Origin of the sequence: Aeromonas sp. FDAARGOS 1418, assembly GCF_019048585.1 — a bacterium.
Lineage (GTDB): Bacteria > Pseudomonadota > Gammaproteobacteria > Enterobacterales > Aeromonadaceae > Aeromonas > Aeromonas caviae.
On the sequence record NZ_CP077387.1, the window covers coordinates 4,247,587 to 4,362,929 of the forward strand.

The 115,343-nt window shown below is 62.7% G+C and carries 98 protein-coding genes, 5 tRNA genes and 1 riboswitch (1 of these 104 running past the window's edge); of the genes, 40 read left to right on the plus strand and 63 right to left on the minus strand.

Annotation, left to right across the window (positions count from 1 at the left end; genetic code table 11):
• Positions 1–174, minus strand: the beginning of a protein-coding gene (locus tag I6L48_RS19870) for a flagellar motor protein MotB (protein ID WP_042878323.1). Its footprint begins 720 nt before the window's first position; 174 of the gene's 894 nt are visible here — the first part of the coding sequence; it begins with the start codon at positions 172–174; the stop codon falls past the left edge of the window.
• 10 nt (positions 175–184) lie between these two features.
• On the minus strand, positions 185–943 hold the full coding sequence (pomA, locus tag I6L48_RS19875) for a flagellar motor protein PomA (RefSeq protein ID WP_029314770.1): 759 nt from the start codon (positions 941–943) through the stop codon (positions 185–187).
• Between the two features lie 234 nt (positions 944–1,177).
• Between pomA and xseB the strand changes: the two genes are divergently transcribed.
• From xseB to dxs, 3 genes are read left to right on the plus strand one after another with little or no spacing between them, the layout of a single operon-like run.
• On the plus strand, positions 1,178–1,429 hold the full coding sequence (gene xseB, locus I6L48_RS19880; RefSeq protein ID WP_010675381.1) for an exodeoxyribonuclease VII small subunit: 252 nt from the start codon (positions 1,178–1,180) through the stop codon (positions 1,427–1,429).
• On the plus strand, positions 1,430–2,320 hold the full coding sequence (ispA, locus tag I6L48_RS19885) for a (2E,6E)-farnesyl diphosphate synthase (RefSeq protein WP_041215676.1): 891 nt from the start codon (positions 1,430–1,432) through the stop codon (positions 2,318–2,320). It begins immediately after the preceding gene.
• 21 nt (positions 2,321–2,341) lie between these two features.
• On the plus strand, positions 2,342–4,207 hold the full coding sequence (gene dxs / locus I6L48_RS19890; RefSeq protein ID WP_113068870.1) for a 1-deoxy-D-xylulose-5-phosphate synthase: 1,866 nt from the start codon (positions 2,342–2,344) through the stop codon (positions 4,205–4,207).
• Positions 4,208–4,428: 221 nt separating this feature from the next.
• On the opposite strand, the gene I6L48_RS19895 is transcribed toward dxs, so the two are convergent.
• The 14 genes from I6L48_RS19895 to glyA form a co-directional block, all read right to left on the minus strand.
• Entirely contained in the window at positions 4,429–5,370 is a 942-nt protein-coding gene (locus I6L48_RS19895) for an ABC transporter permease (protein ID WP_029314771.1), read from the minus strand.
• A gap of 3 nt (positions 5,371–5,373) precedes the next feature.
• Positions 5,374–6,348: an ABC transporter permease gene (locus I6L48_RS19900; RefSeq protein WP_039040297.1), complete on the minus strand. Its 975-nt coding sequence runs from the start codon at positions 6,346–6,348 to the stop codon at positions 5,374–5,376.
• Between the two features lie 96 nt (positions 6,349–6,444).
• Positions 6,445–8,001 carry an ABC transporter substrate-binding protein gene (locus tag I6L48_RS19905; RefSeq protein ID WP_010675386.1) on the minus strand — a complete coding sequence of 519 codons (1,557 nt, stop codon included), beginning with the start codon at positions 7,999–8,001 and terminating at the stop codon, positions 6,445–6,447.
• A gap of 58 nt (positions 8,002–8,059) precedes the next feature.
• Positions 8,060–9,784 carry an ABC transporter ATP-binding protein gene (locus I6L48_RS19910; protein WP_010675387.1) on the minus strand — a complete coding sequence of 575 codons (1,725 nt, stop codon included), beginning with the start codon at positions 9,782–9,784 and terminating at the stop codon, positions 8,060–8,062.
• 646 nt (positions 9,785–10,430) lie between these two features.
• The gene (locus tag I6L48_RS19915) at positions 10,431–10,919 is read right to left on the minus strand and encodes a phosphatidylglycerophosphatase A (RefSeq protein ID WP_113068871.1); all 489 of its coding nucleotides are present in this window, start codon (positions 10,917–10,919) and stop codon (positions 10,431–10,433) included.
• On the minus strand, positions 10,916–11,875 hold the full coding sequence (thiL, locus tag I6L48_RS19920; protein ID WP_113068872.1) for a thiamine-phosphate kinase: 960 nt from the start codon (positions 11,873–11,875) through the stop codon (positions 10,916–10,918). Before thiL ends, I6L48_RS19915 begins: the two co-directional genes overlap by 4 nt.
• A gap of 57 nt (positions 11,876–11,932) precedes the next feature.
• Positions 11,933–12,346 (minus strand): transcription antitermination factor NusB, encoded by a 414-nt coding sequence (gene nusB / locus I6L48_RS19925; RefSeq protein ID WP_010675390.1) that lies wholly within the window; start codon positions 12,344–12,346, stop codon positions 11,933–11,935.
• A gap of 14 nt (positions 12,347–12,360) precedes the next feature.
• Positions 12,361–12,831, minus strand: a complete 471-nt coding sequence (ribE, locus tag I6L48_RS19930; RefSeq protein ID WP_010675391.1) for a 6,7-dimethyl-8-ribityllumazine synthase — start codon at positions 12,829–12,831, stop codon at positions 12,361–12,363.
• 133 nt (positions 12,832–12,964) lie between these two features.
• On the minus strand, positions 12,965–14,074 hold the full coding sequence (gene ribBA / locus I6L48_RS19935) for a bifunctional 3,4-dihydroxy-2-butanone-4-phosphate synthase/GTP cyclohydrolase II (RefSeq protein ID WP_039040299.1): 1,110 nt from the start codon (positions 14,072–14,074) through the stop codon (positions 12,965–12,967).
• Positions 14,075–14,211: 137 nt separating this feature from the next.
• Positions 14,212–14,865, minus strand: coding sequence for a riboflavin synthase (locus I6L48_RS19940; protein WP_039040359.1), 654 nt, complete (start codon positions 14,863–14,865; stop codon positions 14,212–14,214).
• Between the two features lie 55 nt (positions 14,866–14,920).
• On the minus strand, positions 14,921–16,030 hold the full coding sequence (gene ribD / locus I6L48_RS19945) for a bifunctional diaminohydroxyphosphoribosylaminopyrimidine deaminase/5-amino-6-(5-phosphoribosylamino)uracil reductase RibD (RefSeq protein ID WP_216987636.1): 1,110 nt from the start codon (positions 16,028–16,030) through the stop codon (positions 14,921–14,923).
• A gap of 277 nt (positions 16,031–16,307) precedes the next feature.
• The gene (nrdR, locus tag I6L48_RS19950; RefSeq protein WP_010675395.1) at positions 16,308–16,757 is read right to left on the minus strand and encodes a transcriptional regulator NrdR; all 450 of its coding nucleotides are present in this window, start codon (positions 16,755–16,757) and stop codon (positions 16,308–16,310) included.
• Between the two features lie 134 nt (positions 16,758–16,891).
• Positions 16,892–17,326 (minus strand): hypothetical protein, encoded by a 435-nt coding sequence (locus I6L48_RS19955; RefSeq protein ID WP_052130475.1) that lies wholly within the window; start codon positions 17,324–17,326, stop codon positions 16,892–16,894.
• Positions 17,327–17,413: 87 nt separating this feature from the next.
• A complete protein-coding gene (gene glyA / locus I6L48_RS19960) occupies positions 17,414–18,667 on the minus strand; it encodes a serine hydroxymethyltransferase (protein ID WP_010675397.1) in 1,254 nt (417 codons plus the stop codon).
• A gap of 341 nt (positions 18,668–19,008) precedes the next feature.
• Between glyA and I6L48_RS19965 the strand changes: the two genes are divergently transcribed.
• The 11 genes from I6L48_RS19965 to I6L48_RS20015 all read left to right on the plus strand — a co-directional run bounded on the left by I6L48_RS19965 (position 19,009) and on the right by I6L48_RS20015 (position 30,572).
• Positions 19,009–19,296, plus strand: coding sequence for a hypothetical protein (locus I6L48_RS19965; protein ID WP_010675399.1), 288 nt, complete (start codon positions 19,009–19,011; stop codon positions 19,294–19,296).
• 150 nt (positions 19,297–19,446) lie between these two features.
• Complete coding sequence (torD, locus tag I6L48_RS19970; RefSeq protein WP_039040303.1) at positions 19,447–20,115, plus strand: molecular chaperone TorD; 669 nt, start codon at positions 19,447–19,449, stop codon at positions 20,113–20,115.
• A gap of 7 nt (positions 20,116–20,122) precedes the next feature.
• Positions 20,123–20,491, plus strand: a complete 369-nt coding sequence (locus I6L48_RS19975; protein ID WP_045525778.1) for a hypothetical protein — start codon at positions 20,123–20,125, stop codon at positions 20,489–20,491.
• A gap of 106 nt (positions 20,492–20,597) precedes the next feature.
• Positions 20,598–22,385 (plus strand): GGDEF and EAL domain-containing protein, encoded by a 1,788-nt coding sequence (locus I6L48_RS19980; RefSeq protein ID WP_162726105.1) that lies wholly within the window; start codon positions 20,598–20,600, stop codon positions 22,383–22,385.
• Positions 22,386–22,560: 175 nt separating this feature from the next.
• On the plus strand, positions 22,561–24,507 hold the full coding sequence (gene acs, locus I6L48_RS19985) for an acetate--CoA ligase (protein WP_039040306.1): 1,947 nt from the start codon (positions 22,561–22,563) through the stop codon (positions 24,505–24,507).
• A 284-nt stretch (positions 24,508–24,791) separates the two neighbouring features.
• Entirely contained in the window at positions 24,792–25,241 is a 450-nt protein-coding gene (gene aroQ, locus I6L48_RS19990; protein WP_039040307.1) for a type II 3-dehydroquinate dehydratase, read from the plus strand.
• 36 nt (positions 25,242–25,277) lie between these two features.
• Positions 25,278–25,739: an acetyl-CoA carboxylase biotin carboxyl carrier protein gene (accB, locus tag I6L48_RS19995; protein WP_201872017.1), complete on the plus strand. Its 462-nt coding sequence runs from the start codon at positions 25,278–25,280 to the stop codon at positions 25,737–25,739.
• A gap of 15 nt (positions 25,740–25,754) precedes the next feature.
• On the plus strand, positions 25,755–27,095 hold the full coding sequence (gene accC / locus I6L48_RS20000) for an acetyl-CoA carboxylase biotin carboxylase subunit (RefSeq protein ID WP_010675406.1): 1,341 nt from the start codon (positions 25,755–25,757) through the stop codon (positions 27,093–27,095).
• Between the two features lie 269 nt (positions 27,096–27,364).
• The gene (locus I6L48_RS20005) at positions 27,365–27,613 is read left to right on the plus strand and encodes a YhdT family protein (RefSeq protein WP_039040309.1); all 249 of its coding nucleotides are present in this window, start codon (positions 27,365–27,367) and stop codon (positions 27,611–27,613) included.
• Entirely contained in the window at positions 27,603–29,060 is a 1,458-nt protein-coding gene (panF, locus tag I6L48_RS20010; RefSeq protein ID WP_216987637.1) for a sodium/pantothenate symporter, read from the plus strand. The genes I6L48_RS20005 and panF overlap by 11 nt, the downstream gene beginning before the upstream one ends.
• Before the next feature lie 87 nt (positions 29,061–29,147).
• Positions 29,148–30,572: a PTS transporter subunit EIIC gene (locus I6L48_RS20015; RefSeq protein WP_216987638.1), complete on the plus strand. Its 1,425-nt coding sequence runs from the start codon at positions 29,148–29,150 to the stop codon at positions 30,570–30,572.
• On the opposite strand, the gene I6L48_RS20020 is transcribed toward I6L48_RS20015, so the two are convergent.
• Entirely contained in the window at positions 30,573–31,445 is an 873-nt protein-coding gene (locus tag I6L48_RS20020; RefSeq protein ID WP_042014452.1) for a LysR family transcriptional regulator, read from the minus strand.
• Positions 31,446–31,545: 100 nt separating this feature from the next.
• Here I6L48_RS20020 and I6L48_RS20025 point away from each other — a divergent pair, with 100 nt between their 5' ends.
• From I6L48_RS20025 to I6L48_RS20035, 3 genes are all read left to right on the plus strand, one after another.
• On the plus strand, positions 31,546–32,562 hold the full coding sequence (locus tag I6L48_RS20025; RefSeq protein WP_161469840.1) for a zinc-binding alcohol dehydrogenase family protein: 1,017 nt from the start codon (positions 31,546–31,548) through the stop codon (positions 32,560–32,562).
• 531 nt (positions 32,563–33,093) lie between these two features.
• Positions 33,094–33,972: a 50S ribosomal protein L11 methyltransferase gene (gene prmA / locus I6L48_RS20030; protein ID WP_128273909.1), complete on the plus strand. Its 879-nt coding sequence runs from the start codon at positions 33,094–33,096 to the stop codon at positions 33,970–33,972.
• A 479-nt stretch (positions 33,973–34,451) separates the two neighbouring features.
• Positions 34,452–35,000 carry a sugar O-acetyltransferase gene (locus tag I6L48_RS20035; RefSeq protein ID WP_161469838.1) on the plus strand — a complete coding sequence of 183 codons (549 nt, stop codon included), beginning with the start codon at positions 34,452–34,454 and terminating at the stop codon, positions 34,998–35,000.
• 20 nt (positions 35,001–35,020) lie between these two features.
• Here the strand turns inward: I6L48_RS20035 and I6L48_RS20920 are convergent, their stop codons facing one another.
• The 3 genes from I6L48_RS20920 to I6L48_RS20050 form a co-directional block, all read right to left on the minus strand.
• Entirely contained in the window at positions 35,021–36,100 is a 1,080-nt protein-coding gene (locus I6L48_RS20920) for a methyl-accepting chemotaxis protein (protein WP_210600879.1), read from the minus strand.
• A gap of 538 nt (positions 36,101–36,638) precedes the next feature.
• On the minus strand, positions 36,639–37,187 hold the full coding sequence (locus I6L48_RS20045; RefSeq protein ID WP_010675416.1) for an NAD(P)H nitroreductase: 549 nt from the start codon (positions 37,185–37,187) through the stop codon (positions 36,639–36,641).
• Positions 37,188–37,294: 107 nt separating this feature from the next.
• Positions 37,295–39,322, minus strand: a complete 2,028-nt coding sequence (locus tag I6L48_RS20050) for an NADPH-dependent 2,4-dienoyl-CoA reductase (RefSeq protein WP_161469836.1) — start codon at positions 39,320–39,322, stop codon at positions 37,295–37,297.
• Between the two features lie 320 nt (positions 39,323–39,642).
• Here I6L48_RS20050 and sppA point away from each other — a divergent pair, with 320 nt between their 5' ends.
• On the plus strand, positions 39,643–41,487 hold the full coding sequence (sppA, locus tag I6L48_RS20055; protein ID WP_161469835.1) for a signal peptide peptidase SppA: 1,845 nt from the start codon (positions 39,643–39,645) through the stop codon (positions 41,485–41,487).
• A 62-nt stretch (positions 41,488–41,549) separates the two neighbouring features.
• On the opposite strand, the gene I6L48_RS20060 is transcribed toward sppA, so the two are convergent.
• Entirely contained in the window at positions 41,550–42,107 is a 558-nt protein-coding gene (locus I6L48_RS20060) for an NUDIX domain-containing protein (RefSeq protein WP_048207040.1), read from the minus strand.
• Complete coding sequence (locus I6L48_RS20065) at positions 42,104–42,907, minus strand: DUF2989 domain-containing protein (protein ID WP_042014444.1); 804 nt, start codon at positions 42,905–42,907, stop codon at positions 42,104–42,106. The genes I6L48_RS20060 and I6L48_RS20065 overlap by 4 nt, the downstream gene beginning before the upstream one ends.
• A gap of 211 nt (positions 42,908–43,118) precedes the next feature.
• Here I6L48_RS20065 and I6L48_RS20070 point away from each other — a divergent pair, with 211 nt between their 5' ends.
• Positions 43,119–44,552: a glyceraldehyde-3-phosphate dehydrogenase gene (locus tag I6L48_RS20070; protein WP_161469833.1), complete on the plus strand. Its 1,434-nt coding sequence runs from the start codon at positions 43,119–43,121 to the stop codon at positions 44,550–44,552.
• A gap of 60 nt (positions 44,553–44,612) precedes the next feature.
• Complete coding sequence (locus tag I6L48_RS20075; protein WP_010675423.1) at positions 44,613–44,906, plus strand: YeaC family protein; 294 nt, start codon at positions 44,613–44,615, stop codon at positions 44,904–44,906.
• Between the two features lie 227 nt (positions 44,907–45,133).
• Here the strand turns inward: I6L48_RS20075 and ansA are convergent, their stop codons facing one another.
• Positions 45,134–46,141 (minus strand): asparaginase, encoded by a 1,008-nt coding sequence (gene ansA / locus I6L48_RS20080; RefSeq protein ID WP_010675424.1) that lies wholly within the window; start codon positions 46,139–46,141, stop codon positions 45,134–45,136.
• 485 nt (positions 46,142–46,626) lie between these two features.
• Between ansA and gltS the strand changes: the two genes are divergently transcribed.
• On the plus strand, positions 46,627–47,826 hold the full coding sequence (gene gltS, locus I6L48_RS20085; RefSeq protein ID WP_039040321.1) for a sodium/glutamate symporter: 1,200 nt from the start codon (positions 46,627–46,629) through the stop codon (positions 47,824–47,826).
• Between the two features lie 233 nt (positions 47,827–48,059).
• Here gltS and I6L48_RS20090 read toward each other — a convergent pair whose 3' ends face one another.
• On the minus strand, positions 48,060–49,931 hold the full coding sequence (locus tag I6L48_RS20090) for a methyl-accepting chemotaxis protein (protein WP_039040322.1): 1,872 nt from the start codon (positions 49,929–49,931) through the stop codon (positions 48,060–48,062).
• A gap of 252 nt (positions 49,932–50,183) precedes the next feature.
• Here I6L48_RS20090 and prfB point away from each other — a divergent pair.
• A protein-coding gene (gene prfB / locus I6L48_RS20095) for a peptide chain release factor 2 (protein WP_102948437.1) occupies positions 50,184–51,282 on the plus strand; the annotation gives its coding sequence in 2 pieces (ribosomal slippage) (positions 50,184–50,258 and positions 50,260–51,282; 1,098 coding nt in all).
• A gap of 77 nt (positions 51,283–51,359) precedes the next feature.
• Positions 51,360–52,838, plus strand: a complete 1,479-nt coding sequence (gene lysS / locus I6L48_RS20100) for a lysine--tRNA ligase (protein ID WP_223302609.1) — start codon at positions 51,360–51,362, stop codon at positions 52,836–52,838.
• Positions 52,839–52,969: 131 nt separating this feature from the next.
• On the opposite strand, the gene I6L48_RS20105 is transcribed toward lysS, so the two are convergent.
• Positions 52,970–53,767, minus strand: coding sequence for a PhzF family phenazine biosynthesis protein (locus I6L48_RS20105; RefSeq protein WP_216987639.1), 798 nt, complete (start codon positions 53,765–53,767; stop codon positions 52,970–52,972).
• Between the two features lie 197 nt (positions 53,768–53,964).
• Here I6L48_RS20105 and I6L48_RS20110 point away from each other — a divergent pair, with 197 nt between their 5' ends.
• Genes I6L48_RS20110 through I6L48_RS20120 form a run of 3 tightly spaced genes read left to right on the plus strand, consistent with a single transcriptional unit; the run spans position 53,965 to position 58,260 of the window.
• Positions 53,965–55,752 (plus strand): assimilatory sulfite reductase (NADPH) flavoprotein subunit, encoded by a 1,788-nt coding sequence (locus I6L48_RS20110; RefSeq protein ID WP_216988091.1) that lies wholly within the window; start codon positions 53,965–53,967, stop codon positions 55,750–55,752.
• Positions 55,752–57,464, plus strand: a complete 1,713-nt coding sequence (gene cysI, locus I6L48_RS20115; RefSeq protein WP_216987640.1) for an assimilatory sulfite reductase (NADPH) hemoprotein subunit — start codon at positions 55,752–55,754, stop codon at positions 57,462–57,464. The genes I6L48_RS20110 and cysI overlap by 1 nt, the downstream gene beginning before the upstream one ends.
• The gene (locus tag I6L48_RS20120) at positions 57,454–58,260 is read left to right on the plus strand and encodes a phosphoadenylyl-sulfate reductase (protein ID WP_045525747.1); all 807 of its coding nucleotides are present in this window, start codon (positions 57,454–57,456) and stop codon (positions 58,258–58,260) included. Before cysI ends, I6L48_RS20120 begins: the two co-directional genes overlap by 11 nt.
• Positions 58,261–58,351: 91 nt before the next feature.
• Here the strand turns inward: I6L48_RS20120 and proX are convergent, their stop codons facing one another.
• The 8 genes from proX to I6L48_RS20155 all read right to left on the minus strand — a co-directional run bounded on the left by proX (position 58,352) and on the right by I6L48_RS20155 (position 64,755).
• A complete protein-coding gene (gene proX, locus I6L48_RS20125; RefSeq protein ID WP_201894382.1) occupies positions 58,352–59,353 on the minus strand; it encodes a glycine betaine/L-proline ABC transporter substrate-binding protein ProX in 1,002 nt (333 codons plus the stop codon).
• Positions 59,350–60,498: a glycine betaine/L-proline ABC transporter permease ProW gene (proW, locus tag I6L48_RS20130; protein WP_216987641.1), complete on the minus strand. Its 1,149-nt coding sequence runs from the start codon at positions 60,496–60,498 to the stop codon at positions 59,350–59,352. Before proW ends, proX begins: the two co-directional genes overlap by 4 nt.
• Positions 60,495–61,691: a glycine betaine/L-proline ABC transporter ATP-binding protein ProV gene (gene proV / locus I6L48_RS20135; protein WP_010675435.1), complete on the minus strand. Its 1,197-nt coding sequence runs from the start codon at positions 61,689–61,691 to the stop codon at positions 60,495–60,497. The genes proW and proV overlap by 4 nt, the downstream gene beginning before the upstream one ends.
• A 472-nt stretch (positions 61,692–62,163) precedes the next feature.
• Entirely contained in the window at positions 62,164–62,655 is a 492-nt protein-coding gene (gene folA, locus I6L48_RS20140; protein ID WP_049636571.1) for a type 3 dihydrofolate reductase, read from the minus strand.
• 23 nt (positions 62,656–62,678) lie between these two features.
• Positions 62,679–63,146, minus strand: coding sequence for a threonine/serine exporter family protein (locus I6L48_RS20145; protein ID WP_052816098.1), 468 nt, complete (start codon positions 63,144–63,146; stop codon positions 62,679–62,681).
• Between the two features lie 118 nt (positions 63,147–63,264).
• Positions 63,265–63,390 (minus strand): hypothetical protein, encoded by a 126-nt coding sequence (locus I6L48_RS20925; protein ID WP_263639559.1) that lies wholly within the window; start codon positions 63,388–63,390, stop codon positions 63,265–63,267.
• A complete protein-coding gene (locus I6L48_RS20150) occupies positions 63,387–64,184 on the minus strand; it encodes a threonine/serine exporter ThrE family protein (RefSeq protein WP_113068892.1) in 798 nt (265 codons plus the stop codon). Before I6L48_RS20150 ends, I6L48_RS20925 begins: the two co-directional genes overlap by 4 nt.
• A 232-nt stretch (positions 64,185–64,416) precedes the next feature.
• Entirely contained in the window at positions 64,417–64,755 is a 339-nt protein-coding gene (locus tag I6L48_RS20155; RefSeq protein ID WP_010675440.1) for a DUF3135 domain-containing protein, read from the minus strand.
• 407 nt (positions 64,756–65,162) lie between these two features.
• On the opposite strand from I6L48_RS20155, the gene mog reads away from it, so the two are divergent.
• Positions 65,163–65,693: a molybdopterin adenylyltransferase gene (gene mog / locus I6L48_RS20160; protein ID WP_039040332.1), complete on the plus strand. Its 531-nt coding sequence runs from the start codon at positions 65,163–65,165 to the stop codon at positions 65,691–65,693.
• 66 nt (positions 65,694–65,759) lie between these two features.
• Entirely contained in the window at positions 65,760–66,722 is a 963-nt protein-coding gene (locus tag I6L48_RS20165) for an IS1595 family transposase (RefSeq protein ID WP_041215707.1), read from the plus strand.
• 42 nt (positions 66,723–66,764) lie between these two features.
• Here I6L48_RS20165 and I6L48_RS20170 read toward each other — a convergent pair whose 3' ends face one another.
• Together I6L48_RS20170 and I6L48_RS20175 are read right to left on the minus strand one after the other, a co-directional pair.
• Entirely contained in the window at positions 66,765–67,112 is a 348-nt protein-coding gene (locus I6L48_RS20170; RefSeq protein WP_113070576.1) for a DUF2541 family protein, read from the minus strand.
• A 208-nt stretch (positions 67,113–67,320) separates the two neighbouring features.
• Entirely contained in the window at positions 67,321–68,076 is a 756-nt protein-coding gene (locus tag I6L48_RS20175) for a DNA/RNA non-specific endonuclease (protein ID WP_039040334.1), read from the minus strand.
• A 643-nt stretch (positions 68,077–68,719) separates the two neighbouring features.
• Between I6L48_RS20175 and I6L48_RS20180 the strand changes: the two genes are divergently transcribed.
• Positions 68,720–69,445, plus strand: a complete 726-nt coding sequence (locus tag I6L48_RS20180; RefSeq protein ID WP_113068893.1) for a carbonic anhydrase — start codon at positions 68,720–68,722, stop codon at positions 69,443–69,445.
• A gap of 72 nt (positions 69,446–69,517) precedes the next feature.
• On the opposite strand, the gene I6L48_RS20185 is transcribed toward I6L48_RS20180, so the two are convergent.
• The 10 genes from I6L48_RS20185 to I6L48_RS20230 all read right to left on the minus strand — a co-directional run bounded on the left by I6L48_RS20185 (position 69,518) and on the right by I6L48_RS20230 (position 82,316).
• A complete protein-coding gene (locus I6L48_RS20185) occupies positions 69,518–70,426 on the minus strand; it encodes a pseudouridine-5'-phosphate glycosidase (RefSeq protein ID WP_043154288.1) in 909 nt (302 codons plus the stop codon).
• Positions 70,420–71,511 carry a PfkB family carbohydrate kinase gene (locus I6L48_RS20190; protein ID WP_216987642.1) on the minus strand — a complete coding sequence of 364 codons (1,092 nt, stop codon included), beginning with the start codon at positions 71,509–71,511 and terminating at the stop codon, positions 70,420–70,422. The genes I6L48_RS20185 and I6L48_RS20190 overlap by 7 nt, the downstream gene beginning before the upstream one ends.
• Before the next feature lie 144 nt (positions 71,512–71,655).
• Entirely contained in the window at positions 71,656–72,060 is a 405-nt protein-coding gene (gene nirD / locus I6L48_RS20195; protein ID WP_223918118.1) for a nitrite reductase small subunit NirD, read from the minus strand.
• On the minus strand, positions 72,057–74,639 hold the full coding sequence (gene nirB / locus I6L48_RS20200; RefSeq protein WP_216987643.1) for a nitrite reductase large subunit NirB: 2,583 nt from the start codon (positions 74,637–74,639) through the stop codon (positions 72,057–72,059). The genes nirD and nirB overlap by 4 nt, the downstream gene beginning before the upstream one ends.
• Before the next feature lie 26 nt (positions 74,640–74,665).
• Positions 74,666–75,487, minus strand: a complete 822-nt coding sequence (locus I6L48_RS20205; RefSeq protein WP_010675449.1) for an ABC transporter ATP-binding protein — start codon at positions 75,485–75,487, stop codon at positions 74,666–74,668.
• A gap of 31 nt (positions 75,488–75,518) precedes the next feature.
• On the minus strand, positions 75,519–76,478 hold the full coding sequence (locus I6L48_RS20210) for an ABC transporter permease (protein ID WP_049636599.1): 960 nt from the start codon (positions 76,476–76,478) through the stop codon (positions 75,519–75,521).
• Positions 76,479–76,492: 14 nt separating this feature from the next.
• Positions 76,493–77,848 carry a CmpA/NrtA family ABC transporter substrate-binding protein gene (locus tag I6L48_RS20215; RefSeq protein WP_223918120.1) on the minus strand — a complete coding sequence of 452 codons (1,356 nt, stop codon included), beginning with the start codon at positions 77,846–77,848 and terminating at the stop codon, positions 76,493–76,495.
• Positions 77,849–78,194: 346 nt separating this feature from the next.
• A complete protein-coding gene (locus I6L48_RS20220) occupies positions 78,195–78,779 on the minus strand; it encodes an ANTAR domain-containing response regulator (RefSeq protein ID WP_010675452.1) in 585 nt (194 codons plus the stop codon).
• A 125-nt stretch (positions 78,780–78,904) separates the two neighbouring features.
• Positions 78,905–79,663 (minus strand): uroporphyrinogen-III C-methyltransferase, encoded by a 759-nt coding sequence (gene cobA, locus I6L48_RS20225; protein WP_216987644.1) that lies wholly within the window; start codon positions 79,661–79,663, stop codon positions 78,905–78,907.
• 28 nt (positions 79,664–79,691) lie between these two features.
• Positions 79,692–82,316 carry a nitrate reductase gene (locus I6L48_RS20230; RefSeq protein WP_216987645.1) on the minus strand — a complete coding sequence of 875 codons (2,625 nt, stop codon included), beginning with the start codon at positions 82,314–82,316 and terminating at the stop codon, positions 79,692–79,694.
• 284 nt (positions 82,317–82,600) lie between these two features.
• Here I6L48_RS20230 and I6L48_RS20235 point away from each other — a divergent pair, with 284 nt between their 5' ends.
• A complete protein-coding gene (locus I6L48_RS20235; protein WP_216987646.1) occupies positions 82,601–83,104 on the plus strand; it encodes an RNA methyltransferase in 504 nt (167 codons plus the stop codon).
• 42 nt (positions 83,105–83,146) lie between these two features.
• On the opposite strand, the gene I6L48_RS20240 is transcribed toward I6L48_RS20235, so the two are convergent.
• Entirely contained in the window at positions 83,147–83,890 is a 744-nt protein-coding gene (locus tag I6L48_RS20240; RefSeq protein WP_042016889.1) for a hypothetical protein, read from the minus strand.
• 194 nt (positions 83,891–84,084) lie between these two features.
• Between I6L48_RS20240 and I6L48_RS20245 the strand changes: the two genes are divergently transcribed.
• Entirely contained in the window at positions 84,085–84,516 is a 432-nt protein-coding gene (locus I6L48_RS20245; RefSeq protein WP_010675457.1) for a universal stress protein, read from the plus strand.
• Between the two features lie 92 nt (positions 84,517–84,608).
• On the opposite strand, the gene I6L48_RS20250 is transcribed toward I6L48_RS20245, so the two are convergent.
• The 6 genes from I6L48_RS20250 to gpt all read right to left on the minus strand — a co-directional run bounded on the left by I6L48_RS20250 (position 84,609) and on the right by gpt (position 90,304).
• Positions 84,609–85,244, minus strand: a complete 636-nt coding sequence (locus tag I6L48_RS20250; protein ID WP_042016892.1) for a murein L,D-transpeptidase catalytic domain family protein — start codon at positions 85,242–85,244, stop codon at positions 84,609–84,611.
• A gap of 156 nt (positions 85,245–85,400) precedes the next feature.
• Complete coding sequence (locus tag I6L48_RS20255; protein ID WP_113068900.1) at positions 85,401–86,654, minus strand: glutamate-5-semialdehyde dehydrogenase; 1,254 nt, start codon at positions 86,652–86,654, stop codon at positions 85,401–85,403.
• Positions 86,655–86,689: 35 nt separating this feature from the next.
• The gene (proB, locus tag I6L48_RS20260; RefSeq protein ID WP_010675460.1) at positions 86,690–87,793 is read right to left on the minus strand and encodes a glutamate 5-kinase; all 1,104 of its coding nucleotides are present in this window, start codon (positions 87,791–87,793) and stop codon (positions 86,690–86,692) included.
• 145 nt (positions 87,794–87,938) lie between these two features.
• The gene (gene crl / locus I6L48_RS20265; protein ID WP_039040346.1) at positions 87,939–88,331 is read right to left on the minus strand and encodes a sigma factor-binding protein Crl; all 393 of its coding nucleotides are present in this window, start codon (positions 88,329–88,331) and stop codon (positions 87,939–87,941) included.
• 62 nt (positions 88,332–88,393) lie between these two features.
• Positions 88,394–89,662, minus strand: coding sequence for an esterase FrsA (gene frsA, locus I6L48_RS20270; RefSeq protein WP_216987647.1), 1,269 nt, complete (start codon positions 89,660–89,662; stop codon positions 88,394–88,396).
• Positions 89,663–89,836: 174 nt separating this feature from the next.
• On the minus strand, positions 89,837–90,304 hold the full coding sequence (gene gpt, locus I6L48_RS20275; protein WP_039040347.1) for a xanthine phosphoribosyltransferase: 468 nt from the start codon (positions 90,302–90,304) through the stop codon (positions 89,837–89,839).
• Between the two features lie 926 nt (positions 90,305–91,230).
• On the opposite strand from gpt, the gene I6L48_RS20280 reads away from it, so the two are divergent.
• Entirely contained in the window at positions 91,231–92,682 is a 1,452-nt protein-coding gene (locus tag I6L48_RS20280; RefSeq protein ID WP_216987648.1) for an aminoacyl-histidine dipeptidase, read from the plus strand.
• 629 nt (positions 92,683–93,311) lie between these two features.
• Here the strand turns inward: I6L48_RS20280 and I6L48_RS20285 are convergent.
• From I6L48_RS20285 to I6L48_RS20305, 5 genes are all read right to left on the minus strand, one after another.
• Positions 93,312–94,313 carry an ABC transporter ATP-binding protein gene (locus I6L48_RS20285; protein WP_041212969.1) on the minus strand — a complete coding sequence of 334 codons (1,002 nt, stop codon included), beginning with the start codon at positions 94,311–94,313 and terminating at the stop codon, positions 93,312–93,314.
• 94 nt (positions 94,314–94,407) lie between these two features.
• Positions 94,408–95,445 (minus strand): ABC transporter ATP-binding protein, encoded by a 1,038-nt coding sequence (locus I6L48_RS20290; RefSeq protein WP_216987649.1) that lies wholly within the window; start codon positions 95,443–95,445, stop codon positions 94,408–94,410.
• Between the two features lie 25 nt (positions 95,446–95,470).
• Positions 95,471–97,288: an extracellular solute-binding protein gene (locus tag I6L48_RS20295; protein ID WP_216987650.1), complete on the minus strand. Its 1,818-nt coding sequence runs from the start codon at positions 97,286–97,288 to the stop codon at positions 95,471–95,473.
• A gap of 82 nt (positions 97,289–97,370) precedes the next feature.
• Positions 97,371–98,414 (minus strand): ABC transporter permease, encoded by a 1,044-nt coding sequence (locus tag I6L48_RS20300; protein WP_041212459.1) that lies wholly within the window; start codon positions 98,412–98,414, stop codon positions 97,371–97,373.
• Positions 98,415–98,416: 2 nt separating this feature from the next.
• A complete protein-coding gene (locus I6L48_RS20305) occupies positions 98,417–99,442 on the minus strand; it encodes an ABC transporter permease subunit (RefSeq protein WP_010675471.1) in 1,026 nt (341 codons plus the stop codon).
• Between the two features lie 739 nt (positions 99,443–100,181).
• Here I6L48_RS20305 and I6L48_RS20310 point away from each other — a divergent pair.
• From I6L48_RS20310 to I6L48_RS20340, 7 genes are all read left to right on the plus strand, one after another.
• A complete protein-coding gene (locus tag I6L48_RS20310; RefSeq protein ID WP_113068901.1) occupies positions 100,182–102,788 on the plus strand; it encodes a TonB-dependent siderophore receptor in 2,607 nt (868 codons plus the stop codon).
• 102 nt (positions 102,789–102,890) lie between these two features.
• Positions 102,891–103,655 (plus strand): DUF3450 domain-containing protein, encoded by a 765-nt coding sequence (locus I6L48_RS20315; RefSeq protein WP_010675473.1) that lies wholly within the window; start codon positions 102,891–102,893, stop codon positions 103,653–103,655.
• Positions 103,652–105,025, plus strand: a complete 1,374-nt coding sequence (locus I6L48_RS20320) for a MotA/TolQ/ExbB proton channel family protein (protein WP_216987651.1) — start codon at positions 103,652–103,654, stop codon at positions 105,023–105,025. Before I6L48_RS20315 ends, I6L48_RS20320 begins: the two co-directional genes overlap by 4 nt.
• Before the next feature lie 10 nt (positions 105,026–105,035).
• On the plus strand, positions 105,036–105,563 hold the full coding sequence (locus I6L48_RS20325) for a MotA/TolQ/ExbB proton channel family protein (protein WP_010675475.1): 528 nt from the start codon (positions 105,036–105,038) through the stop codon (positions 105,561–105,563).
• Positions 105,564–105,629: 66 nt separating this feature from the next.
• A complete protein-coding gene (locus tag I6L48_RS20330; RefSeq protein WP_010675476.1) occupies positions 105,630–106,037 on the plus strand; it encodes a biopolymer transporter ExbD in 408 nt (135 codons plus the stop codon).
• Between the two features lie 16 nt (positions 106,038–106,053).
• Positions 106,054–106,689 carry an energy transducer TonB gene (locus I6L48_RS20335; protein WP_010675477.1) on the plus strand — a complete coding sequence of 212 codons (636 nt, stop codon included), beginning with the start codon at positions 106,054–106,056 and terminating at the stop codon, positions 106,687–106,689.
• 11 nt (positions 106,690–106,700) lie between these two features.
• Positions 106,701–107,936: a lipopolysaccharide assembly protein LapB gene (locus I6L48_RS20340; protein ID WP_113068903.1), complete on the plus strand. Its 1,236-nt coding sequence runs from the start codon at positions 106,701–106,703 to the stop codon at positions 107,934–107,936.
• Between the two features lie 286 nt (positions 107,937–108,222).
• Here the strand turns inward: I6L48_RS20340 and I6L48_RS20345 are convergent, their stop codons facing one another.
• A complete protein-coding gene (locus I6L48_RS20345; protein WP_216988092.1) occupies positions 108,223–111,228 on the minus strand; it encodes a glycosyl hydrolase family 18 protein in 3,006 nt (1,001 codons plus the stop codon).
• Positions 111,229–111,373: 145 nt separating this feature from the next.
• Positions 111,374–111,457, minus strand: a riboswitch (cyclic di-GMP riboswitch).
• Between the two features lie 293 nt (positions 111,458–111,750).
• On the opposite strand from I6L48_RS20345, the gene I6L48_RS20350 reads away from it, so the two are divergent.
• Positions 111,751–113,892 carry an ExeM/NucH family extracellular endonuclease gene (locus I6L48_RS20350; protein WP_180898650.1) on the plus strand — a complete coding sequence of 714 codons (2,142 nt, stop codon included), beginning with the start codon at positions 111,751–111,753 and terminating at the stop codon, positions 113,890–113,892.
• Positions 113,893–114,506: 614 nt separating this feature from the next.
• On the opposite strand, the gene I6L48_RS20355 is transcribed toward I6L48_RS20350, so the two are convergent.
• The 5 genes from I6L48_RS20355 to I6L48_RS20375 form a co-directional block, all read right to left on the minus strand.
• A tRNA-Ala gene (locus tag I6L48_RS20355) sits at positions 114,507–114,582 on the minus strand.
• A gap of 34 nt (positions 114,583–114,616) precedes the next feature.
• Positions 114,617–114,692: transfer RNA gene (locus I6L48_RS20360), tRNA-Ala, on the minus strand.
• 48 nt (positions 114,693–114,740) lie between these two features.
• Positions 114,741–114,816 (minus strand) — tRNA-Ala (locus I6L48_RS20365).
• Positions 114,817–114,879: 63 nt separating this feature from the next.
• Positions 114,880–114,955: transfer RNA gene (locus I6L48_RS20370), tRNA-Ala, on the minus strand.
• Positions 114,956–114,983: 28 nt separating this feature from the next.
• A tRNA-Ala gene (locus I6L48_RS20375) sits at positions 114,984–115,059 on the minus strand.
• Positions 115,060–115,343: the final 284 nt, after the last annotated feature.

Genomic DNA, 115,343 nt, shown 5'->3' on the forward strand with positions numbered 1-115,343 from the left:
GTTCTGCACCCCGAACGCCTTCTCCATGGAACCGGCGATCTGCTTGAACTTCTGCACATCCATCTCGGCAAAGGAGAGCAAGAGCACGAAGAAGCACATCAGCAGAGACATGAGATCCGCGAAGGTTCCCATGTAACCGGGCAATCCGGGAGGCGGGCACTTGCACTTTGCCATCTGTGCGCTCCTATTCGGTCCCGTTGTTGCGTTTGGACTGATTCAGGTAGTTCTGCAACATGGCCTGGATCACCCTCGGGTTCTGTCCATCCTGGATCCCCATGATGGCGTCGAGGATCAGGGTGCGACTCAACTGTTCCTCGCCACTGCGCAGTTCCAGCTTGTCCGCGATGGGGATGGCAATCATGTTGGCCTCGATTGCGCCATACAGGGTCGTCAGCAAGGCCACCGCCATGGCCGGCCCGATGGATTTGGGGTCGCTCATGTTGGCCAGCATGGCCACCAACCCCACCAGGGTACCGATCATGCCCATGGCCGGACCGAGATCCCCCAGGGAGCGGAACACCTTGATGGCCGTGGCGTGACGCTCGGACGTCAGTTCTATGTCCTTCTCCATCACCGCACGCACCACGTCGGCATCATGGCCGTCCACCAGCATGTCGATGCCCTTCTTCATGAAGGTATTGGGGATCTCCGCCGCCTCCAGAGCCAGAAAGCCCCCCTTGCGGGCCGCATCCGCCAGTTCCACCGCCTTGGTGATGAGATCGTCGAGCTTGTCCCCCTTGTACATGAAGGCCTTGCCCGCGACCTTGAAGGCCATCAGAAACTGACCGAGGTTGAACTTCATCATGCAGATGAACACGGACCCCAGTATGGTGATGTAGACCGATGGCATGTCCACATACATGCTCATGGGGCCGCCCAGCAACATGCCGTACACCACGACCCCGAACCCCAGCACTAAGCCTATCAGACTCCCTAAATCCACATCCCTACTCCTGTCGCCGAACGTGCCGTCTAATTATATTGCGTTGAATTTTCTGCTATTGCGCCCCCGGCAGCAAGCCCGGTACACCGCAATCGCCGATCGGCAATGCGTGGTTGCATGCCCGTTCTTATCGGCCATGGTCAGGATAGTTTGAGGACGCCGCGTTTTTCTGCCTCCCCCCTGTGGCCGGTCGATGTTAAGATGAGCCGTTTTTTTCAATCCCCGAGGATGGACATGGCCAGTAAAAAAATCGACCGTCTGAGTTTTGATGCCACCCTGGAAGAGCTGGAAACCATAGTGCATCAACTCGAACAGGGCTCGCTCCCCCTCGAGGAGGCACTCAAACAATTCGAACAGGGCATCCATCTGGTGCGCGCCGGCCAGCAGAAGCTGGAGCAGGCTGAGCAGAAGATCCAGATCCTCCTGACCCAGGCCGATGGCAGCGAGCAAGCGGTCCCCTTTCGAGCAGAACAAGGAGAGGAGTGAGTGACCCTGGACGATTTCTCCCGCCTGCATCGGCGCCGCATCGACGACTGCCTCTCGGCACAGCTTGACGCCCTGCCCGCCATGGCGCCACGTTTGCGGGACGCGATGAAATACGGCCTGCTGCTCGGTGGAAAACGGGTGCGCCCCTTCCTGGTCTATGCCGTCGGCGAGATGCTGGGCGTCAAGAGCGAACTGCTGGATGGCCCTGCCGCCGCCGTGGAGTGCATTCACGCATACTCCCTCCTGCACGACGACCTGCCCGCCATGGATGACGACGACCTGCGTCGTGGCCAGCCCACCGTACACAAGGCCTTCGATGAAGGCACTGCCATCTTGGCGGGCGATGCCCTGCAGACCCTGGCGTTTTCCATTCTGGCCGACCACCCCATGCCCGATACATTGATGGCCAACAGGGTGCGGATGCTGAGTGCCCTGGCCCGCGCGTCCGGCTATCTCGGCATGTGTGGCGGTCAGGCACTGGATCTGGATGCCGAAGGACGCCGGATCAGCCTCGCCGAGCTGGAGCAGGTGCACCGCCACAAGACCGGGGCCCTCATCGAGTGCGCCGTGACCCTCGGCGCCCTGTGCAAGGCTGACGTGGAACCCGCCACCCTCACCGCCCTGCAAACCTATGCCGCCGCCATCGGACTCGCCTTCCAGGTGCAGGACGACATCCTCGACATCACGGGCGATACCGCCACCCTGGGCAAGCCGCAAGGCTCGGATCTGGCGCTGGAAAAGAGTACCTATCCGGCCCTGCTCGGACTCGACAATGCCCGTGAGCTGGCTCGCGAACTGCATGACAAGGCCTTAACAGCCCTGCAATCCTTGCCCTACAATACCGACATTCTGGAAGCGTTTGCCGATTACATCATCGAGCGAACCCACTAAACGCTGGATAACAGTAACAATATGAGCGTTGATATTAGCGATTTCCCCAACCTGGCCCTCGCGGACACGCCGGTCGATTTGCGATCCCTCCCCTTCGAGCGGCTGCCCGTGGTGTGCAACGAGCTGCGCGAGTATCTGCTGCGCTCGGTGAGCCGCTCCAGCGGCCACTTCGCCTCCGGCCTTGGCACTGTCGAGCTGACGGTCGCCCTGCACTATGTCTACAACACCCCCTTCGATCGGCTGGTGTGGGACGTAGGCCACCAGGCCTATCCCCACAAGATCCTGACCGGACGACGGGAGCGCATTCACACCATTCGCCAGAAAGATGGCCTGCACCCCTTCCCCTGGCGGGAAGAGAGCGAGTACGACGTGCTCAGCGTGGGCCACTCCAGCACCTCCATCGGGGCAGCGCTCGGCATGGCGGTGGCGGCCGAGAGCGAAGGGCTTGGCCGCAAGGTGGTCGCGGTCATCGGTGATGGCGCCATCACCGCCGGCATGGCCTTCGAGGCCCTCAATCACGCCGGCGATGTCCACAAGGACATGCTGGTGGTGCTCAACGACAACGAGATGTCCATCTCCGAGAACGTGGGGGCCCTGAACAATCACCTCGCCAGGCTGATGTCCGGCAAGCTCTACACCACGATTCGCGAGGGTGGCAAGAAGGTGCTGGCGGGGCTGCCGCCGGTCAAGGAGCTCGCCAAGCGGGCCGAAGAGCACCTCAAGGGCATGGTGGTACCGGGTACCCTGTTCGAGGAGTTCGGCTTCAACTACATCGGCCCCATCGACGGTCACGACATTCACGCCCTGGTCGAAACCCTGCGCAACATGCGCAACCTCAAGGGTCCCCAGCTGCTGCACGTCAAGACCAAGAAGGGCAAGGGCTACGAGCCGGCGGAAAAAGATCCCATTGGCTATCACGCCGTCCCCAAATTCAACCCGGATGACTGTGCCCTGCCCAAGAGCGCCGGTGGCAAACCCACCTTCTCAGCCATCTTCGGTCAGTGGCTGTGCGATATCGCCGCCAAGGACGAGCGCGTGGTCGGCATCACCCCCGCCATGCGCGAAGGCTCCGGTCTGGTGAAATTCAGCCAGCAATATCCGGATCGCTACTTCGACGTGGCCATCGCCGAGCAACATGCGGTCACCTTCGCCGCCGGTCTCGCCATCGCCGACCAGAAACCCGTGGTCGCCATCTATTCGAGCTTCCTGCAGCGGGCCTATGACCAGCTGATCCACGACGTGGCGCTGCAGAACCTGCCGGTGCTCTTCGCCATCGACCGGGCCGGTCTGGTGGGGGCCGACGGCCCGACCCATCAGGGGGCGTTCGACATCAGCTTCCTGCGCACCGTGCCCAACATGGTGGTGATGACCCCGTCCGACGAGAACGAGTGCCGCCAGATGCTCTACACCGGCTATCTGTGCAACGGGCCAGCGGCGGTGCGCTACCCCCGTGGCAGCGGCACCGGTATCCAGGCCGAGAGCGAGATGCAGGCCCTGCCCCTCGGCAAGGGACGTGTCGTTCGCGAGGGCAAGGGGACCGCCATCCTGGCGTTCGGCACCTTGCTGCAACAGGCCAGAACGGCCGCCGAGGCGCTCGATGCCACCCTGGTGGACATGCGCTTCGTCAAACCCATGGACGAGGCGCTGGTGCTCTCCCTGGCCGCCTCCCACGATCAGTTCGTCACCCTCGAGGACAACGCCATCATGGGCGGTGCAGGCTCTGCGGTGAACGAGCTGCTGATGGGCAGCAAGCAGTGCAAACCGGTGCTCAACCTCGGCCTGCCGGATCGCTTCATCGAACAGGGCACCCAGGATGAGATCTACGCCCTGCTGGGGCTGGACAGCGTGGGCATTCAGACCCGCATCGAGAGCTGGCTGCAGGCCTGACAAGGGTTATCGCAAGCAATAAAAAGGGCGCCTTATGGCGCCTTTTTTTTGTTATTCACTGTGCCAGACCAACCCTGCTCACGCCCTGTCGCGAGAAGGCCGTCAACAAGGTTACAAGCCGCTCAGGAACCGAGACATACCTGAGCACTCCTTGGTTCCACATAAGCGAGCAGCACATGAACCTTGATCACGGCCTCGCAGCCAGTTCGTGGAAAGGTTTATCAGCCCTTGTAGATCTTCGGGTTGAACACATCCCGCAGCCAGTCACCCAGCAGGTTGATCACCAGCACCAGCACCACCAGGCAGAGGCCCGGGAAGGCGGTGATCCACCAGGACCCGGAGAAGATGTAGTTGAAGCCCACGCTGATGAGCGACCCCAGGGACGGTTGATCAACCGGCATCCCCAGACCCAGGAAGGAGAGGGCCGCCTCGCTCATGATGGCGTTCGCCACCTGCACGGTGGAGATGACCAGGATGGGTGACAGGCAGTTCGGCAGAATGTGGCGGAACATGATGCGCGGGGCGCGGAACCCCATCACCTGAGCTGCTTCCACATACTCCTTCTTCTTCTCCGCCAGCACGGAGGCGCGTACCGTCCGGGCATACTGGGGCCACTCGGCGATACCGATGATCACCACCAGCATCAGGATGGCGAACTTCGAGTAGAACTCGGAGCCAAAGGTCGCCTGGAAGATGGCGGAGATGATGATCGCCACCATCATGGTGGAGAACGACAGCTGCACATCGGCAAAGCGCATCAGCAGGTTGTCGATGCGACCACCAAAGTAACCGGCCATCAGACCGATGACGATACCGAGCACCAGCTGCAGCCCCACCGCGAACAGACCAATGGTCAGCGAGATGCGGGCGCCATAGAGGATGGTGCTCCAGATGTCGCGTCCCTGGTTGTCGGTCCCGAGCCAGAAGCGGGCCTCGCCCCCTTCCAGCCAGGAGGGGGGCAGCTCCGCATCCATCAGATCGAAGCTGGTCTGGTCATAGACGTTGTGCGGTGCGATCCAGGGTGCCAGCAGGGCCGCCAGCACGAAGACCACAAACACCGCAAAGCTGAACATGGCTACCTTGTCCCGCAGGAAGTAGTAGACGATGTCGGAATTTTTGAAGCGTGCCCAACGGCTTGGGCTTGCAGTTACAGCATTAGTCATCTGTTACCCCTTGGCGGTCAGGTTGACGGTCGGGTTGATCAACCCGTAGAGCAGGTCGACCAGGGTATTGGTCACCACGAAGATCAGGCCCACGAAGATGACGTAGGCGGTGATCAGCGGCGTATCGACCCGGTGGATCGCCTCAAGGAAGAGGAAGCCGGTCCCCGGCCACTGGAACACGCTCTCGGTCAAGATGGTGTAGGCCACCATGGTCCCGATCTGCACACCGCCCACCGTGATGACCGGCAACATGGTGTTCTTCAGGGCGTGCTGGTAGTAGACCTTGTTGTTGTCCAGCCCCTTGGCACGGGCAAACTTGACGTACTCGGAGGAGAGCTGCTCCAGCATCTCCGAGCGCACCAGCCGGATGAACAGCGGCAGCATGATGGAGGAGAGGGAGACCGCAGGCAGCACCAGGTGCAGGATACCGTCCCAGGTGAAGAAGCCCGACTCCCAGCCCAGCAGGTTGTAGGTCTCGCCACGGCCATAGGCCGGCAGCCAGCCCAGCTGGATGGAGAAGAGGTACATCAGCATGATGGCGGTCAGGAAGACCGGGATCGAGATGCCGATGCTGCTCACCGCCATGATGACCTTGGTGAGGATGCTGCGCGGTCTTATCGCCGAATAAACCCCCAGCGGAATGGAGACCACGACGATGATGAGCGCGGCGGCAAACACCAGCTCAAGGGTAGCCACCAGCTTGTCGAGGATAACCTCGAGGGCTGGTCGCTTGAAGAAATAGGAAGTGCCCAGATCCCCGTGTACCGCGTTCTTCAAGAAGCGGCTGTATTTCACGAGGAAGGGATCATTGAGTCCCATCTTGTCGCGCAGCTCCTGGCGCACGGACTCGGAGACGGATTGTCCCACCAGCTCGCGCAGCGGATCCCCCAGGTTGTCCTGGATGGAGAAGGCGACCAGGCTGATGACGAACATCACTATCACGGCCTGATAGAACCGTTTCAGCAGGAATGTAAACATGCTTGTCCTTCTACGTGGCCTGTGTCTTGGCACAGGCTTCTGTTAATGGCGGGGCAACCATGGGTGCCCCGCCGGGTCCTTCCTTAAACGCTTCGCTTACTTGTTGACCACCAGGTCACCCAGATAAGGGAAGTTCATCACGTTGACCACCGGCTTGATGTCGACGTTCTTCTTGGCGCCATAGGCCAGGTCTTCCCAGTGCAGCGGCACATAGGCGGCGTCGTCGATCAGCATGGCTTCCACCTTCTGCAGGATGGCGGCACGCTTGGCAGGATCGGTCTCGGTGTTGGCTTCCATCACCATCTTGTCAGCTTCCGCGTTGGCATAACCGCCGCAGTTGTACTGACCCATGCCGGTCTTGGCATCCTTGGTGAAGGTCAGGAACTCGAAGAAGTTCGCACTGTCTTCGGTGTCGGAGTGCCAGCCGATCAGCTGCATGTCAGCGGCGCACTTGTCAAACTCCGGCCAGTACTGAGCCACCGGCATGGTCTTCAGATCCACCTTGATGTTGATCTTGGACAGCATGGCGGAGACGGCCTGGGCAATCTTGACGTCGTTGACGTAGCGGGCAGCCGGGGAGATGAAGCTCATCTTGAAGCCCTTCTCGTAACCGGCTTCCTTCATCAGCTCCTTGGCCTTGGCCAGATCATACTGGGGCTTGAGCGCCTCGTTGTAGCCTGCGTAGCCTTTCGGGCTCAGCTGGCCGGCCGGGGTACCGAAGCCCTTGTTGATCTTGTCGACGATGCCCACCTGGTTGATGGCGTAGTTGATCGCCTGACGCACGCGCTTGTCTTTCAGCGCCGGGTTGGTGTTCTGGTTCAGCTCGATGATGATGGCACGGGTACCGGACAGGGTGACCAGCTGGGAATCCTTGCCGTTCTTCACGCGCTCCAGATCGTTCGGGGCAACCGGGTAGATCATGTCCACGTCGCCGCCCAGCAGGGCTGCAACACGGGTGGCGTCTTCCTTGATCGGTACCACGGTCAGGTTTTCGACGTTGCCCTTGGAGGCCTTGTCCCAGTAGTTGGCGTTGCGCACGTATTCCAGCTTCACGCCCTGCTCGCGGAACTTGACGCTGAACGGACCGGTACCGGAGACATTGGTGGAGGCGAAGGAGTCACCGTTCTTCACGATCTCGGCCTTGTCCTTGCCCGCCTCGGTCTTGCCGCTATAGAACTTGGAGTCCATCGGGAAGATGTAGGTGACGGTCTGCAGCACCAGCGGGAACGGCTTGGCGGTGACGAGATCCACGGTGAAATCATCCACCTTCTTGGCTTCGGCGATGGGGTCGAAGATCGCCTTGAAGTCCGGGGAGGCCTTCAGACGGTTGACGGTCCATACCACGTCATCGGCGGTGAAGTCGTTGCCGGAGTGGAACTTCACACCCTTGCGCAGGTGGAAACGGACGGTCTTGTCGTCGATGCGCTCATACTTCTCGGCCAGACGCGGCTCGAACTGCAGATCCTGGGTGTAACGCATCAGGGGGTCGAACACCAGGTGAGACATCTCCAGGGTCTGACCGGAGAGCTGCTCCTGCGGGTCCAGCGAGGTGGCGTCGGACGCGACGGCGACCTTGATGTCGGCAGCAGAAACGTTGAACGCGAGACCAGCGGCGAACAGCGCCATGGCGATCTTGGATAATCCTTTCTTCATGTCTTTCTCCATGCTTTTGGCTTTTTATTGACAGACAAACCGGCGAACCGGTGCTTTCCTAGCTTGCGATTTCCAGCCCCTCGCGGGACATTCCCTTGAATTCCGGCATGAGGGAGATCAGCTTGCGGCTGTACTCATGCTCGGCATTGGTGAACAGTTTCTCGGTCTCGGCCACTTCCACCAGATGACCGTGCTGCATCACACCGATGCGGTCGCACATCTGGCGGATGACCGGCAGATCGTGACTGATGAACAGCATGGTGAGCCCAAGCTCCTGTTGCAAGTCTTTGAGCAGGTTGAGGATCTGGGCCTGCACCGACACATCCAGCGCCGAGGTGGGCTCGTCGCAGATGAGGAAGCGCGGCCGGGTCGCCAGAGCGCGGGCGATGGAGATGCGCTGGCGCTGACCGCCGGAGAACTCATGGGGATACTTGACCCCGGCGCCGCGGCCCAGGCCTACGTGATCCAGCAGGTCCCCGACGATCTGCTCTATCTGCCGCTCGCTCTCGGCGAGGCGGTGGAAGCGGATCGGCTCGGCGATAATATCGCGCACCTTCATGCGCGGGTTCATCGAAGAGTACGGGTTCTGGAACACCATCTGCATCTGGCGGCGCAGGGGGCGACGCTCGTGCTCCCCTTTCAGGGCGGTGAGATCGATCCCCTCGAAGACAATCTTGCCGGTATCAGGCGGATAGAGCCCGGTGATGGCACGGGCGATGGTGGATTTGCCGGAGCCCGACTCCCCCACCAGACCGAAAGTCTCACCCTCGAAGATCTCGAAGCTGATGTTGTTGCAGGCGCGCACGTACTGGCGGCGGCTCGGGAAGATGGAATCCTTGGTGACGAACTTCAGATCCACGTTCTCCACCCGCAGCAGCGCGCCTTCATAGGTGCGCTCGTCCTGACTCTGGCCGAGCCAGTGGGTCTTGAGATCGATGCTGGTATCCGCCGCACCGGCATCCTCGATATAGGAGACCAGGGGGAAGCGCACCAGCTTCACATCCGAGCGGGGAACCGCCGAGATGAGGCTGCGGGTATAGGGGTGATTGGGGCGGCCCAGCACCTGTTCCGTGGTGCCGAACTCCACCAGATCGCCGCGGTACATCACCGCCACCTTGTCGGTGACGTTGGAGACCACACCCATGTCATGGGTCACCAGCATGCAGCCTACCTGGCGCTCTTTGCACAGGTTGCGGATGAGCTGGAGGATCTGATCCTGGATAGAGACGTCCAGCGCCGTGGTCGGCTCATCGGCGATGATGAGCTCGGGATCCCCGGAGAGGGCGATGGCGATCACCACCCGCTGGCGCATGCCACCGGAGAACTGGTGAGGATACTGCTTGATGCGCACGTCCGGGTTCGGGATCCCCACCGCCCCCATCAGCTCGAGGGCCTTGGCAAAGGCCGCCTCGCGAGACAGGTCGGTGTTGGCGAGGATGGTCTCCACCAGCTGCTGCTCCACGGTGAACAGCGGATTGAGGGAGGTCATGGGATCCTGGAAGATGAAACCGATGCGCGAGCCGCGAATGGCCCGCATCTCGTTCTGGCTCTTGCCGGAGATGAGCTCGCCGTTGAGGTAGATATCGCCACGGGCGATGCGACCGGGCGGGCTCAACAGATCGATGACGGCGTTGCCGATGGTGGATTTGCCAGCGCCGGACTCACCGACGACGCCGACGATCTCGCCCTTTTCAACAGAAAAAGAGAGATCCTTGACCGCGGCAAGCACCCCGTAGCGGGAGGGGTACTCGATCCGCAAGTTTTTGACTTCAAGCAAGGACATGGTTACCTCTGCGGGGGACATCCGTCCCAAATAATTCGTCCGTAAATCAGCCGCAGATGCTGGTTGTGCCTTGGTACTGCTCGAGAGCCGTTGTTGTGTAATTAACGCTCAATCCATGAGGCAGCCAAACCAGCGATCCGGGCGGGTTTTTTGCATTTTTTTGGAATAACCCGCGAGTAAGTTAGTCGGTTTGCCCGCGGGTGTAAATGATCCAGTTATACAATTTCGCAATACTTTGCCCAGAGAATGCCGACACCCTGGGGTTAAAATGTCGATAAAAGTCACATTACCAGAGATTACGCTGGCAATGCGAGACCATCAACCAATTATGTTTCAACAAAATAGCAACAAACCATCTTATTCACTATCAGCATTATGCTGGCGAGCTTCGAATGAGTAGTGAATATTTATGTGAAATGATTTTTTGACGGCAGCATATCCGGAGTAAGGAAAAATAGGCAGAGCTAAATAGGGACAATGCAGAAGGATCAACCTGGGCCACAGGCCCGCCGGCACGGCAAGCCGGGAGGGATTGCATACAAAAAAACGCAGGCCCCTCAGGGCCTGCGTGTGCGGTATATCCGGCCTCTTTCCAAGAGGAGAGCAGTGAAAAAACAGCGAGAGGGCGTTCAGATGCCGCCTCCCCTCACCAGTGGGCAAGCAGTTGCATGCAGGCCAGGGCGAACAGGCCGGCAATGAGATCGTCCAGCATGATGCCAAGCCCGCCGTGAATGCGGCGATCGAACCAGGAGATGGGCCAGGGCTTGAGCACGTCGAACAGGCGAAACAGCACGAAGCCCGCCAGCACCCACTCCCAGCCGGCCGGAGCCGCAATCATGGTGACCCCGAATCCGATCACCTCGTCCCAGACGATGGCCCCATGATCCGGCATCCCGATGGCGTCGGTGGCGCTCTGGCAGATGCGGATGCCCGCCACGAAACCCACCACCAGCAGGGCGATGAACCAGGAGGTCGGCAGCCCGCTCACCACCAGATAGAGCGGGATGGCTGCCAGGGTCCCCATGGTGCCCGGCGCCTTGGGGGAGAGGCCGGAGCCAAAGCCCACCGCCAGAAAGTGGAGCGGGTTTTTAAGGTTCAGCCGCGTCAGCTCGGGCTTTATCTTGAAAGATATCATGCGAAGTGATCCCAGCCCTTGAGGTGCAGTTCGACGGGTTGTTCGTTCTGCAGGTAGTCGATGCCAGGCTCCCCGGCCAGGATGCGACCGATGCGGGTGAACTTCACGCCGCAATTGGCCAGCGCCGTGTCCAGGGCGCCGTGATGCTCCTGGGGCACGGTGAAGCAGAGCTCGTAGTCGTCGCCCCCGGCCAGGGCCAGCTGCCAGGCGTCCATGGCCGGCACCGCATCCTGCAACACGGGGGAGAGGGGCAGCAGATTGAGATCGATCTGGGCCCGCACGCCGGACGCCTTGAGGATGTGGCCGAGATCGGACGCCAGGCCGTCGGAGAGATCCAGGGCGCTGCTTGCCAGCCCGCGCAGGGCCTGACCGGCCAGGATGCGGGGATGGGGATGGTCGAGGCGCGGCAGCACGGCCGCCAACTGGTTCTCGTTGAGGGTGCGCTTGCCCAGCAGGTGGGAGAGCGCCAGGGCGGCATCTCCCAGGGTACCGGTCACGTAGACCCCGTCACCGGCCTTGGCGCCGCTGCGCAGCAGGGCGCGACCTGCCGGGACCGAGCCTTTCACCGAGACGGTGATGGAGAGGGGCCCGCGGGTCATGTCTCCCCCCACCAGCGCCACGTTGTAGTACTCGGCGAGCTCGAGGAACCCTTCGGCGAAACCGGCGACCCAGCGCTCGTTGATGGCGGGCAGGGTCAGGGCCAAGGAGACCCAGCGCGGCTCGGCACCCATGGCGGCCAGATCGGAGAGATTGACCGCCAGCGCCTTGTAGCCCAGATCCACCGGATCCATGTCGGGGAAGAAGTGCACGCCGCTCACCAGGGTGTCCGTGCTCACCGCCAACTGGGCGTCGGGGGGCAGGGTCAGCAGGGCACAGTCATCTCCAGGGCCCATCACCACGTCCTTGCGGGCGTGGGGGACCTTGAAGTACTTCTCAATCAGCTCAAATTCACCCATACAGTAAAAAGCCAGCAATAAGCTGGCTCCTCTCTTAATTGCTGACGGACAGCAGGATCAGCGCTTGGGCAGCGTCTTGATCACCTTGTCCAGGACGCCGTTGACAAACTTGTGGCTGTCATCGGCGGCGAAGGCTTTGGCCAGCTCGATCGCTTCGTTGATCACCACGCGCGGCGGCACATCTTCACGACGGGTCAGCTCGTAGGTCGCCAGACGCAGGATCGCCTTGTCCACCATGTCCACTTCTTCCAGCGGACGGGAGAGGAAAGGCGCGAACACCTTGTCCAGCTCGTTGCAGTGGACCGCAACCCCGAACAGCAGATCGCGGAAATAGTTCAGGTCCACACCCTTGGTGTCCTGATCGATCTTGAACTGCTCTTCGATGTCGCCCACGTTGGCCTGGGTCATCTGCCACTGGTAGATGGCCTGGGTGGCGCAATGGCGGGCCTTACGGCGCTCGGACGGTTTCAATGCATTTCTCCTCGTTACACGTCCAGTTGTTTCAGGACGTTGATCATTTCGAGCGCGCTCAGTGCAGCCTCTGCACCCTTGTTACCCGCCTTGGTACCGGCGCGTTCGATGGCTTGTTCAATGTTTTCGGTGGTCAGCACGCCGAAGGCAACGGGAATGTCGTATTCCATCATTACCTGGGCCAGACCCTTGCCGTTCTCGCTCGCTACCAGTTCGAAGTGGTAGGTACCGCCGCGGATGACGGTGCCGAGTGCGACGATGGCGTCGTATTGACCGCTCTTGGCCAGCTTCTTGGCCGCCAGGGGAATTTCGACGGCCCCCGGTACGCGCACCAGGGTCAGATTGCTCTCCTGGACCTGACCTTGACGCTTCAGCACGTCCAGCGCGCCGTTCACCAGGCTGTCATTGATGAAGCTGTTGAAACGGGCAACGACAATAGCAACACGCGCCTCGGGAGCGGCGATATTTCCTTCGATAATCTTCATTGGAAATCCTGTCTCTGTGCAATCAATTAGGGGCCGGGCTCAAAAGTGCACGCATTCTAGCACAACAGAGCCGCGACAAAAAACCATGGCCGCAACGGGCGGCCATGGTGATGAATTCAACCGTACGCAGCGCTTACTCGCCGACGTACTCCACCACTTCCAGACCAAAGCCACCGAGGGCATGGTACTTCTTGGGGGAGCTCAACAGGCGCATCTTGCCGACCCCCAGCGCCTTGAGGATCTGGGAACCGACCCCGACCCGGCGCGAGGTGCCCTGCCACTTGGCCCCTTCCGGTGCCAGCCCCTTGTCGGCGGCTTCAAAACCCTTGACCCTGGCCAGCAGCTCGGCGCCATGGGCTTCCGCCCCCAGGATCACCAGCACCCCGCCCTCGTCGGCGATGCGGGCCATGGATTTGGGCAGCGGCCAGCTGCGGGCGCTGTGGCGGTCGGTGAGCAGCAGATCGCTCAGCACGTCGTGCAGGTGCACCCGTACCAGGGTCGGCTGGTCGGCCTTCACGTCCCCTTTCTTCAGGGCGAAGTGCACCTGGTTGTCGATGGTGTCGCGGAAGGTGACGAGGTCGAACTCGCCGTATTCGGTGGGCAACTTGCACTCGGCCACTTTCTCTACCGTGGTCTCGTGCTGGTTGCGGTATTCGATAAGGTCGGCAATGGTGCCGAGCTTGATGCCGTGCTGCTCGGCGAAGATCTCGAGATCCGGGCGCCGGGCCATGGTGCCGTCTTCGTTGAGGATCTCGACGATGACGGAGGCAGGCTCGAAGCCGGCCAGCCGGGCCAGATCGCAGCCCGCTTCGGTGTGGCCGGCGCGGGTCAGCACACCGCCATCCTGCGCCATCAGCGGGAAGATGTGGCCGGGCTGCACCAGATCGGCGGCCTTGGCATGGGGCGCCACCGCAGCCTGCACGGTGACGGCGCGGTCGGCGGCGGAGATGCCGGTGGTCACCCCCTCCGCCGCCTCGATGGAGACAGTGAAGGCAGTGGAGAACTGGGCATTGTTGCGATCAACCATCAGCGGCAGCGCCAGCTGCTTGCAGCGATCCCGGGTCAGGGTCAGGCAGATGAGGCCACGACCGTAGCGCGCCATGAAGTTGATGTCTTCCGGGCGGACACAGGAGGCGGCCATGATCAGGTCCCCTTCGTTCTCCCTGTCTTCGTCATCCATCAGGATCACCATCTTGCCAGCCTTGATATCGGCAATGATTTCCTGGGTCGTGCTCAGCGCCATGGGCTACTCCATCAACATGCTTGGGGATTGAGCCAGTCGGCTCGACTTGATACTGCGTATTGTGCTCTAGATGGGGGCACGCGGCCCCGTTTCAATCCGCGCGGGATCACAGAACCGCGTTTTCCCGTCAAAACGGCTCACAAGAATCCGGACTGGGCCAGCTTTTCCAGGGTCAGGGTAGAGGCACTGCTCTCCTCGCGCTTGCCCGTCATCAGCCGCTCCAGATAGCGGGCTATCTGGTCCACCTCGAGGTTGACCCGGTAGCCGGGTTTCCAGCGGGCGATGGTGGTCTCCTGGGCGGTGTGGGGCACGATGGTCAGCCGGAAGAGATCCCCCTGAACCGCATTGACGGTGAGGCTGATGCCATCCACTGCAATGGAGCCCTTCTCGGCGATGTAGCGGGAGAGCTCCCCCGGCGCCTTGATCCAGTATTCGATGGCGCGGCCGCTGGACGATTTGCTCTTCACCTCGCCGATGCCGTCCACGTGGCCGGAGACCAGGTGGCCGCCGAGGCGGGAAGTGGGCATCAACGCCTTCTCGAGGTTGACCGGATCCCCCACCTTGGCGGCAGAAAAACCGGTGCGGGAGAGGGTTTCCAGGGAGACGTCGGCGGTATAGCTGTGATCCCCGAGCGCCACCACGGTGAGACAGACGCCGTTGGTAGCGATGGAGTCGCCCAGCTTGACGTCACTGAAGTCCAGGGTCGGCGCGTGCACGGTGAGGGCCATGTCCTCCCCCTGGCGACGCAGCTCGGCCAGGGTTCCCACCGCTTCGATAATTCCGGTAAACATGCAGATCACCTTGCTGATGACGGGGGCGACGGATGCCCCCGTGAACATTGAAAAATCAGGCTATTTTCGCAGTGATGCGAAGATCCTGGCCAAGCATGCGCACATCCTTGAGGTTGAGTTTGGGGGCCTGGAACAGCCGGGTCAGCCCCGGCAGATGGAACAGGCCACGTCCCTCATCCCCCATCAGTTTGGGCGCCTGATAGAGCACCAGCTCGTCCACCAGCCCCTTCTCCAGCAGGGCGCCGCACAGCCGTGGCCCCGCCTCCACCAGTACCGAGTTGACGTTCTGTTTGGCCAGCAGCATGAAGAGGCTGACCAGATCCAGCTTGCCATCCAGCAGCGGCACCTCCAGCTGCTGCACCCAGGCGGGCCACTCACCGGATGCCTTGTGGCGGGCCAGCAGTACCGGGCTCTCGCTCTGGAACAGGGGCAGATCCGGGGTGAGCCGGTTTTGCGAATCCACGATGACCCGCAGCGGCTGGCGCAGGGTCTCTTTGGGATAGACCGCCTTGACCGAGGGGGGCAGCTCGTCCCAGCGCACGGTGAGGGAGGCACCATCCGCCAGCACGGTTTCGGCGCTGGAGAGGACCGCATCGTGACGTGCCCGCAGCCGCTGCACGTCCCGGCGCGCCTCCGGAGAGGTGATCCACTGGCTCTCGCCACTCGCCATGGCGGTGCGACCATCCAGGCTCGCCCCCAGCTTGACCGTCACCAGCGGAAACGCGGTGCGCATCCGCTTGAAGAAACCAGGATTGAGGGCCTCGGCTTCCGCGGCCAGCAGGCCGAAATCGGTCTTGATCCCCGCCTCGGAGAGCATCCGCAGGCCACGCCCGCCCACCTGGGGATTGGGATCCACCATGGCAGCCACCACCCGGGTCACCCCGGCCTTGATGAGCGCCTCGGCGCAGGGGGGCGTGCGACCATGATGGGAGCAGGGCTCCAGGGTCACATAGGCGGTGGCACCGCGGGCCTCTTCCCCTGCCGCGTGCAGAGCATAGACCTCGGCATGGGGCTCACCGGCCCGCTTGTGCCAGCCCTCCCCCACCACCACGCCGGCCTTCACCAGCACGGCGCCGACGCAGGGGTTGGGAGCCGTGGTGTAACGGCCGCGCCGGGCCAGTTCGAGGGCCCGGCTCATCCATTGGTAATCGTCTTGACTAAACATCCGGGCTCCTGTGTCCAGCAACCTGTCCCCCGTGGCACGGCCATCCGATGGGACAAGAAAATAGGGTGTACGCGCTTGCCGCACGCCTTCTCGGGCAGATCGGCCATGGCATCTGACGCCATGGCGACGGGCACACACATCGCAGGATGCGGCCGCACGCCCTCATACTTTTTCACCAGTGCAACGATGCGCTATCTGGATGTCTCACTGGTGTAACAACTGGCGCTGCCGCAACGGCAGGCCCTCTCTTGTTCACATAGGGAGCCGCAGGCCGGCGTTACTTCTCCAGCTTGGCGATCTCTTCCCCGAATTCGCGAATGTCTTCAAAGCTGCGGTAGACGGAGGCAAAGCGGATGTAGGCCACCTTGTCCAGGCTCTTGAGCTCATCCATCACCAGATTGCCCACCAATTGGGAGGCCACCTCCCGCTCGCCGGTGGCCCGCAGGCGGGACTTGATGTGGTTGACTGCCTTCTCGATGGCCTCCATGCTCACCGGCCGCTTCTCCAGCGCCCGCAGAATGCCGGCCCGCAGTTTGTCTTCGTTGAAGGGCTCGCGGGAGCCGTTGGACTTGATGACGCGGGGCATGACCAGTTCGGCCATTTCGAAGGTGGTAAAACGCTCGTGACAGAGCAGGCATTCGCGACGGCGGCGCACCTGATGGCCCTCGGCCACCAGACGGGAATCGATCACCTTGGTATCAACGGCACTACAGAAAGGGCAATGCATCTGACCTCCGGCGTGGATGAAAATGGGCGCGGGCCCCGGGGGCTTGCGCTAGGCCGGCCAGTGTAACACGGCCATCCAGAACCGGTAAAAGCCCATGAAAACAAGGGACAACCAGCCAGACCTTCGGGCAGGACTCAGTCGTCATAGGGCAACGCCTCGGGGTCGCAATCCTGGTAATCGGGGGCAGGATCCGCCGCGAACCGGCGAGCAGCCACATGGCTGTGACCCAGCATCAGCGCCTTGCCCACCCGGTGCATGCCATCCATCACCCGACCGGCGCTGTCGAGCAGGATGGGATAGGCGAGATCCGCCGCCATCATGAGCTGGCAATGCGCCACCACGCTGCGCACCGTGGGCGTGGCGTCGCCATGGCCGTACCAGTGGTCGCGGTCAAGCTCGGCAATCTCGCCGAGTGCCACCGCCTGCACCGGCAGGTTGCGGCTCAGCCGGATCAAGCGGCGCACATCCCAGGCCAACAGCCCCTGTTCGCTGGTGCGAAAGTGGTACTGGGCGCGAACCGTCTGCCGCAGTGACGCCTCCAGCGCGTCCTCTTCCATGTCATTGCACATGGTCACCTCTGTCTCATCTTGCCAGACGCTGCAAAAAACAATGCCACCCGAGGGTGGCATTGGTCTTCAACCTGAAGGTCAGGCTGATTATGCGTAGACCGGGAAGCGGCGGCAGATGTCCAGCACCTTCTCGCGCACGGTCGCCAGCACTTCTTCGTTGTCGTGGCTGTCCAGCACGTCGCAGATCCAGTTGGCCAACTGGATGGACTCGGCTTCCTTGAAGCCGCGGCGGGTGATGGCCGGGGTGCCGATACGCACGCCGGAGGTCACGAACGGGGAACGCGGGTCGTTCGGTACGGAGTTCTTGTTGACGGTGATGTTGGCCTTGCCGAGGGCTGCGTCGGCATCTTTGCCGGTCAGCTCGCGACCGATCAGGTCAACCAGCATCAGATGGTTGTCGGTACCGCCGGAGACGATCTTGTAGCCGCGCTCGATAAAGGTCGCCGCCATGGCCTTGGCGTTCTTCACGACCTGGGCCTGGTAGGTCTTGAACTCGGGCTCCAGCGCTTCCTTGAAGGCCACAGCCTTGCCGGCGATGACGTGCATCAGCGGGCCGCCCTGACCACCCGGGAAGACGGCGGAGTTCAGCTTCTTGTACAGATCTTCGTCGTCGGCGGCGGAGAGGATCAGACCACCGCGCGGACCGGCCAGGGTCTTGTGAGTGGTGGAGGTGACCACGTGAGCATGGGGCACCGGGTTCGGGTAGACGCCGGCGGCAATCAGACCGGCCACGTGGGCCATGTCCACGAACAGGTAAGCACCGATCTTGTCGGCGATTTCGCGCATGCGGGCCCAGTCGACGATGCCGGAGTAGGCGGAGAAGCCGCCGATCATCATCTTCGGCTTGTGCTCAACGGCCAGGCGCTCCATCTCGTCGTAGTCGATCTTGCCGGACTCGTCGATGCCGTAGGGGATGATGTTGTACAGCTTGCCGGAGAAGTTGACGGGGGAGCCGTGGGTCAGGTGACCGCCGTGGGCCAGGTTCATGCCGAGCACGGTGTCGCCCGGTTGCAGCAGGGCCATGTAGACGGCGCTGTTGGCCTGGGAGCCGGAGTGCGGCTGCACGTTGGCGTAGGTGGCACCGAACAGCTCTTTGGCGCGCTCGATGGCCAGGGTTTCAACCACATCCACATACTCGCAACCGCCGTAGTAACGCTTGGCCGGGTAGCCTTCGGCGTACTTGTTGGTCAACTGGGAGCCCTGGGCTTCCATGACGCGGGGGCTGGTGTAGTTCTCGGACGCAATCAGCTCGATGTGCTCTTCCTGACGACGGGTCTCGTCTGTGATGGCCTGCCACAGCTCTGGATCATAGCCGGCGATGGTCATGTCACGTTTCAACATCCGTTTATCTCCTGAAAATCGTTTGCGCGATAGGTGAAGTGGGCCCGCGCATTGTAACGTGAGCTGGATCAAAGAGACAGTCCAACCACCCAAAAAATTGTTTATAAAATGTAAAATACGTCGCAAATTTCGAATCCCGCCCCCTGGCTTCGCTCATCCCCCCGGCCTCCCCACACCAGCAATCCGGCTCCAGCCATCGTCCCCGCTTCCCGGGCAAGGCGATGAAAACCAGAGCCAGATCATGGATATAGCATTTACTAACAGATAACATCTTTAGGCCATGGGACATCTGCACGAGCGGGTGTCGCTCCCTGCCATCCCGGAACACAAGGGGAAACGCCATGATGGATCATCTGATGCTGTTCGTGATTGTCGCGGTCTTCGCTCTCTTCTACTGGGTCTACTACACCGCCAGCCGCAAGGGTGCCTGCACCGCCAACTGGGAGACACTTCCCACCCGGGAGCAGTACCTGGCGGCCCATCCCGGCGCCGCCGACGGGGATCTCATTTTCTGCATCCATTGCGGTCATCATCAGCAGCGGGAGGTCGGCCTGGTGCACCAGATGGATTACCGCCGCCAGCACATCTGCCCCCGTTGCAAGCAGGTGCTCTATCGCGTCGAGGAGTAGGTCGGCCTCCTCGTCGCCCACGGTGATCCCGCGAATGCGACCCCCTCGCCTGGCGCTATCCGGCCAAAAGGCCCCATGAGTTTCCTTTATTTTTAAAGTCGTTAGAATCGGGGGCCATCAAGGCTCCCGATTGTCATCCACGGAGGAAAAATGCAGGAATTCATGGCGACCAGCGAACGCCGGGCCGAGCTTTACTGGTGGTTTTCCACCCTGTTTGCTGCCGAACTCAGTGATGCACAGATCGCTGAATACGACACCTATGACGTGCGCAGCTTCTTGAAGAGCCTCTCTACTCTCGACCCCATGCGCGAAGCCGTGGCCGAGCTCAACGACGCCATCGCCCGCCTGCTGGTGCGCCCCGAACGCCAGACGGCCCTGGCCGCCGACTTCGCCGGCCTGTTCCTGAGCGCTCCCGGACAGGGTGCCCTACCCTACGAATCCCTCTACCGGGGCGAAGGCAAGCAGCTGATGCAGGCCCCTATGACCGAGATGCAGGCACGCCTCGATCGCCTCGGCATCAACGTCAGCGACAAATACAATGAGCCTGCCGATCATCTGGCCATCGAGCTGGATCTGATGGGCAGCCTCATCATCCGCGCCGCCGAGTCGACCACCGCCGACCAGCGCGAGGCGTGGCTTGGCGAGCAGGAGTCCCTGCTGCACGGCCACCTGCTGGGCTGGTTCGAGCGCTTCGAGCAGGCCTGCCGGGCCGCCGACACGTTTGGCTTCTACGGTGCCAGTGCCCGCCTGCTGGGGGTGTTCCTCAAGATGGACGCCAACTACCTCTCCCTGGTCAAACCGGCACCGTCCGCCGACTGAGCCCGGCATGAAGACAGCCCTGCTTCTTATCGCATGCTGGCTGCTGGCCCTGATCCCGCTGGATCAGGGTCTCACTCCCCTCGTGACGCTGCTGTTCAACCCGGACCGCGCGCTCTACGGCACCGCCCAGCTCACCGGCTTTGCCGGCATCCTGCTGACCCTCTACCTCGCCAATCTCGGGGTGGAAGTGGTGCTGCGTCGCCGCTTCCAGATAGCGGGCATGCTGGCCCTGCTCGCCGCCTGGACAGATTTCATCAACAGCAGCGGCACCGAGAGCCACTGGCTGGTGCTCTACGCCATGGCATTGCCGTTTCATCTGGTGGGCTGGCTGGTATTTGTTCGCGGGATCCAGGCGTTTGGCCGCCAGAAAGGCTGACAGCTCGTTGATTTCACACCCTTCTCACACTTTCTTTCTCTCCTGACACTTCCTGCCATACTGACACAGTCGTCCAAATGACAAAGCAATCAATTCAGGAGCCTCCATGGAAAAAGTGCTGCCCGAATCGGTTCCGACACGGCATTTGTCAGGCCCGCTCTCTCCCTACGAGTTGCAACAGCTGTTCGCCCAGGCGCCCGTCGGGATTGGGGTCTTCGATCACGAATTCAGGTGTCGCGACGTCAACGGACGCTTTGCCGAACTGACCGGCCTCGCGCGGGCAGAGCACCCGGGCAAGACGCTGTTCGACATTGTCCCTGCCCAGACTCCCCAGCTGCTCCCGCTGTTTCAGCAACTGCGACAAGGTCCCCCCCGATGCACATTTGAGGTGGAGACAGTCGGTCTCTCCCGCGCGGCCTCCCCCGCACGCTGGCAAGTGAGCGTCAGCTCCGTGCTGGATGAGGAGGGCACCTTCAGCGGCATCTTCCTCGTGATGAGGGAGTCCGTACAGACAGGCCCCCACCTCGACGCACCCGCGTCCCCCGGCCTCCAGGAGATGGCCCACCGCCATGCACTGCGCCTCTATCAGGCCGAAGCCCGCTTGCAGCACCTCTCCTATTACGATCCCCTCACCGATCTCGGCAATCGCCATCTGCTGCAAGAGCGCCTCACCCTGGAGATAGAGACGGCCAGGGTGAACCACCACGTCCTGGCGCTGCTGTTCATCGATCTCGACGGCTTCAAGCTCATCAACGACAACCTGGGGCACAGTGCCGGCGATCTGCTGCTCAAGCTGTCGGCAGACCGCATTCGCCACTGTCTGCGCCCCGGAGACATCGCCATCCGGCTGGGGGCAGACGAATTTCTGGTGTTGCTGCCCGCCATCAGGGAGACCCAGGATCTGCTGGGTCTCATCGAGGGGTTGCAACGCAGGCTGCACGATCCCGCCGACATCGGCCAGGAGCGGGTGAGGCTCTCCGCCAGCATCGGCGTCTCCCTCTATCCGGAGCATGGCCAGACCCCGGACAGCCTCATCAGCGCGGCGGACAACGCCATGCATGAAGCCAAGCGCCGTGGCCGCAACGGCTATCTGTTCCACTCCCCCGACATGACGGCACAGACCAGGGAGCGGATGCTGCTGGAGCAGGGACTGCTCAAGGCCATTGAGCAGCAACAGTTTCGCCTGCTCTACCAACCCATGACGGATCTGGCGGATGGTCATCTCAGCGGCCTGGAGGCCCTGATCCGCTGGCAGCATCCCAGCCTTGGCATGATATCCCCGGACCGTTTCATTCCGGTGGCAGAGGAGTGCGGTCTCATCGAACCACTGGGCGAATGGGTGATGCGCACCGCCTGCCGGCAAGGGCAGCAGTGGCTGGCCGAAGGGCTCGCCGTGCCCCGGCTATCGGTCAATGTGTCGGTCAGGGAGATGCGTTCCCACGACTACGTGGAGCGGGTGACAGCCATTCTGGCCGAGACCGGTTTTCCTGCCGAACGGCTGGAGATCGAGGTGACCGAGAGCATCATCCAGAGCGTGGATCACAGTCTGCGGCTCTTCACCCGTCTCAAGGCGCTGGGGGTGCAGATCGCCATCGACGACTTCGGCACCGGTTTCTCCTCCCTGAGCCTGCTCAGGAGCCTGCCCATCGATCGCATCAAGATAGACAGAGCCTTCGTCCAGGCGTTGCCCGACGACAAGCACAGCCGCGAGCTGTGCCGTACCATAGTCCAGCTGGCCAGCTCCCTCGGCATGGCCGTCACGGCGGAAGGGATAGAAACCCAGCCCCAGCGCCAGTTCCTGCAATCCCTGCGTTGCGAGGAGGGACAGGGCTACCTGTTCAGCCATCCCCTGCCAGAACCCAGCCTGCCTCCCCTGCTCCCCGTCCGCCATTGAGCCTTGGCCGCGCCACCACGCAAGCAAAGAAGGGAGCCCATGGCTCCCTTCTGCTTCATCATCATGGCTTCCCACCCGCTATCTTCGTCGCTATCCAAAAGTCTAATTGCCCTCGGGAACCAAAGGTATAAGTTGTTACTCAATCATTAAGAAAATGTATTCACAGGAGTGAGAGATGAGCGAGAGCAAGGTCTACCCGGTCAAGGCCCACATCGGCAACGGCGCCCTGCTGGACAAGGAAGGTTATGAAGCCATGTATCAGGCGTCGGTGCAGGATCCGGACGCCTTCTGGGGGGAGCAGGGCAAGATCCTCGACTGGATGACCCCCTACACCCGCGTCAAGAACACCTCCTACGATCCGGGCCACGTCTCCATCAAGTGGTATGAGGATGGTCTGCTCAACGTCTCGGCCAACTGCCTGGATCGTCATCTGAGCGAGCGCGGCGACAAGGTCGCCATCATCTGGGAAGGGGACAACCCGGCTGAAGATCGCAAGATCACCTATCGCGAACTGCACGCCGAAGTGTGCAAGTTTGCCAACGTGCTCAAAGCCCAGGGGGTCAAGCGTGGCCACATGGTCTGCCTTTATATGCCCATGGTGCCGGAGGCGGCCATCGCCATGCTGGCCTGTACCCGCATCGGGGCCGTGCACAGCATCGTCTTCGGCGGCTTCTCGCCGGAGGCGCTCTCGGGCCGCATCATCGACTCCGGCGCCTCCGTCGTCATCACCGCCGATGAAGGGTTGCGAGGCGGTCGCCCCATCCCCCTCAAGAAGAACGTGGATGAGGCCCTTACCCACCCGGATACCAAGGTCAGCAAGGTGATCGTCCTCAAGCGCACCGGTGGCAACGTGGCCTGGCACGAGCACAGAGACATCTGGTGGCATGATGCGGTCAACGCCGCCAGCCCGGATTGTCCGCCCGAAGCCATGGGCGCCGAAGATCCCCTGTTCGTGCTCTACACCTCCGGCTCCACCGGCAAACCCAAGGGTGTGCTGCACACCACGGGCGGCTATCTGGTCTATGCCGCCCTCACCTTCAAATACGTGTTCGATTACCACGAAGAGGACATCTACTGGTGTACCGCCGACGTGGGCTGGGTCACCGGTCACTCCTATCTGGTCTACGGGCCACTGGCCAACGGCGCCACCACCGTCATGTTCGAAGGGGTGCCCAATTACCCGGCCACCAACCGCATGAGTCAGGTGGTGGACAAACACCAGGTCACCATCCTCTATACCGCCCCCACCGCCATTCGCGCACTGATGGCCAAGGGCAAGGAGGCTGTCGAAGGCACTTCCCGCACCAGCCTGCGCATCATGGGGTCGGTGGGTGAACCCATCAACCCGGAAGCCTGGGAGTGGTACTACCGCACCATCGGCGACGAGCGCTGCCCCATCGTCGACACCTGGTGGCAGACCGAGACCGGCGGCATCCTCATCACTCCGCTGCCCGGCGTCACCGCCCTCAAGCCCGGCTCGGCCACTCGTCCCTTCTTCGGAGTACAGCCTGCTCTGGTGGACAACCTGGGTGAGCCGCTGGAAGGCGCCACCGAGGGCAACCTGGTGATCACCGACTCCTGGCCCGGCCAGATGCGTACCGTGTTCGGCGATCACGAGCGCTTCGAGCAGACCTACTTCTCCACCTTCCCGGGTCGCTACTTCACCGGCGACGGTGCCCGTCGCGACGAGGACGGCTACTACTGGATCACCGGCCGGGTGGATGATGTACTCAACGTCTCCGGCCACCGCATGGGTACCGCCGAAATCGAGTCCGCTCTGGTGGCCCATCCGAAGATCGCCGAAGCGGCGGTGGTGGGCGTTCCCCACGAGATCAAGGGACAGGGCATCTACGCCTATGTCACCCTGATCGCCGGGGAAGAGCCGAGCCGCGAGCTGCACAAGGAAGTGAAGGAGTGGGTGCGCAAGGAGATTGGCGCCATCGCGACCCCGGACGTGATCCACTGGGCCGAGGGGCTGCCCAAGACCCGATCCGGCAAGATCATGCGGCGTATCTTGCGCAAGATCGCCACCGGCGAAACCGACAGCCTGGGGGATATCTCCACCCTGGCGGATCCGGGGGTCGTGGACAAGCTGATCCGCGAGAAGTCGGAAGCGGCGTGAGTCTCTTCCCCACGTCAACAGAGCCGGCCACGTGCCGGCTTTGTTGTCTTCGGGATCCGGACAGGGCAGAGTTCGGTGGCAGGCCGGGCTTGCGGGAAAAAAAAGGCCAATAAATAGCCAGATGTAGAGATTAGACCAGTAAAATGCTGCTAATTTTCACGAAATCAATATAATTGCGAAATCTGTGTGTCAGGGCACACCGATTTGTGCAAAAATTGGCTAGATTTTTGGTAGTCCAAAGATAGCTGATAGATAGCAGCATAATCATCGAGGATGTACTCAATATGTCGCAACATCACCGAATCCTCCTGCTTAACGGCCCCAATCTGAATCTGCTGGGCAAGCGGGAACCGGGAATCTACGGCAGCAAGACGCTCGATGAGATCGTCGCCGATCTGACGCGCAGCGCCAGCGAACTCGGTGTCACCCTGGAACATCTGCAATCCAATGCCGAGCACGAGCTGATCGGCCGCATCCATCAGGCCATGGGCCAGGTGGATTTCATCATCATCAATCCCGCCGCCTTCACCCATACCAGCGTTGCCCTGCGCGATGCCCTGCTGGGTGTGGCCATCCCCTTTATCGAGGTTCACCTGTCAAACGTTCATGCCAGGGAGCCCTTCCGTCATCACTCCTATCTGTCTGATGTCGCCAAGGGGGTGATCTGCGGGTTGGGTGCCGATGGTTACCAATTCGCTTTAACCGCGGCCGTGCATCAGTTGCGCGCGGCTTGATAATCACTGATCAGATAAAGAAGAAAGAGAATGCTAATGGATATCCGCAAAATCAAGAAGCTGATTGAACTGGTTGAAGAGTCCGGCATCGCCGAGCTGGAAATCTCCGAAGGGGAAGAGTCCGTTCGCATCAGCCGTAATTTCTCCGGCCAGGTTAGCGTTGCCCCGCAGATGATCATGCCCCAGGCCGCGGCTCAGGTTGCCGCACCGGTTGCCGCTGCTCCGGCAGCCGCCGCTGCACCTGCTGCCGATGCCGCCCCGAGCGGTCATCTGATGCGCTCCCCCATGGTGGGCTCCTTCTACCGCTCCTCCAGCCCGGAAGCCAAGCCGTTCGTGGAAGTCGGTCAGCACGTCAATGTCGGCGACACCCTGTGCATCGTCGAAGCCATGAAAATGATGAACCAAATCGAGTCTGACAAGGTCGGCGTGATCAAAGCAATCCTGGTTGAAAATGGTCAGGCCGTCGAGTTTGACGAGCCGCTGTTCATCATCGAATAAGGGAAAATGCCACCCATGTTGGACAAAGTAGTCATCGCCAACCGCGGTGAAATTGCCCTGCGGATCCTGCGCGCCTGCAAAGAGCTCGGGATCAAGACAGTGGCCGTTCACTCCACTGCCGATCGGGAGCTCAAGCATGTGCTCCTGGCGGACGAAACCATCTGCATCGGCAAGCCTGCCAGCGGTGAGTCCTACCTAAATGTGCCGGCCATCATCGCCGCCGCCGAGGTGACCGGTGCCGTCGCCATCCACCCGGGCTACGGCTTCCTCTCCGAGAATGCCGACTTCGCCGAAGTGGTCGAGAAATCCGGCTTCATCTTCATCGGCCCGCGCGCCGAGACCATTCGCCTGATGGGTGACAAGGTCTCCGCCATCGAGGCGATGAAGAAGGCGGGCGTGCCCTGCGTACCCGGCTCCGACGGCCCGGTGGACAACGATGCCAAGCGCAACGCCGCCATCGCCAAGCGGATCGGGTATCCGGTGATCATCAAGGCCGCCGGTGGCGGTGGTGGTCGCGGCATGCGCGTGGTGCGCAACGAGGCCGAACTGGCCTCCGCCATCGCGCTGACCAAATCCGAAGCGGGCCAGTTCTTCAAGAACGACATGGTCTACATGGAGAAGTACCTGGAGAACCCGCGCCACATCGAGATCCAGGTGCTGGCTGACGGTCAGGGTACCGCCCTCTATCTGGGTGAGCGGGACTGCTCCATGCAGCGCCGTCACCAGAAGGTCGTGGAAGAGGCGCCGGCCCCCGGCATCACCGACGAGATGCGCAAGTTCATCGGTGAGCGCTGTGTGCGCGCCTGTCTCGAGATCGGCTACCGCGGTGCGGGTACCTTCGAGTTCCTGTACGAGAACGGCGAGTTCTATTTCATCGAGATGAACACCCGTATCCAGGTGGAGCATCCGGTCACCGAGATGGTCACCGGCGTCGACCTCATCAAGGAGCAGCTGCGCATTGCCGCCGGTCAGCCCCTGTCGATCACCCAGCAGGACATCCGCATCCGTGGCCACGCCATCGAGTGCCGGATCAATGCCGAAGATCCGGCCACCTTCCTGCCCTCTCCCGGTCTCATCCAGCGCTTCCACGCGCCGGGCGGCCTGGGCGTGCGCTGGGAATCCCACATCTATGCGGGTTACAAGGTCCCCCCCTACTACGACTCCATGATCGGCAAGCTGATCTGCTACGGGGAGAACCGCGACGTGGCCATCGCCCGCATGCGCCACTCCCTCGACGAGCTGGTAGTGGAAGGGATCAAGACCAACATCGCCCTGCAAAAAGAGATCATGAAGGACGAAAACTTCCAGCACGGTGGCACCAACATCCACTACCTGCACAAGAAGTTGGGTCTGTAATGGCTTGAGGCCCGACCCATTGAGCACGGTGGCAGCACAGAACAGCCACCACCTGCACAAGAAGTCGGGTCTGTAATGGCTTGAGGCCCGACCCATTGAGCAATGGTGGCCGCATGAGCAGCCACTCCCAGCACAAGAAGTCGGGTCTGCAAAGACCCCTTTCATCGGGATATTGCGCGATCCACCCGGATCGCCAACGTAAAAAAGGGCCATGGCGACATGGCCCTTTTTTGTTATTCTTGCGCCCCGCTCACTCGTCGGAGGCCACAGTGAACCGTTTCGCACTCGCCCGTCGGGAAGCAGCCTTCTGCCTGCTGCTGACCCTGCTCTACTTTGTCGCCTGGTATGGCTCGGCTTATTTCATACCCGAGGATCTCGAGCTGTGGGACCTGCCCCTCTGGTTCCTGCTCAGTTGCATCCTGATGCCCCTGCTGTTCATCGGCCTCTGCGCCCTCATGGTGGATCGCCTGTTCGTCGATATTCCCCTGGATAGCGAGGTACCACCCCATGAATCTTGAGCTGATGCTGCCGCTCTGCATCTATCTTGTGCTGGTACTGGGGGTCGGTTTCTGGGCCAGTCGCCACCGGACCGGCGGCAACTTCATGCAGGAGTACTTCATCGGCAACCGCAGCATGGGGGGGCTGGTGCTGGCCATGACCCTGGTGGCCACTTATACCTCTGCATCGTCCTTCATCGGCGGGCCGGGGGCCGCCTACAAGGTCGGCCTCGGCTGGGTGCTACTGGCGATGATCCAGCTGCCCACTGTCTGGCTCACCCTGGGGGTGCTTGGCAAGAAGTTCGCCATCATCGCCCGCCGGGTCAATGCGGTGACCATCAACGACATGCTGTGGGCCCGCTACCAGAGCAGGGCGGTGGTCGTGCTGGGTTCAGTCACCATCATCCTCGCCTTCATCGCCACCATGGTGGTGCAGTTCATCGGCGGCGCCCGCCTCCTGGAAACGGCGACCGGCCTCAGCTATCAGCAGGGGCTCTTCCTGTTTGCCAGTTGCGTGCTGCTCTACACGGTGATCGGCGGCTTTCGCGCCGTGGTGATGACGGATGCCCTGCAGGGCATTGTGATGCTCATCGGCACTGGCGCCCTGCTGGCGGGCATCCTCATCGCCGGTGGCGGGTTGCCGAATCTTGTCCACCAGCTCAAGGAGATAGATCCCAAGCTGGTGAGCCCCCAGGGGGCCGGCGACATGCTGACCCAGCCCTTCATGCTGAGCTTCTGGGTGCTGGTCTGCATCGGGGTGGTGGGCTTGCCCCACTCGGCGCTGCGCTGCTTTGGCTACCGGGACAGCAAGGCGCTGCACCGGGGCATCCTCATCGGCACCATCGTCTGCGCCCTGCTGATGTTCGGCATGCACCTGGCCGGGGCACTGGGCCGCGCCATCCTGCCCGGCATGGACAGCCCTGACAAGATCATGCCCTCCCTGATGATGGAGGTGCTCCCCCCCTGGCTGGCCGGGGTCTTCCTGGCGGCCCCCATGGCGGCCATCATGTCCACTATCGACTCCCAGCTGATCCAGGCCTCCGCCACCCTGGTGAAAGATCTCTACCTCAATTACCTCAATCCCAGGCAGGAGAAGCTGGAGGTCCGGGTGCCGCGCCTCTCCCTGCTCTGCACCCTGATCCTGGGTACCCTGGTACTGCTGGCGGCGCTCCAGCCCCCCGAGATGATCATCTGGCTCAACCTGCTCGCCTTCGGCGGCCTGCAGGCGGTCTTCCTCTGGCCCCTGGTGCTCGGCCTCTACTGGTCCAGGGCCAACGGCCCGGGAGCCCTGGCCAGCATGGTCTGCGGCATCCTCTGTTACGGCACCTTGAGCCAGTGGGGGATCAAGCTGGCCGGTCTGCACGCCATCGTCCCGAGCCTGGCCCTTGGCCTGGCGGCCTTTGTCCTGGTCAGCCTGCTCACTCCTGCCCCGGATCAGCGTGTCCGTCGATTGTTTGATCAAAATTAAGAAAAGGATCAATAAAGGAAGGCTCGCCTATTCCCAAATGGGGGCTCACGGGTAAAATGTGCGCCACGTCACAAATACCGTGCCCCCATGCCAGTCCAGAACGCCAGAAAGATCCTGACCCAGTCCCTGCAGCGCCTCGGCTATGCCCTGTTGCTGCCCGTCTCCATCCTGCCCCTGGCCGCCCTGCTCCACCGGCTCGGCCAACCGGACGTGCTGGATCTCGCCGTGCTCTCCCTCGCCGGTCGCGCCCTCTTCAGCCAGATGCCGCTCATCTATGCGGTGGCCATCGCCTTCGGGTTGAGTCGCCAGGGGCAAGGAGCCCAGGCGCTCGCCGGTGCGGTCAACTTCCTGCTGCTGAGCTCGGCGCTGGGCACCCTGGTGCCCGGGCTGCATGCGGACATGATCTGCGGCCTGCTGGCCGGGCTCGTCACCGCCATGGTCTGCTCCCGGGCCCGCACTCTGCGGCTGCCGGGCTGGTTGCGCCCCCTGCAGGAAGATCTGCCGGGCATGTTGCTCTCGGCGCTGGCCTGCCTGCTGCTGGTGCTCCCCCTCTCCATCCTCTGGCCGCTGCTGGAACAGGGGCTCACCCTGCTCGCCTCCGATCTGCTCACCACGCCCTTTGGCGCCTTCTGCTACGGCGTGCTGAACCGACTGCTGATCCCCCTCGGCCTGCACCAGGTGCTGGGCAGCCTCATCGGGCTCGGGGAGAGCAATCTGCAAGCCCTCTCGACCGCCCAGCCGCTTCATGAAGGCTATGTGGCCGGGCTCTATCCGGTCATCATGTTCGGCCTGCCCGGTGCCTGTTTTGCCATCTGGATCCATCGCCAGCGGATGCAGCAACTGCCCCAGGGGGGGCTGCTGCTCACCCTGGCGCTCACCTCGGCACTGGTGGGCATCACGGAGCCCATCGAGTTCCTGTTTGCCTTCACCGCACCCTGGCTGTTTCTGGCCCATGCCCTGCTGACCGGGCTGTCGCTGGCCATCTGCAGCGGGCTCGACATCCAGGTGGGCAGCTACTTTTCCGCCGGATTGCTGGATCTGGTGCTGAGCTACCACGCCGGTCTGCACAGCTTCTGGCTCATCCCCCTGGGCATCCTCTTCTTCGTCGTCTATGCCCTGCTCTTCTCCCGGCTGCTGGAATACGCTCCCCTCAGTCTGCCGGGCAAGCCCATCGCCGAGGATCTCTCCCGGCTCGCGACCGTGGCCCCCACCGATCCCCAGATGCTGGCTATCCAGTACCTCAAGATGCTGGGGGGCATGGACAACCTGCAGGCCATGAGCGTCTGCCTGACCCGCCTCAGCCTGCGGGTTCGCGACATGGCCCTGGTGGATCAATCCTGCCTGGCCAGACTGGGCTGCCTCTCCTGGGTCGTGCTCAACGAACATCAGCTGGTGCTGGTGCTCGGCCCCCATGCCGGCCTCATCGAAGGGCAGATCCGCATGCTGGCGGAACGCCAGTCGGTCCCGCTCGGTCTCGAACCGGCTCAGGCTCCCCTTGGCCAGCACCAGTGATCAGGCGAAGGGAAGACGTTCGGCCACGAAGTCCATCAGGCTGCGAAGGGCGGGGGCCAGGTGTTCCCGGCTCGGGTAGATGAGATAGAAGGGGTTCACCGGGACCAGGAGATCCGGCAGCACCTTGAGCAGTCGCCCCGCCGCCAGATCGTCGCCGCAGACATGGGCCGGCAGCAGGGCAATCCCCCCGTCATGGAGTGCCAGCTCCCGCAGCGCCAACAGGCTGTTGCTCTGGCAGGCCCCGCGAGGGCGCCAGCCCCCCTCCTGCAATGGCCACACCGGCAAGGAGCCATGTACCAGGCAGGCGTGTCCGGCCAGCTCCGAGAGTTGGAGCGGCGTCCCGTTGGCCGCCAGGTAACCGGGAGATGCCACCAGATGGCGCGCCACCTGGCCGATGCGCCGGCAGATGAGGCTGGAATCTTTCAGCGGCGCCGCCCGCAGCGCCAGATCGTAACCTTCCCCCACCAGATCCAGCTGTTCATCGCAAAGGGTCAGCTCCAGCACCACCTCGGGGTAGAGGGCGCGAAATTCGGCCAGTATCCGACCAAGCAGCAAGGTTCCCGTGGCTTCGGGAGCAGTGATCCGCACCCGCCCTCCAGGAGCCGCGCGCAACCGCGCCATCGCCAGATTGGCGCTGCGCGCCAGTGCCAGCAGCTCCTGACAATGGGCCACATAGACCTCCCCCTGGGGCGTCAGGCTGAGCCTGCGGGTGGTGCGTTGCAGCAACCTCACCCCGAGCCGGGATTCGAGGCGCGAGATCTTCTGGCTCACCGAGGACTTGGGCATGCCGAGCACCTCGGCCGCCCCGGTGAAGCTCCCCTGCTCCACCACGGTGGCGAACAGCCCCATCAACTCCAGTTCGACATTGTTCATATATTCAAACAGTCTTTACCAATTACCCATCTTAATCTTGATAATCATCCAGACTAGAGTGAGTGGCAATCCCGAACACTGCTATTTGAAAGGAAAAGCCATGAAAGCCATCGCCCTGACTCACTATCTGCCAAGCAACCACCCCCACTGCTTCATCGAGAGCGATCTGCCCGATCCGACACCGGGCCCGCGGGATCTGCTGGTACGGGTCAACGCCACCTCCATCAATCCGGTCGACACCAAGGTACGCGCCCCCAAGGACAAGGTCGAAAACAGCCCCCGCGTGCTGGGCTGGGACGCCGTGGGCGAAGTGATCGCCGTCGGTAGCGACGTCACCCTGTTCAAGGCCGGTGACAGGGTCTGGTATGCCGGCGACATCAGCCGCCCGGGCAGCAACAGCGCCCTGCAACTGGTGGATGAGCGCATTGCCGCCATCGCCCCAGTCACCCTGACCGATCTGGAAGCCGCCGCCCTGCCGCTCACCGCCATCACCGCCTGGGAAACCCTGTTCGAGCGCATGAGCCTTACCCGAGAAAGCACCGGGCGACTGCTGATCATCGGGGGCGCCGGCGGGGTCGGTTCCATCGCCATCCAGCTCGCCCGCCAGCTCACCGGCATGGAGGTGATCGCCACCGCGTCGCGCCCAGAAACCCGGGAATGGTGCCTGGACATGGGAGCCCACCAGGTGGTGAGCCATCACCATCTGCAGGCGGAGCTCAAGGCACTCGGCATCAGCGAGGTGGATGCCATCTTCTGCACCAACGCCACCGAGCAGCACTGGAACACCATGGCCAGCCTCATCCGTCCGTTTGGTCACATCTGCACCATCGCCGAGTCCAGTGAACCCTGGGATCTGGGTCTGCTCAAACCAAAGAGCGTCACCTTCAGCCAGGAGTTCATGTTTACCCGCTCCCTGTTCCAGACCCCGGACATGATCGAGCAGCACAACCTGCTCGGCCGGGTCGCGGCCCTGATCGATGAAGGGGTGCTCAAGACCACCCTCAGCAAGGTGGTGCCCGAACTGACGCCCCTCACCCTGGCCCGGGCTCATGCCGAGCTGGAAGCGGGTCGCATGGTGGGCAAGCTGGTGATCGACATGAGCGGCTTCCATCGCTGAGGCACAGCCCAAGCGGGCCTTACCGTCCAGCCTATTCCCTTGTAGGTAAATAAATGCACCATCATGGGGTGAAATCACCAGTGACAAGCCCCAAGAGTGCACAGCCCCGCAGGTGACCTTTGTCCCTGACGGGGCATCTCCCCCGAAAAAACCATAAAAAAGAGGCCATCCCGTCGGGATGGCCCTAAAAACCTGAACGTTGGGGTAACAATCACACACATATCCTTATGCAGGACATCTGTAACTTTGCAGATAGCGTGCCAATCTCTGCTTTTCCCTCCCAATTAACCGCTTTTCAGCGCACCGGCATAAAAAAAGCCACCCGAAGGTGGCTGAAAAAAGATGACGGAACTTCATAGAGCAAAGCATTCAGCGGGAACAAGTTGCTTCCCGTCACCCATGAAGGAATACATTAACCGTGCCAACTTGGCAGAGTTACCTCCCTTCCCCATGAGGCCATGGTCAAACCACGACAGCACGGGCCCATGATGATAGAATCCCGCGGTTTCACATTTATGAAGAGCCGACGCCATGCCCTGGATACAAATTCGAATCAACGCCACTGCCAAGACCGCAGACAAGGTGAGCAACATGCTGCTGGGGCGTGGGGCCCAGGCGGTGACCTTTATGGATGCCAAGGATGTGCCCGTCTATGAGCCCATGCCCGGTGAAACCCCGCTCTGGGGCGAGACCGAAGTAATGGGACTGTTCGACGCCGAAACCGATCCGGCTCCCACCATCGCCTTCTTCCAGCAGATCTTCGGTGAAGACGTGGGCTACAAGGTGGAGCTGCTGGAAGACAAGGACTGGGTGCGCGAGTGGATGGATCACTTCCACCCCATGCAGTTCGGCGAGCGGCTCTGGATCTGCCCGAGCTGGCGCGACGTGCCGAACCCCGATGCGGTCAACGTCATGCTGGACCCGGGCCTGGCCTTTGGCACCGGTACCCACCCCACCACGGCACTCTGCCTGCAGTGGCTGGACGGGCTGGATCTGGCCGGCAAAACCGTGGTCGACTTTGGTTGCGGCTCAGGCATCCTCGGCATCGCCGCCCTGAAACTGGGGGCCGCCCGGGTCATCGGCATCGACATCGATCCTCAGGCCATCCAGGCCAGCCGTGACAACGCCGAGCGAAATGGCGTTGCCGACCAGATCGAACTCTACCTGCCGGCGGATCAGCCTCAAGACGTCGAAGCGGACGTGGTGGTCGCCAACATCCTGGCCGGCCCGCTGCGGGAACTGGCGCCGCTTATCGCCGGCCACGGCAAGGCGGGCAGCCTGATGGCCCTCTCCGGCGTGCTGGAAAGCCAGGCGCCAGAGCTGGAGACCATCTATGGCCAGTGGTTCGAGATGGACCCGACCGCCGTGAAAGAGGAGTGGTGCCGCCTCTCCGGCCGCAAACTGGGCTGATAAACAACAAGCCACGGCAGTTGCCAACCCATCAGCCGCACACTCGGCTGATAAACAACAAGCCACGGCAGTTGCCAACCCATCAGCCGCACACTCGGCTGATAAACAACAAGCCACGGCAGTTGCCAACCCATCGGCCGTAAACTCGGCTGATAAGCAACAAGCCACGGCAGTTGCCAACCCATCAGCCGCAAACTCGGCTGATAAACAACAAGCCACGGTGGCTGCCAACCCATCAGCCGCACACTCGGCTGATAAACAACAAGCCACGGCAGTTGCCAACCCATCAGCCGCACACTCGGCTGACAAGCAACAGGCCACAGCGGCAACACTTAGGTCGCTGAACGACAAGGGCACCCCAGGGTGCCCTTGTCGTTTCCGGACGCCCATTCTCCTTCTGCCCACTCTGGGGAGAGCCTCACGCTTCTCTGCCCCCCGATGGCTTATCCTCTCTTCCTCCACCCCATCGAGGCCCAGTCATGACCGAATACGAGAAGATGATCGCCAGCCAGCCCTACAACTGCATGGCGCCAGAGCTGGATCTGTTGCGCCGGGAGACGGCCCGCCTGTACCGCCGCTTCAATCGCAGCGACGAGGAGGATGAACAGCTGGCGCTGCTGCAGCAGATCGTCGGCGAGCTGGCACAGGGTGCCTTCATCTGCCCGCCCCTCTACTGCACCTATGGCCGCCACATCCACCTTGGCAAGGGTAGCTACATCAACATGGGGGCCACCCTGCTGGACAATGCCCCCATTCACATCGGTGCCGAGGTGATGATTGGGCCGAACGTGCAGATCTACACCGCCGCCCATGCGCTGGACGCCGATGAGCGTATTCAGGGGGTTGAGACGGCGCTGCCGGTCACCATCGAAGACAGGGTCTGGATTGGCGGCGGCGCCATCCTGCTTCCCGGCGTCACCATAGGGCGGGAAGCTGTCGTGGGTGCGGGCTCGGTCGTGACCAGAGATGTACCGGCCGGTGCCAGGGTGGCAGGCAACCCGGCACGGCTGCTGCCAGTCAAAAGTTGAGCGGAAGGCCCGAGGCTCGCTCAGGCGCTTTCCAGCAAGCGGTCGATACAGTGCACCACCTGCATGCTGGCGTTTTCCATGGTCTTGAGCTGCTCGACCATCCCTTTGATATCGCCCTGCTCGCGCGCGTGCAGGGCGGCCTTGCCGCTCTCGTGGACCCGCTTGTGGGGCCCGTCCAGTTCACGAAAGCCCGGCTTGTGGGCGAAGAGCTCGGCACCCTGCCCCTCTAAATACCATTTGCCCAGCCTACACTGAGCGTGGTCGCTCACCGGCTCGTGAAAATGCTGCTGATCGATGAGCCGATAGATGGTGTTCTTCCAGACGGCGTGATCCAGCTTGGTGGTATTGAGGAAGGAGGTGGAGGCCGCACTGTGGATCACCTGCTGCATCCGGCCTGATTGTGCCAGCACCTGGGTCACCACCACATCGATCTGGGAGGAGGAGGTCGCCACCTCGGCGGCACTGGCCTGGTTGTCATCGATGATGGACTTGATCTCCTGCGCCTGTGCCACTATCTGCCTGACCAGCACCTCGATCTGGCTGCTGGCTTCATGAGCCTTGCTCGCCAGCTGACGCACCTCATCGGCGACCACGGCGAATCCTCGACCAGCTTCACCGGCCCTGGCCGCCTCGATGGCCGCATTGAGTGCCAGCAGGTTGGTCTGATCCGAAATGCCCTGGATGGCGGTCACGAACTGGTTGATGGCGGATGTGCTGGCATCGAGCTGATGGACGGCTGCGAGGCTGCGAGCCGCCTCATCCGTGATGGCATGGGCACGATTGGAAAGACGGGTGATGGCGCCCCGGGTCTGGGCAAAGAGCTGATCCAGCTCGCAGAGCGCTCCCTTTTCCGCCATCAGGTGCTCGGCACTGCCAGCCAGCGCTTCCCGCACGCTCTGCAGCATCTCGCCTCCCTGGTTCTGGCAGGAGATCACCTGATTGAAGAGATCGCCACGCTCCCGGCTGGTGCGCTGCATGTGCTCGTATTCACCGATGGTGGCACGCAATTCGGCCAGCTCGCTCTGGTGCTGCTGCTCTTTGAGAAGCATCGCCTCCCTGAGCTGTTGATTCTCTTTTTCAAGCTTGCGGTTGAACCACATATGGCCTCCGGATGGCAAAGGTGCGGGCAGTCGACGTCAAAGGGAAGCCTCTGGCTCTCTTGTCTCTGCCGATGCTGGCGGATCCCGGGCCGGATTTCACCTGCAAATGCAGGATATTTGACCCTGATCCTGATTCCAATCGAGGCCACATCAATGACTGTGCAAAAGATCGCCGAAAAGAGGCCGGGTGAGGTAGAGAAGAGGCAGAGGAGAAAGAACGCTGACGTGCCGATCCCGCAAAAAATGAAGCCCAATGTCATCAAGACGTTGGGCTCTAAAAAGGTGCTACGGAATTGCGACTCTCATCGCAGAAAATTAGAAGGGGTCACCTTCTAAACTGGCAGTGGGATAATAACGTGGCGCAAACGTTTTACATAGCGTAATAAACCAGGAGTGAGAAGAATCTCTCACAATTCAAAAAATGTCCGGCCAACCCCCTTCTCCCCTCTTGGCAAGTGCGCATTTATCAGTACAGCCTGAGGGCTTTGTCAGAAAACAAAAAAGCCCTGAATAATCAGGGCTTTTGGCGTTCTGTGCTTCAGAAGCTGCGCACGAAGTCCTGAATGGGCAACTCGCGCAGCTTTCGGGCCTCCAGCATGGGGGTGCCAAGGTAGAGGAAGCCCACCAGTTGATCCTCCGGTGCCAGCCCCAGTGCACCATGGATCTGCTCGTCGAAGATGAACCAGCCGGAGCGCCAGATGCCGTTGAAGCCCTGGGCCTGGGCCGCCATCTGCATCGCCATCAGGGCACAACCGGCAGAGAGCTCCTGCTCCAGTTTCGGTACCTTGGGGTGCGCCTGATAACGGGTCGCCACCGCGATCACCAGGGGAGCACGCAGTGGCGCGGCGCGGCACTTCTCGACACTGTCCGCATCCTCGCCACGGGCATGGGCGGCATCGGCCAGCAATGTCCCCAGACGCTCACGCCCCTCCCCTTCAAACAGGATGAACTGCCAGGGGGTCAGAGTGCCGTGATCCGGCGCCCGCAGCCCGGCCTTGAGGATATTGTCGAGCACTTCGCCACTCGGGGCAGGCTCGGCCAGACGACCACAGGAGTGGCGATTGAGTAACAGATGGAGGGCATCCATGGGGCAGTTCCTTGTCAAAGGCGATGATGGCGCTACCTTAGCACAGCACCGGATGAAGAAAACCCCTGAGGTTCAGGGGTTTGTCAGGATACGAAAGGGCCGGGAGGCTAGATGACGGCAGCCAGCTCCGCCCCTTGCCGGATGGCGCGTTTGGCATCCAGCTCGGCGGCCACGTCGGCACCGCCGATGATGTGCACAGGCTTGCCAGCGGCCTGCAGACCGGCCTGCAACTCCTTGAGGGGCTCCTGTCCGGCACAGATGATCACCTGATCCACCGGCAGGCACTGCTGCTGGTCGCCCACCTGGATGTGAAGCCCGGCATCGTCGATACGCAGGTACTGGACGCCGGAGAGCATCTGCACCTTGCGATTCTTGAGCACGGTGCGATGGATCCAGCCGGTGGTCTTGCCAAGGCCGTCGCCCACCTTGCTCTCCTTGCGCTGGAGCAACCAGATCTGGCGCTCGGGGGCATCGATTTCGGGGGTAGTCAGGCCGCCGCGCTCGCCGAGCTGCTTGTCGATGCCCCACTCCTTGAGCCAGTGATCGCGATGGCTTTCAGCATCCGGCGCTCCTCTCTTCTCCACCAGGTATTCGGCCACGTCAAAGCCGATGCCGCCGGCGCCGATCACCGCCACCTTCTCGCCCACCGGCTTGTGATCCCGCAAGACATCGAGGTAGCTCATCACCTTGGCATGCTCGATGCCCGGAATGTTGGGAGTGCGCGGGCGGATGCCGGTGGCGAGGATCACCTCGTCAAAACCGCCGCCCAGCAGGCTCTCGGCACTCTGGCGCTGGCCCAGATAGAGCTCGACGCCACATTTCTCCAGCCGTTTGGCGAAGTAGCGCAGGGTCTCGTGAAACTCCTCCTTGCCCGGGATCTGCTTGGCAAAGTTGAACTGGCCGCCGATTTCGCTCGCCTGATCGAACAGGCTCACCTGATGGCCCCGCTCGGCGGCATAGCAGGCAAACGCCAGCCCGGCAGGACCCGCCCCCACCACCGCCAGCTTCTTGGGCTGGGGCACCCGGCCAAACGTCAACTCGGTCTCGAAGCAGGCACGGGGATTGACCAGGCAGGAGGCACGCTTTTGCTTGAACACGTGGTCGAGGCAGGCCTGGTTGCAGGCGATGCAGGTGTTGATCTCGTCCGCCCTGTCTTCAGCCGCCTTGATGACGAATTCGGGGTCCGCCAGGAAGGGTCGCGCCATGGAGACCATGTCCGCCTCCCCCCCCGCCAGGATGCGCTCCGCCACCTCAGGGGTGTTGATGCGGTTGGTGGTGATGAGGGGCACCTTGAGGTGCTTTTTCAGCTCGGCGGTCACCCAGCTGAAGGCACCGCGCGGCACGCTGGTGGCGATGGTGGGAATGCGCGCCTCGTGCCAGCCGATACCGGTGTTGATGAGGGTCACCCCCACCTGCTCCAGTGCCCGGCCAAGGGCGATCACTTCCTCAAGGGAGGAGCCCTGCTCCACCAGATCCAGCATGGAGAGGCGGAAGATGATGATGAAATCCGTGCCCACCCGCTCACGGATGGCGCGGACAATCTCCACCGGGAAGCGCATGCGGTTTTCGCTGCTGCCGCCCCAGCCATCGGTGCGCTTGTTGGTGCGCTCGCAGATGAACTGGTTGATGAGATAGCCTTCCGAGCCCATCACCTCGACCCCGTCATAACCGGCCGCCTTGGCCAGCGCCGCAGTGGCGGCGAAGTCGCGAATGGTGCCGCGGATCTGCCGCTCGCTCATGGTCCGCGGCTTGAACGGGGAGATGGGAGCCTTGAGGGCGCTCGGCGCCAGGCTGAACGGATGGTAGGCGTAGCGGCCCGCATGAAGGATCTGCAGCGCTATCTTGCCCCCTTCCCGGTGCACTGCCTCGGTCACCTTGCGGTGTTTGGCTACCTGCCAGGGAAAGCTCAGCTGGGAGCCGTGGGGCACCAGCCGCCCCCGCAAATTGGGGGCGATGCCGCCGGTCACGATGAGACCGACCCCGCCACGGGCCCGCTCACCATAGAAGGCGGCCAGCTTGTCAAAGCCCCCCTTTTCCTCCTCGAGGCCGGTGTGCATGGACCCCATCAGTACGCGGTTGCGCAACTGGGTAAAACCCAGATCGAGGGGGGTCAGCAGCGTGGGATAACGGCTCATGATGCACTCCTTGTCGAGGTCGATGTGCACGGGGTCATGCTCCAGCCTTCCTGGCTGCCTCGGGTGACGGGCAGTAAAAAGAAGGGGTAGGTGGAGGTGGGGCCGGCTCATCGGGCCTTTCAGTTAATTTTTTGTTATCAAACTGGAGCTAGAGTAAAGAATCGAAAACTCTTTTTCAAACAAATGTTTGGACATTTTTTCAGCGAACAGCCGTGTTCCGAAGTGGCGGGGGGCAGTCGACTCAAGGGGAAATGGCAATTGGCTGCGCAACTGGTTAATAATGGCTGCTCTCAACCCATTAACAGGGCGACAACGCAGCTATGTCTATTTTCAAAGGTCTGGGATGGCTCTTTCGCAGCCTCTGGCGCCTGCTCAACTTTACCCGCTTGATGCTGGTCAACCTGCTGTTTCTTCTCGTCGTGCTGGTCATCGTCTTCAGCGTCAGCCAGAGCGAGACCCCAAGCACCCCCATCGAGGGGGCGCTCACCCTCAATCTCTCCGGTGTGCTGGTAGAACAGCGCACCCAGACCGATCCCACGGTGCAACTGCTCAGGCAGATGGACAAGGGGGACGAGCAGCCAAGCGAAATCGTCCTCTCCGATCTGCTGTGGGCCATCAAGAGCGCGGGGAATGACGATCGCATCAAGGCGCTGGTGATCAAGCCCCAGGGTCTGCAAGGGGCCAGCCTCTCCAAACTGCAGGAGGTGACGGCCGCCATCGACGCCTTCAAGGAGAGCGGCAAGCCGGTCATCGCCATGGCGGACTACTACAGCCAGGGGGCCTATCTGCTCGCCGCCCACGCCGACCACGTGCTGCTCAACCAGAGTGGTGCCGTGCTGATCGAGGGGCTGGGTGTCTACCAGACCTACTTCAAGTCGGCACTGGAGAAGCTCAACATCACCCCACACGTCTTCAAGGTCGGCACCTACAAGTCCTTCGTCGAGCCCTACACCCGGGACGAGATGTCCCCCGAGAGCAAGGAGGCGAACCAGCGCTGGCTGGATCAGCTGTGGCAATCCTATGTGGCCGACGTGGCGGAGCAGCGGGAGATCGAACCGGATGCCGTCGCACCGAACAAGGATCACTTCCTCGAACTGCTGCGCAAGGCCGGTGGCAATGCGGCCAGCTACGCCCTCGACAACGGTCTGGTGGATCAGCTCGCCACCCGCGACGAAATGACCCAGGCGGTGATCAAGGAAGTGGGCGAGGCCGATGATCACGGCTGGAAGGGCGTGGGCCTGAAAGAGTATCTGGCCGCCATCCCGGAGCAGTACCCCCAGAGCGGCAAGGATGAGGTAGGCCTCATCACTGCCAGCGGCGCCATCATGGATGGCGTCCAGCCTGCCGGCACCATCGGCGGCGACAGCCTTGCCGATCTGCTGGCCGAGGCCCGCCGTGACGATCAGGTGAAAGCCGTGGTGCTGCGAGTGGACAGCCCCGGCGGCAGCGCCTTTGCGGCCGAGCAGATCCGCGCCGAATTGCTGGCCCTGAAACAGGCGGGCAAGCCGGTGGTCATCTCCATGGGCAGCTACGCCGCCTCCGGTGGCTACTGGATCTCCGCCGATGCGGACAAGATCTTCGCCTCCCCCACCACCCTCACCGGTTCCATCGGGGTGTTCGGCATGTTCGCCACCATCGACAAGGCGCTCTCCCAGTACGGGGTACACACCGACGGCGTCGGCACCACCGACTTCGTGGGGGTCGGGCTGACCCGTGCCCTGCCGGATCACGTGGGTGAAGCCATTCAACTGAGCGTGGAAGACACCTATCAGCGCTTTGTCGGCCTGGTGGGCAAGGGCCGCGGCCTTAGCCCGGAAGAGGCGGAAAAAGCCGCCGAAGGCCGGGTCTGGACCGGGCAGGATGCCAAGGCACTGGGGCTGGTGGACGAGTTCGGCAATCTGGATGACGCCCTCAAGGCGGCCGCCGATCTCGCCAACCTCAAGAGTTGGCAGGTCACCCCCATCGCACCGGAAGAGTCGGCCAGGGACAAGTTCCTGCGCGAGCTGTTTGACAGCAGTGCCCGCATCCTGGCCCCGCACCTGCAAAGCTGGCTGCCCGCCGGGCTTGGCAAGACGCTGCTGGAGATGAACCGCACTCTGGACCCGCTGACCCGCTTCAACGATCCCCAGGGCACCTACGCCTTCTGCCCGGTCTGTCTCCCCTGACGCCGGGGACAGCCATAAAAAAACCGCCGACAGGCGGTTTTTTTATGGGGCAAGCGGCCTTGTCAGGTCAGCAAGCCGGACGCTTGCCAGCGGTGCAACTCTGCCAGCACCCGGGTCTCTCGCGCCGTCCACTGGGGACAGGGACCCGCCAGCTGGGTCTTGTTGGTTTGCAGTGCCTCGGCCAGGGGGAACCAGCCCGGCGTGAAGCCGAGGCGGATCTCGTAGGGCTGGGGGCGCGGTGCACTCCAGTCCTCCCCGACCCGGCAGAGGTAATAGGACGATCGAATGCAGTAGGCATCGTAATCCGGCTCGCGCGCGGCACGATACTCCCGGGTCTCTCCCAGCAGGGGGCCCACGGCCACCAGCTCGGCGCCACACTCTTCCCGCAGCTCCCGGGCCAGGGCCGCATCGTGCGCCTCCCCGTGCTCGATGCCGCCACCGGGGAACATGAGATCCCCGTTGACGCGGGAGTGCACCAGCAGCAGTCGATCACCACGCATCACCACGGCCCTCACCGTGGCCCGTTCAAGCACCCTGTCCTCGCCGCGGATCTGGCCGTGGACGAGACGGATATCGAAGGGATGGGCCCACTCCCGGGCTTCTGACAGGGTCGGATTCATGGTGTGCGGTAGCTCCCCTGCCTGAGTGCGTCGACGATGGTGGCCGCCTGGTCGTCCAGCGTCTCCTGCTCCTCCTTGCCGATGGCATGGTAAATGCCGAGCCGGGTGGCGGAGACCTCGGGGCTCTCCTGGAATGACTCGCTCACCTTGCCCCACAGATAGGCCTGATCAAATCGCTTCTGCCCCATGTAGAGGGTGCTGAGGGCGGTGAGGATCCGGCTGTTGACCTTGTCCCCCTCCCGATAGAGGGAGAGCGCATGGTGCATCAGCCTGATGGCCTTCTCGGGCTCGCTCTTGGCATAAATGCCGCCGAGCGCCAGTTGCAGCTCGGGCTCCTCGAGGCTCGGCGTCCCCTCCTGCGCGAGGAAGCTGGCGCGGGCCTCGGGACTGGTGTTGTTGGTCCAGTGCCAGAGCAGCAGGTAGGGATCCTGGGAACCCCGGGTCTGCGCATCCAGTTGCTCCAGTTGACGGCCGGCGGCCAGCATCCCTTCCACTCTGGGGCTCTTCTGCTCCCTGGCCCGCTTGTACTCGATGTTGGTGGAGTGCTCGGCGCACTGCAGATAACGCTCCAGGCCGCGCATCAGATCGTACTTGCGCCTGTCCGTCCCCTCTTCCTGGAGATAGTAACGACCGCGAATGACGTCGCTGCGCTCATAGCGACACCAGCCGTCGTCCACCAGGTCCGCGCACAGGGCGGGATATTGGGAGCAGATGTTGTGGATCCTGTCGTCGTCGCAGGCCGTCAACGTCAGGCAACAAGCGAGGGAAAGCAGTAACGGACGCTGTGAGAATAGGGTCATGGTTCACATCTGGTTGATAACAATCGCAACCCGCACCGGCCACCGCCAACTAGCAAACAGGCTACATATCCATTACAATGCGCGCGCCGTATAAGGCCGCGATTGCAGAATAATATAACGAAACCATCAGCCCTACACTGATCTGCCTTCGACGAATTTCAATTTGCCCAGGCAACTTGCTTCAACAACGTGAAATAAAAGGATCTGGTTAATGACCCACGAGCACTACTTGCAGGCGTGGCAGGAGAGCCAGGAGCTCGCCGAAGCCATGCAACCCTTGATAGGTCGCCTCTACCGACAGCAAGGGATAGAGATCACCCTCTACGGACGCCCGCTGCAAAACGCCTCCACCATCGATATCCTCAAGGCCCACCGGGTCGTTCGCCGCCACCAGGGCACCCCGCTGCCCATCCAGCAAAGCTTCCCTCTCCTGCGCGCCATCGTCGCCCTGAACCCCACCGCCGCCGAAGTCGATCTCGGCAAACTGGCCGTGGGCTACTGGCAGGATCACCAGGATGAAGCCGGCATCGAGGACTATCTGCGCGCCAAGCTGGCACCGGCCCTGAACCGCAGTGCCGTGCCCGCCCCGACCGACGTGGTGCTCTACGGCTTCGGCCGCATCGGCCGCCTGCTGGCCCGTCTGCTCATCGAGCGCACCGGCGCCGCCAACTCCCTGCGCCTGCGCGCCATCGTGGTGCGCGGCGGTCGCGACGGGGATCTGGAGAAGCGTGCCAGCCTGCTGCGCCGCGATTCGGTGCACGGCCCCTTCAACGGCTCCATCGAGGTGGATGCAGAACGCAGTGCCATCATCGCCAACGGCACCTTCATCCAGGTGATCTATGCGAACAGCCCGGCCGACATCGACTACACCGCCTACGGCATCGACAATGCGCTGATCGTTGACAACACCGGCGTCTGGCGTGACGAGGCGGGGCTGTCCGAGCACCTCAAGGCCCGCGGCGCCGCCCGGGTGCTGCTGACCGCCCCCGGCAAGGGGGAGATGAAGAACGTGGTGTTCGGGGTCAACCACGAGGTGATAGGCCCGGATGACAAGATAGTCTCCGCCGCCTCTTGCACCACCAACGCCATCACCCCGGTGCTCAAGGTGATGCAGGACAAGTACGGCATCCGCCACGGCCACGTGGAGACGGTCCACTCCTATACCAACGATCAGAACCTCATCGACAACTATCACAAAGGCGAGCGCCGCGGTCGCAGCGCAGCCCTCAACATGGTGATGACCAGCACCGGTGCCGCCAAGGCGGTGGCCAAGGCGCTGCCGGAGCTCAAGGGCAAGTTGACCGGCAACGCCATCCGGGTGCCCACACCCAACGTGTCCCTGGCCATCATCAACCTGTCGCTGGAACAGACCACCGATCGGGAGAGCCTCAACGCCTATCTGCAGCAGATGGCGCTGAGCTCGGCCCTGCATCGCCAGATCGACTTCAGCGCCAGCACCGAGCTGGTCTCCTCCGACATGGTGGGCTCCCGTTTTGCGGGCATCGTCGACTCCCAGGCCACCATCGCCGAGGGGGATCACTGCGTGCTCTACGTGTGGTATGACAACGAGTTCGGGTACAGTTGTCAGGTAGTACGGGTGATGGAGCAGATGGCTGGCGTAGTCCGCCAGGATCTACCGGCATAGTCCGACAGGATCTGCCCGCCTGAACCCGCGTTCATGGCTCAATTTTCAAGGAGAGGCCGGATGTCGTCTCAGCAAGTGACGTTTCAACAAGCGATAGCGCAGATGCCCAAAGAGGTGTACGAGCGGCTCAAGACTGCGGTCGAGCTCGGCAAATGGCCGGATGGCAAGCCCCTCACCGAGGAGCAGAAGGCCACTTCCCTGCAGGCCGTGATGGCCTGGCAGGCGATGCACCTTGAGAACCCCGAGCACATGAACATCGGCCGTGACGGCGAGATCGTGATGAAGAGCAAGAGCGAGCTCAAGCGCCAGTATCGCGATGAGGAAGAGATAGTACGGGTCGACCTTAGCCACTGAGGCAGGCCGCACGTCACCTATCGCGGTAACGAAATGAAAGAGGGGAGCCATTATGGCTCCCCTCTTTTTTCCCCCTCATCCCCGGCCCTTCTCCCACCAGGGGAGAAGGGAGCTGGCACGCACCTGCGAGCAATCAGCGGGCCACCTGCCGGCGATCTTCATGGCAAACCTCGCCACCTCGATCTATCCCCTCTCCCGCTGGGAGAGGGTTAGGGTGGGAGGGAAAGTCAGGGGGTCAGTTCACCCCGCAGGGACTGCTGCATCAGCTCGCGGATGCGCGGCGCCGGCAGATCCTGGCTCAGCAGGAAGTGCAGCTTGGTGAGCGCCGCCTCGGCGGTCATGTCAAAGCCCGAGATGACTCCCGCACGGGAGAGGGCGTTGCCGGTGGCATAGCCCCCCATGTTGACCTTGCCGTGCAGGCACTGGCTCAGGTTGACGATGATGACGCCCCGGGCAGATGCCTCTGAGAGCAGCGCCAGCATGGCCGGGTTCTGGGGCGCATTGCCCACCCCGAAGGAGAGCAGGATCAGCGCACGCACCGGCTGTTGCAGGATGTTCGCTATCACCTCAGCCGAGATCCCCGGGTAGAGGGTCACCACCCCGATGGGCTGGGGGGTGATGTCGTGCAGCACCAGGGGGCGATCGCACGGCACTCCCAGCTCACCTGCCTCCAGGGAGATGGCGATACCGGCATTGAGCAGGGGCGGGTAGTTGGGCGAGTCGAAGGCGTGGAAGCCGTCGGCATGCACCTTCTTGCTGCGGTTGCCGCGATAGAGCTGGTTGTTGAAGAAGAGCGTCACCTCGTGGATCGGGTAGTTGGCCGCGATATAGAGGGCGTTGAGCAGGTTCTGCTGACCGTCCGAGCGCAGCTCGGCCAGGGGGATCTGGGAGCCGGTGATGATGACCGGCTTGTGCAGATCTTCGAGCATGAAGGAGAGCGCAGACGCGGTGAACGACATGGTGTCGGTGCCGTGCAGAATGACGAAACCGTCGTACTTGTCGTAGTTGCCCTTGATATCCTCGGCGATGCGCTGCCAGTCTGCCGGCGTCATGTCGGAAGAGTCGATGAGGGGGGCATATTCGTGGATATGGTAATCGGGCATTTCCGGTCGATGGAACTCGGGCATCCGTGCCAGACAGTCCTCCATGAAGCCCGCCATCGGTACATAACCGTGGTCGGAACGCTGCATCCCTATGGTGCCGCCTGTGTAGGCAATGTAGATGGACTTCTTCACACCCTCTCCTCTCTCTGGACTGGAAACCGGCAAATCAAACAGGGCTCAACCGATACAGCCCCCGTCCTTCAGATGGTGCGGGCTCAATATCGGTCATCAGCAGACCTCTTGAGGGTCTGTGTCCTCCCGTGGGGGCGGAACCGGGCGAATTATAAAGAGTGCCGCTGCAAATGACAGCCGCAGCAGCATTGTTGCGATCCGGAGCACACTCGGCGAGGCAGTTTTAAATGCCATGTTAACACCATGTTTTAATCATTAATGTGACATATGTGGATGTACTTGGTGTTTTTTGCTAGTATCCGGCGGGTTTTTCACAAATCTCATCTGGACACCCGACGAACACGGGCTCGTGTCGACCCCCTCTTTTGCAGAGGGACGGGGCTGCGGCCCCTCTGTCACTGGCGCGTTCGCCACTCTGTTTCATCCCGGCTGGATCCGTGAGTCTTTCTCGCCAAAGACACAGCCGATCAACATGGGAGCACTGAATGCTACAACTTGATGCCTACGCCACCCTGGTCGCCGCGACCCTGGTGCTGCTGCTTGGCCGCCTGCTGGTCAACAAGATAGGACCCCTGCGCACTTTCAACATCCCCAAACCCGTGGCCGGTGGCCTGGTGGTGGCCCTGGTGCTGCTGGTGCTGCGTTCCACCCTGCAGATCGAACTGCAATTTGATACCAGCCTGCAGACGGCCCTGATGCTGACCTTCTTCGCCTCCATCGGCCTCTCCGCCGATCTGGGCAGCCTCAAGCGCGGCGGCAAGGCGGTGGCCACCTTCCTGCTGGTGGTCACCGGCCTGCTGCTGGTGCAAAACAGCCTGGGGGTGGGTCTGGCCACCCTGCTGGGGCTGGATCCCCACATGGGGCTGCTGGCCGGCTCCATCACCCTCTCCGGCGGCCACGGCACCGGGGCTGCCTGGGGCTCCATCTTCACCGAGAAGTACGGCGTGCAATCCGCCGCCGAGCTGGCGATTGCCTGTGCCACCTTCGGCCTGGTGCTGGGGGGCCTCATCGGCGGCCCGGTCGCCCGTTATCTGGTGAAGAAGGTGCAGGTGCCCGGTGAGGAGCACAACCGTGACGGCGCCCCCCAGGGCTTCGAAATGCCGGACATGGAGCGCCCGCTCACCACCTTCAGCCTGATCGAGACTCTCGCACTCATCGCCATCAGCCTGAAAGGGGGCGAAATGCTGGCCCTCTACCTCAAGGGCGGCGTCTTCGAATTGCCGATCTTCGTCTGCGTGCTCTTTGTCGGCGTGCTGCTGCGCAACCTGCTCACCCTGCTCAACTGGCACGAAGTGAGCGACCGCGAGGTCTCCCTGCTCGGCAACGTCAGCCTGTCGCTCTTCCTCGCCATGGCGCTGATGAGCCTCAAGCTGTGGGAGCTGGCAAGCCTGGCCCTGCCCATCTTCATCCTGCTGGCCGTGCAGACGGTGGCAATGGCGCTCTACGCCATCTTCGTCACCTTCCGGGTCATGGGGCGCAACTATGATGCAGCCGTGCTGGCGGCGGGTCACTGCGGCTTCGGCCTCGGCGCCACCCCCACGGCCATTGCCAACATGCAAGCCATCACCCAGCGCTTTGGCCCCTCCCACCTGGCCTTCCTGGTGGTGCCCATGGTCGGTGCCTTCTTCATCGACATCATCAACGCCGTGGTGATCAAGCTGTTCCTGGCCCTGCCCTTCCTGTGATCCCGGGCGCAGGCCCCGTATGACAGGGCCCACCTTGCGGTGGGCTCTGTCATTTCTGCTCGCCAGCAGCACTGAATCCCATCCTTCATGGGTGCCCGCTGGGAAACATCTAAACAAAAAGCCCCGCACTCGGCAGAGTGCGGGGCTTTGTCATGGCGGCCTTGATCGCCGCGTGTCAGAACTTACAGGAGGATGGTCGACACCTGCTGGTTCAGATTGCGGCCTGACCTTCCTTACAAAATAAAGGTCGACACCTGCTGGTTCAGGTTGGTGGCACGCCCCTTGAGGTTGTGCGCCTGATCCAGGTCGCGCATGGCGGAAGCGGTGATCTCGTCGCTCACATCCTTGATGGCGGTAGTGTTCTGGGTGATTTCACCGGTCACCTGGGTCTGCTCCTCGGCGGCGGTGGCGATCTGGCCCGCCATGTCGGAGATGAGGCTGACGGCCTGGGTGATCTCCTCCAGAGCCGCAGCGGCAGCGTCGGCATCCTTCACGCTGTTGTCCGCCAGCCCCTGGCTGGTCTGCATCAGGCTCACCGCGCGGGCCGTGGTCTGTTGCAGGGTTTCGATGGTGGACTGGATCTCCTGGGTGGAATCCTGGGTACGGCGCGACAGCACCCGCACCTCGTCCGCCACCACGGCGAAACCGCGACCCTGTTCGCCGGCACGGGCCGCTTCAATGGCCGCGTTCAGCGCCAGCAGGTTGGTCTGCTCGGCGATGCCCTGGATGGTGGAGAGGATGCCGGAGATGGCCTGGGCGTGACGGCTCAGCTCACCGATGACGCCGGTCGCCTGCCCCACTTCCTCGGCCAGGTTGTTGATGGACTGGCGAGTCTGGTTCACCAGGATCTTGCCCTGTTCACTGCTCTGGGCGGATTGCTGGGCGGCGGCAGCGGTGTTCTCGGCGTTGCCCGCGATCTCCATAGTGGCACTCGCCATCTCGGTGACGGCGGTGGCGACCATGGTCACCTCCTGTTGCTGGCGTTGCAGCTCTTCCACCGCGGCCTGGTTGGTCACCAGACTGCGTTCGGCATCGGCGTTCAGCTCGTTGGCAAGCTGACGGATGTTGGCGATGAGCTGATGCTGGCTGCCCACGAAGCGGTTGAAGCTGCCGGCGAGCTGGCCCACTTCGTCATTGGCGTCGATCTTGATGCGCTGGGTCAGATCGCCGTTACCGTCGGCGATGCGGGCCAGGGCCTGGGACACCTTGGTGAGGGGACCGAGCAGCAGGCTGACCAGCCAGGAGATGGCGAGAATGCTGCCCACCAGCACCAGCAGGGCCAGGCCGAGCTGGGTCATCAGCAGGGAGGAGAGCGGCGCCTCCAGGGTGCTCTTGTCCAGTACCAGCACCAGCTCCCAGTCGGTGTCCGGAATGTCCGTCGCCCACAGCAGCTTGTCACGCCCCTCGTTGTCGAAGAAAGCAGGCACCAGACTGTTGCTCGCCTTGCTCTGATCGATCAGGGCATTGGTCAAATCGTTGTCGATCTCGCTGGCTGGCTTCATCGCCTTGGCCGCATCCTTGTAGGCGATGACGGTGCCATCCTTGTGCATCAGGATGGCGAAGCCGTCCGCTGGCAGCTTCATCTTGGTGATGTCATCCACCAGGGAGGCGATGGAGAGATCCCCCCCCACCACGCCGCCCTGGGCCGGCTGGGCCAGGGTCACCACCAGAATGTTGTAGGCCACGTCGAGGTAGGGTTTGGTGACGATCATGCCGCCCTTGGCCATGGCTTCCTGATACCAGCCACGGGAGCGGGGATCGTAACCATCGCGGTTGATGGAGGGGTCGGAGTCGTTCATCTTGCCGCTGCCCTCACCGAAATAGGTGAGCTGGAAACGGCCGGACACCTGGGCCTGTTGCAGGGCGTTGAGGGGCTCGGCACCGGCCTTGTTGCCAAGGGCCTGGATGACGTCACGACGGGCCGCGAGCCAGTCGCTGACACTGGCGGCCTGCTGGCTGCCGAGGCGCTGCACCTGTTCCTGACTGCCTTGCAGCAGCATGGACTTCTGGCTGGTGTAGCTCTGCCAGGAGAGCAGCAGGATCACCAGTGACAAGGCGATGACCACAGACAACAGTATCTTCTGCTTGAGTGATAGGTTTTTCATCGTGTTTTCTTCTTGTGGGGGTCGGGAACAGGATCAATCGGGAGTGCGTGGCACTGTGTGTTGTTAGCGGCCAATCCGCGCAAAACTGAAGCGGAGAATGGCGTGAGTGACGATATTTTACGCGGAAATTTTAAAAATGCTGCGGAAAATTGGAGCAGGAAAAAGAGCGGGGCCAGCCAACCCTGTTTATTCCTTCTGCAATTGGCTAGAATATCCCGTTTTTAAATCACATCGACCCCGAGAGTTTTCACGATGTTTGAAGTCAATCCTGTATTAAACAAGCTTAAGGAGCTGTCTGAGAGGACCGAGCTGCTTAGGGGGTACCTTTGACTATGACGCCAAGAAAGAGCGTCTAGAAGAGGTCAATGCCGAGCTGGAACAGCCGGATGTCTGGAACGAACCCGAGCGCGCACAGGCGCTGGGCAAGGAGCGCGTCTCCCTGGAGAACGTCGTCAGCACCATCGATACCCTGACCCAAGGCGTCGATGACGTCGAGATGCTGGTCAGCCTGGCCGTCGAAGGCGAAGACGAAGAGACCTTCAACGAAGCCGTGGTCGAAGCGGACGAGCTGGAGGCCAAGCTGGTGGATCTCGAGTTCCGTCGCATGTTCTCCGGTCAGCACGACGGTTCCGACTGCTACATCGACATCCAGTCCGGTTCCGGTGGCACCGAGGCCCAGGACTGGGCCAACATGGTGCTGCGCATGTACCTGCGCTGGGGCGATGCCCACGGCTACAAGCCCGAGCTCATCGAATGCTCCGAGGGCGACGTGGCCGGCATCAAGTCCGCCACCATCAAGTTCACCGGCGAGTATGCCTTCGGCTGGCTGCGCACCGAGACCGGCGTGCACCGTCTGGTACGCAAGTCGCCGTTCGATTCCGGCGGCCGTCGCCACACCTCGTTCTGCTCCGTGTTCGTCTACCCCGAGATCGATGATGACATCGAGATCGAGATCAACCCGGCTGATCTTCGCATCGACGTCTACCGCGCCTCCGGTGCCGGTGGTCAGCACGTCAACCGGACCGAGTCCGCGGTGCGTATCACCCACGTGCCGACCGGCGTGGTGGTGCAGTGCCAGAACGACCGTTCCCAGCACAAGAACAAAGATCAGTGTATGAAGCAGTTGAAGGCCAAGCTCTACGAGCTGGAAATTCAAAAGCAGAACGCTGAGAAGCAAGCCCTCGAAGAGACCAAGTCCGACATCGGCTGGGGCAGCCAGATCCGCTCCTACGTACTGGATGATTCCCGTATCAAGGATCTGCGCACCGGCGTCGAAACCCGCAATACCCAATCGGTACTCGACGGCGACTTGGACAAGTTTATCGAAGCCAGCCTGAAATCAGGCCTGTAAACAGAGCAGCAGGAATCACCATGTCTGAACAAACCACCACCCCGGAAGTCGACCAGACTCTCGAACTGAACAACGAGATGCTTGAGCGTCGCTCCAAGCTGGCCGCCTTGCGCGCCCAGGGCAACCCCTTCCCCAACGACTTCCGTCGTGACAGCCTCTCCGGCGATCTGCATGCCGAATTCGGCGACAAGAGCAATGACGAGCTGGTCGCCCTGGGTAAACAGGTGAAGATTGCCGGTCGCATCATGACCCGCCGGATCATGGGCAAGGCATCTTTCGCGACCCTGCAGGACATGGCTGGCAAGATCCAGATCTACGTGACCCGTGACGACCTGCCGGAAGGCTTCTACAACGAGCAGTTCAAGAAGTGGGATCTGGGTGACATCGTCGGTGTCGAGGGCACCCTGTTCCGCACCAACGCCGGTGAGCTCTCCGTACACGTCTCCACCATCCGCCTGCTGACCAAGGCCCTGCGCCCGCTGCCCGAGAAGCACAAGGGTCTGACCGACCAGGAAGCCCGCTGCCGCCAGCGTTACCTGGACCTGATCGCCAACGAAGAGTCCCGCAAGACCTTCGTGACCCGCACCAAGGTGGTGGCCGGCATTCGCAAGTTCCTGAATGACAAGCGCTTCATGGAAGTGGAAACCCCCATGATGCAAGTCATCCCGGGTGGCGCCTCCGCACGTCCCTTCATCACCCACCACAATGCGCTGGACATCGACATGTACCTGCGTATCGCTCCGGAACTCTATCTGAAGCGTCTGGTGGTCGGTGGTTTCGAGCGTGTCTACGAGATCAACCGCAACTTCCGCAACGAAGGCATCTCCGTTCGCCATAACCCCGAGTTCACCATGCTCGAGTTCTATATGGCCTACGCCGATTACATCGATCTGATGGATCTCACCGAAGAGATGCTGCGCACCCTGGCACAGGACATCCTGGGCGACACCAGGATCCGTTACGCCAAAGAGGGCGAAGAGGGCCTGACCATCGATTTCGGTCAGCCGTTCCAGCGCCTCTCCATGGTCGACTCCATCCTGAAGTACAACCCGGGTGTGACCCGTGACGATCTGGCCACTCTTGAGAAGGCCACCGCCGTCGCCAAGGGTCTGAAGATCGAGCTGATGAAGAGCTGGGAGCTGGGCCACGTGATCACCGCGATCTTCGAAGAGACCGTGGAACACATGCTGCTGCAACCGACCTTCATCACCGAGTACCCGGCCGCCGTCTCCCCGCTGGCTCGTCGCAACGACCAGAACCCGGACGTCACCGACCGCTTCGAATTCTTCATCGGCGGCCGCGAGCTGGCCAACGGCTTCTCCGAGCTGAACGATGCGGAAGATCAGGCCGAGCGCTTCCAGGCCCAGGTTGACCAGAAAGCCGCAGGGGACGACGAAGCCATGTTCTACGACGCCGACTTCGTCACCGCGCTGGAACACGGTCTGCCGCCGACCGCCGGTCAGGGTATCGGTATCGACCGTCTGGTGATGCTGTTCACCAACAGCCACACCATCCGCGACGTCATCCTGTTCCCGGCCTTGCGTCCACAAAAGTAAGCGCCGAAGAAACAGGGCCGCAGCAAAACGCTGCCGTCCATGGCAATCAAAACGCCCCGCAATTGCGGGGCGTTTTTTATGACGGACACAACCGGTGGCGAACCTTCAATACGCCACCAACTTGCCGCTTATCAGGCCGGCGGCAGCAGCCACTCCCCCTGCCACAGGGTCAGTGCCCGGCCCGCCATCAGCACTCGCTCCTCCTGCAATTCCAGCCTGAGATCCCCGCCCCGGGCCGAGATCTGGCGGGCCCGCAATTGCCGTTTGCCGAGCCGCTCGGCCCAGAAGGGCACCAGGGCGCAGTGGTTGGAGCCGGTTACCGGATCCTCGTCCACTCCGACCCAGGGGGCGAAATAGCGGGAGACGAAGTCGTCCTCCTTCCGGCTCGACGGCGCCGTCACCATGATCCCCCGGCCCGGCAGCGCCCGCAGGGCGTGAAAATCGGGGGTCAGCGCGCGGACCGCCTCCTCGCTGGCCAGCTCCAGCAAGAACTTGGCGCCGGCCGCCAGGGTTTGCAGCGGCTGGCAACCGACCGCAGCCGCATAGGCCGGATCTAGAACGAGCGGCGCCAGGGCAATGCGCGGAAAATCGAGCCAGATCCAGCTCTCTTCGCGCCTGGCCACCAGCTCGCCGCTGCGGGTCGCGAAGCGGATGGGGAGCTCCCCTGACACCTCCCCCGTCTGCCACAGCACATGGGCCGCCGCCAGGGTGCCATGGCCGCACAAGTCCACCTCCACTTGCGGAGTGAACCAGCGCAACCCGTAATGCCCCTCCCCCAGTTGGGTCAGAAAGGCGCTCTCAGAGAGGTTGAACTCCGCTGCCATGGCCTGCAGCTCGGCGTCGGGCCGCGCTTCCCCCAGCACCACCACGGCGGGGTTGCCTGCGAAGGGGTGATGGCTGAAGGCGTTGACATGATAGAGACGGGACATGGTTGCTCCTTGGGGCATGAGAGATCCCCGGGACAGGGGCTCGGCAAGGCCATTTTTATATCACGGGCGCCCCGGGGCTGAGATGGATTTTGGCTTTATAAATTCATAAATCGCATAAAGAAGATATTTTTATTCTTTGTTGTTATTCATTACACCCCTTACCCTGACCAAAAATCAGACCATGGAAGACATGTGTGATGCCATTGACAGCCCCCACCCTGAGCCCGCTCTCTGACGAACAGCAGCGCCAGCTCAACCAAGTTCTCACCACCCTCAATACCCAGCAACTGGCCTGGGTCAGCGGTTATCTCTACGGCCTCTCCCAGGCGGGCGTCCAACCCGTGGCGAGCGCAGGTGCAGAAGCCGCGGCACCCGGCGGCAGCCTGACCATTCTCTACGGCTCCCAGACCGGGAATGCCAAGGGCGTGGCCAGCGCCATCAAGGCCCAGGCCGAGGCCCGCGGCCTGCCGGTGACCCTCACCTCCATGGCGGACTACAAACCCAAGCAGCTCAAAAAAGAGAGCCACCTGCTGGTGGTAGTGAGCACTTACGGGGAGGGGGAGCCCCCCGAGAGCGCCGTCGATCTGTTCGAGCAGCTCAAGAAGGGCAAGGTCGGCAAGCTGGAAGGGCTCAAGTTTGCCGTGCTGGGGCTGGGTGACAGCTCCTATGAGTTCTTCTGCCAGACCGGCAAGGATTTCGATGGCTTCCTCGCCAAGGCAGGGGCAGAGCGCATCCATGAGCTAGCTAGCCTCGATGTGGATTATCAGGATGCCGCCAAGGCCTGGGGCGAGCAGGCCGTTGCGGCGGTCGCCGCCACCCTCTCTGCCGGCGCCGCGACCGCCAGCGTGGCGGGCTCGGTGCAGGCCGCCGTCGGCCACAGCCAGTACAACAAGGAGAACCCCTTCCCGGCCAGACTCTCGGTGAACCAGAAGATCACCGGCCGCGACTCTACCAAGGACATCCGTCACATCGAGATCAACCTGGAAGAGTCCGGCATCACCTATCAACCGGGGGATGCGCTCGGCATCTGGTTCGACAACGACGCCGATCTCGTGGGGGAAGTGCTGGCCCTGACCGGTCTGACCGGTGACGAGGCCACCCCCCATGGCAGCCTGCGCGAGGCGCTGACCCGTCACTACGAGCTGACCCGGCTGCACGGGGGCCTGATCACTGGCCTCGCCGAGATCACGGACAACGCGGCGCTGAAGGATCTGGCCGGTGACAAGGCCCAGGTCAACGCCCTGGTGGCCAGCGCCCAGGTGGTGGACGTACTGAAACGCTTCCCGGCTTCCTTGAGTGCCGATCAACTGATCGCACTGCTGCGTCCCCTCACCCCCCGCCTCTACTCCATCGCCTCCGCCCAGAGCGAGGTGGAAGAAGAGGTGCACCTGACCGTCGGCGTGGTGCGCTACCGCCAAGAAGATGGCACAGTGCGAAGCGGCGGCGCCTCTTCCTATCTGGCGGACCGTCTGCCGGAAGATGCCGAGGTCCGGGTGTTCGTGGAGCACAACGACAACTTCCGCCTGCCCGCCAATCCCGACATCCCCGTCATCATGGTGGGCCCGGGCACCGGCATTGCCCCGTTCCGCGCCTTCCTGCAGGAGCGGGAAGCCCAGGGGGCAGAGGGCAAGAACTGGCTCTTCTTCGGCAACCCCCACTTCACCCAGGACTTCCTCTATCAGGTGGAGTGGCAGCGTTATGTGAAATCGGGCCTGCTGTCCAAGATCTCCCTGGCCTTCAGCCGGGATCAGGCCAACAAGATCTATGTGCAGGACCGTCTGCGCGAGGCAGGGCTTGAGCTCTACCAGTGGCTGGAAGCAGGCGCTCACTTCTATGTGTGTGGCGACGCCAACCACATGGCGAAGGATGTGCAGGAAGCCCTGCTGGAAGTGATTGCGGAACACGGCCACAAGAGCCGTGAGGAAGCAGAAGAGTATCTGAGCGAATTGCGTCGTGCCAAACGTTATCAAAGGGATGTCTATTGATGAGCAAACAACTTATTCCGGGACCGGTCGAAGGGCCGCTGGCTGACAACGAACGCCTCAAGCGCGAGAGCAACTTCCTGCGCGGCACCATCGCCGAAGATCTGCAGGACCCGCTCACCGGCGGCTTCAACGGCGACAACTTCCAGCTGATCCGCTTCCACGGCATGTATCAGCAGGATGACCGCGACATCCGCCCGGAGCGCGCCGCCCAGAAGCTGGAGCCCCTGCACAACGTCATGCTGCGCGCCCGCCTGCCCGGCGGCATCATCACCCCGGCCCAGTGGCAGGTGATCGACAAGTTCGCCGAAGAACACAGCATGTACGGCAGCATCCGCCTGACCACCCGCCAGACCTTCCAGTTCCACGGGGTACTGAAGCGCGACATCAAGCTGATGCACCAGACCCTCAACAGCACCGGTATCGACTCCATCGCCACCGCGGGGGACGTGAACCGCAACGTGCTCTGCACCAGCAACCCGGTGGAGTCCGAGTTGCACCAGGAGGCCTACGAGTGGGCCAAGAAGATCTCCGAGCACCTGCTGCCCAAGACCCGCGCCTACGTGGAGATCTGGCTGGATGGCGAGAAGCTGGGGGGTGACGAGGAGCCGATCCTGGGTTCCAACTACCTGCCGCGCAAATTCAAGACGACCGTGGTGATCCCGCCCCACAACGATGTGGACATCCACGCCAACGATCTCAACTTCGTGGCCATTGCCGATCACGGCAAGCTGGTGGGCTTCAACGTGCTGGTGGGGGGCGGTCTCGCCATGACCCACGGCGACACCACCACCTACCCGCGCAAGGCGAGCGACTTTGGCTTCATTCCGCTCTCCCACGTGCTGGAGGTGGCGGCCGCCGTGGTCAGCACCCAGCGCGACTGGGGCAACCGGGTCAACCGCAAGAACGCCAAGACCAAGTACACCCTTGAACGGGTGGGGGTCGAGGCCTTCAAGGCCGAGGTGGAGAGCCGCGCCGGCATCCAGTTCGGGCCGGTTCACCCCTATGAATTCACCAGCCGTGGCGATCGCTTCGGCTGGGTGGAGGGGATCGACGGCAAGCACCACCTGACCCTGTTTATCGAGAACGGCCGCCTGCTGGACTTCCCGGGCAAGCCCCTCAAGACCGGCATGCTGGAGATCGCCAAGGTGCATCAGGGGGACTTCCGCCTGACCGCCAACCAGAACCTCATCATCGCGGGCGTGCCTGCCAGCGAGAAGGCCCGCATCGAAGCCCTGGCGCGTCAGTACGGTCTGCTGGATGACGGCGTGAGCGAGCAGCGCAAGCAGTCCATGGCCTGTGTGGCCCTGCCTACCTGCCCCCTGGCAATGGCCGAGGCCGAGCGCATGCTGCCTGCCTTCGTCACCGACATCGAGGGGCTGCTGGCCAAGCACGGCCTGGCGGATGACGCCATCATCTTCCGGGTCACCGGCTGCCCCAACGGCTGCGGCCGCGCCATGCTGGCGGAAGTGGGTCTGGTGGGCAAGGCGCCGGGTCGCTACAACCTGCACCTGGGGGGCAACCTCGAGGGGACCCGCATCCCGCGCCTGCACCTGGAGAACATCACCGAGCCGCAGATCCTGGCCGAACTGGACGCCCTGATCGGCCGCTGGGCCAAGGATCGCAACCCGGGTGAGTGCTTCGGCGATTTTGTCATTCGCGCCGGGATCATCGCCCCGGTTATCGACTCCGCGAGGGACTTCTATGCAGCCTGAACAGACTGATACAGCCCGGCTGGCGCGCACCGCCGACGGCCGGCTCGACCTCGACGCCCTCCTGGCCCTGGGCCGGGAGGAGCAGGTCGAGGCGCTGGCCCCCCTCAACCGGGCGCTGGACGCCATGAGCGCCCCCGAGCGGGTGCGCTGGGCCCTGGCCAACCTGCCGGGGGAGCATGTGCTGTCGTCGAGTTTCGGCATCCAGGCGGCGCTCATGCTGCACCTGGTGAGCCGCGAGCGGGCCGACGTGCCCGTGGTGCTGACCGACACCGGTTACCTCTTCCCCGAGACCTACCGTTTCATCGACGAGCTGACCGAGCGTCTCGCGCTCAACCTCAAGATCTACCGGGCCGAACTCAGCCCGGCCTGGCAGGAGGCCCGCTTCGGCCTCCTGTGGGAGCAGGGGGTGGAGGGGATCACCCGCTACAACCAGCTCAACAAGGTGGAGCCCATGGACCGCGCCCTGAACGAGCTGGGTGCCCGCACCTGGTTCTCGGGCCTGCGCCGTGAGCAGTCCGGCAGCCGGGGCAAGCTGCCGGTGCTGGCCATCCAGCGCGGTCGCTTCAAGTTCCTGCCGGTGATCGACTGGAGCAACAAGGACGTCTTCTACTACTTCAAGGAGTTCGACCTCCCCTACCACCCCTTGTGGGAGCAGGGTTACCTCTCGGTCGGCGACGTGCACACCACCGCCAAGTGGGAGCCCGGCATGAGCGAGGAGCAGACCCGCTTCTTCGGCCTCAAGCGCGAGTGCGGCCTGCATGAGGAAGGTGGCGAGAGCGACGGCTCCGGCATCTGATCCCCCGGCCCGGCCATGTGCTGCGCCCACAAAAAAACGCCCGGCAACTGCCGGGCGTTTTTCTTTGTGCAGAAGGGCGACGTACCCCTCATTACATGGCGGCGGCGCGCGCCTGATTCAGCCAGTCGTTCACCAGTGCCTCGTGGCCCTTGAGCCAGGCGTCGGCATGACGCTCCACGTCCGCCGGCTTGTTCTGCCCTTTGTTCATCAGGCCGTTCTGCACGTTGATGTCATTCAGCGGCAGCTTGACGATGGAGAAGAGCTTGGCGGCGGCCGGATTGGCTTCGGCAAACCGCTTGTTGGCAACAATGTGCATGGTGTTCACCGCAAAGCCGTAGTTCTTGCCGTTCGGCAAACGGGTCTTGGCCGCATCCGGGGCATCGGCGGGGACTTCCAGCCACACCACATCCTTGCCCGGCACCAGTTCACTGCTGAGCCAGTAGGGGGTCCAGGTGTAATAGAGCACCGGCTTGCCGGCCTGGTAGCGAGCCAGGGTATCGGCGATCAGCGCCGCGTAGTTGCCCTGCTTGTGGGCCACCGTGGGGGTCAGACCAAAGGCGTCGAGGTGATGGTTGATCGCCCCCTCGCAGCCCCAGCCGGGGTTGCAACCAATGAGGTCGGCCTTGCCGTCGCCATCCCCGTCAAACAGCGCCGCCACCTCGGGATCCTTGAGCTGGCCCAGGTTGGTGATGCCGTATTGGGTCGCGGTCTTCTTGTCGATGAGGTACCCCTGGGCGGCACCGGCCACATAGGTGCCCTCACGGAAGAACACCTTGTCGCCTCCCGCCTGCTCGTACTTGTTGTCCTGCAGCGGCACCCAGTTGAACGCGAGGAAGGTGCCGTCTCCCTGGGCCACCGAGGCATAAGCCACGTTGTAGTCCACCTCCTGGGCGGGCTGGACATCGTAACCCAGACGCGCCATCAGCTTGCTCACCAGCAGGCTCTGGAAGGCCTCTTCCGGCAAGGAGCTCTGCAGGGGCTGAACGCGAACCCCCTCCCCCGGCAACTCGGCGCTGGCCATGGCGAGCGGGCTCAGCAGTTGGGCACTCAGCAGCAATGTGCCCAGGGTCAATCCTTTGGTGATCTGTCTCATGCATTTACTCCTTTGTAATCGATTTTCTTGTCACGACCGGCCAGGCGCAGCAGCAGGGCGGCGGGGCCGTGCTGATACCAGCGGCCGGTACGGGTGCGATCCGGTTGCCCCATCGCCTGGGTGAGGCGGTCGAGCACGATGGCCAGCAGCACGATGCCGAGGCCGCCGATGGAGGCGAGCCCCATGTCGAGCCGGCCGATGCCGCGCAGCACCATCTGGCCGAGGCCCCCCACCGCGATCATGGAGGCGATCACCACCATGGAGAGCGCCAGCATCAGGGTCTGGTTGACCCCGGCCATGATGGTGGGCATGGCGAGCGGCAGCTGTACCTTGAACAGCAACTGGGAGGGGCTGGCACCGAACGAGTGGGCCGCCTCCACCAGATCCGCAGGCACCTGGCGAATGCCCAGCATGGTGAGCCGGATCATGGGCGGCAGGGCGAAGATAACTGTCACCACCACCCCGGGCACGTTGCCGATGCCAAACAGCATCACGATGGGGATGAGGTAGACGAACGCCGGGGTGGTCTGCATGGCATCCAGCAGCGGCCGGGTCCAGGTGGAGAGCCGCTCGCTGCGGGCCAGCAGGATGCCGGTGGGCAACCCCAGCAGCACACAGAAGAACAGCGAGGTCAGCACCAGGGACAGGGTCACCATGGCATCGGACCAGGCCCCGATGAGCCCGATCCCCACAAGAGATACGAGCGTGCCGAGCGCCATGCGGCCGTTCACCAGTTGCCAGGCAAGCAGGGCCAGGAGCCCCATCATCAGGGTGGAGGGCACCGTCTGCAGCAGATGGGTCATGGCGTTCAGGGTCAGCTCCACCGGTGCGCGGATCAGCTGGAACAGCGGCCGCAGGTTCTCCACCAGCCAACCGATGCCCCCTTCCACCCAGGTATCCAGCGGCACCAGCGCCTGCTGGAAAGGATCCAGCCAGTCGATGGCGGTTGTGGTGTCGGCGGCTTCGATCTGGTTCTGCCAGTCGGTGACCTGGGTGTCGGTACTGCCCCAGGGATCGGACACCTCGGCGGACGCAGGCGCGCTCCAGGGGTCTGCCGCCACCTCATCGGCCCGCAGGGAAGGGCTCGCCAGCAGCACCAGGGCCAGCAGCCCGCTCAGCAAGAAATGGGGATTCATCAGCTTCATGCCGGGGTACTCCTGTCCAGGGTGTTAAGCAGATTGGCCTTGGAGATGAGGCCGAGGTAAGTGCCATCCTCCTCGACCACGGGCACCTGACAGGGAGCGGCCGCCACCTGGCTGATCAGTTCATTGAGGGCGGTGTCCGCCAGGATGGGCTGAATGTCCGCCAGCAGCGCCTGCTCCAGGCTGCCTTTGGCCCTGACCGCCTGACCGAGCGACTCCACCGAGACGACCCCGAGGAAGCGACGGCTGCGATCCACCACGTAACCGAACTCCCGCTCCAGCTCCTTGAGCTGGCGCAGGGCGTTGCCCGGCCCGTCGGTGGTGTGTTTCTTGATGAGGGGCACCTGCTTGCGGCTGGCCACGTCGCGGGCGCTGAACACATGGGCCAGATCCACCCCGCGAAAGAAGGCGCGCACGTAGTCGTTGGCGGGCTGGTTCAGGATCTCGTCCGGGGTGCCCACTTGCACCAGCTGGCCATCCTGCATGATGGCGATGCGATCGCCGATGCGCATCGCCTCGTCCAGATCGTGGGAGATGAAGACGATGGTGCGCTGCTGGCTGGCCTGCAGCTTGAGCAGCTCATCCTGCATTTCGGTGCGGATCAGGGGATCCAGCGCGGAGAAAGCTTCGTCCATCAGCAGGATGTCGGGGTCATTGGCAAGGGCCCGGGCCAGCCCGACCCGCTGCTTCATGCCGCCGGAGAGGGCATCCGGATAAGCCTCTATCCACTGTCCGAGCCCCACCTGATGGAGCGCCTGACGGGCGCTCTGCTGGCGCTCCGCCAGCGGTACACCGGCCAGCTCCAGCCCGAAGGCGGTATTTTCCAGCACACTCAGGTGCGGCATCAGGGCGAAGGACTGGAATACCATGCTGATCTTCTTGCGGCGCACCCGGCGCAGTTCGCGCTCCGAGATGGCGGCGATGTCCTCGCCATCGATCAGCACCTGGCCGCGGGTCGGCTCGATCAGCCGGTTGAAGAGACGCACCAGAGTGGACTTGCCCGAACCGGAGAGGCCCATCACCACGAAGATCTCCCCTTCGTTGATGGCCAGATTGACATCCTGGACCCCCAGGGTCTGTCCGGTCTTTTTCAGGATACTGGCGCGATCATGCCCTTTCGCCAGCAATTTGAACGCTTTATCCGGCTGATCGCCGAAGATTTTGTAGAGGGATTTGACCTCGAGTTTGACTGTCATATTGTCCTTTTTTCTTGGCCGACGCCTTGCCTGGCAAACCGTCGAACGTGAGCCAATTACTTTTAACACTAAGCAATTTCACACCCAAATAAAAGAACCAATTGAAACCATTCAGGAAAGGTTAAATTTAAGCCATTGATTTTTATTAGTTATTTTCATTCATAAAAATCCATTAAATCACGATAAAAACGCCTATAACAGACAAGGCCGCCACAGTAGCGATGCACTTACAGCACATTTCATTAATGATTAAAAGGCGTTAGCAGCAGGCAAAAAGAGAGGGAGGGGACGACTGCGCCCATCGGAGCAATGAATGGCCAATTCATTACATAACTAATTATTTTAATGTCACGCATCCCGGTATTGCTTCAGGCACCTTCAACCATGCCGGTTCAGCCCCCTTCTCTTTGCAGCAACAGGGCACAAAAAAGCCCCCGGCTGTCGCAAGGGGCTCTTCATGGCATCAGAGGGCTCAGCGCCGCTGCCAGGTCTCGAAACAGTAGGGATGGGGGTTCTTCTCGTCGGGGTGATGGGACTCGCGCTCGATGCACGACCAGTCGTTCTCATCGAAGGCCGGGAAGCGGGTATCCCCTTCCACCGCCAGATCGATACGGGTCAGATAGAGCCTGTCGGCCCGTGGCAGCAGCTGGCCATAGAGATGACCGCCCCCGATCACCATCAGCTCCGCGACGTCACTATCCGCCAGCAGGGCCAGTGCGGCCTCCACCGAGTCGATAACCTCCACGCCGTCGGCCCGGTAGTCGGGGTTGCGGCTGATCACCAGATTGCGGCGCCCGGGCAGCGGTCGTCCGATGGATTCAAAGGTCTTGCGCCCCATCAGCACCGGCTTGCCCAGAGTGACCCGCTTGAAGTGGGCCAGATCCGCCGGCAGGTGCCAGGGCATCTGGTTGTCCAGCCCTATCACCCGATCATGGGCCATGGCGGCAATCATGGAAATCATCATGGGGTCAACCTCTCGCACCGTCGTCAGATAATGGGGCGGTTACGGTACACGACCAGAGAGGGGATCGCCAAACCGAAACTCAGGGCCCCCACGATAAAGAGCGCCTTGAGGCCGTTCTCCACCGCGCTCTGAAGCAGCTCCATGGTCACCCCGGAGATATTGAGCTCCACGATGGCGATCATGGTCTTGAACGCGTAGCTGCCCGGGATCATGGGGATGATGGAGGCGACGCTGAACACCGGGCGCGGTGCCAGCAAGCGGCGCGACCAGTAGACACAGACAAAGCCGACCGTGGTCGCCGCTGCCAGGGTGGCCCACTCGATGGGCATGCCGTAGTGGATGAGCAGGGTACGCAGGCTGTGGGCCAACGCGCCCCCCATGGCGCAATATTTGAGCATCCGTGGCGGCACGTTGAACAGCATGGCAAAGCCCACCGCCGGAATGGCCGACCAGAAGGCATCCTTGCCCAGCAGCCAGAGCAGTTCCATCATACCTTCCACCCCCAGATGCCGGTCACCGACATGGCGCGCATGATCCCGATATGGTTCCGCGCGCTGATGGATAACCGGTTTGCCCCGATCAACAGGGTCGATACAACGTCAAAGATCTTCATACTTTCCACCCCCAGATACCGGTCACCGACATGGCGAGCATGATCCCGATATGGTTCCACGCGCTGATGGATAGCCGGTTTGCCCCGATCAACAGGGTCGATACAACGTCAAAGATCTTCATACTTTCCACCCCCAGATACCGGTCACCGACATGGCGAGAATGATCCCTATGGCTGCGCTGATGGTCAGCAGTGTCGCCGTGCCCCAGCGGGCCAGCCCCATGTTGAAGTAACCCTTCACCATGTCGGAGACCGCATTGATGAGCGGGAACCCCGGCACCAGCAGCAACACGCTGGCGGCCATGGCGAGATAGGGTTGTTCGCCCAAGCCGAAGAAGGTGGCGCTGGAGGCGAGCAGGGTGGCGATAAACCCGGTGGCGGCAAAGTTGATGAGGGGACTGTGGTGATGGCGGGCAATGAGCTGGCGCACCCGCATGGCGACCGAGGCCGAGCAGCAGGTCACCAGGAAGATGGGCCAGTCACCGCCAAACAGCAGGCTGAAGGCACCGCAGGAGAGCCCCACCATGGGCACCACCAGCCAGGGGTGATAGTGGAACGGCGTGATGGCCTCGAGGCGCTGACGTACCTCGCGCGCGCCGATAAGCGACTTTTCCGTCATGATGCAGATGCGCTGGATTTCGCACACCACCTGCATGTTGATGCCGTGCTCCCGCACCCGGCGGGTGGTGGTGACGCAACTGCCCTGGTAGAGACTGGTGAGGACGATGGCGCTGGAAGAGATGGCCATCTCGACGCTCTCCAGCCCGAGCGCCATGCCCAGGCGGACCGTGGTCTGCTCTATGATGCGGCTCTCCGCCCCAAACTGGGCCAGCATCTGGCCCGCCTTGACGATGATCCGGGTGATCTCCGTCTGCTGCTCTCGCGACAGCACCCTTCCTGGTGTGATGCTTCTCATGATCCCTTTGAGTCATAGCAAGATGAAATGTGTCTGGATATTACCCCAAAATAAATACACCTTCATCCATCTCTATCGGACTGCGGGCACTGGTCACTATTATTCAGCCGCCCGGGGAATATTTGCAGCAAATAAAAAACAATTCACCCAACTTGCTTAACAACTTGTTTGGGAAGGGGTGAAACAAATTAATAAACACCCTGTTTTTTTATATCTTGAACAGGGCCGTGAATTATTTCCGTTTCAGATAACTGGAAAACGCTATCACATTATCCGGCAGCGGGGGCTCTGCCATTTCCTGACAAGATTCATTCTGCAGATCCAGAATGTGCTGGCGCATGGCGTAGACGGAGTCATGCATCATGTTGGCGATACGGATGCAGCTATCGAGGTTGTTTCTGGCCAGGCGGCGCTGGCAGTCGATGCGAAATTGCAGACCTCGCAGCCGACGTTGCCGCTCTGGTCCCACCTGGGCGATCAGGGTCTCTATCTGCTGGTGCAGCAGCGCGTCGAGTCGCTCCGGCTCGGCCAGCGCCCAGTACTTCAGGGTATCGAAATCAGGCAGCTCCATATACCCTCCAGGCCGGACCTCGCCCATGGAACGGAACGACGCCGGGCACATCACTATTTCACTGTCCCTAGGGAAGGTTATATAGGATGGTGGCGATTTTGGGTCATTCACCGCCGAGCCACAGGAGTCCGGTTTTTGGCACGAATTGCGCATCGTTGGCGGAAAAAATCATTTATTCCTTATGATTCATGAAATTAACCGAATCCGGCCTGCGTCAGTTTTTTTATAAAATTTCAGCGCCATTTTTCTCGGCCTTATGCCTTATTAAGGAACTTTCCTCAAAATTGTTTTTCATTCGACTCTCTCCCAGGCTCGACGCCCTCCCCTTGTACCATCCGGCGGTTTAACATATCTCACTGATTATGTTATTTTATTTACCACTTTATTGCGGCAACCAAGGGCAGACCATGAGCAAGGCAAGAATCGGTATCGTCACCGTCAGCGATCGCGCCAGTGCAGGCATCTACGAAGATCTCTCCGGCAAGGCCATCATCGACACCCTGAACGCCTACCTGACCTCGGAATGGGAGCCCGTCTATCAGGTGATCCCCGACGAGCAGGATCAGATTGAGGCGACCCTGGTTCGGCTGGTGGACGAGGAGCAGTGCTGCCTTGTCGTTACCACGGGGGGCACAGGGCCGGCCAGGCGGGATGTGACCCCGGAGGCCACCGAGGCGGTGTGCGATCGCATGATGCCGGGCTTTGGCGAGCTGATGCGGGCCGAGTCCCTCAAGTTCGTGCCGACCGCCATCCTGTCGCGCCAGACCGCCGGCCTGCGCGGCAGCTCGCTCATCGTCAACCTGCCGGGCAAACCCAAATCGATCCGCGAGTGCCTGGATGCGGTCTTCCCTGCCATCCCCTACTGCATCGACCTGATGGAAGGGCCCTATCTCGAGTGCGACGAGGCCATCATCAAACCGTTCCGCCCGAAGAAATAGGCGCTGTCCCAATTATGTGTTGGAAGGCTAATCTGGAAGTAGGTCATCACCGCGAGGACCTTCATCATGGATACGCCAGCCTTCCAACACCTGTTGTCCCTCTTTCCATTACTTACTCTGCGTCAGCGCCGTGTCGCTCAGCATGAGCTCGCCGCTCCACACCCGATTACGTCCCTCCATGCCCAGTTACCCACATGCTGCGGCTGTCCCCACTGCCAGGCGGATGCCACCCAGCTGGCCCCCTGGGGCTGGAGCCGTGGGCTGCGTCGTTACCGTTGTAAGCAGTGTCGGCGAACCAGCTCCCTCCTCACCAAGACGCCTTTGGCCAGATTACGTAAGGCTGAGCATTGGGAGGACTACGCCCAGGCTCTCATCGACGGGCTCACTGTCCGCCAGGCCGCCGTCCGCTGCGGTGTTTGCAAGAACACCGCCTTCTTGTGGCGTCACCGCTTCCTGAAGGCGATGGCAAACCACCAGGCAACACGGGAAGAAGGCATTGTGGAAGTGGATGAAACCTTCTTCCTCGAATCGTTCAAGGGGCAGCGAGGGTTGCCTCGTCCGGCAAGACATCGTGGCGGGAAAGGGCGTACCCGGGGGACCGGGCGGGATTACATCCCGGTGATGGTGGTGCAGGACAGGGCGGGCCATCAAGCCGACTTTCAGCTGGAAAGGCTGGATGCGCAGACGGTGAAAGCGGTGTTGCAGCCACTCATCGCGCCCGATGCAGTGCTCTGCAGTGATGGTGCAGGGGTGTATGCCAGTTTCAGCCAAGCGCGGGGCATAACACATCAAGTGGTGTACAACCGTCGAGGTGAGCGAGTCATTGGGGCATACCACATCCAGCATGTGAACGGATATCACCGGCGGTTGAAGGAGTGGATGGAACGATTCCATGGAGTCGCAACCCACTACCTGAGGAATTATCTGGGCTGGCGCAGGATGCTGGAACGTTACGGCAGGGAGGTAAATACCAAGATGTGTTTGCATGAGGCGCTAGGGCACCCGATGCAACACGTAATTGGGACATAGCCAAGAAATAAGCACTGGGCGGGGATTTCCCCCGCCCTTTGCTCATTTGCGCCCGTACACCTTGACCCCCGCCCTGCTCCCTTCCGAATTGCCGTACACCTCGATGCGCTTGATGCAGAGTCGGCTGCCGAGGGATTGCCACCCCGACTCCTGATCCTCTTTCAACACTTTGTCGAAATAGAGGGTCTTGCTGCGATCGTTGCCGTAGAACACCTTGACCCGCTCCAGGGTCAACTCCCGCCCTGCCTTGACCATGATGGATTTGGTCGGCCGGCAGGCGAGCATGGGAATGATCGCGGGATGATCGCCGACCCCGAGCAGAATGGTCTGCCCCAAGCGGATATCCTCGTCGGCCATGGCGGGGAGAACAGCTGCCCCCAGCAGCGCCATGGGTACGCAGATGCGCAACGCGCGGGCAAGAGTGGACGAGGAGTGAAGGGAAAACAGCGCTGACATGATGCCTCCTGAAAAAAGGAGTCATGATAAGGGCCCGATGCCAGACCCAAGCTGTACTGGCCCTGTATCAGGGGCCATGACAATGGCCGGAGGCCCGTGTGGGTAACGGGGGCCTGGGCCCCCGTTACCCCTGCCGGACGCGCTAACCGCCCCACATGGCCGACAGCCGCGACTCCATGGCCTCTTCCTGCTCATCCGGCAGCTCGGTGAAGAAGTCGAGCCCGGTCTGCTCCTCCACCTCATCCACCGTCACCACATAGTCCGCCAGCCGACTGGCCGAGACGTTCTCTTGCGGCAGGATGAAGGCGATGGCCCGCTTGCCCGCCAGATCCATCACCACCCGGTAGTAGGCGTGGGGCACGGTCACGCCGTTGCCAATGGCGCCATCGGAGTGGGTGAAGATGGGGCCGGTGATCACCTGCACGCTCTTGTAGGTGATGGCCCACTGCCGGGTCTTCTCCTCCAGGATGCGCCAGGCCCCCTGGTTGAGCGCCGGCAGTTGCGGGGTCATGTTGGTCAGCAGGAAGCTCTGCTTCATGGTGTTGGTGGTGGAGCGCATGTCCGCCGCCGGTGCCTGGTGGCCGCGGTCATAGCCCGAGCCCTTGTAGTCCGACAGGGTGGCGCGAAACTGCACCGGCACCTCCTTGTCCTCGGCGAAGGCATCCTTGCGCGGCACCTGGCCCTGGGCGCTGGCGGCCGTCATCCGGTAAGAGACCCAGTCAGAGACCTTGGTGTCGTAGTTGTACCCGGCGGCATAGCCCTCCCGGCACAACAGCTGACTGGATTGACCGGGTACCCCCAGGGTGACGTGCTCCCCGCACTGGAATCCCGCCGCCAGGCTCGGGAAGGTGGTGAGAGTGAATCCGATAGCCAGAACTAATTTATTGATATTATTCATTATTATGCCACTCCTTGTGTTAGGCGGAGTGATTTGACACCAGGTCGGATGAGTAAGGCAATCGCACAAATAGCGAGCAATCCGGAAATGTGAAGAGGACGGCAAAACCGCAAACAAGGCGCCGCCAACCGGGGGATTGTCATCCCGCCGTCACTGTGCTGAGGGGGGAATTTCTCCAGCACTATCAGAGAGATAAGGGGTCAACACCGAGGCACTCTGTCAGCGCAGCGCCCGGCTCCCGCCACGCACGCCCCTGGCCGGGTCAGGGAATATCGAAAAAATCCCAACGAAATAAGGGATCCTCAAGCCCGATAATTAGTCCGCGCTTGTTTGCTCGAGATCAAACGGAGCCATGAAAAGCCCTCTAGAATCAGCCCGTCATCTATTTGGGGCGCCATGAAAGGGGGCCGTTCATTGCGAAAATGCCCGCAGGATTTCTCCTTCATGAATAAGCGTGCCCCGTTGCCGGAATACATCATGACGCAGCCTCATGCCACGCTTCAAATAACGATGACGACAGACCTTTCATAACAATTAATCCGGTCTGGCACCGCGTACCCTGCGTTTCCAACGATGCCATTCCTGGCCTTCCTGCCGGAAGGCCAGGAATGGTCGTGCTTTTCAATCAGGATAAGGATGCATGATGAAAAAGTCCCTGCTGGCTGGCGCCCTGCTGCTCTGCCCTGCCGCCTTTGCCGCCACCACACACTGGGAATACAACGGCGAGGCCGGCCCGGCGAAATGGGCCAGCCTGACCCCGGAATATGGCCAGTGTGCCGGCAGCAACCAGTCGCCGGTCAACCTCTCGGGTCTGGTGAAGGCCGATCTGGCCCCCCTGCAGTTCCACTATCAGGCGGGTGGCAAGACGCTGGTCAACAACGGCCACACGGTGCAGGTCAACTATGCCCCCGGCAGCACCCTTGAGCTCGACGGCATGCACTTCGAGCTCAAGCAGTTCCACTTCCACGCCCCCAGCGAAAACCTCATCGAAGGCAGGTCCTACCCCCTGGAGGGTCACCTGGTCCATGCCAATGACAAGGGGGAGCTGGCGGTGGTCGCCGTGATGTTCGAGCCGGGCCAGGCCAATGGGGCCCTGAGCCAGGCCTGGCAGGTGTTGCCAGCCAAGGCGGGGGAGATCCATGCCTTCAAGGAACCCATCTCGGCAGAGCAACTGCTGCCCGCCCAGCACGACTACTACCGCTTCAGCGGGTCCCTGACCACCCCACCCTGCTCGGAAGGAGTGCGCTGGCTGGTGATGAAGGAGCCGGTCCAGGCCAGCCAGGCCCAGATCGTTGCCTTCAAGGCGGTGATGCACCACCCCAACAACCGCCCCGTCCAACCTCTCAACGGGCGACTGGTGCTGGAATAAGGGGTTATCTCGCCGATTCGCGCAATAAAAAGAGGGCCTGTTGGCCCTCTTTTGCATCTTTCGCAAAGGTGTTTACAGGCTGGCAGCGATGCGCGCCCCCAGCGCGGCGTTGTTCAGCACCAACTGGATATTGGCCGCCAGGGAGTTGCCACCGGTCAGCTCGCACACCCGGGCCAGCAGGAAGGGGGTGGACTCCTTGCCCTTGACCCCCTGCTCGTCCGCCTCACGCAGTGCCTGGGCAATGGCGGCGTCGATGTCGGCCTTGGGCATGGCAAACTGGGTCGGGATCGGGTTGGCCACCACGGCGCCCCCGGCCAGCCCCAGCTCCCACTTCAGACGCAGCGCCTCGGCGATGGCCGCCGGGCTCTCCAGGCGGTAATCCACCTTGAAGCCGCTCTCCCGGGTGTAGAAGGCGGGCAGCTCCTCGGTCTGGTAGCCGATCACCGGCACCCCCTGGGTCTCCAGGTACTCCAGGGTCAGACCGATGTCGAGGATCGACTTGGCGCCGGCGCAGACCACGGCCACCGGGGTCTGGGCAAATTCCTGCAGGTCGGCCGAAATGTCGAAGGTCTCCTGGGCACCGCGGTGCACGCCGCCGATGCCGCCGGTGGCGAACACCCGGATCCCGGCCATGGCGGCCACTATCATGGTGGAGGCCACCGTGGTCGCCCCCAGCCCCTTGTTCGCCAGCACGAAGGGAATGTCGCGGCGACTGCACTTGGTGGCGGCATGACCGGCCCGGCCCAGCGCCTCCAGCGCCCCCGCATCCAGCCCCACCTTGAGGCGGCCGTCGATGATGGCGATGGTGGCCGGCACGGCGCCGTTGTCGCGCACCACCTGCTCCACCTGGCGCGCCGTCTCCACGTTCTGCGGATAGGGCATGCCGTGGGAGATGATGGTGGACTCCAGGGCCACCACCGGCTTGCCGGCGGCCAGCGCGGCGGCAACTTCAGGTTGGATATCGAGGTAAGCGTTCAACATGGGTACTCCTCCAGCATGCGTTCAACGGCGGCCTTGGATAGGCCGGAAAAGACGGTATCGGAACAATTGACGGTGAGGGCGGCGCAACCGAGGGCGAACCGGGTTGTCTCCATGATGCCCTGCTCCTGCAACCAGGCGTGGGCCAGCCCTGCCATGAAGGCATCGCCGCCGCCGGTCACGTTGACGACCGGGCTGCCGAGCACGGGCAGATGGCCCTGGCAGACACCGTCGCTATAGAAGATCCCCTGATCGCCGAGGCTCAGGAAGAGCCGCTGCACCCCGGCGCGGTGGAACCAGGCCGCTGCCATGGGCCAGGTGTCGGGCCCGCCGATGGTGAAGCCGCACAGCTGCTCCGCCTCGGTGCGATTGGGTTTGAGGGTGTGGATGCGGTGCAGCCAGGGGCGGATCTTCTCCACCTTGGCCACCGACACTGTGTCCACGAAGATGATGTGCTCCCCCTGGCGCTCGAACAGCCAGTCCAGGGTGTGGGTGGCGAGGTTGGTGTCGAGCACCCAGAGCCGGGCCGCGCCAAGAAAACCGCTCAGGGGGGTGAGCCGGGCCGGGGTGAGCTGCTCGATGATCCCCATGTCGTTGACGGCGCAGCTCATCTCGCCGCTGCCATCGTGCAGGCTGAGGTAGCAGGAGGTCGACTGACCCTCCAGTACCAGCACCTGGCGCACATCGACCCCGGCGCGCTGGCTCACCTCCAGAAGATGATGGCCGTACTGATCGTTGCCCACCGCGGTCAGTAGCCGGGTGTCGGTGCCAAGGCGCGCCAGGTTCTCGGCGATGTTGCGCCCTACCCCGCCGGCGGAGGTGCGTACCCGGCCCGGGTTGGAATCGCCGATGCGCAGGTTGTCGTGGCTGCAGCCACAGATATCCATGTTGGCGCCGCCGATCACCACGGCGTAGGGGCCTTCGCGCAGCACATAGCCGCGCCCCTGCACATAGCCCTGGCGCATCAGGCTGGAGATGTGGCTCGCCAGCGCGGAGCGGCTGATGCCGAGCCTGTCCGCCAGCTCCTGCTGGGCAATCATGGGATCCTGGCGCAGCAGGGCGAGGATCTCTTGCTCACGTCCCGTCATAGACAAACATCCAGTTACAAACGTTTGTCTATTATTTCCGAAAAACGTTTTCCCGCCATTCTCTCGTACAAGAAATGTCGGGTCGCGCACAAAAAATCACCGGGCAGTGCCCGGCGATCACAACATGGTTTTCAGATGGGCCACTCACCCCAGCTGTACCCAGACCTCGCTCCCCTCCAGCCGCACCGGCCAGCAGGCGACGCTCAGGGCCGGATCGTCCAGACAGCGGCCGTCCATCAGGGCGTAGCGCTGCTTGTAAAGGGGCGAGGCGACCACGGGCTCCCCACCGGCATCCCCCACCAGGCCACGCCCCAGCACGGCGACGCCGGCCAGGGGGTCCACCCCGTCCAGGGCATAGACATGCTCCCCGAGGCGAAACAGCGCCAGTACCCGCCCCTCCAGCCAGGCGCTGCGCCCGGCCTGCTCCGGCAGCGCCGCCAGCTCGCACACCCGGTGCCACTGCCCGCAGAGCTGTGCATCGTCCTTGTCATCCTTCATACCACCTCCTTGATACTGATGGCGGGCGTGCAACCCGTTGCCCCCGCTCATACCACCTCCTTGACAGCGATATCCGGCACCCATTGCCCCCGCTCCTCACGGCGCGGCGGCGTCTCGTCCTCGGGCCGGTTGACGAAGGCCTCGAACAGCTTCAGCTTGTCCGGATCCGCCAAGGTGCTCTTCCACTCGCACTGCCAGGTGCCGACTATCCCCTCCATCATGGCCTCCAGCTCGGCACCGATGCCGAGCCTGTCCTCGATGATCACCGACCTGAGATAGTCGAGCCCCCCTTCCATGTTCTCCATCCAGACCGAGGTACGTTGCAGCCTGTCCCCGGTGCGCACGTAGAACATCAGCAGCCGGTCGATGTAGCGGATCAGGGTCTGCTCGTCGAGATCCGTGGCGAACAGGTCGGCGTGGCGCGGCCGCATGCCGCCGTTGCCACACACATAGAGGTTCCAGCCCCGCTCGGTGGCGATGACGCCGATGTCCTTGCTCTGGGCCTCGGCGCACTCCCGGGTGCAGCCTGAGACCGCAAACTTCAGCTTGTGGGGGGCCCGCAGCCCCTTGTAGCGGTGCTCCAGGGTCTGGGTCAGGGTCATGGAGTCCTGCACCCCGTAACGACACCAGGTGGAACCCACGCAGGACTTCACGGTGCGCACCGACTTGCCGTAGGCCTGACCGGTCTCGAAGCCCGCCGCCACCAGCTCGCCCCAGATGGCGGGCAGCTGGTCGACCCGGGCGCCGAAGAGATCGATGCGCTGGCCGCCGGTGATCTTGGTGTAGAGGCCGTACTTGCGCGCCACCTCGCCAATGGTGATGAGCCCCTCCGGGGTGATCTCCCCCCCCGGGATGCGCGGCACCACCGAATAGGTGCCGTCCTTTTGCAGGTTCGCAAGGAAGGCGTCGTTGGTATCCTGCAACGCGCGGTGGGGCTTCTCCAGCACGTGCTCGTTCCAAAGGGACGCCAGGATGGAGGCCACCGTCGGCTTGCAGATGTCGCACCCCAACCCCTGGCCGTGCTTGTCCCGCAGCGCCTCGAAGCTCTTCAGCTCGCCCACCCGGGCCAGGTGATAGAGCTCCTGACGGCCGTAGGCGAAGTGCTCGCACAACCCCTTGTCCGCCTCGACGCCAAGGTCCGCCAGGGTCTGATCCACCACCTGCTTGAGCAGGTTGCTGCAACCGCCGCAACCCGTGCCGGCCTTGGTACAGCTCTTCACCGCCGACAGCTCGTGATTGCCCGCCCGAACGGCGGCCACCACGTCCCCCTTGCTCACGTTGTGGCAGGAGCAGAGGATGGCGCTGTCCGGCAGCACCAGGGGCGCGGGAGCGGCCCCGACCTCCCCCACCAGCAGGGAGAGCGGCGGCTGGGGCAGCGCCACCCCGTTCTGGTAGTACTGCAGCAGCCGCTCGTAATCGGCCCCGTCCCCCACCAGGATGGCGCCGAGCAGGCGATTGCCCTCGCCGTCGGTCACCAGCTTCTTGTAGATGCCGTTGGCCCTGTCCAGCAGCAGCAACTCCTGGGCGCCGGCGGTGCTGGCGTGGGCATCGCCGATGGAGCCCACGTCCACCCCCATCAGCTTGAGCTTGGTGGACATGTCGGCCCCGATAAAGTGGGTCTCGCCGCCACACAGGCTGGCCACGGCGGCCCGGGCCATCTGGTAGCCGGGAGCCACCAGGCCGAAGATGCGCCCCTGCCAGAGCGCGCACTCGCCGATGGCGAGGATGGCGGGATCCGAACTGTGGCAGCCGTCGTCGATGCAGATGCCGCCGCGCTCCCCGACCTCTAGCCCGGATTGCCGGGCCAGGGTATCGGCGGGGCGGATCCCCGCCGAGAACAGCAGCACGTCGGTCTCAATGTGAGTGCCGTCCTTGAAACGCAGGCGATGACGGGCCTGCTCCCCCTGCTCGATGCACTCGGTGGCCTTCTCCACCAGCACCTCAACCCCGAGGGCCTGGATCTTGTCCCGCAGCACGGCGCCGCCGCTCTCGTCGAGCTGCACCGGCATCAGCCTTGGGGCGAACTCCACCACCTGGGTCTTGAGCCCGAGCAGGCGCAGGGCGTTGGCCGCCTCCAGCCCGAGCAGGCCGCCGCCGATGACCACGCCGCTGCGGGCCTGGGCGCAAGCATCGCGGATGGCAGCGAGATCTCCCAGGGTGCGATAGACGAAGCAGCCCTCCCGCTGATGGCCGGGGATGGGGGGCACGAAGGGGACCGAGCCGGTCGCCAGCACCAGACGGTCGTAAGGGAACTGCTCGCCGTTGGCCAGCGTCAGGGTGCGGGCCGCCCGGTCGAGCACCTCCACCTCGGCCCCCAGCCGCAGCGCAATGCCGCTCTCCTCATACCAGGCGGGATCCGCCATGCGCAGGGCCAAGGGCGCCTTGCCGCCGAATACCTCGGAGAGGTGCACCCTGTCGTAGGCGGCGTCAGGCTCGGCGCCAAACACCGTCACGTCGAACCGCTCGAGGCCGCCCGCCGCCACCAGCTGCTCGACGAAGTGATGACCCACCATACCGTTGCCCACCACCAGCAGCCGTTGCTTTTCGGCCGTGTCGGCGGAACCACTGTTCTGGCGACCGAGCAGGTCCATGCCGCCCCCTGTCACCCACTGTTGCTCTTTGTCAGTCATGTCTCTCTTCCTTGAATCCGGCGGGCTCAGGCGCGCAGCTTGCTGCGCACCTGCCCGGCTGCCTTGAGGGGGGTCACCTTGCGCTGCTTCTCGTAGAGGAAGCGCAGCACCTGCTGGCGCAGCTTGTGGTAGTGGGGATCGTCCGCCAGGGCGACCCTGTCTCTGGGCCTTGGCAGGTCCACGGTCAGGATCTCCCCGACGGTGGCGCTGGGGCCATTGGTCATCATGACGATGCGATCGGAGAGCAGCACCGCCTCGTCCACGTCGTGGGTGATCATGATGACGGTGTTGCCAAGCTCCGCCTGGATCGCCATCAGGGCATCCTGCAAATGGGCCCGGGTCAGGGCATCGAGGGCGCCGAACGGTTCATCCATCAGCAGCACCTTGGGGGAGAGCGAGAGGGCGCGGGCGATGCCGACCCGCTGCTTCATCCCCCCCGACAGCTCGTGGGGCATCTTCTGGCTGGCGTGATCCATCTGCACCAGGGAGAGGTAGTAGTCCACCCGCTCCGCCACCGCCCGCTTGTCAGACTCCACCTGGGCCACCGCCAGCGCCACGTTCTGCTGGACGCTGAGCCAGGGCAGCAGGGCGTGGTTCTGGAACACCATGGCGCGCTCGGGCCCCGGGCCCGCCACCTCGCGACCATCGAGAATGATGCCCCCCAGGGTCGGCTCCAGCAGCCCGGCCACCAGGTTGAGGACGGTGCTCTTGCCGCAGCCCGAGTGGCCGATGAGGGAGACAAACTCCCCCTTCTCGATGCGCAGGTTGACCCGGCTCAAGGCCTCGAAGCTGCCCTGCTCCGTCTCGAACGAGATGCCGACGTCGCTTATCTCCAGATAACTCTTCATTGGCTCTTCTCCTGCCTGAATAGAAATGTGATTAACGCAGCACCTGACGCTTGTCCCAGGACAACCACTGCTGCAGGGCCAGCATGCCCCTGTCCAGGGCGCAGCCGATGAGGCCTATGGTGATCACCGCCACCATGATGCGGGCCAGAGACGCAGAGCCGCCGCTCTGGAACTCGTCCCACACGAACTTGCCGAGCCCCGGGTTCTGGGCCAGCATCTCCGCCGCGATCAGCACCATCCAGGCCACCCCCAGGGAGAGCCGCAGCCCGGTGAAGATCATGGGCAGGGCGCCGGGCAGCACGATGCGGCGCACATGGGTCACAAAGGAGAGACGCAGCACCCGGCTGACGTTGTGCAGATCCCCATCCAGCCCCGCCACCCCCACCGCCGTGTTGATCAGGGTCGGCCAGAGGGAGCAGAGGGTCACCGTCAGGGCCGAGGTGAGGAAGGACTTGGCAAGCCAGGGGGCGGGATTGGCGTAGAGGGCGCTCACCACCAGGGTGATGAGGGGCAGCCAGGCCAGGGGGGAGACCGGCTTGAGCAGCTGGATCACCGGGTTGGCGGCGCGATAGAGCCCCTGATTCATGCCGAGCAGCACCCCGCACGGAATGGCGATCAGAGTCGCCAGCGCGAAGCCGCACAGCACGGTGAGCAGGCTGGTGGCTATCTGATCGAAGAAGGTGGGACGTCCTGTGTAGGGACGCAGCTTCACCTCGGCCGCCGGATCCGCCGCCAGTCGCTCGGCGTTGCGCACCTGCTGGCGTTCGAGGAAGGCCGCCGCCTTCTCCCGCTCCTGCAGATGCTCCTGCCCGAGGGACCAGAGCTGGCTGGCGGTGGCGAGCGGCCCCGGCAGGGTGCCCAGACTGGTCTGCACCTGGCTCGCCCCCCACTGCCAGAGGCCGAGGAAGAGCAGCACGCCGAGCAGGGGCTGCACCATGATTTTCCAGTTGATGGCTTTTAAATGGATGAGGGGCCATGTGTGTCGTTTCATCGGGATATCCTTGCTCATTGCACCCGCTCATCGCCCTTGAGGCCGATGGCGAACTGTTGCAGGTAGGCGTTGGGGTGGCGGCCGTCGTAGATGAGGCCGTCGATGAAGCCATCCTGGGGGCCGCGATAGCCCTGCTCGCTGGCAAAGTCGGGGAAGTCACTGGCCTTGAGCTTGCCCTCGGCGATGAGGGCCTCGGCGGCCTGGCGATAGACATCCGGTTGATAGACGGCCTTGGCCACCTGCTCGAACCAGGCGTCCGGCCTGGCCTCGGGGATCTGGCCCCAGCGCCGCATCTGGGTCAGGTACCAGATGGCGTCGGAGTAGTAGGGATAGGTGGCGTGATGGCGGAAGAAGACGTTGAAATCCGGCACCTGGCGCTTGTCCCCCCTGGCGTACTCGAAAGTGCCCGTCATGGAGCTCGCGATCACCTGCTCGTCCGCCCCCACGTACTCGGGTTTGGCCAGCAGCTTGGCCGCCGCGCGCCGGTTGCCGTTGTCGTCTGCATCCAGCCACCAGGCCGCCCGCAGCAGCGCCTTCACCAGCCGCACATGGGTGTTGGGGTGACGCTCGGCCCACTGCCGGGTGACGCCGAACACCTTCTCCGGGTTGTTGCGCCAGATCTCGTTATCCGTGATGACGGGCACCCCTATGCCCCTGGCGACCGCCTGCTGGTTCCAGGGCTCCCCCACGCTGTAGCCGGCGATGGTGCCCGCCTCCAGGGTGGCGGGCATCTGGGGGGGCGGCGTCACCGACAGCAGCACGTCCGCCTGGCGCTGGCCCGAGTTGTCCCCAAGCTTGGGCGCATAGAAACCGGGATGCAGGCCACCTGCCGCCAGCCAGTACCTCAGCTCGTAGTTGTGGGGGGAGACGGGGAAGACCATCCCCATGTTGAAGGGCTTGCCCCCCTTGCGATACTCCGCCACCACGGGCTTGAGGGCGGCGGCGCTCACCGGGGGCGGCACCTGGCCCGCCTGCGGCCTGGGCAACTGGGGCGCCATGGCGGCCCAGACGCTGTTGGCCACCGTGATGGCGTTGCCGTTGAGATCCATGGCGAACGCCGTCACCAGCTCGGCCTGGGTGCCGATGCCGATGTGGGCCGCCAGGGGCTGGCCCGCCAGCATCTGGGCACCGTCCAGCTCGCCGTCTATCACCCGATCCAGCAGGATCTTCCAGTTCGCCTGGGCTTCGAGGGTGACGTAGAGTCCCTCATCCTCGAAATAGCCACGCTCGTAGGCCACCGCCAGCGGCGCCATGTCGGTCAGCTTGATGAAGCCGAGCCTGAGCTCCTCCTGCTCCGGGGCTCCCAGTGCCAGCACCGGCAGCGACAGCGCCGCCAGCAGCAGCCCCGCACATCCTTGTCGTCCGTTCATTGCATCTCCTCCCTCGGTTCCGGGTCAGGGCCATGGCGCCAGGCTGCCTGGAATCGCAGTGCCACCTCGTTGCAGCGCTGCGACCCAAGGTGCGTCGCGACCAAAAAAAAAAGCCCCGCCGATCCGGGATCGGCGGGGCTTCTTTGCCCTGTTGCGGGTGAGTGGCCTGACCGGCCCCTCACTGCGCATCGTTACTTCATTGCTATCGTGTTTTTGTTATTCACTTTCCGTGCCAGCTCGTCCAGGGTGCATCAGGCGGCCCTTTGCGGCCTGTGATGCCCAGATCCTCCCTCAAATTTGCCTCAATTAGGCGCAGTTGCACCAAAACGGTTGGCCACGGGAGCGCTCAGGCGGGCAAAGCCTGCAGCAGTTGCCGCGCCAGCTCCCCCAGGCTCAGGTGACGGCTCATTGCGGTGCTGCGCATCAGGCGATAGGCCTCGTCCTCGTCCAGCCCCTGATGGCGCATCAGGCGTCCCTTGGCCTGCTCGATGAGCCGCCTATCCTCCAGCTTCTGGCGCAGCTCGCTCTCGGTCTGCATCAGGGCCTGCACCATGGCGAGCTGACTGCGGGCCAGGCGCAGCCACTGCTCCACCGGCTCACGCTCGCCGCAAGGGTGGGGCACCAGCAACACCCCCTGCTGCAACAGGGCGAGCTGGGTATCGCCCCCCAGCCGCTCGCAGAACAAGAGCCGCGGCATGTCGGGCCAAAGAGAGAGGCCAAGGCGTACCTCGGCGCTGAACTGGCGGCAACTGACGAGCAGGGCATCCCCCCTCTGCGTCGGCGTCAGCAACTGGCGGGTATCGAGGATCCCGGGCTGATGGCCGTAGTGACTGACCAGCAGGGCCAGGCGGTTCGCCTGGCCCGGGTCATCGGCGTGGATCAACAGCCGGGAAGCGGGGCCGTCCTGGCCCCGGGTGGAAAAAGTGGTCATGGCGCTCCTTGCCGGCGACGATCGCGTTCTGTCTGGCGAAAATGCCGCAACATGAAGGCCAACTCTTTGAATCTACCTCCTTTTTATCTATCAGGAGGTAGTGGGGGTAGAGGGAGAATCGCCCCTCAGGCGACCCGTTCCAGGGCCTCCGTCAGCAATCCCTGCAGCTCGGTGCGCAGCCGCACCACCTCCCCCATGATGATCAGCACCGGGCTCTGGCCCAGCAGGGCACGGGCGGCCAGCTCCAGGCCATCGAGCGTGGCCTCGTGCACTTGCTGGCGGGGGCTGCAGCCAGCCACCACCAGGGCCACCGGCAGCGCGCCCGGGGCCCCCGCCCTCAACATCCCTTCCCGAATGCGGGCCGCCCGCTCCAGCCCCATGTAGAACACCAGGGTGTGGCCCGCCCGGGTCAGCCCGTGCCAGCCCTGATAGTCGCGCTCGTCCATCAGGTGCCCCGTCACCAGGGTCAGGGAGCGGGCCAGCCCCCTGTGGGTCAGGGGAATGAAGCTGCTGGCGGCGCACCCCAGGGCCGCCGTGATCCCCGGCACCAGCTCGGCCTCGATGCCGTGCCGGGCCAGGTGCAGCGCCTCCTCGCCGCCGCGCCCGAACACCAGGGGATCCCCTCCCTTGAGGCGCACCACCCGCTTGCCCGTGCGGGCCAGGGCCAGCAGCAGGGCGTTGATCTCCTCCTGGGTCGGGCTCGGCTCACCGCAGCGCTTGCCCACGTCGAAGCGGGCGGCCCCCTTGGGAATGCAGGCCAGGATCTCGCTCCCCACCAGGCGGTCATAGACCACGACCTCTGCCGCCTCCAGACGGTGCAGGGCGCGCAGTGTCAACAATTCGAGGGGCCCGGGGCCCGCTCCCACCAGACTGATTTGGCTCATCTCAGGCTCCTTGTGTCCTGGCACCGCACTAAGCGGATGCCAGGAAAACATGTTTGATCAACAGCTTGTCGATTTCGGGCAGACAGGTGCCGCAGTTGCTGCCACAGCCGAGCAGGGCCTGCAGCCCCGCCAACTCGCTCACCCCCTGCCGGGTGATGGCATCGACGATGCGCTGCTCCGAGACCCGCAGGCAGGAGCAGACCAGCCGGCTCTCCCCGGCCAGGGCCTGGCTCAGGGTCTGGCTCAGGGCCCCCGCCTGGAGCGGCGTGCCGAGCAGACTGGCCAGCAGGTCGACCTTGATGTCCGGGCGCCGCGCCCCCACCAGCAAGATGCCCTCGATGCGATCCCCTGCCAGGGCCACGGCCAGCCACCCCTCCTTCATGGGCAGCCTGAGCCAGTGCCCCTCGGCCCCCAGCCGTTGCCACAGGCTCTCTGTGCTCTCTGACCAGGAGGCCAGCAGGGTGCAGTTCCCCTCGGGCAGGGGACGCCTGGCCCACCAGTCCACCGGCTCGCGCCACTCACCACGGCCACACCAGAGCCCTTGCCAGCGGGTGGGCTGCGCCCTGGCCTGCACCCGCCCCTGTTTGAACATGGGCTGGCCCGAGAGGGGATCCACCACGGCGGCGATGAGGCGGTTGACCGCCCCCTGGCTGCACTGGCTGTCGGTCCAGTGCATGGGCAGGAAGGCCTCCCCCTCCCTGAGCCCCTCATCCAGCCCCACCAGCAGCAGCGCCTCCCCGAGCCCGTTGCAAAGGCGCACCAGATCCCCCTCCTTCACGCCAAGCGCCAGCAGGCTGGCGGCCCCCATTCGCACCCTGGGCCAGGGCTCGGCCTCCTGCAACCGGGGCACGTGGCCGGTGCGGGTCATGGTGTGCCACTGATCCCGCAGGCGGCCACTGTTGAGGAGCAGGGAGGCAGCCCCTGCAAGCGGGGGCGTTTCTGGCTGCTCGGGGAAGCGCTGGGCCAGGGGCAGCAGGCGGGCCCGGCCATCCGGGGTGGCGAAGCGTCCGTCCTCGAACAGGCGATCCCGCCCACGGGGCCAGTCGGCGTTGACGGGCCAGCTCAAGGGTTCCAACGCCTCGAATTCGGCACGGGTGAGACCCGCCAGCCCGGAGATGTCGAACTGGCGGGATCCGTCGTTCTCAAACCCGGAGAGGGCGGCATGCTCGCAGAAGATCTCGTGCTCGTGCTCATAGGCGAACCCCTCGCCAAAGCCGAGCCGACGGGCGAGCCGGGTCAGGGCCCACCAGTCGGGCCTGGCCTCCCCCGGCAGGGGCAGGAAGGCGCGCTGGCGGCTGATGGTGCGCTCGGAGTTGGTGACGGTGCCGCTCTTCTCCCCCCAGGCGGCGGCAGGCAACAGCAGGTGGGCGAGGCGCGCCGTGTCGGTGTTGGCCGTCACCTCGGAGACCACCAGCAGCTCGCAGCGGCTCAGGGCCTCGCGCACCCGGTTGCCGTCCGGCAGGGAGACCGCCGGGTTGGTGCCGAGCACCCAGAGCGCGCGGATCTCCCCCCGGTGCACCGCCTCGAACAGCTCGACGGCCTTGCGCCCCGGCCCGCGCACCATGGTCGGGCTTCCCCAGAAGCGCTGTACCCGATCGCACTCGGCCTCGCCAAAGACCATGTGGGCGGCGAGCTGGGTCGCGAGCCCTCCCACCTCGCGCCCTCCCATGGCGTTGGGTTGCCCCGTCATGGAGAAGGGAGCCGCCCCCGGCTTTCCGATGCGACCGCACATCAGGTGGGCGTTGATGATGGCGTTGGCCTTGTCCACCCCCTGGTTGGACTGGTTGATCCCCTGACAGAACAGGGTGACGGTCTTGGGGGTACGGGCAAAGAGCTGGTAAAACCCGAGCAGATCGCTGCGGGAGAGGCCGCAGCTGCGGGCCACCTCGTCCAACTGCCAGGCGGGGGCGTCCAGCGCGCCCGCCAACGCCTCGAAGCCGCTCACGTGCTGCGCCACATAGGCCTTGTCCCAGCCATCGACATCGAGCAGGTAGCGGCACAGGCCGTTCCAGAGCGTCACGTCGCTGCCGGGTTTGAGTGCCAGATGCAGATCCCCCTGCTCCGCCGTCATGGTGCGGCGGGGATCCAGCACCACCAGCTTGAGCTCGGGACGCCGCGCCCTGGCCTGCTGCAGGCGGCGAAACAGCACGGGATGGGTCCAGGCGGTGTTGGCACCGGTGAGCACCACCAGATCGGCGAGCTCGAGATCCTCGTAACAGGCGGGCACCAGATCCTCCCCGAAGGCGCGCTGGTGGGCCACCACCGCCGACGACATGCAGAGCCGGGAGTTGGTGTCCACGTTGGCACTGCCCAGATACCCCTTCATCAGCTTGTTGGCGACGTAGTAATCCTCGGTGGTGAGCTGGCCCGACAGATAGATGCCGATGGCATCCGGCCCGGACTCGGCCAGGATGGCGGCAAAACGCGCAGCCAGGGTGTCCAGGGCCTCCTCCCAGCCGATGCGCTGCCCCATCCAGCGCGGATAGAGCAGGCGATCGGGAAAGGCCAGGCTCTCCAGCAGGCTGGCTCCCTTGACGCACAGGGCGCCGCCATTGGCCGGATGCTGCTCATCCCCCTGCAACTGCCAGTTGTCCCCCTCCCGGCTCAGCCGGATGCCGCACCCCACTCCGCAATAGGCACAGGTGGTCTTCATTCCCTTGCTCCTTGTCATGTATCTGACGAGGGGCCCATAAAAAAAGCGTCCGCCCCCCTGCGGGGACGGACGCCTTTGTCCGGATGCCTCATCGTCTTGTATGGGGAAGTGACTGCAAACCCCGCGCCAGGATGCAAGGGGCGCCGCCATTGCGCATCAGGATGTCGGGCTGCGCCGCCACGGTGCAGCCGCCCCCTTGTTGGGCCCGCCTTGCGGGAATCCGCCCCGCACGCTGGGCAAGGGGCCCACCGGGGGTATAATGCGCCGCCACACAGGAGAGAGAGATGAAAGTGTCAGATGAAGGCGCTGCCGGGCAGCACCGGGCAGATGCCCGGGAGAGAGGGGACTATTGCGCCATCGGGCTGGTCAATCCCAAATCCCCGGAGAACGTGGGCGCCGTGATGCGGGCCGCCGGCTGCTACGGGGCGGACGAGGTCTACTACACGGGGCAGCGCTTCGAGCTGGCACGCCGCTTTGTGACCGACACCAAGCAGATGGTGGAGAAGATCCCCCTGCTCGGGGTCGAGGAGCTGCTGGACTTCGTGCCCGAGGGCTGCACCCCTGTGCTGGTGGATCTGATCGAGGGGGCCACGCCCCTGCCGGATTACGTGCACCCCGAGAGAGCCTTCTACATCTTCGGCCCGGAGGATGGCACCCTGGAACCCGCCCGCTTCGCGGCGGTGAAGGAGGTCATCTATGTGCCGACTCAGGGTTGCATGAACCTGGCCGCCTCGGTCAACGTCATCCTCTATGACCGGTTGGCCAAGACGCTCAGCGCCAAAGGCTGAGGCAGAACAAGCGGGGCCCGATGACGGTATCAGGCCCGACAGCTAGGGCTGTGGCTTGTTCGCCCGCACCACCTGCTCCCTGAGAAAGTCCTGGTAGTAGTCGTAGAGCTTGTTCTGCCGATAGATCTCCGCCAGCTTGCCCTGCCTTATCAGGGTACGCATGCCGGGATCCCAGAGCCCGTGCAACTCCCTGCCCTTCGGGGTATCGGCGAAGATGGGGTAGGTCGGGATCCAGCGCAGGAATACCTGTACCAGCTCGGGGGGAAGGGAGCCTTCGGGGTAGAGGGCGCCGTCGGTCAGGTAGTAGCGGTAACGCCCCTTGATCAGCAATTGCAGCGCCATCTCGTGGCTGTCTATCTCGAACCAGCGCATCGGCTCCGGGATGAACTTGTCAAAGGCCCACCCCCTCAGCCAGAGCACCTCCTGCTCCTTGAGGCTGTGCTCCCCTGCCCAGTGCGGCAGCCAGCGCTTTTGCATCACCACGCTCACGTAGTCCGCCGAGTCGGGGTAGTCGGGCTGATGGACCCCGGGCACCTCTCCCCGATAGACCCCCATCGCCATGTCCCCCTCCTTTTGCGACACCACCGCCAGTGCCCGTTTGTAAGGCACCATGTGAAGCTTCACCTCGTGCCCCAGGGGTTCATAGATGGCTCGAACCACATCCAGATAGACCCCCTTGCCGTCCCGGTGACAGAAGCCGGGCCAGTCGTCGCAATAGACGTGTATGGTGTCTGCCCGCACGAACGAGGTGATCAGCAGGCAACAGAACAGAAAAAGACGAACCATGAATATCCTCAGTGATATGGCACTCGGCAGATGCTCACCGCCGGACGGCCCGTTCAGGCATACAGATAGCATAGAAAAACAGAGTCCCGGCCGACATTTTCCCCATTTTGCGAGCGGGTCGAGGGTTATTGTCGCCCCACAGCGTATCATGGCAAACAAGATTCATTAGTAGCCCAACTTGAGGGGAGATTCTCATGCCAACCATCAAATCCCTGCTCTGCCCCGTCGATTTCTCCGAGATGTCCAGAGCGGTACTCGACTACGCCGTCTTCATGGCCAACACCCACCAGGCCGAGCTCAAACTGGTCCACGTGGTGGATCAGCTGCACGGCTTCGACAGCTACAAGATCCTGCACATGACGGCCATCGAGATCACCCACGAGATGGAACGCCAGGCCAAGAGTCAGCTCAAGGAACTGGTCGCCTGCCTGCCCATTCCGGCCAAGTTCGAGGTCCGTTTTGGCCGCGCCGCCGATGAAATCGTCCTCCAGGCGAAGGAAGACAAGGTGGATCTCGTGGTCATGGGCAGCCATGGCCGCTCCGGTATCAGCCACCTGCTGGTGGGCAGCGTGGCGGAATCCGTGGTGCGCCACGCACCCTGCCCTGTGCTGGTGGTCCGCAAATAATCCCCACCTGATGCGCCAAGGCCAGCATATGCTGGCCTTTTTGCTGTTGATTGCCATGAGATGCTCATCGCAGCACACTCGCGGGCAGGCTCTCAGCCATGGGCATAGATGACGCTCCCTCCCTTGATGGTGTCGATGATCGCCCTGGACTGCTCCCTTGGCAGGGCCGGGCATCCCCAGCTGCGCCCCAGCTTGTCAAACTTCTGCAGATGCCGGGGGCTGGCGTAATCCGCCCCGTGCACCACGATGGCGCGCTTGCGGGCATTGCTGTTCTTGCCGGGACTGAGGCCGTCGAGACGCAGGGAGTAACCGTGCTTGCCCTGATAGGTCTCGGCGGTGCGGTAGACCCCGAGGGAACTTTGCCGGGAATTCATCTGATTGGAGAACTGGCGGGCGGCCAGCTCCCCCGAATTGCGGCCGTGGCTGACCCAGGTGTGGTAGAGCAGCTTGTGGCGCTTGACGTCGATGACGAACAGCCGGCGCATGGTCGAGGGCTTGCTGTAGTCGATGATGGTTAGAATGGGTTTTCGCTTGTGGCGCACGCTCTGGTAACCGTCCAGGGCCTTGCGAAACACGCGGCTGTCGAGCTTGCCCGCCAGCCCGAGCTGACGATAGAGATCCTGGTCCCAGCTGGCGTGGCTGGCGCCGCTGAAACAGAGCGCCCCCAGCAGCAGTGGCAGGCTCAGCCAGAGGCTGCCCCACCACGCACTCCTATCCTGTCCCTTCATCCTTGAAGTTGCTCCCCTTGCTGTCGCTGGCCTGATGCCCCGGGTGACACCGCATCCTGCTGGATAGTTATATGCAAGCCATTGATTGCGAGCAATAAAAAAGCATAAAAATGCCGACCTGAGTCGGCATTGTCCTGCTTGCTGAGCGTGCCAGGATCAGGCACGGCTGAGATAATCCGCCTGCCCCACCCACTTGTAGCTGGTGAGTTCGGTCAGCCCCATGGGGCCACGGGCGTGAAGCATCTGGGTCGAGACCGCCACCTCGGCCCCGAGGCCAAACTGGCCGCCGTCGGTGAAGCGGGTGGAGGCGTTGACATAGACCGCCGCCGAACCAGCCCCGTTGACGAAACGCTCGGCATTGGCGAGGGAGTTGGTCAGGATGGCATCGGAGTGGCCGGCGTTGTGCTCGCGCATATGGGCCAGCGCCTCGTTGACGTCCGCCACCACCTTGACCCCCAGGGTCAGCCCCAGCCACTCGGTGTCGAAATCTTCCGGCCCCGCGTCGCACAGGTTCTCGCTGCCAGCCAGCAGCGCCATGGCATTGGGCGCGCCCACCAGGGTCACCTTGCGCTCGTTCATCAGAGCCACCAGTAGCGGCAGCAAGGTGGCCGCCACCTTCTCGTGTACCAGCAGGGTATCGAGGGCGTTGCAGGCGGAGGGGCGCTGCACCTTGGCGTTCTCGATGACCGCCAGGGAACGCGCCAGATCGGCACTCTCGTCCACGAAGATATGGCTGATACCGAAACCGCCGATGATGACGGGGATGGAACTGTTCTCCTTGCACATCTTGTGAAGACCCGCACCGCCGCGGGGGATGATCATGTCCACGTAACGGTCAAGGCGCAGCAACTCGGCCACCAGCGCCCTGTCCGGATTGTCGATGTACTGCACCGCCGCCTCGGGCAGGCCGGACGCCGCCAGGGCATGCTGGATCACCCGCACCAGCTCCAGGTTGGAGTGGAAGGTCTCGCGACCGCCGCGCAGAATGCTGGCGTTGCCGGTCTTGAGGCAGAGGCTGGCGATGTCGATGGTGACATTGGGGCGCGCCTCGTAGATGACGCCGATGACACCGATGGGCACCCGGCGACGGGAAAGGCGCAGGCCATTCTCCAGCACCCGGCTGTCGATTTCGGCCCCGACCGGATCATCCAGGGTGATCACCTTGCGCACATCCGCCACTATGCCGGCAAGGCGCGCCGGGTTGAGCAGCAGGCGATCCAGCATGGCTTCCGTGAGCCCCGCCTCGCGCCCGGCGGCAATGTCTTTCTCGTTGGCCGCCAGGATCTGGGCACTGCGTGCTTCCAGTTCATCGGCGATGGCCGCCAGCGCCCGGTTCTTCTGTGCCGTGCTGACGGTGGCCAGTTGATAGGCGGCTTCACGGGCCGCCTGCCCCATTTTCTCCAGACTCATCACAGTTCCCTTTTGTTCATGCGGTGCCGCCCTCTTCAGAGCAGCACCATATCATCACGGTGGATGGCCACGGCCCCATAGCCGTAACCCAATACCTGTTCAATCTGATCCGAGTGGACACCCCGCAGCCGATCCAGCTCCAGATGGTCGTAACGGCAGATACCGCGAGCCAGCTCGCTCCCCTTGGGATCCAGGATACGCACCACGTCGCCACGCACGAAATCGCCCTTCACCGCGACGATGCCCTTGGGCAGCAGGCTGGAGCCCTTCTCCTGCATGGCGGCCACGGCCCCCTGATCCACCTGCACTTCGCCGTGAGGAGGGGGCCCTGCCAGGATCCAGCTCTTGCGCCCTTCCAGGGGGGATGCCAGGGCAGGGAACAGGGTCCCCACCCGCTCCCCGGCGGCGAGGCGGCCGATCACTTCCGGGATCTGGCCGGTGGCGATCACCACGTCCACCCCGGCCCGGCGCGCCACGTCGGCCGCCTGCAGCTTGGTGGCCATGCCACCGGTGCCAAGGCCGCTCACGCTGTCACCGGCGAGGGAGCGCAGGGTGTCGTCTATGGTCTGCACCTCTTCGATGAGCTGGGCATCCGGGTTGGTGCGCGGGTCGGCGGTGAAGAGCCCCTTCTGATCCGTGAGCAGGATCAGCAAGTCCGCATCCGCCAGGATGGCGGCACGGGCGGAGAGGTTGTCGTTGTCCCCCACCTTGATCTCGGCGGTGGCCACGGCGTCGTTCTCGTTGATGACGGGGATGATGCGGTGATCGAGCAGAGTGCGCAGGGTGTCGCGGGCATTGAGGTAGCGCTCCCTGTCTTCCAGGTCGGCGCGGGTCAGCAGCATCTGGCCGATGTGCAGCCCGTAGAGGTTGAACAGGTCCTGCCATACCCGGATGAGCTGGGTCTGACCCACCGCCGCCAGCATCTGTTTGTTCGGCAGGGTAGGCGCCAGCGGAGGGTGGCCCAGATGCTCGCGACCGGCGGCGATGGCCCCCGACGTGACCAGCACGACACGGTGCCCGTGTCGATGCAAGGCGGCACATTGTCTGACCAGCTCGACCATGTGGGCACGGTTGAGGCGGGCAGATCCCCCGGTGAGCACGCTGGTGCCCAGTTTGACGACTATGGTTCTGTTTTCCATGGGAACGAAGGGTTAGAAAAGTAAGGAATCCCTTTATACCCACGGCCCCCCTGCCCTGCAAGGCAATTAAGCCTCGCCAGGCAGTTGCGGGCTCGGTGACAAAGCATCGGGGTACCCCGCACCGGGAAGATGCGGGGCTTGGGGATCAGGCTGCCGTCACGCTCAGTTCGGCGGTCACCTGCTTCGCGGGGGAGAGGGTGCACTCCAGCTGGGTCAACTTGCCGCTGATGAGCTTGTAGAAATGTTGCAGGGTGCGTTCCACTTCCGCCTGATGCTTCTTGGGCAGCGCCTTGTCGATCCACTCCCCGTCCGCGTTGTAGAACCCCGTCTGATAGTGGTAGCTGAAGCTGTGATCCGCCTGCTCCAGCACCAGCCACCAGCCCCAGAACTCCCGCTTGTCCGGAGCAGGCTTGGCGCTGACACAGACGGACAGGCAGTCAAAGCGGTATCGGCCCTCCTCGCACAGGTCTTCACGCAAATAGGGGCCAATGGCCGCGAACTGCCGAAGCAATCGCTTGTAAGTCACTCTTTCTGACATGCTAACCTCCCTGTTGAACAAGCCATACCATCACATGGTGATGTTACATTTTTAGTTTTATATCATGTACATAAGTGCTTTTTGAGCCAATCTACCGTCTCTTTCAGTGCCTCGTCATAGACCTCGAGCAGTGGCTGCTTGTCAAACACCACCGCCTTGCCGTTGCGACTCGCAGCGGCCAATGCCCGGACATCCTGCTCGGGACAAATAAAATCTTTCTTGTGCCCGATACTCAATATCGGCACGGAAGTGCGACTCCCCAGCAATCCCTGGGTCTTGAGGGAGAAGACCTGGCACTTGGTGCGCAGCAGATCCCACTGGGCCGCGTCCGCCCCCAGCCGGTTCGCCAGCCCGTCGCGCATCATGCGCGGGCAGCGGGCGAACATCTCCTGATTGGTGAACACCTGGTTGATGCCGGCACCGATGCAGACCACGGTCCGAAGCTTGAACGGCTCGACGAAGGCGAGGCGGGCCGCCACGTTGCCGGCGAGGCGGAACCCCACCATGGCGATGCGCTGGTGATCGACCCAGGCCACCTCCGAGAGGTAGTTGAGCACCGCCTGGTGCAGGCGGCTGGTGTCCTGCACCAGAGGCCAGTGCTCGGCATAGCCGGTGCCCGGCATGTCCAGGGAGAGCATCCCGATGCCGTGGGGCTCGAGACATTTGAAGTAGAAATTGAGGAAGTCCACCTGAAGCGAATCGATGCCGCCGCTGACGATGACCAGAGGCACAGGTTTCTCGGTGGTGGGCAGATGCAGGTAGCCCTGGATGGTCTTGCCCCGAAACGGGACCTGCAACTCCTTGAGGGGCACCTTGAACAGGCGTCCGGCCTCGCGGTAGGCCATGTTGCCGAGCAACTGGGCCTGATCCGCCAGCTCGTCGTGCTTGAGGTGGGGGTAGCTTGCGATGGAGTAGTAGCGCACTGCCTTGAGCAGGTTCTTCAGCGCCGCGGCGCGATCCCCTTCCCCCAGCAGCGTCCGCCCCGTATTGAAATAACGGCCGGCGAGCTGGCTCCACTCATAGACCCAGTTGCCGGGCACATAGCCCTTGATGGTGTCCAGATAGCGTTCGTGACTGCGCTCTCCCTGCCCCATGGCGATGTGCGCCAGGGTCTGCTCCACCTCGACGGGATCGGCCCCCTGCCAGGCCCAGGTCGGTCTGCGCAGCAGGCGATACCAGCGGGGCGACAGGGCGCCATCGATGAAGCTGTCAGACAGTGCGCTGTCTTGCTCGTCGACGGGGCTTGAGTTGGAGACTTCGGAAGTTTCCAATACCTTTTTGACCCGGGTAAACAGCTTTTCCGTCAGATTGGTATCGTCGTTTGGTTCCAAAATGGTGGCTCTTCTGTCTCAAACAATGTCCCATCTTAACCACTTTTCACATCGAGCAGCCACACCATAAACGCATTGAGCCCCAAAAGGGGCTCAATGTGGTCAACCTTGCATCACGACGGATCAGTCCGCTCCCGAATGCCGGGGAGTCACTGGTCGCGACCGGTGCGGCGATTACGCTTCGTCGCAGATCGGCTTGGCGAACTCCAGCGCCATGTCCCAGGGCTGTTCAATCCAGGTATCCTGCGGAATGGCGACTTCGAAGTCATCCACCAGGGGTTCGCCCATGGGCTTGGCGAAGATGGTGATGAACTTGGCTCTGGGGTAGAGCTCGCGGATCGCCTTGGCGGTGCCGCCGGTGTCCACCAGATCGTCCACCACCAGCCAGCCTTCGCCGTCACCTGCGGTGGTGGCAGCCTTCACCACCACCAGCTCGCGCTGGTTGTCGTGGTCATAGCTGGAGATGCAGAGGGTTTCGACATTGCGAATGCCAAGTTCGCGGGCCATCAGGGCCGCAGGCACCAGACCACCGCGACTGACGGCGATGATCCCTTTCCACTGGCTGACAGGCAGTTGACGACGGGCCAGACGGCGCGCTTCACGTTGCAGGTTATCCCACGATACATAGAACTTTTTTGGCATGCTATCGATCTCAACGAGTTATAAAGCAATCACTTATGAGGCGAAACCCGGCAAAGAGACGGGTTCAGGTCAATTCTGGCACCCCGTTTCCCGAATTTTGCTTGCACTTTTTCGGCCTCGGGGCTGACGCCTCGGCGGCAAAAACGGATGCAATGCGAACAGGGATGGGGTGTAGCTGGCGGCCATGTCGGGTGGCCTCCCGAGCTCGGGCCGGCTGTTGGGCCGGTATGATAGCACTCTTTATGGATAAATTGAGCGGCAAACGTATGCGAAAAACAGGAAATGTCCGCCATCTCCCGCTCTGTCGCCCTTTTGGGAGGGCTCCGACGACACCGACAGGTTAGCCGTTTGACACACATTCCATGACATTCGGGCAAAAAAATAGCAGGGGGAGGAGAGGATCCTCACGCACCTGCTGCTGTTACCTGTGACGCTTGCGAGCCTTAACGGCGGGTGGCGTAGGGATTCGGGTAGTTGAAGCCCTGGGTATAGAGAGATTGGGCAAACCAATAGGTTGAATTGCTGCCTGACATCATAAACTCCTGATTGCTTAACAAGTTACGTACCTTAATGCGGGTTCACATCCTTGAACTGACACTCGGTTCCATGGAGGCGCACTTGCTTTGCTTCGGTTCCCTGGAGGCATTGATTGTCATCCTGACAAGTGGGCTGGCCACGGCGGCTAATTTACCACCCGGCGCCCAAAAGACAATATTTTTGTGACTAGCATCACAAAATTGATGTTGTGCTGACACGAATAAGGCAGGTAGTGAAGTTCGCCATCCATGCTCCCTTTCCCAGCACAAGCAGAGCGTCATTTGCGCTGATCGCTCACATTTTTGCGTGATTGACTGTATTATCGTTATCCTCTTCCCCGGCCCGCAGAGTGGGGCCCGACATTTTCCATGCTGGTAAGGAGTCCCGACGTGGCACAGCTCAGTTCTCTGTCTCCCAAGTTGATTTGGCAATTCTTCGAGCAGATCTGCTCCATCCCCCACCCCTCCAAGCACGAAGCCCAGCTGAGCGCCTGGATCGTGGCGTGGGCCCAGGGAGAAGGCCTGGCGGTCAAGCAAGATGCCGTCGGCAACATCATCATCAAGAAACCGGCCACGCCGGGGATGGAAAACCGCAAGGCCGTGGTGCTGCAAGCCCACATCGACATGGTGCCGCAGGCCAACGCCGACACCCAGCACGACTTCACCAAGGATCCCATCGATGCCTACATCGACGGTGAATGGGTCACCGCCCGCGGCACCACCCTGGGTGCCGACAACGGCATGGGCATGGCTGGCTGCCTGGCCGTGCTGGCCGACAAGACCATCAAACACGGTCCGCTGGAAGTGCTGCTGACCACCGACGAGGAGACCGGCATGACCGGCGCCTTCGGTCTGGAAGCGGGCTGGCTGGAGGGCGAGATCCTGCTCAATACCGACTCCGAAGAGGATGGCGAGGTCTACATGGGCTGCGCCGGCGGGGTCGATGCCAATATCCGCTTCCCCCTGGAGCGGGTCGCTGCCACCGAGGGTGAAGGTTTCGAGCTGCAGGTCAAGGGCCTGCGCGGCGGCCACTCCGGGGTCGACATCCATCGCGGCCGCGGCAACGCCAACAAGCTGCTGGTCCGTCTGCTCAAGGCCGCCGAACCGCTGGGGGTGCGCCTTGGCGATCTCAGTGGCGGCACCTTGCGCAACGCCATCCCCCGCGAGGCCCGCGCCAGCCTGCTGGTGCCCGCCGCCAGCGTGGCTGACTTCAAGGCTCTGGTAGACCGCTACGCCGGCATCTATCAGAGCGAGCTGGCCGCCACCGAGGCCAACCTCACCGTGCTGCTCACCGCCCGGGAGAAACCGGCCCAGCTCATGAGCGAGTCCCTGCAAAGCCGCCTGCTGGATGCCCTGATGGCCTGCCCGAACGGGGTGATGCGCATGAGCGACGCCATCCCGGGCGTGACCGAGACCTCCACCAACCTGGGTGTCATCAAGACACTCGAGGGGGAAGTCTATGTGCAGTGCCTGATCCGCTCCCTCATCGATTCCGGTCGCGAGAACATCGAGCAGATTACCCGCTCCCTGTTCACCCTGGCCGGCGCCAGCTGCGAGTTCACCGGCGCCTACCCGGGTTGGGCCCCGAACGTCGACTCACCGGTCATGGCGCTGGTGCGAAGCAGCTACCAGACCCTGTTTGGCGAGATGCCGAACGTCATGGTGATCCACGCAGGCCTCGAGTGCGGTCTGTTCAAGAGCGCCTACCCGGACTGGGACATGGTCTCCTTCGGCCCGACCATCCGTGGCGCTCACGCACCGGGGGAGAAGGTACACATCCCGGCGGTCGAGCGTTTCTGGCAACTGCTGGTTCACGTGCTGGAACATATCCCGGCCAAGTAAGCCAGCTCACGACCATACCGATGCCCCGCCCCGTGCGGGGCATCTTTTTTGTGCTCCCTCCTCGGCCACCTCTCTCATATCCCCGATTCCACGCGCGGCCCTGGCTTGAAATCGTATCCATGAACAGGTCTGCATTTGAAAACCTTTTCCATGATTTATGTAAATTTACAACACAAAAAGTTGATCCAGCTCACATATCCCCCTAGGATCAGAACGTGACCAAGGTCACACAACCCATGAACCACAGAGAAACGAGGTCATCATATGTTCGAGAATCTGGCAGTGCTGTTCCACCTGAAGGGTGCAACCAGCAAGAAAGGTGCTGAAGAGAAAGACACTTATGCGCCTGCAACCCGCAATTACTACTTCCGTTATGGCGCCTGATATCGCCTGTCCGGAAGTTGAAATTGGAAACGTAATAAAACTACAAAACAACTCAGCAATCCACACAGCAGCCACCCCCATCGGGGCGCTGTCCTGCCCGGGCCAGATATTCCACGGCCAAACCTGAACTCCAACCATGAAGATGGGGCCCGCAGGCCCCATTTTTTTATCCCGTATCCGCCTTTATTGCGCCTCCTCGGTGCCACCTTGCAGCGATGCCGGTCGCGACGCGGCGGGCGCCGGCATCATATCGCCTTTCCCAACGGCACCGCCTCCTGCACGGGCAAGGGGAAATGGCAGGCCACCTGATGCCCCTGCCCGCCGCACGCCTCAAGGGCGGGCGAGCGGGTGCGGCACAGATCCGTTGCATGGGGGCAGCGCTGGTGAAAATGGCAGCCACTCGGCGGCGAGATGGGGGACGGCACATCCCCCGTCAGCAGGATGCGCTGGCTGCGCCGCCGCGGATCCGGCACCGGAATGGCGGAGATGAGCGCCTGGGTATAGGGATGGCGCGGTGCCAGGTAGAGTGCCTGGGCCTCGGCCAGCTCGACGATCCGGCCCAGATACATCACCGCAATCCTGTCCGAGATGTGCTTGACCACCGACAGGTCATGGGCGATGAAGATGATGGCGAGGTTCATCTCCCGCTGCAGATTGAGCAGCAGGTTCACGATCTGGGACTGCACCGACACGTCGAGCGCCGACACCGCCTCGTCACACACCAGCAGCTTGGGCTTGAGGGCGATGGCGCGAGCGATGCCGATGCGCTGGCGCTGGCCGCCAGAAAACTCATGGGGATAGCGATCCACCGCGCTGCCGGGCAAGCCGACTTTCTCCAGCAGCTCCTGCACCCATGTCCGGCGCTGTTCGGCGTTGCCCTTGCCGTGGATGATGAAGGGCTCCTCCAGGATCTGCCCCACCGTGTGGCGGCTGTTGAGGGATTCTGCGGGATCCTGGAACACGATCTGCATCTCCTGACGCAGGGATCGCATCTCCTTGGGCGAGAGGTGGGTGATGTCACGCCCCTCGAAGGTGATGGAGCCGGCGCTCGGCTCGAACAGCTTGAGCAACGAACGCCCCAGGGTGGACTTGCCGCATCCCGACTCTCCCACCAGGCCAAGGGTCTCCCCCTGCCTGAGATCAAAGCTGATGCCATCCACCGCGTAGACGGTGTATTGCTTGCGCAAGAAACCGCCACCCATCTTGAAATGCTGCTTTAAATTGCTTACCGACAACAAGCTGGTCATGACTTCCATCCCCGACGATTCATGGCAGCAGACGACCTGGTCGCCTTCCCGCCGCCTGGCTGCCCTGCGACACCCCGTCCCCACACCAGGCCGTTCATAGGCTCACCTCCTTCCAGTGGTGGCAGGCCACCCCGTGGCGTTCGCTCAACTGCTCGGTCATCGGTATGGTCTCCACGCAAAGGGGCGTGGCATGGGGGCAGCGGTTGGAGAAACGGCACCCCGCCGGCATCTCGTGCAGGGCGGGCACCTGACCCTTGATGGTCTTGAGCAGGCTCTTTGGCACATCTTCCAGACGCGGGATCGAGGCCATCAGACCATGAGTATAGGGATGGCGCGGGTGGTCAAACAGTTCATAGATATCGGCCCGCTCCACCGCACGCCCGGCATACATCACCACCACCTCGTCGCACAGCTCCGCCACCACCCCGAGATCGTGGGTGATGAAGATGATGGCCATGCCGGTCTGGGCTTGCAGCTCCTTCATCAGATCCAGGATCTGGGCCTGGATGGTCACATCGAGCGCCGTGGTCGGCTCGTCGCAGATGAGCAGGGCAGGTTCGCAGGCCAGCGCCATGGCGATCATCACCCGCTGGCGCATGCCGCCGGAAAGATTGTGGGGATAAGCCGCGAAACGCTGGGCAGGCTCGGGGATCCCCACCTTCTTCAACATGGCGATGGCGGCGTCACGGCGCTGGGCCTTGCTGTAATCGGGGCGGTGGAGGCGAAACACCTCCATCAACTGATCGCCGACCGTCTGCACCGGGTTGAGGGCCGTCATGGGCTCCTGAAAGATCATGGAGATACGGTTGCCGCGCACCTTGTACATCTGCTCCGGCGGCAGATTGAGCAGCTCCTCCCCCTGAAAGCGGATGGAGCCCCCTACCACCTGACCGTGAGGCCTTGGCAGCAACCCCATGATGGCCAGCGAGGTGACGCTCTTGCCGCAGCCGGACTCGCCGACTATCCCCAGGGTCTTGCCCGGGGCGACCTGGAAGCTGACCCCGTCGAGCACCTTGATCTTGCCGTCGTCGACGGCGAACTCCACCTCGAGATCCCGCACCTCGAGGATGGGGGACAGAGACTGCCCCTCATGATCTTTGGTGCCGGGGGCGGTGGCCTGTGTGTTGGGCATGACTGCTGCTCCCTTCTGGGCCACATCAATGATGTGCATAGGTCTTGTCGATCAGGGTGATGGGGGCCAGCGCCTTGCCGTCAGCCTTGGCCTTCTGGGTCTCCTCCTTCACCTTGGGATCGATCCAGAGCAGGCCGCCACTGCTGTGGGGGTAGCCATCCATGGGCCAGTAGAGCAGATCCGGGGTGTTGCGGGTGGCGGGCACCTCCGGCAGCATCACATAGCGCCAGCTGCTGGCTCGCACGTAGTTGAGCTGAACGCCGGGCACGAAGATGGCGAGATCATAGATCCGCTGCTGGATCTGGTGGGAAAGCGCGGCCCGCTTGTCCATGTCGAACTCGACGTTGTAGGCGTCGATCAGGCTGTCGAGCTCTTTGTCAGCCACGTTGAACAGGTTGTTGGTCTGGGGCTTGTTGGCGTTGTCGGAGTGGAAAGACTCCCAGTATTGCGGATAGAGACCACCGCCCCCCCAACCAAGCCAGGCCGCCTCGTGTTTCTTCTCCAGCATCACCTTGAAGCCGGTGGCGCCATCCACCAGATTGAGCTCCAGATCCAGGCCCGCCTTCTTGGCCTCTTCCTTGAGCACGGTCAGCCGCTTGGAGTGCTCCTGGCTGGTGTAGGTGAGGGCCAGGGTGAGCCGCTCTCCCTTGTCGTTTTGCAGGATGCCGTCCGGTCCCTGCTTGCCGTAACCGCCCTTGGCGAAATACTCCCGTGCCTTGGCGATGTCGTAGGCCCGCTCAGGGAGCGCGATGTCGGTGAAGGCCCCGAAGCCAGAGCCGAAGGTGGTAGCGCGGTCATAATCGCCGTGCAGCACCGTCTCTATCATCTTGTCGATGTTGAAGGCGTGCTGAATGCCGAGCCGAACGTTGAGATCCGCCAGCTTGGGATTGGCCACGTTGAGGTGAACCCCCTGCCCCCCCTGCTTGGTGTCGGTCATGGCCATCACCTTCTGCACGTATCCCTGCTTGTACTCCGGGGTGACCGCTTTCTCATGCCACCAGTTGGGCAGGATCATCTCGAAGGTGTCCAACTCCCCCTTGAGGAAGTGGCGGAACGCGATGTTGTGGTCGCGGATCACCTGCACCTTGATGGTGTCGAGGTTGAACCTGTGCTGGTTGTAGCGATCGTCTTTTGCCCACCACTCCTTCTGCTTGCTGAAGGTGACGGACTTGCCCTTCTTCACGTCGCTCATCACGTAGGGGCCCGTGGTGGGTACCACGGCCCAGTTGTACTGCTTCACCCAGTTCGGGCCCATCTTGTAGTAGTGCTTGGGCTGGGGCCACAGTTCGGTGGTGTTGAGGAGATCGAGCTTGGCCTTGCGGCTGCCCGCTTTGACCAGGATGGTGTGGTCGTCAATCTTCTCCACCGCCACCACCTCGGTGGTGTAGTAGTTGTTGAACCAGGGGCCCTTGATGTCCTTGGAGCGCATCATCTCGTAGCCGAAGGTGTAGTCATCGGCGGTGACCGGCTTGCCGTCGGACCACTTGGCGCGCGGGTCGAGTTTGAAATAGACGGTCTGGCTGTCCGGCGCGATGGCCCAGGCATTCGCCAGGGCCGGAATGGGGTTGCCCGTGTTGGGATGGAAGCTGATGAGCCTCATCTGGTTGTCGAGGATGAAGGAACGGAACGAGCCGTTGGAATCCGGCCCCACTGTGCGAAACGTCAGCGGGAAGCTGTCGACGAAGAGATTGAGGTTGCCGCCGGGCAGCGCCTTGGGAGAGGCGAACACGGGGTCGGTGTCGTTGGTCTCCCACGTCAGATCCGCGGGCAGGCTGGCCGCCCACACCCAGGATCCGTTCAACAGCAGAAAGAGAGCACCTGTCCATTTGATTTTATTGTTCATGTTTGACTTCCTGGTCATGCCCCTGCACTGGGGGCGTCTTCATTAAGGGTCCTGTCGATGTGCCCTGGCAAGGCGCCACCGCTCACTGATAACGGGTAAATTTGCGCGGATCGAACGCCTCCCGGATGGCCTCTCCGATGAAGGAGACCATGATGAGCACCAGGCTCACCGCCGCCACCACCGAACTCACGATCCAGATAGCGTCGAGGTTGTTGATCCCCTGGGAGAGCAGCTCCCCCCAGCTCGGGGTCGGCGGCGCCAGGCCAAAGCCCAGGTAGTCCAGCGCCGTCAGGGTGGAGATGTTGCCCACCACGGCAAACGGGGCCAGGGTGACGATCATCATCAGGGTATTGGGCAGAATGTGGTTGAAGATGATGCGCCGGGTGCTCGCCCCCTGGGCCCGCGCCGCCATCACGTAGTCCCGCGCCCGCTCCTTGTAGGTGAGGGTGCGCATGTACCAGGTGATCCCCATCCAGCCGAACAGCACGTTGATGCCGACGAACAGGCCGAAGTTCGGCTTGGCCAGGGAGACCAGGATCATGATGACGTAGAGGAAGGGCACCTGGGACCAGATCTCGATGAAACGCTGCATCAGGAGATCGAATCGACCGCCGAGGAACCCCATCATGCAGCCGATGCTGACCCCGATGACATAGCTCGCCACCAGCGCGATGAAGGCAAATCCGATGGCGATGCGAAAGCCGTAGACCAGCCGTGCCAATACGTCGCGACCGCTGGTGTCGGTGCCGAGGAAGTGGCGCTCCGCCAGGCTCGGAGCATAGGGCGGGTAGGCTTCCTCCTTGAAGTCCTGTTCATAGGGGTTCCAGGGGACCAGGGGCAGCAACACCCAATCCCCCTTATCTTCCTTCGCAAATTGGCTCTTGAGCTGGCGGTAGTTGGTCTCGTACTCGTAGTCGAGCCCGAAGTGCTGGCCCGGGATAACATCCCCATAGGTGGGGAAATAGAGCTCCCCCTGATAACTCACCGCCAGGGCCCGGCTGTTGACCAGCAGTTCCGCCAGCAAAGAGATGACCACCAGGACCGAAAAGATGACAAAAGAGTAGTAGCCGCGCTTTATCGACTTGAAGCGCTTGAGTTTTTTCAGAGTTACCGGATTCAGGTTCATGCTCACTCTCCAAACCGCACGCGGGGATCGACCAGGGCAACGCAGATGTCGGAGACAATGTTGCCCACCAGCATCAGCATGGAGGTGATGGCCAGAATACCCATGACGGTGGGGTAATCCCGCTCGACAATGGCCTCGTAACCGAGCAGGCCGATGCCGTCGATGTTGAAGATGGTCTCGATGAGGAAGGAGCCCCCGAAGAAGACGGTGAGCACCGACCCTAAGTGACTCGCGATGGGGATCAGGCTGTTGCGCATGGCGTGATCGGTCACCGCCTTGCGAAACGGCAGCCCCTTGGCCACGGCGGTGCGCACATAATCCGCCGACAGGTTCTCCATCAGGCTGTTCTTCATGGTCATGGTGAGGATGGCGAAATCCCCGATGGCGTAGGCGATGAGGGGCAGCAGGGCGTGGGCGAAGACGGTGCGGATCTGATCCCAGCTGCTCTCCATCCCGTCAAACTCGTCCCCCGGGAAGCCCCCCATGGGCAACCACTCCAGATGGAACGCAAAGACGGTGATGAGGAAGATCCCCACCACGTAGGCGGGTAGCGCATAGGCCATGTAGATGAGCATGGAGCTCAGGGAATCGAAGCGGCTGTTGTGTCTGAGCGCCTTGGCCACCCCGAGCGGGATGGAGACGGCATAACTCAGCAGAAAGGTGGCGAGCCCGAAGAAGGCGGTCACCGGCAACCTCTCCTTGATGAGATCCCACACCGGCTCGTAATAACGGGTCGACTCCCCGAGATCCAGCACCGCCAGCTTCTGCAACCAGTCCCAGTAGGCCACCAGCATGGGCTTGTCGAGGCCGTAGAACGCCTTGAGCTCTTCAATCTGTTCGTCGGAGAGTGCCTGCGCCCCCTTGCTGCCACTGGAGCGGCCTGACTCGTTCTGCGAGACCTGCGCCTGCAGCAGCATGCGCTCGACCGGGCCGCCCGGCACGAAGCGGGTGATGGTGAAGACGAGCAGGGTGATACCGAGAAACGTCGGGATGATCAAAAGCATCCGACGTAGGAAATACGACAGCATGGTGGAACCTCGTCCTTGTTGTTCTTTTATGGCCAGTCACATCCGGTGACGGGCCTATCCTTACCTGGCATTACTCACTGAATTGACTGGCATTGGCAGACAATCCGGCTCGGTCACTGTAAAAGCTCTGCAACAAAAATCAAGTAGAACCCTGTCTGCGACCAGGAATGTCCCCCCGCAGCATATCCCGCGGATGATTTTTTCCAAAAAACCCAACTTCAATATAAAAAACTGCTACGCCTACCCGTCCAACTCGATTTTAATTATTAAAAAATTAATTACACAGGTGTTTTAATCCATATCAAACAGAATGAAATCAACAAGTTAAGGATAAGCCGGGTTATTTTCTCATTTACCTATAAAAGAAGAGGGATAGCCTCCCCCACCCTCCGTTCCCCGGAAAACGCTCTCGCCATAAAAGCAGATGAAAATACTGCAAAAAACCGTTTTCTCGATATCGGCACCGGTGTGACAAGCGACTTATCGATAAGTTCAAAAATAATCAATAAAATTGTAAAAATCGAACTTAACAACATCTTTACATAAGTTGACACGGCATTTACGGAATAAAACGCCAAAAATATTCCATCAAGTGCATATTCCCATCTAATTCCCTCTGCTGCCCCCATCCCCGCCGCTCCATTTGACGTCCATCACCAAACCTTGATAAGCCTTACGCACCGCTCCAACGAGGGCGGTAATGGAAGCAAACAATAAACAATCAGGAAGGATACTAGCGATGCTTAGGAAAAGCAGACTCTCTGCTGCCGTAGCGTTTGCCTTGGCGAGCGCGGCAGTTGTGGCCACCCCTGTCCTGGCCGAAGAGGGCCAGAACGTAGAAAAACTGCAAAAAATCAAGGTCACCGGCTCCCGGATCTCCCGGGTCGATGTGGAAGGCGCCACCCCGGTCGTCTCCGTGACCAAGGCGAAAATCGAGCAATCCGGTCAGCAGACCGTCGCCGATTACCTCAAGCAAGCCTCCTACAACTCCTTTGGCGGCGTCTCCCCAGCCTCCGGCAGCTCCTTCCAGTCCCAATCCACCGTCGGCCTGCGCGGCCTGGGTTCCGAGCGTACACTGGTTCTGCTGAACGGCAAGCGGGTAGCGGGTTCCCCCACCATGGGCGGCACCTCCATCAACCTCAACACCATCCCCATGGCCGCCGTTGAGCGGGTCGAGGTCAACCTGGACGGCGGCTCCGCCATCTACGGTTCCGACGCCATCGGTGGCGTGATCAACGTGGTGCTCAAAGAGGGCTACGAAGGGCTGGACTTCCAGGGCCGCATCGGCTCCCCGAGCGAAGAGGGCGGCGACGAGAAGAGCGGCTCCATCGTGGCAGGGGTGGCCGGCGAGAAGGGCTCCCTGATGGCGGTCTACGAGCACGACAAGAAGGACGTCATCTACGCCCGGGATCGTGACTATCTCTCCAAACAGGGCAACGACTCCCCCAGCCCCTACGGCCGCAACGTGGAAGGGATCACGGGTCTTGACGGCAACGGCGACCCCATCTGGAAATACGGCCCCCTGGCCGGCGCCACCAATGCCGACGGCTCATGCAAGGAGCCCTTCGTCGGGTTCGAGGGCGGCTGTAACTTCAACTACGGCCAGGTCGCGGCCACCACGGCCTCCCGCAGCCGTGACACCCTGTACGTGAACGGTCGCTACCACATCAACGACAACGTGGACTTCGTGCCGCAGATCATCGGCTCCCGAGTCGAGAGTTTTGGCCGCTTCGCCCCGGCCGCCGGTGCCTTCACCATTGACCCGGCCAACCCGAAGAACGCCCAGTTCTTCGCCGACAACGGCCTGGATGCCGCCGCCACCCAGGGTCTGGGTGAGGCTGCCTACGCCTACTACCGCTTCAGCAACGTCGGCCCCCGTGACAACTATGTCACCGACACCACCGGCAGCATGAACCTCGGCTTCGAAGGCACCATCGCCACCGAAAGCGTCGGCGACATGCAGTGGAACGCCGGCTACATGTACTCCAAGACCGACAACAAGGAGAACGGCACCGGTTACGTGCTGAAGTCCGCCGCCCAGCAGGCGGTCGCAGACGGCAAGTTCGTCGGTGGCGAGTTCGACGCCTCCACCACGGCCTCCATGGCCGCCGACACCAGCCGCCGCTCCACCATGGACTTCTACCAGTGGTACGCCGGTGTCCAGTGGGACATGGGTGAACTGCCGGCCGGTCCGGTCAGCTGGTACGCCGGTGCCGAGTACAACGACTGGGTCTATGCCGACAAGTACGACGCCCAGTCCGAAGCCGGCAACATCATCGGCTCCTCCGGCAACTCCTCCGGTGGCGTGCGTGACGTGACTGCCGCCTACATCGAGTCCCTGGTGCCCATCACCGAGCAGATCGAGCTGAACGTGGCCGGTCGCTTCGACAAGTACAGCGACTTCGGCAGCGCCTTCTCCCCCAAGGCGAGCCTGCGTTACCAGCCGCTGGACAACCTGATGCTGCGCACCTCCTGGTCCCGTTCGTTCCGCGCCCCCAGCCTGAGCGATCTCTACTCGGCTGACTCCTTCTCTGCCGACTGGGCGAAGGATTACGTCTACTGCGAGGCCAACGGCATCTCCGCGGCTGACTGCCCGAACCGCCAGTACGACACCACCCGTACCTCCAACGAGGATCTAAAGGAAGAGACCGCGGACACCTGGAACTTCGGGGTGGCCTACAGCCCGGTGGATGACCTGAACCTCTCCCTGGACTACTACACCATCAAGATCGAGGACGTGATCCAGCTGAACTCCCTGCAGTCTCTCATCTATGACGAACTGAACAGCGGCAGCTCCAGCAGCATCACCCGCAACAGCCAGGGCAAGATCAGCAACGCCATCGCACCCATGGTCAACCTGGGAACCCTCGAGACCTCCGGCCTCGACCTGAAGGTGGATTACACCTACGACCTGAACTACGCCACCGTGCGTTATGACCTGGGCGGTACCTACATCCTGAAATACAAGGAAGGTCTGTACGCCGGTGGTCCCATCATCGACAAGATCGGCCAGAACGGTCTGCCCCAGATGCGCTTCAGCTCCGGTGTGGGCGTCAACGTTCCCCAATGGTGGAACATGGATACCTACCTGAGCGCGAACTACATCGACTCCCAGAGCCAGGATTACATCGCCGATACCGGTGAGGAAGTGGGCCACATCGCGTCCCAGACCACCTGGAACCTGAACGTCGGCGTGGAAGCGCCCTGGAACGGCAAGATCCAGGTCGGCGTGAAGAACATGTTCAACGTGGGCCCGTCCCTCGAGAGCGATGGCTTCACCTATGACGACGAGCTCTACAGCATCGACGGTCGCATCTACTACCTCGACTACAGCCAGAAGTTCTAATCCACCAGCAAACCACAAGCCGGCCCGTTCGGGCCGGCTTTGCCCAAGGTCCCAAGGAAGTTACGGAGATAGGGTAATCCTATGAAAACAAGGACAATTACAATGAAGAAAGCGCTCCTCGGCAGCCTGATTTCGGCTGCCTTGCTGACCAGCTTCAATCTGAGTGCCGCCACCGCCGGTCAGGCCGTGGACGCTCAAGCCGCCACCGACAATGCATCCAAAGTTTCCCAACAGAAGATCGACAGCTACGCCGAGTCTGCCGAGTCTGCCCTGGCCCAGTACAAGGCCGCCCTGCGCCAGGTGGACAGCCTGCGCGCCTACAACGAGCAAGTGGGCAAGATGGTCGACTCCCAGAGCGCCGAACTCGCCTCCATGCAAAAGCAGATCGCCCAGATCGACCAGACCAGCACCGAAGTGGTGCCCTTGATGCTCAAGATGATCGACTCCCTCGAGCAGTTCGTCTCCCTGGACCTGCCGTTCCAGAAGGTGGAGCGTGAGGACCGCGTGGCGGCCCTGACCGATCTCATGAACCGGGCCGACGTCACCATCTCCGAGAAGTACCGCAAGATCCTCGAGGCCTACCAGATCGAGGAGGGCTTCAGTCGCACCATCGAAGCCTACAAGGCGAGCCTGGACAAGGATGGGGACGAGAAGACCTACGAGTTCCTGCGCGTCGGCCGCATCGCCCTGCTCTACCAGTCCCCGGATGGCAACGAGACCGGCATGTGGAACAAGAAGACCCGCCAGTGGGAAGTACTGCCCCAGGAGTATCGCAGTGCGGTTGAACAAGGCCTTCGCATCGCGAAGAAGCAGGCGCCCCCCGCCCTCATCAAGCTGCCGGTTCAAACTGCGGAGAAAGCATCATGAAAGGAATCAAACTTGCCATCGCCTCGCTGATCGCGGGCGCCACCCTGATCACCCTGCCGGTGACCGCCGCCGAGAAGCCGGTGGATCTCAACGCCCTGCTCAATCAGGTCAAGGCCGCCAGCACCAGCGAATCCCAGCTCAACAAGGAGCGGGAAGCCCGCTTCCTGGCTGACAAGAACGAACAAGGGGCCCTGCTCGCCAAGGCCAAGGCGGATCTCGCCGCCGAAGTCGCCAGGGGCGAAAAGCTCAAGGCTACCTTCGATGCCAACGACAAGCAGCTCACCGAGCTGACCGAAACCCTGCGCCAGCGCTCCGGCAACATGGGCGAGATGTTTGGCGTGCTGCGCCAGTTCGCCGGTGAATTCAAGGGGATCTTCAATGCCTCCGCCCGCCGGGTCGAACATCCCGAGCAGACTGCCCTGCTGACTCGCCTGGCCGAGAGCAAGGAGCTGCCCTCCAGCGATGACCTGACCGCCTTCTGGACCACCACCCTCAGCCGCATGGTCGACGGTGGCAAGGTGAGCCAGATCCCGGCCACCGTGGTCTATGGCGAGGGCAACCAGGCCCAGAAGACCGTCACCCAGATCGGTGAGTTCAACACCGTCTCCGAAGGCAAGTACCTCACCTTCGTGCCGGAGACCGGCAAGTTCGAGCAACTCTCCCGCCAGCCCGAGAACGCGGTGCTGGAACCGGTCGCCAAGTTTGAACAAGGTGGCGGCAGCGTCGAACCCATCTTCATCGACCCGTCCCGTGGCGTGATCCTCTCCCTGCTGGTGCAGTCGCCGACCCTCAAGGAGCGCATCGATCAGGGTGGCTCCGTGGGCTACGTGATCCTGGCGCTGGGTGTCATCGGTACCCTGCTGGCCCTGTTCTGCGGTGCCCGCCTCTCCCTCATCGGCGGCGCCATGCGCAAGCAGCTGAAATCCGAGCAGATCATCAAGGGCAACCCCATCGGCGAGATGCTGGGAGCCTACCAGGATCACCGGGGTGACAACATCGAGGATCTGGAATCCAAGCTCGACGAGATCATCCTGCGCAACGTGCCCAAGCTGGAGAAGGGCATCAGCCTCATCAAGCTGATCGCCTCCGTCGCCCCGCTGCTGGGCCTGCTGGGTACCGTGGTCGGGATGATTGCCACCTTCCAGGCCATCACCCTGTTCGGTACCGGCGATCCCAAGCTGATGGCGGGGGGTATCTCCGAGGCCCTGGTCACCACCATGCAGGGTCTGGTCGTGGCCGTGCCCATGCTGTTCCTCTACACCATCGTGCAGACCCAGAGCCGCCGTCTGATCCAGGTACTGGAAGAGCAGAGCGCCGGTTTCGTTGCCCGTTATCAGGAACGTCTGCACGCCGCCAAAGCCGCAGCCTAAGGAGTCACCCATGTGGTTCTGGTTGATTGAAGAAGTCGAGTCGGTCCGCCGGTTTCTGGGATTGGGGGGCGACGTACTGGTCGCCCTGTTCTTCCTGACCCTGATGATGTGGGCCCTGCTGCTGGAGCGCTGGTTCTACTTCATGGCGGTCTATCCCCAGCAGGTGAAACAGACCAAGACGGCCTGGCTGGCCCGCACCGATCACCTCTCCTGGTCCGCCAGGCAGATCCGCCGCGAGCTGGTCTCCCGGGTCGCCATGGCGGTGGACAAGGGGATGCCGGTCATCAAGGTGCTGATCGCCCTCTGTCCGCTGATGGGGCTGCTCGGGACCGTGGTAGGCATGGTGCAGGTGTTCGATACCCTGGCCATCACCGGCACCGGCTCCCCCAGGGCGATGGCCTCGGGGATCTCCAAGGCGACGGTACCGACCATGGCGGGCATGATTGCCGCCCTTTCCGGCCTGTTTTTTGTCAGCCGGCTCGATCACAAGGCCAAGCTGGCCGTGCAAAAGCTGGAAGACAACCTGAAACACGGCTGATGCAGGATGCACATCCCCGGCCGGGCCATGCCCGCCGGGGCACAGAACAAGCAAGGAGTTTTTGCCATGAGAAAACGTCACAGCGACAGCGGTGCTGACGAGGCGGCCATCGATTTGACCCCCATGCTGGACATCGTGTTCATCATGCTGATCTTCTTCATCGTCACCACCTCGTTCGTCAAGGAGTCCGGCGTGGAGATCAACCGCCCGAGCGCCAGCACGGCCGAGACGGTGAAGAAGGGGAACATCATGGTCGCGGTCCGCGAGAACGGCCAGGTCTGGGTCGACAAGCGCATCGTCGAAGTGGGCGCGGTGCGTGCCAACATCGAGCGGCTGCGGGCGGAGAACCCGGAGAGCGCCGTGGTGATCCAGGCCGACAGCGAATCCCGTTCCGGTCTGGTGGTGCAGGTCATGGACCAGATCCGCATGGCCGGTGTCCAGAACATCTCCATCGCCGCCGACAAGAGCAGCTGATGCCGGAGCGAATGCCATGAGATACCTGATATCGTTAGCGGTCTCCTGCGTGGTGGTGTTCTTCCTGTTTCTGGGAATGAACAAGCTCATCACACCGGATCACCGGGAGCTGACGGAGCGGGAGGACGTCACCATGACCGACTTCATCCGCCTCAAGCCTCAGGAGACCTTGCAAGAGAAACAACGGGAACTGCCCAAACCGCCGCCCCCGAAACGCCCGCCCCCCCCGCCCGAGATGGAAGTGGCGAGCACGGACAGGCCTAAGATGGACAGCTCCCCCATGGACATGCCCAAACTCGACATCCCGGTCAACATCGGTGGCGGCAACGCCCTGGGTGCCTACAGCACCGGCGGCGGTGGCGGCGGCATGGGTGGCAACAACGGCGCCATCCCGATGGCGACCTTCGAGCCCATGATGCCCCGCAAGGCGGCCCTGGCCGGTCTTGCGTCCGGCAAGGTACTGGTGGAGTTCACCGTCACCGAGCGCGGTACCGTGAGCAACATCCGCATCGTCAAGGAAGAGCCCCGCAGCTATGACCTCGGCAAGGCGGCGCGCCAGACCATCGCCAAGTGGACCTTCAAGCCGGCCATGGTGGACGGCAAGCCGCAGGCCAGTCGCATGCAGCAAGAGATCGAGTTTGCGACCAACTAAGGAGGGTGGCGATGAAAAAGTTACATACCCTGATCCTCGCCCCGGTGGCCATGGCGGTGCTGCTCAGCACCGCCACCTGGGCCGCCGAACAACCCGCCCTGTCTGACCGCGCCTACCGCGCGGTCAACAAGGCCCAGGCGTTGATCACCGAGAAGAAATACGGCGAGGCCAATGCCAAGCTGCAGGAGGCGCTGTCCGGCGCCGGCGAGCGGGTCTACGACAAGGGGGTCATTTTGCAGACCCTGGGCTTCGTGGCGGCGCAGCAGGAGAAGTACGGTCAGGCGACCAAGTACTTCGCCGACGCCATCGCCACCGGCGGCCTGCCGCCCCCGGTGGCCCAGCAGGTGCGCTACAACCTGGCCCAGCTCTACATGGCGGAGGGGAACTTCAAGGGTTCCATCAACACCATGAAGGAGTGGTTCGCAAACCTCGGCAAGGACGAGAAGCCGACCCCGCACGCCTACATCACCCTGGCCAACGCCCATGTGCAGCTCAAGCAGTACCGGGAAGCCATTCCGGCAGTGGACAACGCGATCAAGCTCTCCGCGGGCAAGGCGCCGGAGTCCTGGTACCTGCTGAAGATGGCGGCCCACTACGAGCTGAAACAGTACAAGCCGGCCACCGAGGTGCTGACCGCCCTGGTGGACCGCTACCCGGAGAAGAAGAAGTACTGGACCCAGCTCTCGGCCATGCACATGCAGGCGGGCAACGATGCCAAGGCCCTGGCGGCACTGGAAGGGGCCTACAACCTCGGCATGCTGACCGAGGCCAACGAGTTGCAGCGGCTCGCCAACTACCTCGCCTTCGCCGGCATTCCCCACCGCGCCGCCCGCGTGATGGAGAAGGCCATGAAGGAGGGGCAGATCGAGAGCTCCGCGGCCAACTACAAGACCCTGGCCAACTACTGGCATCAGGCCAAGGAGCTGGACCCGGCCATCGACACCCTGGCCAAGTCCTACAAGCTGGCCCCCAATGCAGAGCTGCAGCTCAAGATGGCGCGCATGATGATCCAGAGCAAGCGCTACCAGGATCTGGTGGCCTTCGCAGCCAAGCCTGCCGCCAACGCCAGCGGCGAGCAGCGGGCGGACCTGAAGTTCCTGACCGGGGTCGCCTATTTTGAGCAGCAAAAGCCCAAGGAGGCGCTCTCCGCCTTCACTCAGGCCGCCCAGAATGGCAATGTCAGTGGTCGCGCTTCCCCCTGGATCAGCTTCTTGAAAGAGCAGCAGGGCGGCGCCGTCACCCAATAAAGCTGCGCGGCCCGGCTGGCGGGGCGGGGATCTCCCCGACTCGGCATCCGGGCCGCGACACATCGACAAGGGGGTCACCCCGCAGATTGCCTTGGTGGCAATTGGCCGCTCTTCGGAGCGGTCTTTTTTATGGCACCGCCCCTGCCCTTTTCCCCCTCCTTCTCCTGATGCAAGGCACAAAAAAATCCGGAGCCTGGGCTCCGGATTGGGTCGTTGCGTTGGGAGGGGGCAACCCCTTCAACAGGTCATCAGTCACTGCATGCCAGCGTCCAGCAGCCGGGACAACTCAGTAGCTGCACACCAGCTTCCAGCTGCCATCGCCCGCCTTGGGCTCGCTGCTGGTCCACCAGTTGGCCTGCCACACCGCCTTGCCGTTGGTCATGCGGTCGTTGCCATTGGCGTGATCCCCGCGCGGCCAAGTCGGATAGGCATTGTAGTCCGCCGGGTTGACGTTCTGGCTGGCACAGGTGGTGCCACCGCTGCCGCCGTCACCACCGCCACTGCTGCCCAGCACCGCCTCGGCCAGGGCCGGGAAGTCGGACTTCAGGCCTATGGTCTGGCTGCCGGCAATCAGGCGCATGCCGCTCGGCACGCCGGCGGCCGGCAGGTAGTAGGTCATGGCCACTTCCACGTCGGTGCCCGGCGTCCAGGCTTTCCAGGCCGGCAGCGTCAGAGCCACCTTGTGGAAGTCCTTCTCATTGGCGATGCCGTCGGAGTTCTGGTTGCCGCCGCTCTCCACCACTTTCAGCCCCATGCCGCTCTGGTCGGTGATGGTGTCTGAGGTGGAGGTGGGCATCAGGAACTCGATGCGGGTGCCGCCCGGAATGGTCTGGGTCGACTTGTTGGTGAGCTTCAGGGTCGGGTTGATCGGGTAGTTGGAGTCCCCTTCCTTGAAGCCGGAGAGGCTCACGCCGATGTCGAGCTGGGCGGCCGGAGCCGGCAGATCATTCTGCTTCAGGGCCGCCTTGTCGGCCTTGCTGAACTTCTCATACGCCAGGCTGGTGAGGGTGCTGCCCATCACGTACTCGTTCTTCGCGGCGTCGAAGTCATAGTCCCCCGCCATCTCCCAGAACATGACGCCCCCCAGGCCCCACTTGACGATGTAGTCGAGCTTGTGACCCATGGACTCTTCATCTTCGGTGGAGAGGAACACCTTCTTCTGCTCGTTCCAGAGCCAGGGCGCATGGGCCTTGTCGTCGTAGTAACGCACATACTGGCCTTGCATCACGTGGGCCGGGTTGTTGGGATCCAGACCCCAGGCCTGGCCGTAGCTCGGCAGGGTGGTGATGCCGAGGCTGGCCGCGTGCTCCAGGTTCTTGGCATGCCACATGGGCACGGCGCCGCCGCCAATCTCCTTGCCGTTCTTGTCAAGGTCATGCCAGATGTTGTCGATGCCGACCGCCCCGTTGCCGCAGGGGACAGTGCTGCCCCCCGTACCCGGCTGACAATCGCTCTGGCTCGGCAGCGCCGCCTTGCCCCCCAGGCCATGGGTGCCACCGGTGACCCCCTGCCAGCCGCGGGTGTAGTAAGGCACCCCTATGTTGATCTTGCCCGCCGCCATGGCACCCCGGAAGTAGTGGGCCGCCCAGGCGGAGTTGAGATAGCCGATGCCGCCAAACTGGGCCTGGGTGTAGACACCCCACTGGGACAACTCGGGATCCGCCTTGTTGTCGAACAGGGCGGCGTTGTGACCGACGAAGTGGTTCCAGGCACCGTGGAAGTCATAGGTCATCAGGTTGACGTAGTCGAGGTACTGGGTGACCTGGAAGTTCTCCATGCCGCGCAGCAGGTAGGCCGAGGCCGGCGAGGCGATGGTCAGCATGTACTTGCGACCGTCCTCGGTGCCGGCGCTGTCGAGCTTGTTGCGCAGGGTCTTCATCAGCACTTCATAGTTCGCAAAGAGCTTGCCGCGACACTGGTTGGAGAGCGGGAAATCGTTGGGGTTGCCCGCATCCTTCATGGAGGTGGGGTACTCGTAGTCGATATCCACCCCATCGAAGCCGTACTGGCGGATGAAGCCCACGGCCGAGTCGGCAAAGGCGTTGATGCCGGCGGTGTTGACCGAGCAGTCGCCCTTGGTGGTGGCGGCGTAGAAGCCGCGGGTATCGGCCCAGCCCCCGACGGAGATGAGGGTCTTCACGTCCGGGTACTGCTTCTTGTACTTGGACAGCAGGTTGAAGTGACCCTGATAGGCGAACTCGGGATCCATCTCGGCGCCCGGCACCCCGTTCCAGGTCAGCTTGGTGGCGGCGTCATCCACCTTGATGGTGTGACTCTGCTCGTCCACCGCCGCGAAGGCGTAGTTGATGTGGGTGATCTTGTCCCAGGGAATGTCGCTCACCAGGTAGGCGGGCAAGCCGTTCTTGCCGGTGCGCCAGGAGGTGAAATACCCGATGACGCGGCGGCCGTGGTCATCCCCCATGCACTCGCTGCCGTCGGCGCGGTAGATCTGGCGCACGTCGCAGGAGAGGTTGCCGCCGGTAGGGGGCAGGGCCGCCTCTTCCACCTGCACGTCCACCTGGGCCGACTCGCCAGAGAGGTTGGTCTTGTCGGTCGCCACCAGCTTGAGGCCGGTCAGCCCCTTGTTCTGGGGCGTCCAGCTCAGCTGCCAGGGGGCGCTGGTGTCCTCGCCCACCTTCTGGCCATTCACGAAGAGCTCGACCTTGGCGACGTCGTCATTGGCGTCGGTGACATTGCCGCTCACGGTGAGGGCGCGGCCCAGGGTCACCCTGGCACCGGCGGCGGGGCTTGCGATGCTCACCCTGGGCGCCTCTGGCGCCACCACGGCGGCGACCTTGAAGCTCGAATCCGCCTCGCTCAGCACCTTGCCGTCTTTATCCAGCGCCCGGGCCTTGAGGGCGTGATTGCCCGCACCGGCGGCAGACCAGCTGGCACTCCAGGGAGAAGCCGTGGCGGTGGCGACCAGGGTGCCGTCGATGAGGTATTCCACCCGGGCGAGCGCCGTGACCGGGCCGCTCAACGTCACCGCCAGGGCCACACTGGCCCCCTCGCTGACGCTGGCACCCACGGCGGGGGAGCCGATGGCGACGACCAGGGCCGGTGGCGGCACCTCGCCACCATACAGCTTCCAGGCATCGGCCCAGACGGTGCCGACCCCGGGGGCATAGTGGTAGGGGGACGCGCCGCACCAGCCGGAGTAAGGGAATTCCTTGCATTCATAGAGGGCGCCTGCGTTGCTGACGATGTCGCCAGCCTTGTAGGCAGTGCCGGCCTGATAGGCGGGGTAAGCGGCCTGCGCCCAGGCAGGGACGGCCGCAAGGGCGACCAGCATGGCAAGCCTGCTGGGCCTCAAGATCTGTTGCATATTGTTATCTTCCTTGTTTTGTCTTGGCTTCAATACCGGGAAAAGCGCAATCGCAACAGGGAACAAGGGAGCGACAACAGGCCATGGACGGGCCACAAACCCTCAAGTCACCCTGGGTAACCCCGCTGTCTGGCCCGGATGGGACAGATCGGAGGCTTTGCGTCCCGGCATCACTGCCGGTTTGCCCTTTGCCTGGGTTCCGTGAGGAACGGCTCGAGTATAGGAAGCAAGTGACCACTGCTCAATCTTTATTCTCGAAGGAAAATATGTGAATGCTGGCCGCCTCACACTTTTCGCTCCCACCTGATGACAAATAGATCATCAATATCAAACTGTTAGCCACGTCAAAAAATGGCAGATGGGCTCCTTTGTCTCCTCATAATGTGCGTTGGTTCACTGGTCAGAGCTGCCAGAAATGTGACAATGCGCGCCCTTGGCCACGATGCCAAGGCTATGGAAACACTGGCAAAAATAAAAAAAGGAATACCCATGAAAGGAACACCTACCCTGCTGTCGCTGGCCGTGGGGCTCGCGCTCGCGTCCCCCTCTCTCTACGCCGCCGGCTTCAGTTGCCCGGCCGACAGTGCCCTCACCCCCATCCCCGCCATCCAGGGCAGCGGCGACAAGAGCCCCCTCGTCCCGGACGATCAGTTCGAAAGCGCCCAGAGCGTCTCGGTCAAGGCGGTGGTCTCGGGTCTGGGGGAAAGCCTCAACAAGGGCTTCTACCTGCTGGATGTGCAGGGGGACGGCAACCCCGAGACGTCGGACGGCATTTTCGTCTACCTCAACGACAAGAACTTCGCCAGCAAGTACCCGGACATCCAGCCGGGCGCCCTGGTCTGTCTGGAGGCCAAGGTCGAGGAGTATTACGGCCACACCCAGCTCAAGCCCCTGTTTGACGGCAGCACGCCGCGCCTGACAACCCTGGCCCAGGGCGCCGCCCCGGCCGCCACGGCGCTGCGGGTACTGGAGGGGGAAACCCTGGCCCGAGCCCTGGAGCGTCACGAAGGGATGCGGGTACGCCTTGACGCCGACAGCGCCCTCAAGATAAGCCGCAACTTCAGCTACGACTATGCCGCCCGGCGCAACAACCTGGTGCTCGCTCACGGCGCCCCGCTGATGAAGCCGACCCAGCTCCATGTGGCGAGCAGCCCCGAGGCCGTCGCGCTGGCCGAGGCCAACGCCAGCAACCGCGTCTTCCTCGAGTCGGACGTCAAGGCGGGGGACGGCAAGCTCCCCTGGCTGCCCGCCTGGGAGCCGGAGCAGGGTTACCTGCGCATCGGCGATGCCCCGGTCAATCTGGAGGCCATGGTCGGCTACAGCTACAACGAGTACCGCCTGATCGTGCCCCGGGATCAGACCATCACCTCGGGGGATCTGCTGCGCACCGGCGACAACGACCGCCAGAGCGCCCCGGCCCGCCTGGATGGCACTGACCTGCGCATCGGCAGCTTCAACGTGCTCAACTACTTCACCAGCCACTCCAGCGTGGGGGGTGCCCTCAACGTGCTCTGCGCGGATCAGGCGGATGCAGACAGCGCCAAGGGCTGCAACCGCGGCGCCAAGAGCCTGGAGGAGTTCCAGTTGCAGCGCGCCAAGATCGTCAACGCCATCACCGAGATGGACGCCGACCTGCTCGGCCTGATGGAGATGGAGAACAACGGCTTTGACGAGCACGCCGCCCTCCACGATCTGGTGGAGAGCCTCAACGCCAGACAGAAGGAGGCGAGCAAGCACTACGCCTTCGTCACCCTGCCCAAGGCCCTGCTCACGGAGGATCGCTTCTTTGGCGGCGACGCCATCATGGTGGCCATGATCTACCGCCCCGCCCTGCTCACCCCGAGCGGGGATGCCGACGTCATCCCCCTGCCCCAGCAGCGCTACACCACGGGCGGCGTCACCAAGAGCGCCGGTCAGCGGGACTCCCTGGTCCAGCGCTTCACCGTGGCGGGCAGCGACGCCCCCCTGACCCTGGTGGTCAACCACCTCAAGTCCAAGGGGTCGGGCTGCTATGAGAACGGGGATGGCAAGACGGAGCCTGCGGATCTGCAGGGCAAGTGCACCGAGTTTCGGGTGAGCGCCGCCAAGGTGCTGGGGGAGGCAGTGAGCAAGATGCCGGGCCAGGTGCTGCTGGTGGGGGACTTCAACTCCTACGCCAAGGAGGATCCCATCCGGGTGCTGACCGACTATGCGCCGGTCGCGGGGGAGCGCCAGATCCGCTCCGCCTCCCACACCTACATTGGCGACAAGCCCTATGAGCAGATGGGCCAGACGGTGGCCAAGGGTTACGGCCTGGTGGATCTGAACGTCAAGTTCAACCAGGAGAAGGCCATCTCCTACAGCTACGAGGCCGAGCTCGGCACCCTGGACTACGCCCTCGCCAACCCGGCGCTGGCTGACAAGGTGGTGGCGGTGGCCGACTGGCACATCAACTCCTTCGAGAGCAACCTGTTCGAATATGGCAGCGCCTACACCGGCGATCTCATCAAGTCGGACAACCCCTTCAGCGCCTCGGACCACGACCCCGTCATCGTCGACCTCAAGCTCAAAGAAGCGAGCAAGGGGGGTGGCGGCGCCATGGGCGCCCTGCTGCTGGCCCTGTTGCCGCTCGCCTGGCGGCGTCGTCGCTAAGACGCGGCATCTTCGATGCCAGGTGCAAAGCCCGCGATGATCGCGGGCTTTTTTTGTGCCATGGCCATTTGAAAAACAAATGCAAAGGGCCACATCATGGGATTAATAAATGCCCTGTTGCCCCACCCGCCCCTTTCCCGGGGGGCTGGCACCCTGTCGACGGGGAAACCCGGTGCTGACACCAGGGGCCGGATAGCGTATCCCGCAGGCTGCCGAACGAGCCAACCGCCACGCGGCAGAGGATGGCATCGCGCAGCCCGCGCCATGGCCATGGCGGCATCGGCGCCAATCCCCACCCTCACCCCCGTCAGCGGCGGCCAGGGCCGCTGATGCCCTCGCGGCCAGGGTGAAGCGCCATCGCAGGCTGCCGAACGAACCAATCGCCACGCGGCAGAGGATGGCATCGTGCAGCCCGCGCCGTGGCCATGGCGGCATCGGCGCCAATCTCCACCCTCACCCCCGTCAGCGGCGGCCAGGACCGCTGATGCCCTCGCGGACAGGGTGAAACGCCATTTGCCAGACAAATGCAAAGGGCGAGATCATGGGAAATCCAAATGACAGGCAAACAAAAAGGCCACCGCGATGCGGTGGCCTTGGTGCTTTCTTGCGAAAGATGGTGGAGCTACGCGGGATCGAACCGCGGACCTCTTGCATGCCATGCAAGCGCTCTCCCAGCTGAGCTATAACCCCGATGTGTGTGAGTGACACTGAATCACTCTGAATTTGGTGGAGCTACGCGGGATCGAACCGCGGACCTCTTGCATGCCATGCAAGCGCTCTCCCAGCTGAGCTATAACCCCAAATTCGGTACTCAATGAATGGTTCTGGCGGCCATTCATCCTCAATAATGGTGGAGCTACGCGGGATCGAACCGCGGACCTCTTGCATGCCATGCAAGCGCTCTCCCAGCTGAGCTATAACCCCACAAAGGTCGGCCTGGGTGATACACACCGCACTGCCCTGGGTACTTCATGTCAATCGGGAACCTGGTGGAGCTACGCGGGATCGAACCGCGGACCTCTTGCATGCCATGCAAGCGCTCTCCCAGCTGAGCTATAACCCCTTGGATTCCAGATTGTTCGAGGAGAATTTGGTGGAGCTACGCGGGATCGAACCGCGGACCTCTTGCATGCCATGCAAGCGCTCTCCCAGCTGAGCTATAACCCCAACTCACCTCGGCGCTACCAAAGTTATCTCTGGCAACGGAGGCGCATGATAGGCATCACCCGCTTTGCTGTCAACCCAAAATTCTCGCCCGCTGGAGCGTTTAGTCAAAATTCAGGCAGTTAGCTGTTTTTACCGCCAACCTCGTCGCTATGTCGCTGTTTTACGTCGCAAATCCGCTTGAGGCCAAAATACGAAGGGCCCCCGTCAGGGAGCCCTTTTCATGCCATGGCCGATGTTTATTCAGCGGCCATGCGCGCTTCGATATACGCCAAAGCGCGGTCGAT

Excerpts from the sequence above, each read along its gene's own strand:
- xseB (WP_010675381.1), top strand. The coding sequence starts at position 1,178 with ATGGCCAGTAAAAAAATCGACCGTCTGAGTTTTGATGCCACCCTGGAA.
- dxs (WP_113068870.1), top strand. The coding sequence starts at position 2,342 with ATGAGCGTTGATATTAGCGATTTCCCCAACCTGGCCCTCGCGGACACG.
- I6L48_RS19895 (WP_029314771.1), bottom strand. The coding sequence starts at position 5,370 with ATGACTAATGCTGTAACTGCAAGCCCAAGCCGTTGGGCACGCTTCAAA.
- I6L48_RS19900 (WP_039040297.1), bottom strand. The coding sequence starts at position 6,348 with ATGTTTACATTCCTGCTGAAACGGTTCTATCAGGCCGTGATAGTGATG.
- I6L48_RS19905 (WP_010675386.1), bottom strand. The coding sequence starts at position 8,001 with ATGAAGAAAGGATTATCCAAGATCGCCATGGCGCTGTTCGCCGCTGGT.
- I6L48_RS19910 (WP_010675387.1), bottom strand. The coding sequence starts at position 9,784 with ATGTCCTTGCTTGAAGTCAAAAACTTGCGGATCGAGTACCCCTCCCGC.
- I6L48_RS19915 (WP_113068871.1), bottom strand. The coding sequence starts at position 10,919 with ATGATATCTTTCAAGATAAAGCCCGAGCTGACGCGGCTGAACCTTAAA.
- thiL (WP_113068872.1), bottom strand. The coding sequence starts at position 11,875 with ATGGGTGAATTTGAGCTGATTGAGAAGTACTTCAAGGTCCCCCACGCC.
- ribE (WP_010675391.1), bottom strand. The coding sequence starts at position 12,831 with ATGAAGATTATCGAAGGAAATATCGCCGCTCCCGAGGCGCGTGTTGCT.
- ribBA (WP_039040299.1), bottom strand. The coding sequence starts at position 14,074 with ATGGCGCTGAGCACGACCCAGGAAATCATTGCCGATATCAAGGCTGGC.
- I6L48_RS19940 (WP_039040359.1), bottom strand. The coding sequence starts at position 14,865 with ATGTTTACCGGAATTATCGAAGCGGTGGGAACCCTGGCCGAGCTGCGT.
- ribD (WP_216987636.1), bottom strand. The coding sequence starts at position 16,030 with ATGTTTAGTCAAGACGATTACCAATGGATGAGCCGGGCCCTCGAACTG.
- nrdR (WP_010675395.1), bottom strand. The coding sequence starts at position 16,757 with ATGCATTGCCCTTTCTGTAGTGCCGTTGATACCAAGGTGATCGATTCC.
- I6L48_RS19955 (WP_052130475.1), bottom strand. The coding sequence starts at position 17,326 with ATGTGCAATGACATGGAAGAGGACGCGCTGGAGGCGTCACTGCGGCAG.
- glyA (WP_010675397.1), bottom strand. The coding sequence starts at position 18,667 with ATGTTGAAACGTGACATGACCATCGCCGGCTATGATCCAGAGCTGTGG.
- I6L48_RS19965 (WP_010675399.1), top strand. The coding sequence starts at position 19,009 with ATGATGGATCATCTGATGCTGTTCGTGATTGTCGCGGTCTTCGCTCTC.
- torD (WP_039040303.1), top strand. The coding sequence starts at position 19,447 with ATGCAGGAATTCATGGCGACCAGCGAACGCCGGGCCGAGCTTTACTGG.
- I6L48_RS19975 (WP_045525778.1), top strand. The coding sequence starts at position 20,123 with ATGAAGACAGCCCTGCTTCTTATCGCATGCTGGCTGCTGGCCCTGATC.
- I6L48_RS19980 (WP_162726105.1), top strand. The coding sequence starts at position 20,598 with ATGGAAAAAGTGCTGCCCGAATCGGTTCCGACACGGCATTTGTCAGGC.
- acs (WP_039040306.1), top strand. The coding sequence starts at position 22,561 with ATGAGCGAGAGCAAGGTCTACCCGGTCAAGGCCCACATCGGCAACGGC.
- aroQ (WP_039040307.1), top strand. The coding sequence starts at position 24,792 with ATGTCGCAACATCACCGAATCCTCCTGCTTAACGGCCCCAATCTGAAT.
- accB (WP_201872017.1), top strand. The coding sequence starts at position 25,278 with ATGGATATCCGCAAAATCAAGAAGCTGATTGAACTGGTTGAAGAGTCC.
- accC (WP_010675406.1), top strand. The coding sequence starts at position 25,755 with ATGTTGGACAAAGTAGTCATCGCCAACCGCGGTGAAATTGCCCTGCGG.
- panF (WP_216987637.1), top strand. The coding sequence starts at position 27,603 with ATGAATCTTGAGCTGATGCTGCCGCTCTGCATCTATCTTGTGCTGGTA.
- I6L48_RS20015 (WP_216987638.1), top strand. The coding sequence starts at position 29,148 with ATGCCAGTCCAGAACGCCAGAAAGATCCTGACCCAGTCCCTGCAGCGC.
- I6L48_RS20020 (WP_042014452.1), bottom strand. The coding sequence starts at position 31,445 with ATGAACAATGTCGAACTGGAGTTGATGGGGCTGTTCGCCACCGTGGTG.
- I6L48_RS20025 (WP_161469840.1), top strand. The coding sequence starts at position 31,546 with ATGAAAGCCATCGCCCTGACTCACTATCTGCCAAGCAACCACCCCCAC.
- prmA (WP_128273909.1), top strand. The coding sequence starts at position 33,094 with ATGCCCTGGATACAAATTCGAATCAACGCCACTGCCAAGACCGCAGAC.
- I6L48_RS20035 (WP_161469838.1), top strand. The coding sequence starts at position 34,452 with ATGACCGAATACGAGAAGATGATCGCCAGCCAGCCCTACAACTGCATG.
- I6L48_RS20920 (WP_210600879.1), bottom strand. The coding sequence starts at position 36,100 with ATGTGGTTCAACCGCAAGCTTGAAAAAGAGAATCAACAGCTCAGGGAG.
- I6L48_RS20045 (WP_010675416.1), bottom strand. The coding sequence starts at position 37,187 with ATGGATGCCCTCCATCTGTTACTCAATCGCCACTCCTGTGGTCGTCTG.
- I6L48_RS20050 (WP_161469836.1), bottom strand. The coding sequence starts at position 39,322 with ATGAGCCGTTATCCCACGCTGCTGACCCCCCTCGATCTGGGTTTTACC.
- sppA (WP_161469835.1), top strand. The coding sequence starts at position 39,643 with ATGTCTATTTTCAAAGGTCTGGGATGGCTCTTTCGCAGCCTCTGGCGC.
- I6L48_RS20060 (WP_048207040.1), bottom strand. The coding sequence starts at position 42,107 with ATGAATCCGACCCTGTCAGAAGCCCGGGAGTGGGCCCATCCCTTCGAT.
- I6L48_RS20065 (WP_042014444.1), bottom strand. The coding sequence starts at position 42,907 with ATGACCCTATTCTCACAGCGTCCGTTACTGCTTTCCCTCGCTTGTTGC.
- I6L48_RS20070 (WP_161469833.1), top strand. The coding sequence starts at position 43,119 with ATGACCCACGAGCACTACTTGCAGGCGTGGCAGGAGAGCCAGGAGCTC.
- I6L48_RS20075 (WP_010675423.1), top strand. The coding sequence starts at position 44,613 with ATGTCGTCTCAGCAAGTGACGTTTCAACAAGCGATAGCGCAGATGCCC.
- gltS (WP_039040321.1), top strand. The coding sequence starts at position 46,627 with ATGCTACAACTTGATGCCTACGCCACCCTGGTCGCCGCGACCCTGGTG.
- I6L48_RS20090 (WP_039040322.1), bottom strand. The coding sequence starts at position 49,931 with ATGAAAAACCTATCACTCAAGCAGAAGATACTGTTGTCTGTGGTCATC.
- lysS (WP_223302609.1), top strand. The coding sequence starts at position 51,360 with ATGCTTGAGCGTCGCTCCAAGCTGGCCGCCTTGCGCGCCCAGGGCAAC.
- I6L48_RS20105 (WP_216987639.1), bottom strand. The coding sequence starts at position 53,767 with ATGTCCCGTCTCTATCATGTCAACGCCTTCAGCCATCACCCCTTCGCA.
- I6L48_RS20110 (WP_216988091.1), top strand. The coding sequence starts at position 53,965 with ATGCCATTGACAGCCCCCACCCTGAGCCCGCTCTCTGACGAACAGCAG.
- cysI (WP_216987640.1), top strand. The coding sequence starts at position 55,752 with ATGAGCAAACAACTTATTCCGGGACCGGTCGAAGGGCCGCTGGCTGAC.
- I6L48_RS20120 (WP_045525747.1), top strand. The coding sequence starts at position 57,454 with ATGCAGCCTGAACAGACTGATACAGCCCGGCTGGCGCGCACCGCCGAC.
- proX (WP_201894382.1), bottom strand. The coding sequence starts at position 59,353 with ATGAGACAGATCACCAAAGGATTGACCCTGGGCACATTGCTGCTGAGT.
- proW (WP_216987641.1), bottom strand. The coding sequence starts at position 60,498 with ATGAAGCTGATGAATCCCCATTTCTTGCTGAGCGGGCTGCTGGCCCTG.
- proV (WP_010675435.1), bottom strand. The coding sequence starts at position 61,691 with ATGACAGTCAAACTCGAGGTCAAATCCCTCTACAAAATCTTCGGCGAT.
- folA (WP_049636571.1), bottom strand. The coding sequence starts at position 62,655 with ATGATGATTTCCATGATTGCCGCCATGGCCCATGATCGGGTGATAGGG.
- I6L48_RS20145 (WP_052816098.1), bottom strand. The coding sequence starts at position 63,146 with ATGATGGAACTGCTCTGGCTGCTGGGCAAGGATGCCTTCTGGTCGGCC.
- I6L48_RS20925 (WP_263639559.1), bottom strand. The coding sequence starts at position 63,390 with ATGAAGATCTTTGACGTTGTATCGACCCTGTTGATCGGGGCAAACCGG.
- I6L48_RS20150 (WP_113068892.1), bottom strand. The coding sequence starts at position 64,184 with ATGAGAAGCATCACACCAGGAAGGGTGCTGTCGCGAGAGCAGCAGACG.
- I6L48_RS20155 (WP_010675440.1), bottom strand. The coding sequence starts at position 64,755 with ATGGAGCTGCCTGATTTCGATACCCTGAAGTACTGGGCGCTGGCCGAG.
- mog (WP_039040332.1), top strand. The coding sequence starts at position 65,163 with ATGAGCAAGGCAAGAATCGGTATCGTCACCGTCAGCGATCGCGCCAGT.
- I6L48_RS20165 (WP_041215707.1), top strand. The coding sequence starts at position 65,760 with ATGGATACGCCAGCCTTCCAACACCTGTTGTCCCTCTTTCCATTACTT.
- I6L48_RS20170 (WP_113070576.1), bottom strand. The coding sequence starts at position 67,112 with ATGGCGCTGCTGGGGGCAGCTGTTCTCCCCGCCATGGCCGACGAGGAT.
- I6L48_RS20175 (WP_039040334.1), bottom strand. The coding sequence starts at position 68,076 with ATGAATAATATCAATAAATTAGTTCTGGCTATCGGATTCACTCTCACC.
- I6L48_RS20180 (WP_113068893.1), top strand. The coding sequence starts at position 68,720 with ATGAAAAAGTCCCTGCTGGCTGGCGCCCTGCTGCTCTGCCCTGCCGCC.
- I6L48_RS20185 (WP_043154288.1), bottom strand. The coding sequence starts at position 70,426 with ATGTTGAACGCTTACCTCGATATCCAACCTGAAGTTGCCGCCGCGCTG.
- I6L48_RS20190 (WP_216987642.1), bottom strand. The coding sequence starts at position 71,511 with ATGACGGGACGTGAGCAAGAGATCCTCGCCCTGCTGCGCCAGGATCCC.
- nirD (WP_223918118.1), bottom strand. The coding sequence starts at position 72,060 with ATGAGCGGGGGCAACGGGTTGCACGCCCGCCATCAGTATCAAGGAGGT.
- nirB (WP_216987643.1), bottom strand. The coding sequence starts at position 74,639 with ATGACTGACAAAGAGCAACAGTGGGTGACAGGGGGCGGCATGGACCTG.
- I6L48_RS20205 (WP_010675449.1), bottom strand. The coding sequence starts at position 75,487 with ATGAAGAGTTATCTGGAGATAAGCGACGTCGGCATCTCGTTCGAGACG.
- I6L48_RS20210 (WP_049636599.1), bottom strand. The coding sequence starts at position 76,478 with ATGAAACGACACACATGGCCCCTCATCCATTTAAAAGCCATCAACTGG.
- I6L48_RS20215 (WP_223918120.1), bottom strand. The coding sequence starts at position 77,848 with ATGAACGGACGACAAGGATGTGCGGGGCTGCTGCTGGCGGCGCTGTCG.
- I6L48_RS20220 (WP_010675452.1), bottom strand. The coding sequence starts at position 78,779 with ATGACCACTTTTTCCACCCGGGGCCAGGACGGCCCCGCTTCCCGGCTG.
- cobA (WP_216987644.1), bottom strand. The coding sequence starts at position 79,663 with ATGAGCCAAATCAGTCTGGTGGGAGCGGGCCCCGGGCCCCTCGAATTG.
- I6L48_RS20230 (WP_216987645.1), bottom strand. The coding sequence starts at position 82,316 with ATGAAGACCACCTGTGCCTATTGCGGAGTGGGGTGCGGCATCCGGCTG.
- I6L48_RS20235 (WP_216987646.1), top strand. The coding sequence starts at position 82,601 with ATGAAAGTGTCAGATGAAGGCGCTGCCGGGCAGCACCGGGCAGATGCC.
- I6L48_RS20240 (WP_042016889.1), bottom strand. The coding sequence starts at position 83,890 with ATGGTTCGTCTTTTTCTGTTCTGTTGCCTGCTGATCACCTCGTTCGTG.
- I6L48_RS20245 (WP_010675457.1), top strand. The coding sequence starts at position 84,085 with ATGCCAACCATCAAATCCCTGCTCTGCCCCGTCGATTTCTCCGAGATG.
- I6L48_RS20250 (WP_042016892.1), bottom strand. The coding sequence starts at position 85,244 with ATGAAGGGACAGGATAGGAGTGCGTGGTGGGGCAGCCTCTGGCTGAGC.
- I6L48_RS20255 (WP_113068900.1), bottom strand. The coding sequence starts at position 86,654 with ATGAGTCTGGAGAAAATGGGGCAGGCGGCCCGTGAAGCCGCCTATCAA.
- proB (WP_010675460.1), bottom strand. The coding sequence starts at position 87,793 with ATGGAAAACAGAACCATAGTCGTCAAACTGGGCACCAGCGTGCTCACC.
- crl (WP_039040346.1), bottom strand. The coding sequence starts at position 88,331 with ATGTCAGAAAGAGTGACTTACAAGCGATTGCTTCGGCAGTTCGCGGCC.
- gpt (WP_039040347.1), bottom strand. The coding sequence starts at position 90,304 with ATGCCAAAAAAGTTCTATGTATCGTGGGATAACCTGCAACGTGAAGCG.
- I6L48_RS20285 (WP_041212969.1), bottom strand. The coding sequence starts at position 94,313 with ATGACCAGCTTGTTGTCGGTAAGCAATTTAAAGCAGCATTTCAAGATG.
- I6L48_RS20290 (WP_216987649.1), bottom strand. The coding sequence starts at position 95,445 with ATGCCCAACACACAGGCCACCGCCCCCGGCACCAAAGATCATGAGGGG.
- I6L48_RS20295 (WP_216987650.1), bottom strand. The coding sequence starts at position 97,288 with ATGAACAATAAAATCAAATGGACAGGTGCTCTCTTTCTGCTGTTGAAC.
- I6L48_RS20300 (WP_041212459.1), bottom strand. The coding sequence starts at position 98,414 with ATGAACCTGAATCCGGTAACTCTGAAAAAACTCAAGCGCTTCAAGTCG.
- I6L48_RS20305 (WP_010675471.1), bottom strand. The coding sequence starts at position 99,442 with ATGCTGTCGTATTTCCTACGTCGGATGCTTTTGATCATCCCGACGTTT.
- I6L48_RS20310 (WP_113068901.1), top strand. The coding sequence starts at position 100,182 with ATGCTTAGGAAAAGCAGACTCTCTGCTGCCGTAGCGTTTGCCTTGGCG.
- I6L48_RS20315 (WP_010675473.1), top strand. The coding sequence starts at position 102,891 with ATGAAGAAAGCGCTCCTCGGCAGCCTGATTTCGGCTGCCTTGCTGACC.
- I6L48_RS20320 (WP_216987651.1), top strand. The coding sequence starts at position 103,652 with ATGAAAGGAATCAAACTTGCCATCGCCTCGCTGATCGCGGGCGCCACC.
- I6L48_RS20325 (WP_010675475.1), top strand. The coding sequence starts at position 105,036 with ATGTGGTTCTGGTTGATTGAAGAAGTCGAGTCGGTCCGCCGGTTTCTG.
- I6L48_RS20330 (WP_010675476.1), top strand. The coding sequence starts at position 105,630 with ATGAGAAAACGTCACAGCGACAGCGGTGCTGACGAGGCGGCCATCGAT.
- I6L48_RS20335 (WP_010675477.1), top strand. The coding sequence starts at position 106,054 with ATGAGATACCTGATATCGTTAGCGGTCTCCTGCGTGGTGGTGTTCTTC.
- I6L48_RS20340 (WP_113068903.1), top strand. The coding sequence starts at position 106,701 with ATGAAAAAGTTACATACCCTGATCCTCGCCCCGGTGGCCATGGCGGTG.
- I6L48_RS20345 (WP_216988092.1), bottom strand. The coding sequence starts at position 111,228 with ATGCTGGTCGCCCTTGCGGCCGTCCCTGCCTGGGCGCAGGCCGCTTAC.
- I6L48_RS20350 (WP_180898650.1), top strand. The coding sequence starts at position 111,751 with ATGAAAGGAACACCTACCCTGCTGTCGCTGGCCGTGGGGCTCGCGCTC.